This window comes from Bacillus sp. AF23 (assembly GCF_020861455.1).
Lineage (GTDB): Bacteria > Bacillota > Bacilli > Bacillales > Bacillaceae > Bacillus > Bacillus halotolerans.
Genome location: NZ_JAJHVY010000022.1, coordinates 1 through 107,104 on the forward strand (window position 1 = coordinate 1; position 107,104 = coordinate 107,104).

The window sequence follows — 107,104 nt, forward strand, 5'->3', positions numbered from 1 at the left end:
TGCCATGCCTCTTCAAAGGTCATCATGTCATACTGGTCTGCGGACACCTTCTTCGGTGTCTCGAATACATAGGCAAGCCCGGTAATCACACCAGATGGTGTTCCTGATTCATCATAAAGCGTGATATCAACCTTGTTTTGCCCCGCAGGCTGTAAGCTGACAAGTCCCCAAACCGGATGACCTGCCCCCGCTGGAATCTCCATTTCCTTTACACTGGACAACCTGGCCTGCGAAACGCCGTTTGAGGCGTCTTCATGAACGGCTTCAAGACAGGCCTCCAGCACTCCCGGGATCAATACTTCGGGTTCCTTATACGTTCCGCTGCCTTTATCCGGCTTTTTAAACTTGATCAGAAATTGATGTGCCTCAGGCGATCCGTTGCCTGTCCATACCTCTTCAATATGTCGGCTGGTTGTCCGGCGTTTATGATCGATATGAGGGAAACGGGCACGCAATTCCCGAAGGTCGGTCTTTGAAGCTGACGCTCCTTCGCGGAAACCTGCTTTTCCTTCACTGCTTACCTCTGCCTCTTCTTCCAATTCCCCCGTTTGTGAATAGATCTCCCATTCGATCTCGTCTTCTTCCCCTTGATAGAGGGCGATATTCACACTGGCATTTCCGTCTGGCATAATCGGCGTATGCCATTCGACGTCTTTGATCACGACTGAAGCACCGGCAGTATCCACGGACATTCCTGCCGCAACCCTGGCCATCTCAAGATGAGCTGACTCCGGCAGATAAACAGAGCTTTCATTTACGGAATAGAGGAAATCCTCTTTTCCAGTTAATGCAGAAGTGAAACGCTGCCTACTAAGATCAGATGTATTTTCATGAACCAGCGGGTGTATGTTACTTTGCTGCTGCTTCGATTCAATATCTTTGAAGTTTTCAATATGATTAGTCCCCTCTGCCAAAACTTTTACTGGAGGCATCCAGCAACTTTCTCTAGCAAAAGGATATGTAGGCAGACTTATTCTCCGACCTGCAGTATAAAAAACTTTTTCCCATTCAAAATCGTATCCTGCCACATAAAATTCCGCCAAATGAATGAGCTGTTTTTTATATTTTACTGTGTGACGATTTTTTATTTCTTTTATAGCTTCTGCCGCTTTTCTATTTTTTTTTGACAAGGAATTCCAATCTTCATTACCAAGCATATTCCTTCTGATACATTCATCTCTTTCTTGATTTTCCAGCACTGCTGCAAGCTTTTCTCGCAAATCTGTTACACCATCTGCGATGACAGCGATTCTCTTTTGAAAAAGCTCTCGTCCAAAAAGCAAAGTAGCACTTACATCCGCAATTTCAACCTGATCACTATTTTTTTCAAGCCAATTTTTCAAATCCATTACTTTTTGTTTTAAGGATTCGTCAGTTTTCGCTGATAAACCAAAAAAATAATGAGATTTTGAACGTTTTTTTGTCTTCTTGACCACTCGATGTTCTTCTAAAATTACATGGCCATTCGTTCCGCCAAATCCAAATGAACTCACTCCCGCTCTACGCGGAATAACCTCTTCTCCATCTTTTAAAGACTCCCACTCTTTCAATTGATCAACAATGGAAAAAGGACTATTATCAATGGAAATCTTCGGATTGATCTGATGATAACCCAAATTCCCTGGCAGCTTACCGTATTTCATTGCCATCAGCACTTTAATGACGCCTGCAATTCCAGCTGCAGATTCCAAATGTCCGATATTAGTCTTAACTGATCCTAAGCCGCATTGAGCTTTTGTCTTGTCCTTTTCTTTTAAAAGAACTTGAGAAGCTCTCATAAGCCCTTCAAATTCTATCGGGTCACCTTTTGGTGTTCCTGTTCCGTGCGCCTCGATATAATTAATGCTATCAAAAGAAACATTCGCTCTGTTTACAGCCTGAATGATGACATCCGCCTGAGCATCAGGATTCGGATACGTCAATGTGAATGTTTTCCCCCCATGATTGATGGCGGATCCCTTGATAATTCCATGGATCGGATCTCCGTCAGCAAGAGCTTTATGAAAGGGCTTTATTAAAACTATGCCCGCACCCTCACCACGTACATACCCATCTGCACCTTGGTCAAAAGCCTTACACGAACCCGAAGGAGATAACATCCCCATTTGGGAAAATGCAATTTGTCTAGAGGGTGAAAGTAATATGCTGACTCCTCCAGCTAAAGCCATCTCACAATCTCCGTTCATAATTGATTGACATGCTGTATGTAATGCAGTGATAGATCCAGAACATGCATTATCAATTTCAAGGCTTGGACCTTTTAAATTATAATAATAGGAAATACGATTAGGAATAATTGCCGAAGAAGTGCCCGTTGAATGATGCGGGACAATCCTTTCCTGACTTCTTTCAATTAGCTCTTTATAATCAAAATTAAATGCACCGAGGAAAACCCCGATTTTATCTCCTGATACATTAGATGGGCGGATTCCTGCATCTTCAAAACATGACCATGTGAGTTCTAGCATCATTCTTTGTTGAGGATCCATGGCATCTGCTTCTCTGTTAGATAGTCCAAAAAATCTCACATCGAAAGTATTAACATTGTCTATAAATCCTCCCCATTTACTTACACTATTACTTTTATACTCCCCTCCAATAGTTCGAAATTCTTTCCAACTCCATCTATCTTTCGGAATTTCTTTAATACTCAAACGTCCATTTTTAAGATTATCCCAGTACTCCTCATAATTCTCTGCTTCCGGAAAACGACATGCAATTCCTACAATAGCCATATCTGATGTCTTCGCGTTATAGCGGGTTGTGGTTGACAAATTCCTTTTGCCCTTTGACATGTCTTGGTTATTCATATATATCCCCCCATAAAAATAGTGGATGAACTTATAATTAAATTTAAATTAAAGTGTAAAACTTATACTAATCTTCAGAAAAAAAGAAATATATTAAGAGATGAATCAACAAAATAGAGTATCAGGGATTGTTAAATAAATAGTTGAGCAGTGTCAATTTGAAGGATTCAGACATACTAGTATATGAGAATAACATTCGGTCAAACGAAGTATTGGTATAGAGTATAACTTTTAACTGCATCAAAAAAGCTTTATTTACATCATAAATCCTTATAAAACCCTTTGGTGAAATGTGGTTTATACGGTATGAACTATTCCAAAAATAAAGTTCCTATTACTGACTTATATCCTGAATTTAACATTCATTCCAACAAGGACTACCAAAATAAAAATTCCTAAGCTTCTAATAATGCATATTGAAATATGTATAAAAAGCTCCCCTTCTCACAAACATGTAGGGATAATTTCCTGGTTATTATATCACTTATATCCATTAATGGCTATTTTTTCTCCGTAAAAAAAGCCCAAAAAAGTGAAAATGAACCAAACGATTTTCACCATGCTCTGGACTTAGTCGTATAGAATATAATAGAATCATCTGTCTGCATTTCACCTTCAAAACGAATTTTCTATTTAGATAGAATGATACGTTCCTTTGATAGAAAAAATGAAAACCCTCCAACTAATCCCCACATGAAGACTGTTATTATCAAATAAATGAATGTGAATTTCCAAGATGTGATATCTAGATAATTTGTGATCGACCCTAGAGGTACGCCCGCTAATAATATTAATGCGATTAGATAAGAAGGTGCGATTGACATTTCAGAAGAGTAGATCATAGACAACTGAATCGTTAGTACTGTCAATCCTAAAAATAATAAGGGGGTGATTAAAAAGATAGATAGCAGCAGTGATACCGAAATGCTCATTACATTATTTGCGACCAGCAAAACAACTAATGGCGATAGAATTGAAACAAGAAAATTCGGCAAAAAAACAGCAAAACTTTTGCCAATCCATATTTCAATCGGCTTCAGCTGAGTGGATAAAAGGGATGAGATGATTCCGTTTGCTTTTTCTTTAGTAAATGTACCGCTTGTAAAAAACGGTATGCTTATCACGAGTGGAATCAGTGCCAGCATAAAAAGGATATTGGAAATAATAGTACAAGAAATCGTTCCGCTAACATCTGAAGAAATTAGGGCTTGTTCAGGCAATAACCAATTAATGGAAACAACTGCTACTGCTGTAAGGACGAGGAACATAAGCAAAAGAATCTTATAAGATTTCCAACTGATATATTCATCATAGTCTCTCTTAAAAACCACTTGTATTCGATTAAATTTTATTTTTGACATGATAAAATAATTTTCTCCTTTCTAAATTTATAACGGAACATTATACATACAATAAAAAGAATTACTGCGAGACCGATATTCGAAATGAAAAATACAGAAGAATTTATGTCTAAAATATGACGTGCCAAAAGATTAATAACCAAACCTGCAAATACCGGTAAAAATATGGTCGCTATCACATTGCCAGCCTCAGTATTTCCAATAAGTCCGACAAAATGGATTAATAAGCTTAGACATAAATAGATAACCTGTACTGCAAAATATGTGCATAGAACAATCCAAACATTTGAAAACACAACAAAACTTGAGGATAAATAAATTGAACTAAAAATCAAAGTTAAAAATAATGGAATAATCGTTCCCAATAAAAACCCAGGCAAGAAAAGAGCAATACTTTTCGCAATCCAAATCTCCTTAATACTGGATATTGTAGCTAAAAGAGATTCTATATTTTTATTAACCTTTTCACGTGTTAAAGGAACTGAAAATAAAACACAATAATTAATCCCTGTTAAAACAATAGCGGCGCAATACCCAAGAATACCGATGTAATGGACAAGCGTATTTTCATCAATTCTGCCTGATGCAGGTTCAATGATGAGCTTAGCCCCAACTATACCAATAACAGCCGTACATATAAGTGCGATTCCTAGATAAACCATTATCAATGACTTAAATTGAAAGATACTCTTCAAACTGGCATTGATAATTGCCATTATTCTTCTCATTGGTTTACATCGCTCCTTACAATTTTGTTATACACATCTTCTAATGAAGCATCGTTTTTAGATACTCTCTCTACTTCAACTCCCTCTTTTGCAAGCATATTAATAATATCAGGAACTTTTATGTTTCCTGAAGGTGTAAAAATAAGATCTTTTTCATTTATTTTAGATAGTCCAAATTCCTTCATACTCTTAAGTTTGTTTTTTGTACGATCATCAATCAGGGTATTGGCATGCACGGTAATGATGTTCTTACCTACCTGTCTGCACAATTCATCCAAACGTCCATAAAGCTTAATTTCACCATTGTTAAGCAAAGCAACTCGGTTGCAAATTTTTTGCACTTCATCCATATTATGCGAACTCAACAAAACCGTCTTATTCTCTTTATGAACAAGATCAAGTAAAATTTGTCTAATATCCAATTGGGCAGAAGGGTCAATTCCGGATGTTGGCTCATCAAGAATAAGGACTTCCGGTTTATAAACAAGGGCTCTTGCCAAGGCAAGTCTTTGTCTCATTCCTTTTGAAAATGTTCCAACTTTATCTTGTGCCCTATTAGCCAGCCCCACCAAATCTAATACTTTTTTTATTTGCGTTTTATCTACAGGTTTTTCATATATTTTCAAGTAGTATCCTAAATTCGCTTCAGCTGTCATGTTATCGTATAATCCATCTCCGTCAATGACAAAGCCAACTTTTTTTCTTGATTCATCGTTAGAAACATCATATCCCATAATTGAAGCACTGCCCTCATCCGCTGCGTATAACCCGAGTAAAATTCTTATTGTTGTCGTTTTTCCTGCACCGTTTGGCCCAATGAAACCAAAAATATCTCCTTTTTCAACATTGAAGCTTATCCCTTTTAAAATTTCACGTCCTTGCAAGGACTTTTTTATGCTTTTAACTTCAATTGGTGAACTAATCATAATTTACCTCTTTTCTTTAAAAAATTATCCGGCTGACAAAATACAAAACCTTCCTGCTTTCATCCTTAAACGAAGAACTATGGAGTTAACGGATTAAACTGCCAGAATTTCAAAGGTTCAAAAATCCTGGCTTGTTTGCTCCGGTTAGTTAATTTTTTTACATACTAAGTCCATCAATCTATTTTTTGTATATAGACTCATAAATTTCTTTATTTAAAAGCTCAAGAATTCTTTCTTCTGATTGACTCTTATCAATAAATACATGGTCGCCTGCCATTGTATAAAGTGTAAATGAGTTTGTTGTAATATCGTCCCAAGCATTCATATCCTCAAATAAAACCCTTTGGTCATCAATTCCGTGGAAACCGACAATAGGGACGTTAAATTCCTCCAAATGATTATATTGGAATCTTTCAATAATTCGATACGCAGAAATGATCAATGGCAGTGTTAATTTTGTTCCTTCCAACATGCCGTCTGTAACCTCGTCTTCTACGCCCCAACCTAATAAAAAGGCTCTGCTTACCATGTCAATAGATGATGTTGCCTTTATTTCTTCAAAATCAGGAATATGATTGATACCTAGCAATTTTAATTCTTCAAGAATTTGCATAAGACTTGTATTCGGTAAAATGGGTGCAGTATACCCAGATACAAATAATTTCACATAATTTACACCAGGTGTCTTAGAAAGTTTGTTTCCCAGTCTGTATGCGAATAAAGATCCCCAGCTATGACCGAATGTCATACAAGGTATGTCATAAATAACATCTGAAAGCGCATCTATAAGGGTATCCATGAATTCATCGATATCCGTCGGAGTTTCTTCTTTCATTCTTTCAAAATCAAGTCCTGGGAGTTTAATTGGACAAACATCAACTTCAGGACCAAGCTTTTCTTTCCATTCCCTGTACATATCTGCACTTCCAAATCCATATGGAAAACAGAATAAACGAACTTTTGCCTCACTGTTTGGCTTATAATCATAGATCCATTTTTCTATACCTTCCTCAGCTTGAGGTCCTTTTATTTTACGCTGCTCGGCAAATGATTCTCCTCCAGGAAGAAATTTAGTCAGTTCTAAAGCCATCGATGTTATAGTTGTCGATTGAATTACTTCAACAAATGAAAACTCTGCTCCAAGAAGCTGTGAAAGCTTACCATGGAAACGTAATCCCATCATGGAGTCTAACCCGAAATTATCCAGCTGCTCATTAACATCTAATTCCTCAGGCTCCATTTCCACAATTGAAGCGAGGATACCGCGTACATATTCTATTAAAAGTTCAACCTTTTCCTTATGATCTGCCTTTGAGTATTTCACTAAGAAGTTTTTGTCTTCTTCATTTTGAGATGCAGAGGTTGATTCCAAAAGCTCCTTCATTGCTCCCAAGTATTCTTCATCGAATTCCTTCATAATGACATTATCAATCATAATAATGGTTTTACCATCTTCGCCAAGGATTTTTATATCTCCCTTGATTTGCATACTTTTGTCGTTATATTCTGAAATCCTAATTTGCGCAAACAGCTTTCCTTTGTAATTGATCGATTTGAAAATTGATTCTCCAAGATTTGAAATCATAAATTTTTTACTTTCTGACGAGATACTTGTTGGGATAAAATTGAATACTTGTGCACAACTGTCAATAACGCCCGGATGTAAATATAATGCATAGTCATCTCGGGAGTTGGTATTTTGTTTAATACTGATTAAAGCTTCCCCTTCTTTATACCATATCTCATCAACCCAGCGTACAGACGGTCCAAAATGGAATCCCCGTTCTTCCAGTAGCTTATAAAAGTCTTCTCCAGAATCATGCATGTCTGATACAGAAATAATAGATTCCACTGACAATGACTCATATGCTGCAAGAGAATTTTCTTTTAATGTCATATTTCCTTGAACATGAAGATTCCAGTTGATTTGCTCATGATTTTTACTGTAGAACTGGAACTTAATTATTCCATCATCATCTTCTAACACTAGTAAGATATCTTTCATCTCACCCTCAAATACCATAATCGGACTTATAAATTCCATTTTATTCAAACTGAATTTTACAATGCCATAAAGGTTTCCAATCGTATCTGCAAGCATTTCTAAATAGTAACCCACATGTACTACTCCCGAGTTATCAATAAGTTCCGGTAAATTCTTATAAGAGAGGGTATATTCATATTGCTTATGTCTGTAAGGTAGACTGATTTTCCTTCCTTTTAAAGCATTGCTCAATTTTAAATCTGTTTCTTTAAAGGAACCAGCATCTGGTTGAGTAATCCAATACTTTGTTTTGGCAAAAGGATAGTTTGGCAAAATAATCTTATAATAAGAATACCCTTCATAAAAGCTTTGCCAATTGATATTCGCTCCTAGACATATTAGTTTTGCCATTCCCTGCAGCATTTTATATAAGCTATTCTGGTCATCACTGATTAATGGAATATGTACCACATCATCCTTTTGGTACATTGTCGTTTTACTCTCTTTCAGACAACTAGAATCACCTATCTCCACAAAGTAACGATAGCCTTGCTGATAAAGAAACTCTAATGATTTCTCGTATTGCACCGGTGAAAATAATTCCTTTTTCCAGTAATCAGTAGTAAGTCTTTGAGAGTTACGAATGGTTTCTCCTGAACTTTCTGAAATATAACGACATTTAGGCTTGAAATAAACTTCATCCGCAATTGTATGACCATAATCATCTGCATAATTTTCGTAAAGTCCAGATGGCCAGTCAGACTCGTCCTCTTCAACTGTTTTAATTCCCTTACTTTGGAAATCTAAAACTACTCTATTAATATCCTCTGCCTGACCAGATAGCACAAATTCGTTTTTCGAATATATTGCAGAAATATGGACCTTGCCTATGAATCTATTTAATATCTCTTCTGCATTCTTTCTATCGGCAAAAATCCTGTAATGAGTTGCTCCGTTTACTTTACTAATAATATTCTGAGCCTCTACAAAGTGCTTTACTGCCGATTCAACACTCATAATTCCCGCCGTTATAGCAGCTATATAGTTGCCGGTTCTTTCACCAAAAGTGATTTCCGGTTTAACCCCTAATGATTCCATAAGCTTCATCGTGGCATACTGAACAGCAAAGAGATACATATATCTCTGTTTTTGTTTTGTAAACTTTTTATGCAGAAAGGCATCGATAAGCCCATTTCCATAATATGGTTCAAAGTGCTTCAAGCACTCATTAAACTCATGTTTGAATATCGGGAATAAATTGTAAATGTGAACTGAACTTTCTAGAGTTTTATTCGTATTGCCATTAAAAACAAAGGCAATTTTAGGTGGGAACTGCTCATTAATTCTTGCTGTATAAACATTATTATTCTTCAATACATTAAATGGCATTCGAAATGCCAATTTATTGCTATAAGTATCACTGTCGACATAAATGGTATTTCTCTTTTCAGCTTCATTTAGAACCTGTAAAAATCCTTCTCGGAAATCCTTAATGCTATTTCCTACAAATACAGCACGATGGATATAACTCGAACGACATGCATTTGTAACATAACAAACATCTTCAATATTTACTTCAGGGTGTTTCACAAAGTATTCGTCGTATCTAGAAATTAACTCAATTAATGCTCTTTCATCCTTAGCGCTTAAAAATAAAGTATAGGATTGAAAATTGTTTTTTGAAGAAAGTTCCCTTAATGGCGCTTCCGATAAAATCATATGTGCATTTGTTCCGCTAAATCCAAATGAGCTAATACCGGCTATTCTTTCTTTTTCTCCGGATACCTCCCATTTTATATGCTCACGAGGAAGCACTGCTGGAATTTTTTCAAGGTTAATTCTCGGATTAGGAATATCAGAGTTAACAACACGTGGTATCTCTTTATGGTGAAGACTAAGAACTACTTTGATCACACTGGCAATACCCGCTGCACTCTCAAGGTGCCCAATATTTCCTTTAACCGCTCCAATGACTAAGGGATTATCTCTTTGTTCTCCATTTTTATTCCCAAAAACCTCAGTAACTGCCCCAATTTCAATCGGATCACCTAATGGAGTCCCAGTGCCATGAGCCTCAAGATAACTAATCTGTTCAGGTTTTAAAGAGCATGCGTCTAATGCTGACTCTATAACCATCTTTTGTGCTTTCCCATTCGGAACTGTTAGACCACTACTGGATCCATCATTGTTTACTGCACCGCCGCGAATCACCGCATAGACGGTATCGCCATCCCTTTCTGCATCTGAAAGTCTCTTTAGCACTAGTACTCCACAACCTTCACCACGCCCGTATCCACTTCCATTAGCATCAAATGGCTTACATCTTCCATCTTTCGAAATCGCATCCATCATACATAAATTTGACATAACAATCGGTGAAAGCATTAAATTGACACCGCCAGATAATGCCATGTTACATTCTCCGCGCCGCAAGGATTCTACAGCCAAATGTGTGCTAACCAACGAAGAAGAACACGCAGTATCAATAGATAAAGACGGTCCATTCAGGCCAAAGACATAAGATATTCTTCCTGAGGCGATACTAGAAGTAGTACCAGTCCCAATATATTGATTTACTTTTGACTTATCCTGAGGAAGCATGGCATACTCACATGCTCCTGAAATCCCTATAAATACCCCTGTTTTACTTCCTCTAAGTTCAGTTGGATTTTGTCCTGCATTTTCTAATGACTCCCAACAAACCTCCAACAACTGACGATGCTGAGGATCCATTGAATTAGCTTCAGCCGAAGATATCTTAAAAAACTTCGCATCGAATTCAGACACATCTCTCTTTAAGAAACTTCCCTGCTTGACATACATTTGACCAATAGTCTCCGGTGATGGATCATAATGATCATCTGCACTCCATCTATCTTCAGGAATGTCGATAATTGTTTCATTCCCTGTCTTTAGTAATTCCCAGTATTCCTCAGGAGAGTTACATCCCCCTGGGAATCTACAAGCCATCCCAACGACCGCTACAGGCTCACTGCTCGATTTCTGTGCATCATCCAGTTGATTACGCAGTTTCTGAATAGTAAAAAGTGACTGTTTTAATAATTTACTATTTATCGCATCTGCCATAATTTAATTTCCTTCTTCCTTGAGTAACTCATTTTGGTTGGGGTAACCTGCAGCATATACGATAGGCGGTTGATTTTTTTTTGTTTGCACCATGTTCACTTCCCATGTATAGCCCTCTGCCTCAATCGAATGAACGATTTCTTCTAAATCCTTCTTTGTATAAATTCGCACAATTGATACAAAACCATCAAACATCATTACTAACGGAGCAATCGGAATCAGGTATGTAAAAATCAATCTTGCAAAAATAGTCTGAATGTCCCCTCTAATAACCTTAGCAAACTGAATCCAATAAAAAATTAAGAATAATGGAGATAATAGAATTAAAATAGGAAGTATAGTCCATGCAAACCCGGGAGGCATTAACATTGATTCTCCAACAACAATTCCCTGACGCTTCTCTGCAGCATTTTTGAAAATAGCCTTAGCATCAGAAGAATTCATATGATGGAATCCCCCGAATATAGTTCTCATCCCTTTTAAATCGGCAGGTACTTCTGCTGCATCAACTGATTCAGGTATATATACCAGTTTATTATTACAATCCTTTGTAATTCTCTCAATTGCTTCTTTATTTGGGAATTTATCTGTTAGGGTTAGTTTCACAGACTCATCTTCCTTTTGAAGGGTATCAATCATTCCTAGCCAAGGTCCGCCGCCGCCAGAGCATAGATCAACAATCTGATTTGTGTCTGACTTTTTCATTACCTTTTTTATCACCGGAATAATATCATCATAAGGTGATCCTTTTTTTAGCATAGAGTTAAGGACATCTGTAATAAGATCTCTTAAAAATTTAGGAAACCATTCAAAATCCATAAACTCAAATAATTGCAAACGTTTCATTTTGCATCCCCACTTTCCATCCTTTAATTTTTTCGAACAGCCCTCTCTTTGGGTTAGCCATTCAACTAACCTTTAACTTTCATGCCTTTTGAGTATAATAGATGTATTTATCCCACCAAATGCAAATGAGTTACTCATTGCAGTATGTATATTGGCCTGAGTCGATTGTTTTCCAGCAAACCGGAAACTTGAATCAATTGGACAATTAAGATTAAGATTTGGGTGAATAAATCCATTATTCAACTGTTGTATGCATGCAATAGCTTCGACAATACCCGCTGAAAAAAGGCAATGACCCGTCAAGCTCTTAGTGGAATTAATCCAAATTCGGTTTATCTCATCCTTAAAGATGGATTTAATTGCATTTAATTCGATTTCATCTCCTAAAGGCGTAGAAGTACCATGTGCATTAATGTAATCAATATCACCTAAAGTAATATCCCCATCCTTAAGTGCCTTTAACATAGCAGATGTCTCGCCTTCCACTCTTGCATCCGAAAGGCGGTTACCATCGAGGACGATTGAGCCGCCAATTATTTCAGCAAGAACTCTGACCTTTCTTCTCTTAGCGGATTCCATCGATTCAAGAATAAGGCTCCCGCTCCCCTGTCCAAGAATAAATCCCTCATGATCTTTATCAAAAGGGCGGCAGGCTGACTTGGGATCTTTTTTAAATCGAATTCCCCCCATTGCTCCCAGATTATAAAATCCCTGCAATTCAATTGGAGAAAAATCCGCCATTGGACTTGCTACTATACAAACATCCGCATAACCTGATTTAATCAGTCTGTATGCTTGAAGCAAGGCAGCATTTCCACTCGCAGAAGCTCCTCCTACTGTAAAACCCTCACCATGCACCCCAAATAGTTCACTCAAAGTTCCAACAAAATTGGTGTCGAAAAATTGCAATGCATAGCTTGGACTAAGATATTCTAATGAACTGCTATATCTTGATGCAGTCCTATAGTGAAGATTTTGAGAAAAATTACTTCCTGCTACCAATACTGACATTCGATCTGAAGTCGATACTCCACAGCTTAATCCAGCACTATAAAAAGCTTCCAGAGCCGAAGCAACAACAGTCTCCATTATTAGCGGCATTCGTCTCATAATAGATTTAACTCTACTGAGCAGTTCTACAGGATAAGATTTATCTAATAAGTACCTACTTAGCGAAAAATTTCTGACTTCAGCTCCAACATTTACCTTAAGGCCTTCAAGATTCATATTTTCCAGCTTACCAATTCCTGAAATACCCAATTTTAAAGCGCTGTTAAATTCTTCGCAATCATGACCTATTGAGCAGACAATCCCCTGACCCGTTACTGCTACTTTATGAGTATCCATTTACCACACTCCTAAAAAAAAACATAAGTATATCCGCCCTAATTATCTATCCATTCACTATGGTCTTCTTCAATCCTGCTGCTATAATTTGAATAATTTCATTAATATTTTTCGCTTCGCCAAATGCAACCATCGGGATAGAGACTTTAATAGACTCTAATGTACTCATAATGATCTCGGCTCGGTCAATCGAGTTAGCACCTAAGTCTCGTAGGCTATCCTCAATCGTAATCTTCACATTCTCGATTTCTGGAACAATTTCACAAATATTTTGTTTGAGAACCTCAAAAATTTCGTTATCAGTCATATTAACATTCGTTCCTTTCTATTTATTGTTCACTCCAACATCAATCATAATAATAGAGTAAGAGCATTTTTCATTTAAAAAAGAAAGACTTTACACAACAATATGATTCTTTAATATAAGATCAACACAAAAGCTAGTTATCACATTTACAGCCTTTTTTCCAGAAGGAATAAGGGAGAAGAAACTTAGGCTTTAATATTATAAGACTAAAATAGTGATTTACTCTAAAAAAGTAAAGCTCTAAAAATGACACTTATCCTCACACTAAACCTACCGTACTATTTTTATATGACTTTAACTTAGAAGATATAATTCCTATAACAGTGTTTTATCTCCTCCTACCACAATACTAATGGCTAAATTTTCTCAAACTTTCAACATTTAAGTTGATATTACTATAAATTCATTTTTTTCACAATAATTCCCTAACGACAAAAAACCCAGAGGAGACATTCATCTGGGGGTGAAACATTAATTTCGAATGACTTATTACATTAATAAATTAATCTAGAAGGACTAAAAACAAATATAAAGAGGATCAATTATACAATTTCTTAATATTTTCTTTAACTTCCGGCTGGTGAAATGTTAAATCGTGCATTGCCACTTCTTGTTTAATGATCTCAGGAATCTTTTTACGATGTTCTGCAACAAGATGATCCTTTAATGTAACCAATGATATTCTTGGTTTTTCAGCTATTATTTCTGCGAGTTCTAAAGCACGCTTTATCACTTCTTTCCTTGGATATACTTCAAAAGGCGCACCTCTTTTTTCTAATTCAGAACCACGAAAAGTACGAGCACTCATCAAAAAATCTTCCGCCAAAGTTAGCCCTAATTTTATAGGAAAAATATAAGTTGAGCCAAAACCTGGGGTAAAACCATACTTCATAAAGTTAGCTGTATATACACTTTCTCTTGATAAAATAATAAAATCAGCAAACATTCCAAAAGCCAGACCGCCCCCAATCGCATGTCCCTGCATAGCCGCAATCACCGGAATTCTGCAATCCAGCGAAAGACTATATATATTCTTATCTCCAGGTGATTCGTCAAAATTGGCCTTGCCTTCCTGAATCGCTATTAGGTCTTCCTTCGTTCCGCCTGATGCAAAGTAATTGTCATAGCCAGTAATAATCACTACTTTAAAATGTGGGTTTTCTTCTATTGTTTTAAAAGCCTCTTCAAGCCCAAGCACTAACTCCCTTGTAAACGTGTTTTTATTTACTCTGTCTTGCATCTTTACTAGTGCAACACCTGGCCTTATCTCTATTAATTCAACTGTCAAATTACCCATTGTTCACCCCTCCCATGGAAATATCCCCTCTTCCACAAAAAGACGGATTCTCTCCAAGTTATGGTCATCAGAAAAAATTGTACGGTTTGTTTCAACAGCTTGATCCTTACTCTTCATGACAAAATCATTTAATTCCATCATATAGTTCTTATATTGCTCAATTCCGGACTTTGGCAGTTTTATAACACGAGCAAGCTGTCGTTTTAAAAGGCTGTCACTATTTTTGTGATATTCGTCTACCATTCCCCAGTCATGTGCCACTTTTACATTCACCGGCTTTGTCATAAGCGTCAGATAATGTGCTTTCTGATAGCCTATTTTACGAATTAAAAAAGGCAAAACCATTGCTGGGAAAAGCCCAAACAGTAACTCCGATAAACTAAAAACCGCAGTATCGTCGGCGATTACAATATCACTGGCAGCAACAAATCCTATTCCGCCAGCATTTACAGCTCCGCGCACATGTGATATTGAGATAAATGGTCCGCTCGCCATTTTGAACCACAAATCATAAAGCAAATCAGGGCGGGTTGCTATTTGTTTCTCATTATTACAGTTAAATTCAAATTCATTAAAATCCGCACCAAAGCAAAACGCTTCGGGCGACCCTTCGAAAATAACAACACTGCTTCTCTTCTCACATAAGATAATGGCTCTATGACATTCTTCAATCAGCAAATTATTAATGGCGTTCTTTGCATTAGGGCGATTAAACTTTATATAACAAACAGGACCTTCAAATCTAACCTTAATTGTTTTCCACTCCATCACTTGCACCTACTTGCATTTTATCATTCTAACAAATCACGTTTAGCCTAAAGTGAAGATGATATATACTTTCAACGATTAACCGATTCAACCCTTCATTGATTTTTATATAGGGGTAAACTTACTCTGATATCCAGTGATTCGCTTTCTACGATCGCCTCTGTACTTCCGCACATTTGTTCTGCAAGAAGTTTTACAATCGCCAGACCTAATCCAGTCGATTTATTTCTCGCCCTATCACCTGTATAGAAACGATCGAAAAGCTGCTCTTCATCAATCTTATAAGCATCCTTAATCGGATTTTTAAAAGATATCATAACTCTATCCTTCAATAATAGTAACCTAACCTCAATATCTCCTTCTGAGTGCTGAATACAATTCCGAATAAGATTTTGAATGATTCTCTTAACCATTTTCTTATCTGCCAGAACAAATATGGGTGAGGTTTCTTTAAATTGAACAGCCAAATTATTTTCTTCTAGTATTGGTATAAATGCTACAAGAGATTCGGCCACAAGATTGTTAAGATTTGTTCTTTCAAGATCGATCTCTGGTTCCGAATTAGTAAGATAGGTATATTCAAAGAAATACTGAATTAAGTTTTCCAATTCATCTGTATGCTTTACAGCAATTTCAAGTTTTTTCTGCTGTTCATATGATAATTCTCCATTTTTGACTAGTTGTTGGTATCCTTTTATTGCAGTTAGAGGTGTCCGTAAATCATGCGAGATATTAACAATTAATTCTCTAAACTTTCTATCCTCACGAATACTCTTAAGGCGGAGACTCTCCTCCGCCTTAAGGTATCTATTAATATTAACTGTTAGTTTATTCAGATCCTTATTAATCAGTTCCACACTAACAGGCTGACGAGTGTGTTCAGTCAAACGTTTTTCAAGCTGGTAATTGATGTTGCGAAGTTGCAGCTGTATTAAAACAATATAAAGTACTAATAAAATAATTAATATCGTCAGAATAGCAACTACAATCTCCACTTTTTAACCAACCTTCCAATTATTTAACTTCTGATTTTCTAAAAATTCCATTCGTAATACTTAGAAACCACACACAAAACAGCAAACTGACACCTATAGCTTTCAAAATCACATCTGTACCTGCATCCATTGTCAAGACTGAACTGCCTATTGAAAAAGGTGTATAGGATAAAATATTATTCACTACGTCAGATTTACTTCCTAAACCTCCAAGTATTTGTAAGACTAATATTGCTCCAAACCCGATAAAGATAACTAATGAAGACTTTCTGAATAAAAAGGATAGGAGCACACATACAGTCATTTCTGATGCATAGGCAAGTAACATAACAATCATGATAACAAGCATTTTTCCAAAAACCAAGGGAGTTAAATCCAAGCCATTTTCGTTTGCTAAAATACTAAGGAAAACTGATGCAGCAAATGGATGAGCGAACTCGGCCCCAGTAGCAAATGCGATCAATGTCACAACCGCATATGGCACAAGCATTAACATTACTAGTAAATAGTATACGATTGCTTTACTTATGATCACGACTATCCGGCTGATTCCACATGAAGAAATGGCATCATGTATTGTTTTATTATCAAAATCACCGCATATATAGACCCCTGCTAAAAATGGTCCGACAATTGCTACCATCATGATATCCGTCAGTCCAGAAAGCGGTCCGCTTAATTCCTGATCAATTTTTCCTTGTGCAACTAAATATGACACTAAAGCTACTACAGTAGCAGCGATCCACATAATTAAAAATAATATTTTGATCGCTTTTGATTTTCTTAATTTATATAAATCAGATTGAATGAGATTCATCATTCTTCTTCACCCCCAATAACAGAAATAAAGTAGTTTTCCAATGTATCTCCTTCTATGGAAAAATTCGTGGTCAAAATTCCATGATTGAAAAGAGCTTGCGCCACTTTTTTCTTTTCATCAACATGATCATATAGTTTTATCGTCTTATTAGGTAAGACTTTAAAATTTGTTGTATTAAATTCTGTTTCTAATATACTCAACAGTTTTTCAGGTTCTTCACATTCTATGAGTATATGTTTCCTGCATCGATTCTCTAATTGATCAAGAGTTAAGGTCTGTTTTATCTTTCCGTCATGAATAATTATATAATCCGTTGCCACCTGAAATAACTCAGGAAGATTATGACTCGATATAAGGATAGTTATGTGTCTCTCTTCACATAACTTTATCAGTAAGTTTCTCACCTCTTTGACTCCGAGCGGATCAAGTCCATTAATGGGTTCATCGAGAATTAACAATTCAGGATTGTTGATAAGTGAAATGGCTATACCCAATCTCTGTTTCATTCCAAGGGAAAAGTCTTTAACCTTTTTTTTCCCTGTATCACTAAGTCCAACTAATTGTAAAAGTTCATCCTCTATTTCCGTATTTGGAATCCCTCTCATAGTCCGATGTGCTTTCATATTTTCCTTAGCAGTCATATTCATAATAAGACTGGGAGATTCTATCATAGAACCGATTCTTTTACGTTCAGCTTGGATGGCTTTCGCACTTTTTTTTCCGAAAAGTTCCATACTTCCTGATGTAGGGTAACTAAGCCCTGCTATGACCCTCATTAATGTACTTTTTCCGGCTCCATTACGTCCAATTAACCCATATATTTTTCCAGGTTCCAAAGTAATTGATACATTATCTAATGCATTAAAGCTGTTATATGTCCTTGTTAATTCATTTGTTTTTAAAATGAATTCTGTCATGTCAATCACCTTTCCTTTCTTTACATAAGAATAATATCCAAAGGTTAAGAAAAGGTTAAGAAATGTAAAATAAGTGGTAAGCAAAATATCATTTTAACTTACACCTTGTGCAATCGATACCCCAACCCCCAAACTGTTTCCACATAATCTGCGTGTGGATTGGAGGTTTTTAACTTATTACGCAAATTACTCATATGCGTTTTTACTGCATTATCATCTCCAAGGTATTCTTCTTCCCATATCGATTCATAAATGTTGATCTTTGAAAACACTTTTCCAGGATTCTGCATTAGTAATTCCATGATGCCATACTCCTTCGCTGTAAGGTCCAATTCCTTTCCGCTTAATATAACGCGTTTTTTACTAACATCTAATTCCATATCCTTATACTTTAAAACTTTATTCTTTATATTTTCGTTATGAGAACGGCGTAAGTTTGTCGTTACACGTGCCGCGACTTCTCCCAAATCAAAGGGCTTCGTAATATAATCATCAGCACCTAATTTCAATAAATTAATTTTGGTTTCAACCATATTTTTTGAAGAAATAATAATGACTGGAACATCGGAAATTTTTCGGATTTCTTTTAGAATCCCATCTCCGCTTTTGTAAGGAAGCATTATATCCAACAAGATTAAATCATACTCTCCTTCTTTTGCTTCCTGCATGCCTTCTGCTCCATCAAAAATTGAATTCACCCAGAATCCATCATTTTCTAAAGACTCCGCTAACATCAAATTTATGTCTTTATTATCTTCAATAATAAGTATTTTGTTCAATCGTTCTTCACCCCTGTGAGTCATTCTGTCTTCACTCTTCTAATCCCACTTGTTCCTAATTTAGGCCCTGTCCTCTCAAGAATATTATTTAAGAATTCTTTTAGTAACCATTCAATCTTATTAAAATATGTTCTTTTATTAATATAATTCTTTGTTCTTCCTTATTTAATAAAGTTTTTGTCTGAGTCAGTTGTAAACAATATTAACATAAGGAGACATTTTTTTATTTTATAATACTGGATAATGTTTACTTAGAACAACATTTTTCAATTCAATTCTTAAGGACTTATTCGCATAACAATTCCTTAACGGTCAATAAACTTTATTTCACTTTAATTTTTAATAAGATAGTTAATTCTATAACAAATTAATTCAAATCAACTTTATATTTTTACAGAGATCTTCTGTGTATCATAAGTGGGAAAACAACCAAAAGAAGGGAATTTAAAGCAGAAGATTTCATACCATGAAGTCATAATTTCAAAAGAAATTTTTAGTACGGCACAATCCATCATGTAAAGACATAAAAATATTAACAACGCCAAAGAAACACATTTTCACGAATATCTATTATGGAAATATTTCATCTTTAATATGGCAACTGTTCGAGAAATGAATTTATACAAGTAAATGGAGGACTTAAAACGTTTTTTAACTCTTAACTTTTTGTGTACACTAATGAACAAACCTTTTGTAAAAAACAGAAATACGTGATGTGAACTCTAAAATTGTCTTTTCGATAACAATTTGACAACAGGATCAGGGATTGTCTAAATAAGATGACTCAGATTTTAATTCATGTAAAAGTCGTGATTAAGCAAATTAATATATGAAATACTCAAAGAAATGCTGGCCTCAGAAAGTCCCTGTGAAATTTTTACTCATTAGTTGAAAAGATCATACTGTAATTTACACATAAATACAGTTCATTAATCTATTGCTGACACATAAAAGGCAGCCACCCCAAAGGGTTAGCTGCCTTCTTTAAGTTCCAGCACAGCCACACACTCCACATGATTCGTATGCGGAAACATATCCACAGGCTGCACTTCGCGCGTCGCATACCCGCCATCCTCAAGCACCCGCAAATCTCTCGCCAGCGTGCCAGGATTACAGGACACATACACCACCCGCTTCGGTTTCATCTCCACAATCGTCCGCAGGAGGGCTTCGTCGCAGCCTTTTCTTGGCGGGTCGACGACTAGTGTATCGGCCGTGATGCCTTCTTCATACCACTTTGGAATCACGGTTTCCGCTTCACCGACCGCAAACTCTGCGTTTGTGATGCCGTTTAATTCAGCGTTTCGTTTAGCATCCTCAATCGCTTCCGGCACAATCTCTACACCGTACACTTTTTTCGCCTGCTTTGCTAAAAACAATGAAATCGTGCCGATGCCACAATAGGCGTCAATCACTGTTTCTTCGCCTTTCAGCTCAGCATACTCTAGCGCTTTGTCGTATAGCACTTTTGTCTGCTCCGGGTTGACCTGATAGAACGATCTGGCGGAGATAGCAAATTTGACGTCTCCGATGAGGTCGTAGATGTATTCTTCGCCCCAGATGACGTTTGTTTCGTTTCCGAAGATCACGTTTGTTTTGTTTGGGTTGATGTTTTGCACGATGGATTTGACGTGCGGGAACGCTGCTGTGATGTCTTCGATGATCTTCGCTTTGTGCGGGAAGTCATTTGTTTTTGTGATGAAGACAATCATCATTTCACCCGTCACGACGCCGTATCTGACCATGATGTGGCGGAGCCAGCCTTTGTGGCGTTCTTCGTTGTAGGCTTTGACACCGTAGTTTGCGCAAATGTCTTTGACGGCTTGAACGGCTTCGTCGTTTTTGGATTGCTGGATCAGGCAGGCGCTCATGTCGATGATGTCATGGCTTCTTTGCTGATAGAATCCGGCGACGAGTCCGCCTTCCCGTTCTCCTACCGGCACCTGTGCCTTGTTTCTGTAGTTCCATGGGTCTTCCATGCCGAGTGTCGGGTGCACGGTGACATTGGATAGGTCCAGCTTACCGATCCGTTCTAAGACATCTTTGACTTGTTTTTGTTTAAACAAGAGCTGGCCTTCGTAGGTCATGTGCTGAAGCTGGCAGCCGCCGCATTGCTTGTAAATCGGACATGGAGCGTTGGTCCTGTGCGGGCTTTCTTCCTTCAGTTCGATCAGGCGGCCGAAGGCAAAGCCTTTTTTGACGCGTGTGACTTTGATTTGGGCTTTTTCTTCCGGCAGAGCGTTCGGCACGAAGATCGGGAAGCCCTGCACCTTTGCGACGCCCGCTCCTTCGTGCGTCAAATCCTCAAATGTCACGTCGTAGTATTCGTTTTTTTCTACTGGGGGTTTCATTTTCATGTATGTTCACCTCTTGTTTTAAGCGAAAGAAAAACTTGGCCTATTAAAGCCAAGTTTTTAGTCATCCAGCTGTTCCGCTTTCTCCTTCGGCATGACGACGTGAATGTGGCGATACAGATTCACGAATTCGCCCGGCAGCATGCCGCCGTACTCGCCGTCCAGGTTCAGCTGCATCTTTTCTGATACATTGACTTTCACGCGGTTCGCTTTTGTATAAATAATGTGCTGATCGTTGATGTGTTCGCCGCGGAGCGCCATCGATGCGACTCTGATAAATTCAGCAAGGTTTGCTTTCTTTAATATCATCAAATCAAACATGCCGTCATTCAGGCTGGAATCCGGCGCGAGTTTTTCGAACCCGCCGACGGAATTTGTCAGCGTGACCAAAAACAGCATGATTTCACCTTGAAACAGCTTGCCGTCATATTCAATCTCGACTTCAGTCGGACGAAGTGAAGGCAGCATTTCCATACCCTTTAAATAATAAGCAAGCTGGCCGAGCATCGTTTTGAGTTTGCTTGGGACGTCGTACGTCAGCTCCGTCAGGCGGCCTCCGCCGGCGATATTGATAAAATACTGGCCGTTGACCTGTCCGATGTCAATCGGGCGGGCAACACCGTTAATGACCGTATCTGCCGCTTTTAAAATATCCTCTCGCGGAATGCCGAGCGCTCTGGCGAAGTCGTTCGTTGTGCCGACTGGAATCACACCGAGTGTCGGACGATTATCTAGTGGAGCAAGCCCGTTGACGACCTCGTTGATCGTTCCGTCTCCGCCTGCCGCAATGATCAGGTCAAACTCACGCAATGCCGCTTCCTTGGCAGCGTGCGTTGCGTCTCCCGCACATGTTGTGGCATGGGTGGAGGTTTCATAGCCGGCTTGTTCAAATTTTTGCAGGACCTGGGCAAGATGCTTTTTAAAGACCTCCCGTCCCGAAGTCGGATTGTATATTATGCGTGCACGTTTCATTATCTCATCATCCTACTTAAGAGTATCCGATCCATTTTTACACTAACAACCTTTAATTATACTATGAGTTAAAAAAATCGCAACAAAATGTACATAATCTTACAGAAGGAAACACAGAAAAGCCCCAGCATAGCTGAGGCTTTTTGTTTTTTTACTCTTCTTCCGTTCCCGGTTTTTTCTTGCGGAACTTGGCCAATACTTCGTATACGATTGGCACGATCAAGAGCGTCAGAAGCGTCGAACTGATTAAACCGCCGATAACCGTTACGCCGAGTCCTTTTGAAATGACCTGGCTTCCGCCTTCGAAGCCGAGAGCTAATGGAATCAAGGCGCCGATTGTCGCGATGGCTGTCATCAGGATCGGACGGAGTCGTGTGGAGCCGGCTTCTAAGAGCGCTTCTCTCGTAGACAGTCCTTCCGCTTCCTTATGAATCACGCGGTCAATTAAGACAATAGCGTTTGTAACAACGATACCGATCAGCATCAGCATACCGATCATCGCGTTCAGACTGATTGTCTCACCTGATACGTAAAGTCCGACCAGGGCACCGATGATTGTAAACGGCAGTGAGAACAGAATCGCAAATGGCGCTAATGCTCCGCCGAATGTAATCACAAGCACAAGGTAGACGATCGCAATCGCTGCAAGCATCGCTAATCCAAGCTTCGTAAAGGAATCCGCGATATCTGCGGATACACCGCCTGTATCGATTGTTACGTTGTCAGGCATGTCAAGCTTATCAATTTTCTTCTGTACATCAACTGATACAGCTGTCACGTTATCTGATGCAACCTCACCAGTGACATCAGCATACACTTTTCCATCACGTTTAGACACCGTATCAGATGTTGTGCCTTCTTTTACTTTTGCCACATCACCAATTTTGACTTCTTTGCCAGTTGCTGATGTGATCTTTTTGTTCTCTAAATCTTTGACACTTTTATACTCGTCTTTTTCGGTTTTAATGTTCACATCAAGCTCTTTGCCGTCTTTTTTCACGGTTGTGAGCGGGTCCTGTGCTGTCTCTGACATTAAGGCCTTAGAAATTTGAGAAGCTGTTAAACCGAGTTTGCTCAGCTTTTCTTGGTCAGCGACAAATGTATACTCATCATATGTGCTGGAAAGGCCTGAGTTTACGTTCTTCAGATCCTTTTCATCCTTCATGACCTTCTCAATGTCTTTGACAGTGTCTTTAATGTCATTTTCTGAATCGCCATACACATAGTATGTCAATTCATTGTTATTGCCTGAAGAGCTGAAGTCCTGTGACTTCCATTCTCCGCGGTCAGATTGCTTTTGGATTTCCTTCAGCACGTTGTCTTTTTCTTTATCAAAATCCGGCGTGTCGCTGTCATATTTGATGTAGAACAATGCGCCGTTTGAATCGCCTCCGGCAAGCGGGCTGCCAGAGCCTAATGAATACTGAACCGTATCGACATGCTTGCGGTCAAGCAGGATTTTTTCTGCTTTTTCAGCTTCATCTTCCGCTTCTTTTTTCGTTTCACCCGGTTCAGGGCTGTATGTGATCTGCATCGTTTTTTCTTCTGCTGACGGAAGGTAGCTGGCACCAATTAACGGTACGAGGAACAAGCTTCCAAGCAGCATCAAAACGGCGATGATAGACGTGATCCACTTGTGGCTCAGCGCCCAGTTCAGAACTTTTTTATAGAAGCCTGCCAGTCTGCTAGGTTTATGTTCTTTCGCTTTGATCGGCGCTCCCGTTAATGATTTTTTGAACAGGCTGTGCGCGAGCATTGGCACGAGCGTGATCGAAATCAACAGGGATGCGGCAAGCGCAAATACAATCGTTAAGGCGAAAGGAATAAACAATTCACCAATTTGTCCGCCTACCAATGCGAGCGGCAGGAATACCGCGATTGTCACGATAGTGGATGACATAATCGGTTTAAACATTTCCTTCGTTGCTTCACGGACCAAGGCTTTTCCGCGCAGCGGCTCATCTTTCAGTCTCATGCGGCGGTAAATGTTTTCGATAACAACGATGGAGTCATCGACAACCCGTCCGATGGCAACGGTCATCGCACCGAGCGTCATGATATTTAATGTAATATCAAGCTGCTGCAGCACAAGCAGTGCGATCAGCAATGATAACGGAATGGAAACGATCGAAATTAATGTTGATTTAATATCTCTTAAGAATAAGAGAATAATCACAATCGCAAAGATAGCGCCGAAAATGGCTTTGCTTAACATCGTGTCAACTGATTCTGTAATTGGTTCTGCCATGTCAAGGGTTGCGCTGTATTCGAAGCCTTTATGGTCTTCTTTGTATTGCTTCAGCTCATCTTTGACACTGTCGGCAACCTCTACCGTGTTGGCATCGTTTGCTTTGATGATGTTGATGCCGATGCTGTCTTTTCCATTTGTGCGGGAAATTGATTCAGCCTTTTTGACATCTTTAATCGTTGCAATGTCAGATAGCTTGACCGTCGGCACGTCTGTGCTAACACTTTGCTGTGCCTGTGCTGCCGCCTGCGCGCTTTGAGTCGCTTGTGCGCTTTGTGCTGCTGCGGCGCTGCTGCCTGCACTAGAAGCAGATGCCGTCGGAATTCTCATATTCTTCAAATCTTTAATAGTTTCAATATCGCCGCTGACGACGACTGATTTCTCTTCTTTGCCGAATGTGTACAATCCAAGCGGTGTTGTCACATCTGAACCTTGAATCACTTGTTTGACTGTATCTTCATCAAGGTTGTATTCCTTCAATTTGTCTTCTTTGAAAGAGAATTCAACCTCTTCAACCTGCTGGCCTGATACTTGGACAGAAGCTACTCCTTCTGTTCCTTCAAGCTTCGGTACGAGGCTATCTTCCACTTTTTTCGTCAGCTCTTGAAGATTATCTTTATCGCTGGATACGCTGAGCGTCAGAATCGGGAAGGAATTCATGCTGTAGCGGGAAATTTCAGGATCTTTCGCGTCATCAGGCAGGCTGACGTTTTCTAATGCTTCAGCCGCTTCTGTTTTCGCTTTGTCCATATCTTTCTCATAATCATATTCAATCATGACCGACGATGCGTTTTCATAGGACGTGGACGTAACTACGCTCACGCCGTCCAAGTTCTGCACCGCTTGTTCAACCGGTTTCGTTACTTCATCAGCGACTTGGCTAGGCGTCGCTCCCGGATATGTCGTGCTGATTGTCAGGTAAGGCATGTTTACATCAGGAATGGATTCTTGCTTCATATTCATACCCGCGTACAAGCCGGCTGCCGTTACAATAATCGTCATCAGCCATACGGCGAATTTGTTTTTCAGAACGAAATTAATAACGTGATTCATCATATCCTCCATTGTGTTTTTATTGACTGACTGGTCATTCTATATAATACTAAACGGTATAACGCAACATCGTCAACTCATATACCAGAAAATTTTTCTAAATTTTTCAAGGATTAAGGGGAAGCACGTCATGAATGAGAAAAAAGAGAGAATCATAAAAACAAGCATTCGTTTATTTGCGAAAAAAGGATACGCTTCGACGACCATCCAGGAAATCGCCAGTGAATGCGGCATCTCAAAAGGCGCTTTTTATCTGCATTTCAAATCAAAAGAAGCGCTGCTATTGTCTGCCTGTGAATATTACATCGGCATGTCTATGAAAAAAATGAAACAAATAGAAGAGGATCTCGCCGGACAGCCGCCTAAAGATGTGCTGAAAAAACAAATCAGCGCCCAGTTTGAGGATTTTCGCGATCATAAGGATTTTATTGTTCTGTTGCTTACTGAAAATATCATTCCGGAAAACCAAGAAGTAAAGCAATACTTTTACAAAGTCACAGCCGAGACAGATAAACTGTATCGGAACGCTTTGCTTGCGACTTATGGCAAGGAAACTGAGAACTACCTCTCAGACCTCTCCATCATGGCAAGAGGCATTGTGCACTCCTATATGAATGTGATGGTATTTAATGAAGAAATCAAAATTGATGCAGACAACATATCTGAATTTATCATGGAGAGACTGGATGATCTTGTACAGGGGCTAAGCCGTTCCAGCCTGAATCCACTCATGCCAAAAGACATTTACAGCCTGGTGCCGGCGGATAAAGGCCAGATCCTTCAAGACATTCAAAAAGTGAAAGAAAACAGCGCATTGCCTGAGGACATCATCGTTTCGCTCGATGTGATCGAGGAAGAGCTGTCACAGGAAAAGCCGCGCAAGCCGATTATTAAAGGCCTGCTGTCAAATTTGACCGGAAGTGATTTCGAAGAAGTTGAAAAGCTTCGCGCTTTGATCTCTATCTTTATTACTATTTGATCATAAAAAAGCAGCTCCCTCTGCAATGAGGAGAGCTGCTTTTTCATTAGCGTTTTTTGATTTCTTCAAGCAGGATTTTGTTAACCATCGGCGGGTTGGCTTGTCCTTTGGACGCTTTCATAATTTGTCCGACAAGGAAGCCGATCGCGCGGTCTTTCCCGTTTTTAAAGTCTTCAATTGACTGAGGATTGTTGTCAAGCGCCTCTGTGACAAGCTTCAGAAGCACGCCTTCATCAGAAATCTGCACAAGGCCTTTTTCTTTCACAATCTTCTCAGCGTCGCCGCCTTTTTCAATTAATTCCTTGAACACTTTCTTCGCGATTTTAGAAGAAATTGTTCCTTTTTCAATCAATTGAATCATGCCGGCAAGGCCTTCCGGTGTCAGCGCAACATCAGAAAGCTCTTTTTGCTCAGCGTTCAGATAAGCTGACACTTCACCCATGAGCCAGTTTGATGCTTGTTTTGCTTCAGCGCCTTTTTGAACTGTTTCTTCGAAGAAGTCTGCCATTTCTTTTGTCAGGGTCAGAACCATCGCATCATATGCAGGCAAGCCAAGCTCATCGATATAACGCTTGCGGCGTTCATCCGGAAGCTCAGGAATGCTTGCTTTTACGCGCTGCTTCCATTCATCGTCAATGTAAAGCTCGACAAGGTCAGGCTCAGGGAAATAACGATAATCGTCAGAACCCTCTTTGACACGCATAAGAATGGTTTTCTTCGTTGCTTCATCGTAACGGCGAGTTTCCTGCTGGATCACACCGCCGGACAGAAGAACCTGCTCCTGGCGTTTTTCTTCATGCTCAAGGCCTTTTTGAACAAACGCAAAGGAGTTCAAGTTTTTCAATTCCGTTTTTGTGCCGAATTCCTCTTGGCCGATCGGACGAAGAGAGATATTGGCGTCACAGCGAAGTGAACCTTCTTCCATTTTACAGTCAGACACGCCTGTATATTGGATGATGGACTTCAGCTTTTCAAGATACGCATATGCTTCTTCCGGCGTGCGGATATCCGGCTCAGATACGATCTCGACAAGCGGCGTTCCCTGGCGGTTGAAGTCAACAAGAGAATAGCCGTCGCCTGTATGCGTCAGTTTTCCGGCATCTTCTTCAAGGTGAAGACGTGTGATGCCGATACGTTTCGTTTTTCCGCCGACTTCAATCTCGATCCAGCCGTTTTCGCCGATCGGCTTATCAAATTGAGAAATCTGATACGCTTTCGGGTTGTCCGGATAGAAATAGTTTTTGCGGTCAAACTTTGTATCCGTTGCGATTTCACAGTTCAGCGCCATTGCCGCTTTCATTGCGAATTCCACGGCTTCTTTGTTTAGTACAGGCAGGACACCCGGATACCCGAGGTCGATGACGCTTGTCTGTGTATTCGCCTCCGCGCCGAATGGCGTCGGAGAGCTTGAGAAAATTTTTGAATTTGTTTTTAATTCAACGTGGACTTCAAGTCCTATTACCGTTTCAAAGTTCAATTCATTTCACCCCTTACAGTTCAGGTTTTGCTTTATGATGGTCTGTCGCTTGTTCGAATGCATGAGCGACGCGGTATACAGTGCTCTCGTCAAAGTGTTTTCCGATGATTTGCAGGCCGAGCGGAAGTCCGTCAGCAAATCCGCATGGCACGCTGATTCCCGGAACGCCGGCAAGGTTGACCGGAATCGTTAAGATATCGTTTGCGTACATTGTGAGCGGGTCTTTCGTGTTTTCACCGATTTTAAACGCAGGTGTAGGTGTAGTTGGTCCAACAATGACATCATATTTCTCAAATACGTCTTCGAAGTCTTTCTTAATCAACGTACGCACTTTTTGCGCCTTTTTGTAGTACGCATCATAGTAACCTGAGCTTAAAGCGAATGTCCCAAGCATGATACGGCGTTTCACTTCATTTCCGAAGCCTTCAGCACGCGTTTGCTTGTAAAGGTCGATCAGGTTTTCCGCATTGTCCGTGCGGTATCCGTAGCGGATGCCGTCAAAACGTGCAAGGTTGGCAGACGCTTCAGAAGAAGACAGCAGGTAATACGTCGCAAGCGCGTATTTACTGTGCGGAAGAGATACTTCTTCCCATGTAGCGCCAAGGCCTTCTAGAACTTTGAGCGCTGCAAGAACAGATTCTCTCGCTTCTTTGCCGACGCCTTCGCCAAGATATTCTTTCGGAACCGCGATTTTCAATCCTTTGATATCGCCAGTTAATGAAGAAAGAAAATCCGGAACGTCTACATTTGCGCTTGTAGAGTCCATTTTATCAACGCCTGAAATGGCTTGCAGCAAGAATGCGTTGTCCTCAACCGTACGTGTAATCGGCCCGATTTGGTCTAATGAAGACGCAAATGCGACCAATCCATAACGGGACACGCGTCCGTAAGTGGGCTTTAATCCGACAACGCCGCAGAAAGAGGCAGGCTGGCGGATGGAGCCGCCTGTATCAGAGCCAAGAGAAAACGGAACTTCTCCCGCGGCAACTGCAGCCGCAGATCCGCCGCTTGAACCGCCGGGAACCGTATCTAAGTTCCAAGGGTTTTTCGTCAGCTTGTAAGCTGAGTTTTCTGTTGATGACCCCATGGCGAATTCGTCCATGTTCAGTTTTCCGATTGTGACCGCTTCAGCATCTTGAAGGCGCTGAACGACAGTTGCGTCGTAGATCGGGTCAAAGTTTTCGAGAATTTTGCTGGAGCAAGTCGTGCGCAGCCCTTTTGTTACGATATTATCTTTTACGCCGATCGGCATACCAAAGAGAAGACCATGCTCAGAACGGCTGTCAACCGCCTCATCGAGCTCCTTCGCATACGCGCGCGCTTTTTCTTCATCTAATGCCAAAAAGGCTTGTACCTTATCATCTACCGCTTGAATGCGTTTATAAGATTCATCGACCAGCTCAGAAATCTTAATCTCTTTTTTATGTATGAGCTGTTTTAATTCTGTGATTTTGTGATCAAATAATGACATTCTTGTGTCCCTCCTTTAGTCCAGAATTGATGGCACACGAATATAGCCGTCTTTGTGGTCAGGCGCATTTTTCATGACATCCTCAACCGGAAGACCTTTACCCGCTTCATCTTCTCTCATGACATTTTTCATTTTCAGCACGTGAGTTGTAGGCTCAACATGGTCTGTGTTGACTTCATTCAGCTCCTCGGCAAATGAAATGATGCTGTCAAGCTGTTCAGTGAACATTTTTGCTTCTTCTTCAGTAATCGCAAGTCTCGCAAGATGCGCAACGTGCTTTACTTCTTCTATTGAAATTCGTGACATATGATCCACCTCCACATATTTCTCCGTTAAGTCATATAATACTGATCATATCAAAAACAAGCCCTCTAAAGCAACAAAACGCCTTGGGGCGGGCCTGTGTTTTCGAGACAATACCCTATATATTTTATACTAAAAAGAGGCGAAGGAGAAACGAAATATTTTTCTGAAAATTTTTACTTTAATTATTTTTGAAAGCGCTTTAATCTTTATTCCCTTCTAGGTTTGCCCCGGTATTTCCCGCTGACCGTCTATGTTTCATCGCTTGAATGGGTGGGAATACTTTGTTAGGTTAAGTTACCAAGTGCACCTGCAAAAGAATGTCTTTTGTGTCGCACTTGCGCCAGACTGCTTAACTGGCACCATCAATTTGAGAGGTGATGCAAAATTATTAGAATTGAAGAGAGGGTAAAGCGTGAGTATTGAAATTATTATTTCTTTAGGAATTTACTTTATTGCCATGCTGTTAATCGGCTGGTATGCATTTAAGAAAACAACTGATATCAACGATTACATGCTTGGGGGAAGAGGGCTCGGGCCGTTTGTTACTGCTTTGTCTGCCGGAGCGGCGGATATGAGCGGATGGATGCTGATGGGTGTTCCCGGGGCGATGTTCGCAACAGGGCTGTCAACCTTATGGCTTGCTTTAGGTCTTACAATCGGGGCGTACTCTAACTACTTGCTGCTGGCTCCAAGGCTGCGTGCTTATACGGAAGCGGCGGATGACGCGATTACGATTCCTGATTTCTTTGATAAACGATTCCAGCATTCTTCATCACTGCTGAAAATCGTATCTGCTTTGGTTATCATGATCTTTTTCACATTGTATACCTCTTCCGGTATGGTATCTGGCGGACGGCTGTTTGAATCTGCTTTTGGCGCGGATTACAAACTGGGCTTGTTTCTGACTACCGCGGTTGTCGTATTGTACACACTGTTTGGCGGTTTCCTTGCTGTCAGTCTGACTGACTTTGTACAGGGTGCGATCATGTTTGCAGCACTAGTGCTTGTGCCGATCGTTGCTTTTACCCATGTGGGCGGCGTTGCTCCTGCTTTCCATGAAATCAGCGCTGTTAACCCAAATCTATTGGATATCTTTAAAGGCGCGAGCGTCATTAGCATTATTTCCTATTTAGCCTGGGGCTTGGGCTACTACGGCCAGCCTCATATTATCGTCCGATTTATGGCCATTAAAAACATTAAAGATTTAAAGCCCGCACGCCGAATCGGCATGAGCTGGATGGTTATTTCAGTTTTCGGTTCTGTGCTGACCGGTTTAATCGGTGTTGCTTATGCCCATAAATTCGGAGTTGCTGTAAAGGATCCGGAGATGATATTCATTATCTTCTCTAAAATCTTGTTCCACCCTTTAATCACTGGCTTCTTATTGTCAGCTATTTTGGCTGCCATCATGAGTTCCATCTCATCACAGCTCTTGGTAACAGCAAGTGCTGTAACAGAGGATTTATACCGGACGTTTTTCAGACGAAAAGCTTCCGATAAAGAACTAGTAATGGTCGGGCGTCTGTCCGTCTTAGTGATTGCCGTTATTGCGGTTCTCTTATCCTTGAACCCGAGCAGCACCATTCTTGATTTGGTCGGATACGCGTGGGCCGGCTTCGGTTCAGCTTTCGGGCCTGCGATTCTGCTCAGCCTGTATTGGAAGCGGATGAACGAATGGGGCGCGCTTGCTGCGATGATTGTCGGGGCTGCGACCGTGTTGATCTGGATTACAACCGGCCTGGCAAAATCCACCGGCGTGTACGAAATCATCCCTGGGTTTATCCTCAGTATGATTGCCGGCATTATCGTCAGCATGATCACAAAGCGGCCTGCAAAAGCCTCTTACCGATTATTCGGTGTCATGGAAAAACTGTTAAAACGCAAAAAATAATCAAAAAGCCATCAAGCGCTGCTTGGTGGCTTTTGTGCCCTTGTTTTGCGATAAATACTGTGAGAAAATCATATTTATTTAAAAACACCATAGATAAGGGGGAAGTTGCTGTTGAGCTGGTATATTGATCCTGACATTTTATTAAAATTAGGCATTGCCACTTTGATTGGCATGGTCATCGGGCTGGAGCGCGAGCTGAAGAATAAGCCGCTCGGGTTAAAAACCTGTATCGTTATCGCCGTCAGCTCATGCATGCTGACGATCGTCAGTATTAACGCGGCATATCATTTCCCTAAATACTACCGCATCATGATGGACCCGCTGCGTCTGCCTGCGCAAATCATCTCCGGCGTCGGGTTTATCGGCGCAGGTGTCATTTTGCGGAAAAGCAACGACGTCATTTCCGGCTTAACCACATCGGCTATGATTTGGGGTGCGGCAGGGCTCGGGCTTGCTACCGGAGCGGGATTTTATAAAGAAGCCTTTGCCAGCCTTCTGTTCATCCTGATCAGCGTTGAATTTCTGCCGTGGGCGGTCAGAAAAATCGGTCCAGACCGTCTGCAGGAAAAAGACATCCGCATCAGAATGTCACTTTCTGATAAAGACAAAATGACAGAGATCTTAAAAGAAATGAAAAGAAGAAACATTAAGACACACTCCGTCCGAATCGATGACCTTCACGAAAAAGAATTTCCGATCATGGAAGTCAAAGTCCGTGTCCATAAAAACAGATACACGACCGATGTCTACTATGATATAAAAGACATTGAAGGTGTCGTCGGCGTAAAGTGCGATACATTATAAAAGCCAATGGGGCATTATATCCCATTGGCTTTTTTCGTTCTAGACGAGCTTAGAAAAATCAAATTCTGTGATCGGCGTGCGGTTTTCTATATCCCTTCTGAAACCGGCCAGCATTTCTTTTTCTTCTGCGCCTATTGAGTTAAGATCAAACATTTGATGCAGCAGCCCGTATATCAGCATGTGACGCAGGCGGAGAAAATCAGGTATTCTTTTCAGCCACGAAGCATCAAGATCATTTTCTTCTCTGTATCCGTTCATAAAGTGCGTCATAAATTCCTCTGTAAACGCGGCTTTATTTTCATATGGAACGACCGGGTACCACAGCACATTATAGAGGAGAATGCTGATATCATTGACAAACCAATTGTAGCCGATGTCATCAAAATCAAATGTTGTGATTTTCCCTTGGTCCCAGTTAAAATTGCCATGGTGGAGGTCTGCATGAACCAAGCCGTAGCTGTCCCTGCTTTTTGGTAATTGACGCAGTTCATTCATTAGCTCATCCGCTTGCTGAAACACCTGAGTCTGGTCTTCCGGCACGTATTTTCTAAGCATCAGCTGCTCTTCTTCATCCCACTCCTGTCTTTTAAAAGCAGGATTGTTGAGCTTGTAGCTTTTTGTCAAGCTGTGCATTTTCCCTGTGTATCTGCCAAGCTCAAAAAATAGGGTTTCATTCCAGTCGGATTCGTCCACTTTGCGCCCCGGCGCTTTTTCATATACTCTGAGTAAAAACGCTCCGCCATTTCCATCTGGCACTTCCTCAACATCTTTTCCATTTAGCGACGGGATCGGTTTGGCTACTGAAAGTCCTCCTTCAGCAAGGTGATGGAGCCACTCCATTTCCCCCATAATGTAATTAGGCGACCTGCGAATCGTGTGTGTAATCTTTAAAATATAAGATTCGTTGTCTTGGGCAAACTCATACACATAGTTTTCCGCATCTGCTAAGAATTGCGCCTGCTCTCTTGTAAATCCATATATAACGGCAGCTGCTGCCAGAACTTTTTCTTCATCGAATATTGCTTTAATATCTTTATGCATGCTGATTCTCCCTCTTCATATATTTAGATAATTCTCTTATCGTGTGTTTTTTCGCAAGATTCAAATCATCAACATACCAGCCTTTCTTTTCCATCTCTACTTCCATTTTGACAGCGAGCAGCGAATTTCCTCCTCAATCAAAGAAATCGCTGTCAATTCCTACATGATCCAAGTGGAGAAATACCCGCAAGTATTTTTTGCTGCGGCCCGCTTTCTTCTGCTTCGGCTCCTACATGTTCCTTCACTAATAAAGCTCGAAATGCTCCGGCCGGTTTGTATCTAAGGTCACTAAATATGGAGAATGCAGGGATTGCTTAGTATGCATCACTTCCCAATGAGCATTTGTGTTTTCAATGAAAGCTTGCGGCAATACATCACTTGCAGCCGTTTTTTCCGTTACATCCGGCGCAGGCTGCCGAGAAGATGCCCATTCGATATTACCGCTTCGATCCTCTACATCATCACAGAGATGTGATAAACCCGATCCACTTCTTCTTCAAAACGATGCGCAGCCAAAAATTCAGAAAAGGCCCGATTTCTGCCTGAATCCTTAAACTCCAAGGATAGCGTCGCAAGCAGCTTTTCCCGTGCATATGAAGCCGGCCCTGACAGTACTTTATGTTCAATGCCTTTGCCTAATGCGCCGCAGCTGAGCAAAAATGTATCGATCTTTAATAAGTCTTCCATATTAAAGCTTCTTTCTTGTGGAACAAAGAGGAAACAAATAGAAGTGACCGTCCAAAATTTCAAGAGTATTTGATTAAAAACCATTTAAACACACAAAATATTTATGTGAATATTTATAATATATTGTCTATATTTGTTCATTTTTTAGTTTTAATGATAGAAGAGCTGAAACAGTAAAAATGATAAAATTCAAGAAAAAGACATATTGCACACCAAGCCAATCAGTTAGACTGCTCATAATCAAGATTGAAGCACCGTATACAAATGTGCTGATTGTATGCTGAGCAGACAGGATTTTCGGCAGCAGTATTTCGTTTATGTTCTCCTGCACATAAGTTCTGATCGCAATCCCCCTGAGCTGAAATGAGGGTCCCAGAATAAAGACAAGAAGCAGGGATGCCAGCGCATACTTGTTTAGCGCAAGACATAATGTAGAAGCGCCGATAGCAAGTGATGTCCATAAAATCATTGAGAACAGCTTTCCGTTGATGCTTTTCGAAAATTTCCATACGATTAAACCGCCTGTAATGGTACCCGCGAAATAGCTGGCATTAATAAATCCCCACCATGTTTCGTTTTTATGAAGCACTTCATCGACATATACAAGAATGATAGCCCCCGTCCAAATGCTTCTGCCGAACATGGATAAAAGCTCAAGAACAGTCAGCATTCTGATAACAGGCATTTGATAAATCGCTTTCCAGCCAGCTGAAATTTTATCAATAAAAGATTCGTTTTCTTCCTGTTCGTCATCTCCTTTACCCGCATCCTTGACAAAAAATAAAGACACTGTTGAAGTGCCATAAAGCACAAAAGTCAGCATTAATAGCAATTGGGGCCCGAGCCATTTGATCAAAATACCGCCGAGCAGCCAACCGAGCAAGAGCACGATCTGATCAGAGGTCAGCACAAGACTGTTTGCTTTCAATAGCATGGGTTTTGGAACAAAACGGGGAATCATAGAATTTCTGACCGGGATGGTTCCTCCATCTAACAGCGACATGAAAAATACGATCAAGAAAAAGATTACAATAGATTTAAAATCTATAATAAATATGAGGAGCAGCAAAGATAAAAGTATGGTTTGCGTCAGCTGTAAAAAGATCAAAATCTGCTTGAGCCTGTATTTATTGATAAAAACAGGTATAAATACTGCGCTTAATGATTGGCCGACAAATTGCATCATGGCCACAAGCGATGCCAAAAAAGCCGAATCTGTGACTTGATAGGTAAACAGGGTCAGCACCAGCACATATAGAGAATCTCCTAAATTGGCAATCGACTGCCCCGCCCATATGAAATAAAAGGATTTATTTTTCATATTTTCAATCCTTTTCTATTTTTAGAACATCATAACATAAACGCGCACTCTATCCAACGATCCCCACATTCAATATAAACGCAAATAACCCCAGCGCCGCTGCGGCGCAAGGGGTTAACTTATTTTAGTCATAAATATGAACAGTCGGCTCTTTATCGCCAGCATCGCGGAGAATGACCGCTTCCTGTCCGTCTGAGGATGTAATATCCACTTCGAGATCTAGTGAACTCTTTGAGTAGTAGTCCATGACTTCACCCGTTAAGAACTGGGTAAACGCGACAACTTCACTCTTTCCGTAGAATTGCATCGGAATTTCAATTTTCATTTTCTTCATTTCATCGTTTTCATACAGGGCCGTTCCGACAACACCTGTGTAGTTCGGGAAGTAGTTGTCAATTGAGTTTTTGAACCGTTTAAAAACTTCAGTATCATCAGGATATTTCTCTGCAGTGCTCGTATCGGCCGGATAAAAGACGTATTTTTCATTTACATCGTCCCAGTTTGAAATATCAGAGGAGCCTGCTTTGACTTCTGTTTTGGCGATAAAATTGCCGGGAACGATTGATGTTTTGGACGCCTGTTTGTAAAGCGCAATCGTAATCGGCACATTTTTCAGGTTGTCTTTTTTGCGAAGGCGGTTAATGACCTCCTGCGCGATTTTTTCTCCCTGTTTACGGAGTGTGCTGTTGTCAATCTCCACTTCTTTTTGAGGGTCGCCTGTTTTTTCACGGTAGTAATACACTGAATTTAACGCCAAGCCGATCATAACGCCGCCAAGCTGGATGGAATTCTTGTCTTTTCTGACTAAGTAATCATGTTCCAGCATCGAAGCTAAATAAACCGGACTGCTTTCGTTTTTCTCTTCAGTTGAACCGGAGCTAGGGAGTGCTGGGTTCAGACCCTCGTTTTTAAAGTTTTTATCTTCTTTTTGGGCTTTTTTCAGATCAGAGCCTGTTTTTTTCCGAGCCAGCCAGCTTAATACTGTATCTTCATCTAAGTATTGTCCTTCTTGGAACAGATAATCGTCTGTCGAGAAAGAGTCCTGGGCAAGGCGCATCAGCCCCGTTTCAAACTCATCAATATCAAGTCTTGTATTCAGCTGTTCCGTTGTCAGGCCGCGTGCTTTCCCCGCCTTAAACGGAAGCACCATTTTGTAATAGGAGTCAGAGATATTGTATTTCGGGATAATCGCTTTTTCTGACGATTTCGCCGTTTTTTGCGTAATCTCTTCCTCCTTCTTCCCCCCAAAACCTGACGAACAGGCAGACAGCATTAACACTGCCGCCGTTGCCGCCATTACCAACGTCTTTTTCAATAGAAAACACTCCTCTTATTTCTTTAGCTCTCCCATTAACTGTTCTTCATTCCACACTTCAATATTCAGCTCTTGCGCTTTTGTCAGCTTGCTTCCCGCCGCTTCTCCGGCGATGACCAAGTCTGTGTTTTTGCTGACGCTTCCAGTCATCTTTCCGCCGAGCGCTTCAATTTGCGCTTTCGCTTCGTTTCTTGACAGCTCTTCCAGCTTTCCTGTCAGAACGATGGTTTTGCCTGCAAAATAGGAATCGCTGTCCTCTGCTTTTACTTTTTTCGGACCTTTATAAAGTGTGTTTACGCCCAGCTCCTCAAGCTCTGCCAAAAGCTCGAGCATTTCTTCTTTATGGAAATAGGTGATGACTGCGTCAGCCATTTTTTCACCGATTTCATCTATTGCGAGAAGTTCCTCTATGGTGGCTTTTTTCAGATTATCCAGGCTTTCAAAGTGCATGGCGAGCGTCTTTGCAGCCTTCGAGCCGATAAAGCGGATGCCGAGGCCGAATAACAGGCGTTCTAATGAATTTTCCTTCGATTTCTGTATAGAGCTGATCAGGTTTTCAGTTGATTTTTCGCCCATGCGTTCGAGCTGAATCACCTGTTCCTTCGTCAGCTTATACAGATCTGCCACATTTCGGACGAGATTCTCCTGAAACAGCTGTGTGATGACTCGTTCGCCAAGCCCGTCAATGTTCATGGCATTGCGGGAGACAAAATGAATCAGCCCTTCTCTGATTTGTGCAGGGCATTCAGGATTGATGCAGCGAAGCGCCACTTCTCCTTCAATGCGGACGAGTTCACTGCCGCATTCAGGGCATTCTGTCGGCATGCTGAATTCCTTTTCTTCCCCTGTCCGCTGTTCAACGAGAACGTTCACGACTTCAGGAATGATATCGCCGGCTTTTTTGATGACTACCTTATCCAAAATCCGGATATCCTTCTCTCTAATTAAATCTTCGTTATGAAGGGATGCTCTTGAGACCGTTGTACCGGCTACTTTTACAGGCTCAAGAATCGCGGTCGGGGTAATCACACCCGTTCTTCCGACATTTAATTCGATATCGAGAAGCTTTGTCACGACTTCTTCTGCTGGAAACTTGTACGCGATGGCCCAGCGCGGGCTTTTCGCCGTAAAACCAAGCTCCTCCTGCTGATCAAGGGAATCCACTTTGATGACGATACCGTCAATTTCATACGGGAGATCGGCGCGTTTCGCCTGAAGCTCATCGATCAGCGCAATGACTTCTTCTATGCTGCCGCATTTTTTCCGTTCCTGGTTCGTTTTAAAGCCGATGTCGTCGAGAAAATCAAGTCCTTGGCTTTGTGTCTCCACACCCATTTCGTCAAGCTCCGCTATACTGTAGACGAAGATATCGAGATTTCGTTTCGCCGCAATTTTAGGGTCGAGCTGTCTGAGTGATCCCGCAGCGGCATTGCGCGGATTTGCGAACGGTTCTTCCCCGTTTTTGATCCGTTCTTCATTGAGCGCTTCAAACGAACGCTTCGGCATATACGCCTCGCCGCGCACTTCAATCGAAAGGCTGCGTTTCATTTTGAGCGGAATAGTGCGGATCGTCTTCAGATTTTCCGTAATATCCTCTCCCGTTGTCCCGTCGCCTCTTGTCGCGCCTCTGACAAAATAGCCGTCTTCATAACGGAGAGAAACAGCAAGACCGTCTATCTTCAGCTCCACATTATACGCCACATCATCACCCACGGCCTGGCGCACACGGCGGTCAAAGTCGCGGAGATCGTCAGCATTAAACGCGTTGCCCAGACTGAGCATCGGCGTGCCGTGAGTGACTTTTTGAAACGCTTCAAGCACAGCACCGCCGACACGCTGCGTAGGAGAATCAGGCGTTCTGAGGTCTGGATGCTCCTCCTCAATCGCAATCAGCTCCTGCATCAATCTGTCGTATTCGGCATCCGGGACGCTCGGTTCATCTAGGGTGTAATATTCATAGCTATACTTGTTGATGGTGCGGCGCAGTTCTTCTGCCCGCTGCTTCGCTGTTTCTTTGTCCATCTGCTTCTTCCTTTCCTCTTCAATTACTGCTTTTCAATTGGCGCGAATGCCGCTAATAAGCGTTTCACACCGATCGGGCTCGGGAAGGCAATATCGAGTTCGGTCCCTTCTCCTTCGCCTTTCACGCTGACAACGGTTCCTGTGCCCCATTTTTTATGCCCGGCTTTATCTCCGACAGCCCAGTTTAGGGTATCGCCGCCTGTTTTGCTTGCGTAGGACACCGGACGGGAAACAGGGCCGCGTCTCGGCTGCATTTTTCTCGCAGACGGCGGTCTCGTTTCTTTTTTCTCATTTAGGTTTTCCAATAAATCATCAGGAATTTCACCGATAAAGCGTGATTCCGGGTTCATATTTGTTCTGCCAAACAACGTGCGCATTTTTGCGTTGGTCAGATAAAGCTCCTGCTCCGCTCTTGTAATGCCCACGTAAGCGAGACGGCGTTCTTCTTCCATCTCTGCTTCTTCCATCAGTGAACGGCTGTGCGGGAAGACGCCTTCCTCAAGTCCCATAAGGAAAACAACCGGGAATTCCAGTCCTTTTGCGGCGTGCAGCGTCATCAGCGTGATCGCATCCGTGCCGCCGGATTCTTCCTCTTTCTGGTCGAGCTGGTCGATATCAGCGATCAGTGCCAAATCTGTCAGGAACGCAACGAGTGTTTTGTCTTCGCTTTTCTGTTCAAAGTTTTTCGTTACAGACAGGAACTCGTCGATGTTTTCTAAACGGCTTTGGGCTTCAATTGATTTTTCAGCCTTCAGCATTTCTCTGTATTCAGTTTTATCGAGAATTTCTTCGGTCAGCTCGGTAATTGATAAATAGTCCTGCATGTTTGTCAGGTTCTCAATCATCTGTCTGAAGCTGTCGAGCGCGTTTGCTGCCTTGGCGCTGACGCCAATGAAATCAACCTGCTGAATCGCTTGGAATAGTGACAAGCCGTTCATCGCTGCATATGAAGCGATTTTTTCAAGCGATGTGGCGCCGACTCCGCGCTTCGGCACATTGACAATACGCGTGAAGCTGATGTCATCATCCGGATTGGATACGAGCCGCAGGTACGCGAGGATGTCTTTGATTTCTTTTCTGTCATAGAACTTTGTGCCGCCGACAATGTTATAGTTCAGGCCCGCTTTGAGAAGCGTTTCCTCAATCACACGGGACTGGGCGTTTGTCCGGTACAAGATGGCGATATCCGACAGCTTCCGTTTGCCGGAGTGATGAAGCTCATAAATTTTCCCGGCAACAAATTGTCCTTCACCGAATTCATTGTCTCCGCGGTAATAGGAAATTTTAATGCCTTCATCGTTTTCCGTCCATAGATTTTTCGGCTTTCGGTTTGTGTTGTTTTGGATCACTTCGTTGGCCGCGCGCAAAATCCGTTTTGTTGAACGGTAGTTTTGTTCAAGCAAAATGACGCTGGCATTCGGATAATCCTTTTCAAAGGAAAGGATGTTGGCAATGTCCGCCCCGCGCCATCTGTAGATGGACTGGTCGGAGTCACCGACAACGCAAAGGTTCTGGAAGCGCTCCGCCAGCTGCTTCACGAGCATGTATTGCGCTCTGTTCGTATCCTGATACTCATCGACGTGGATGTATTGAAATTTGCGCTGATAAAACTCAAGCACTTCCGGAATACGGTCAAATAGTTTAATGGTCGTCATAATTAAGTCGTCGAAATCAAGCGACTGGTTTTTCAGCAGTTTTTTCTGATAATCAGTGTATACATCGCTAACGACCTGATCATAGTAACCGCCGGCAACCTTAGAAAATTCCTCAGGTTCGGTTAATTCATTTTTCGCACTGCTGATCGTGCCGAGGATGCTCCTCGGATCAAATTTTTTCGGATCGAGGTTGCGTTCCTTCAAAATTCCCTTGATGACTGAAAGCTGGTCAGCCGTATCAAGGATTGAGAAATTGCGGTTGATCCCGATGCGGTCGATATCTCGGCGCAAAATCCGCACACACATGCTGTGGAACGTGGAAATCCAGATATCATCCGCTCCGGGCCCGAGAATGCTCTCCACACGTTCTTTCATTTCTCTGGCCGCTTTATTTGTAAATGTGATCGCCAGAATGTTCCACGGCGCCACATGCTTTTCCGCCATTAAGTAAGCGATTCTGTGCGTCAGGACACGCGTCTTTCCGCTTCCCGCTCCCGCCATCAGCAGCAAAGGCCCGTCCGTTGTTTTGACAGCTTCCTGCTGAACGGGGTTTAATCCGCTTAATAATTGATTGCTAATGTAATTCAAAATTCGTCACCCGCCTATACAAACATATGTTCTATCATAAACCAAATCCGTACATTTCGCTACTCGCCTTTGACAGCTGCTACTGTCTTCAGCGCTTCATCAAAATTCTCATACACAGCGTTGCCCACCACAATGACATCCGCGTGCTCGGCATACTGTAATGCCGTCTCCGCGTCTTTGATGCCGCCTCCGTAAAACAGGGTGGACGTTTCCAATACAGCCTTCGTTTTCTTCACGGCTTCTATGTCCCCAAGAGCGCCGCTGTATTCCAGATAAAAAACCGGAAGCCGCAGCAGCTCAGACACGCGCGCATAGGCGATGATATCGTCATGATTCAGATTGGTGTCCGCCTCCGTTAAAGCCGCGGCTTTGCAATCAGGATTTACGATACAGTAGCCTTCCGCCACGATTTCTTCCATCGACATCAGTTCTCCATATTCCTTCATGGCTTTCTGATGCATGCCGACTATCCAATCCGGATTTTTGCTGTTTAATACACTCGGAATAAAATATAAGTCAAAGCCAGGGACAATCGCTTCAATCGCTGACACCTCAAGGACACACGGCACCAAAAACCGTCTCACCTGAGACAGCATCCGCAGGACATTATCCTCCGTCACACCGTCGCTTCCCCCGATAATGACCGCATCAGTCCCTGACTCACAAAGAATCTCCAGCTGTTCATCAGGCAAATCTTTATTTGGATCGAGTTTAAAGACATGCTTCCACTCCGTTACATCGTACACGTCATCCGTTCCTCCATTCGTTTCTTACCATTTAAACATTATAACAAATTCACATAGCGCGGAAAAACGGAAAAAACCGTCATTCTCGTTATTCACTGAAAAAGGTGTTTTGATTCTATTTCCCCTCTCTTTTTATAGAAACAGACAGTAATATTTTCTATTGTTTGGAAACGCTCCAACAGTGGAAATGGTTACATAAAAAGGGAGGCTGACAGATGGAATACATCATTATTGCACTTATTGCATTTATCATCGGGATCATCGTTATCCCCATCGCATTGTTTGTCTGGATTTACATAAAGGACGAAAAACAGAAGGAGCATTCAATCCTCCGCAATTATCCTGTCATCGGAAGGTTTCGCTATATTTTTGAAAAAATCGGACCGGAGCTGCGGCAGTATTTATTCAGCAATGACAATGAGGAACAGCCTTTTTCACGAAAAGAATTTGAGCAAACAGTCATATCAGGAAAATACAAAAGCAGAATGATGGGATTCGGATCGGTAAGAGATTTTGATCAACCGGGCTATTATATCCGAAACGCCCTTTTCCCAAAGCAAAAAGAAGAATTGCGTGTGGGCCAGTCTCCGAAAATCGAAACCCACATCTATAAAATCGATTCGGACAATCTGTTCAGACGCAGCGAACATGCCGAACGTACCAAGGCTGATCCGTATTTTCTCCATCCGGATGATGTTCAAGTCATCGGCGGGAGTACATGCGAAAAGCCTTTTTATGTGAAGGGATTAGTCGGTCAATCCGCCATGAGCTACGGTTCACTTGGAGAGCGCGCCATTACGGCGCTGTCAAAAGGGCTGCACCAGGCGGGCGGCACTTGGATGAATACCGGTGAAGGCGGATTGTCTGAGTATCACTTAAAGGGAGGTGCTGATATCATCTGCCAAATCGGCCCCGGTCTATTTGGCGTTCGCAATAGAAAAGGGGAATTTTCGTGGGAGGAATTTAAAAAGAAAAGCCGGCTAGATCAAATTAAAGCGTTTGAGCTGAAGCTCGCACAAGGAGCCAAAACCCGCGGCGGACATGTGGATGGCGCTAAAGTATCAGAAGAGGTGGCAGACATCCGGAATGTCGAACCCGGAAAGTCAATCGACAGCCCAAACCGCTTTCATGAATTTTCAAGCGCGCCTGAAATGCTGGATTTTATTGAAAAGCTGCGAGACGTCGGTCAAAAGCCGGTCGGCATTAAAATTGTTGCAGGCCAGCCTGATGACTTGCATGAGCTTTTTTCTTATATGCAGAAAAGCGGAAAACATCCTGATTTTATTACGATAGACGGTAGTGAAGGCGGTACCGGCGCTTCCTTCTATGAGCTTGCCGACACAGTCGGCCTCCCGATTATGACGGCGCTCCCTATCGTTGATACGCTGCTCAGACAATACGGCTTGCGTGACCGTATGAAACTTTTTGCTTCCGGAAAGCTGCTGACCCCTGACAAAATCGCGGTCGCTTTAGCTCTGGGCGCTGATTTTGTCAACATTGCACGCGGCATGATGTTTTCAGTCGGATGCATCCGCGCCCTCGTATGCCACACCAACACATGCCCGGCAGGCGTTGCGACAACAGATCCAAAGCTGCAAAAAGCGCTGAGCGTTGAGGAAAAACAGCACCGCGTCTGCAACTACGTCATTTCGCTGCGTGAGGGGCTGTTTAATCTGGCCGCAGCAGCCGGGATCGATTCGCCGGTTCACTTTTCCAAGGAGCATGTTGTCTACCGAAAAGAGGATGGCAGCACAGTTGACATTGACAATCTGATTGAGAAAATTGTTTCATAAAAAAACCGCCCCTTGCCAGACGGCAGGGCGGTTTTTTATTTGGAAGAAGACTCTGTTTCATTCTCCTTCACACGGTCAAGCGCCATTTCATATGCGTCATTTCCATAATTTAAGCATCGTTTCACTCGGGAAATGGTCGCTGTAGAAGCGCCTGTTTCTGTTTCAATTTTATGATACGTGTTTCCTTCGCGAAGCATACGCGCCACTTCAAGGCGCTGAGCCAGCGATTGAATTTCGTTAATTGTGCAAAGATCATCGAAGAACCGATAACATTCCTCCAGGTCTTTCAGCGATAAGATCGAGTTAAATAACTGGTCCAGTTCTTTGCCGCGTAATTTATCGATTTGCATCGTTACACACCTTCTCCTTTACTAATGGAAGCCGCATCGAGATCAGGCACGATATTTATCCATGTCTTTCCTGGCACAAACGGCAGCCATTTGCCGTCTTTCACCGGCACAATTCTTCCGTTTACATTTTTCCAGTCTGCTTCAATGACGTTTCCGTGCTGAAACAGCAGACCTTTACCCCCTGATTCTATGTCGATGTCACGCCTTCCATCTTGGTCAATAATATGATGGCTGGCTTCAACAATGAAAATATTTTGCATTGCAACCGGCTTTCCGGTTTCCCGGTCTGTCGTCATGACACCATCAGAGCTTCTCGTATAAGCTTCAGTTTTTTTATCATAGTTGTATTCGACAAGATTTGTAACGTTTTTTGTTCCATAATCTACCCGAACATTATAAGATTCATTTACAGGTTTTGCATCTGATGTTTGAAACAGCATTGGATCTGTTTCCTGCTTCAGCTCATATCCCTTTTGTTCCGCCGCCTTTTTTATGTACTGATAAGACGTGAAAGAATTGTGGGGCGGTTCGCTGAAATCAGCTCTCCAAAATAAGCTTCCGTCAAAATCCAATCCGTTCATATAATCGGCAGCTCCGGATTCCAGCTGCTCCTTGGCGCCGGGACTCCAGCCGTGATGGACAAATATGCTGTCAAAACCGTTGCTGAGAGTGACGAAATATTCCCGCGCACTCCGCACAGGTCCGACAGTTTCAGGCATCTGGCTTTGAAAAATGGCCAGAAACCTTGTAATTTGGCCTTCGGCAAGCGCTTCTATGACAATGTCGGCTTTAGACAGTCCTGATTGCGGCCTCGCCTTCGGGTGATTGTTCACCACAACAGCAACAGGCCTGCGTTCAGTCACCTTCTGCTCAGTCTCCAGTCCCGTCAAAGGAGCTTTCAGCTTCTTTGTGTGATCAGGGACAGCGTCCTTCTGCTGGCAGGATACTAGCAGGAAAAACGCGAAACACAGCACGCAAACTGTCATCCATTTTTTCATATGTCGGCTCCCCGCTCTTTTATATTTTAACGCATTATCGATGGAAAGAGTACAGTTTTTTTCATCACGTCGAAGATTCCCCTTGGCGTAATGCGTATATACGGGAGGTGCGTGCTTTGCAAAAAGAGCAGCGTATAAACCGGATCACAATACTCATAGCCTCTTTCAGTCAAAAGATCTCTCAGCTTCTGTTCCTTTTCCAGCACGATGTCATACGATTCCGAAGAAGCGCATCCGCACAGTGAAAGAGGAATTTCGTGAAGGATTTTTCCGTTTTCCGCAAGCACAATTCCCCCGCCAATTTCTTTCATGCGGGAAAAAGCAAGCAGCATATCCGCTTTGTTTTTTCCAATCGCGACAATATCCCCCGTCGTCGTAAAGGAGCTCACAAACCCCTGCACACTTGACGCAAATCCTTTTATCATCGTATTAACGCGCCATTTCCCATGTCTGTCAAGCATCGTTAAATAACTTTCATCATGGTCAAATGAAAGCTGTTCGACCGAGTTGTCGATCTCAATCATATACGGCTCCATAATCACCGCATTCCGCATTTTTACGCCCATCGGCATGGAAAACTGCAAATCATCCATCGTCATATCATATGAAAGCTCAAGCGGGACAAGACCGCCTTTGTTCCAGTTCGTATGTGGAAACGCATTCATATCACGGCCGTCTTCACGCAGAATTTTGCCTTTTGACAGAACGGTTACCGGATTCGGCTGCAACGGGTCCTCAAGGATATTCAGTGATGCAAGTCTTCCCGGCCCGACAACGCCTAAATAATCATCCATTTGGTAATACTTTGCGATGTTAAAGGATGCCATATTGTACGCATCGATTGCCGGAACCCCTTCTTCCAGCGCAATCCGGATGAGCTCGTTTGTCATGCCGCCTTTATAGAAATTAGGCGTAGCGCCGTCTGTTGTGTAAAAAAAGTGGTCGTAGTAGCGGAAGCCCTTTTCATGAAGCTCCTTCAATATGTTTCTTAAATCAGGGCGAATGGACGAATTTCGAAGTGATACATAATAGCCCAGTTCCAGCCTTCTCATCACTTCATCACCTGTCATGGCTTCATGATCACAATCCGCTCCGAACAGCTTCATTTTTGTAAGCGTTTTATCTGAAGCGCCGGGAAAATGCCCTTCTATGCGTTTCCGCTGTTTTTTTGTGGCCTGCATGCAGTGAAGCATTAAATCATCGCCATCTACAAGACGCGGCCAGCCGGTCATTTCTCCGCCTTGAATGACATCCGGATGTTCAATCCACTGCTTTCTGACGTCAAATGGAAGAACGTGATCCTCGTTCAGCACCTCGGTCTGCAGGTCATACCGTGACCACCAAAAATACTGAACCGGAAGCTTTTTGAGCTCGTTCAAAATAGTAAGCGCTTTCTTTTTTCCGCTTTGCAAAAGCAAAAATAAGTTATCATTTACGAATGTCGTTGTACCGTACTGAGACACATATTCCGCCAGCGTTTGGGGATTATATATTTGAAAAGGATGTGCGTGCGGTTCAATATAGCCAGGCACAATGTATTTTCCTTCACAATCAATCGTATGAATTTCTTCGGTTCTATCCGGAAGTTCATGACCAACATAAACAATACGGTCCTGATAAATCCAAATGTTTTTTTTCAGCCATTGTTTTACATATGGATTTAAGACGAGAGCATTCCGTAAAAGGAGCGTTGGAAGCAGCTTAGAGTCTACAACATCAACCTGTGCCCTGATGTCTTTGTTTTTCCAGTTAAAGGTGCGTTCGGACATTCACATACTCTCCTTTACATGTATTAGACTCATGTTATCACATCCCTCTCCATCACGCACGATAAAAACGTTACAAATTTTTGAAGGTTCAATTAAAAAACTTTTTTAAGTAAAAGGAGCAGATTTCATGAAACCAAACATCAGTCTCATCAATGCCGTCTTCCGTATCGCCTGCGGACTGACAATTATGTCAGCCGCCAGCGCCAAGTATACGAAAAAACCTTGGTGCAGAATGCATCTGTTCTGCATTTTTATCGGCGCCATGAAGGCAGGTTCAGGCATACTGCGTTTCTGCCCTGTGACCTATATGTTTCAAAACAGTACTGGTGAAAACCATGGACAGGATCATCAAGAATCGTAAGCAAAAAAGCTTGATCATGAAACGTGATCAAGCTTTTTCTCAGTATATCTCTTTGTCTTCATATAGAAAAAACCAACAGCCGCAAACGCAGCCGGATACAAGAGAGCCCAGCCGCTAAATAAGTAGATCACTGTACAAAGAAGAAGCGCCCCCAAAGCCATCCACCAGCCTGAATCCTTCCAGTTCAGCAGCTTCAGCGCTGCCGCCATTGTGCATATGTAAGATGCGATGAATGCTGAGCTTGGTCCTTTAAGGAGCGTTGTCAGATCAATTTGAAATATGCCGTTTGCCATAAGAACGAAACCAAACACGAAAGCCAGCGCTGTTAATACACGGACAGGTGTATGTTTTGTATGACTGAGCTTCCCGAAATACCCAGGAATATGACCTTCTCTTGCCAACGCATAAACCATTCTTGAAAACCCTGCAATGTTGGCATGAATGGTGGCGAATGTAATAAAAAGAGCTAAACAAGTCGTTACATATACCCCAATATCCCCTGTACCTTTTGATATGAGCATCGTCAGAGATGCGATTTCTCCTTTTTCTCCGTATGCATGAGTGCCCACAGTGACAAACGACAGCATGATATAAAGCACCGCCACACAAGCAGCCGCTAAGAATAAACTGATTGGAACATCCTTTTCCGGATGTGTAAACTCTTCAGCTAATGGGGTAATCATTTCCCAGCCTACAAAAGAAAAAAAGATGATGACAGAAACAGAACCCGCGGCAAACCAGCCATGCGGCAGAAAAGGCTTAAATTCAGCTGCTTTAACGTGAGGCAGTGAAACAGCAACAGATATGACAAGCAGCAGCAGAATGACACAGATGACGAGTATGCTGATGTTTGCTGATAATTGAATGCCCCTGATATGAAGCCAAATGGAGATCGCCAGCATACTTGCTGCAATGAAAGCAATCTGCCAATCCGAAGCCTGTGTGACGTAGCTGACATAATGTGCGCCAGTCAAAGCGATCACTGGCACACCGATCGGAACCGATCCCAGCATGATCCAGCCCAACATGGCTCCGGCTTTTGGCCGAAAAGCAAGCTGAACATAAGCCGTAATCCCTCCTGCGCTTGGCGCCATTCTGACAAGGCGCGCCAGTGTGCCGACGAGCAGAAATGATAAGAAAGACATAAATCCCCAAACCAATACAGAAGCGGGGCCGGCAGCATCAGCCGTGACAGACGGAAGGATTAAGATCCCGCAGCCTAATACGGCCCCGATCGTTAATGCCGCTCCTTGAACCCAAGTAATCGAACGCTGTAATTCCGGCAAAATGATTGCCTCCTTTCATGTTAATGGCTTTATTATAGAAAAAAACAAACGGCACCCATATGCTACAATTAAGCTAAATCAACAACATTTCCTCATAATAAAAGGAATTCTCATCAATTCACTTAAACATATAAAGGAGCAATACCAATGGACGATACAGACCTTCAGATTCTTTCGCATTTGCAGCAAAATGCCAGATTAACGATGGTTGAATTAGGAAAGCTTGTCGGGCTCAGCTCTCCGAGTGCGGCGGAACGTGTCAGAAAGCTTGAGGACAAAGGGGTCATTACCGGGTACAGCGCTGATATCTGTTATGAAAAGCTAAACAAACATGTCACTGCTTTTATCCTGATGGAGCCGAAAAGCTGCAAGCACTACGCCGCCTTTGCCGCAGCTCACCCCGATGTGGCAGAGAACCACCGGATTACAGGTATGTACAGCTATGTGACAAAAGTGGTGACGGAATCTGTGCATAGTCTAGAAGATTTTATAGACGCTTCAATGGCCCACGGAAAACCGACCACGCTTGTTGTGCTTTCTTCTTCCGCTTTCCGGCATGCTTTTGCATAACAAAAAACCCGCAGCACAATCTGCGGGTTTTTCTTCACTTTATTTTTGGGCAGCCTTCAGAGCTCGTGCTCCGATATCTTTTCGGAAAAACAGGCCGGGTTTGATGATCTCATCAACGGCTTTGTACACTCTGTCTCGTGCCGCTTCAAACGTTTCATCAAAAGCGGTCACATTGGCGACACGGCCTCCGTTTGTGACGAACTCTTCACCTTCTGTTTTCGTTCCGGCATGGAAGACGACAACTTGATCAGCATTTGCTGTCAGGCTGCCAATCGGCGTGCCTTTTGCATAGCTTTCAGGATAGCCTTCTGAAGCAAGCACGACACTGACTGCCGCCGTATCCTTCCATCTCAAGTCAACTTCCTTATCATCTAAAAGATCTAGAAGCACTTGTACCAGATCAGAATCCATACGAGGCAGCACAACCTGCGTTTCCGGGTCGCCGAAGCGGGCATTAAATTCAATGACCTTCGATCCATTCGCAGTGAGCATCAGCCCCGCGTACAAAACGCCTGTGAAGGAACGCCCCTCTTGAACCATTGCTTTTGCGGCTGGCTTGACGATCGTTTCTACAGCATGACGCACGGTGTCTTCCGAAATTTGCGGAACAGGAGAGTAAGCGCCCATTCCTCCTGTATTCGGCCCTTTGTCTCCATCAAAAGCACGCTTATGATCCTGGGCAATGACCATCGGATATACCTTTTCTCCTTTGACAAATGCCATGAGGGAAAACTCTTCGCCGGAAAGAAATTCTTCGATCACGACAGATGCGCTCGCATCACCGAATTTTTCATCTTCAAGAAAGTCATGCAGACACGCGATGGCTTCTTCTTCCGTCATCGCAACGGTTACGCCTTTTCCAGCCGCCAGTCCGTCCGCTTTAATGACAATCGGAGCGCCTTTTTCCTGCACATAAGCCTTGGCTTTTTCAAAGGATGTAAACGTGTCGTATTCTGCGGTCGGAATGTCGTATATCTTCATTAAATCCTTTGCGAACTGCTTGCTTCCTTCGATGATCGCAGCGGCTTTTGACGGACCGAACACACGAAGACCGGCTTTTTCGAACTGGTCAACAAGGCCTTCAATTAAAGGAACCTCAGGCCCGACAATGGTCAGCCCGACCTGATTTTCTTTTGCAAATGAGACAAGCCCGGCGTGGTCGCTTTCCTCAATGTTTACAAGCTGTGCAGAAGATGCCATGCCGTCATTTCCCGGAGCGGCAAATACCGTATCAACAAGGCTGCTTTGCGCCACCTTCCATGCCAGCGTATGCTCTCTTCCGCCTTTACCGATAATTAATACATTCACGTCGTTTTCATCCCCTTAATGTTTGAAGTGTCTGATGCCGGTGAATACCATAGCAATGCCGTACTCGTCCGCTTTTTTAATGGAATCCCCGTCACGGATAGATCCGCCTGGCTGGATGATAGCTGTAACGCCCGCTTTTGCCGCTTCCTCGACTGTATCCGGCATTGGGAAATATGCATCTGATCCGAGTGCGCTGCCTTTCGCTTTTTCCCCTGCCTGCTCGATTGCGATTTTCGCTGATCCGACGCGGTTCATTTGTCCAGCTCCTACACCTACTGTCATGTTATCTTTTGCGAGAACGATCGCATTTGATTTCACATGCTTCACGACTTTCCAAGCAAGCTTCAAGTCTTCCCACTCTTGCTCGTTCGGCTCTCTTTTTGTCGGGATGCTGATCTCTGCATCATCAAAGCCGTGCATATCTAAATCTTGAATCAGCAGCCCGCCTTGAACGGATGTCAGTTGTTTTTCTTTTTGAACGGCAGCTGTCACATCAAGTGTCAGCAGACGGAGATTTTTCTTCGCTGTCAGGATATCAAGCGCTTCTTCGCTGAATGAAGGCGCAATGATGATTTCTAAGAAAATATGATGAAGTGCTTCGGCTGTTGCCTTGTCCACTTCACGGTTCAACGCGATAATGCCGCCGAAGATCGATGTTTTATCTGCTTCGAACGCTCTGTCAAACGCTTCTGCGATCGTTTCGCCAGTTCCCACCCCGCACGGATTCATATGCTTCACAGCAACCGCAGCAGGCTCAGTGAATTCACGAACAATTTGAACAGCTGCGTCCGCATCTTTAATGTTGTTGTAAGAAAGCTCTTTGCCGTGCAGCTGTTCTGCTTGCGCAATAGATCCTTTGACAGGAAGCGCGCTTTGGTAGAATGTTGCTTCTTGATGAGGATTTTCCCCATAGCGAAGCGATTGTTTTTTCTCAAACGTAACGGTGAATTGCTCTGGTTCTGTTTCACCGACAACATTTGTCAGATAGTCAGCGATCAGCGCATCATATGCCGCAGTGTGACGGAATACTTTTGCCGCCAGCTCGCGTTTTTTCTGAAGCGAAACATCGCCCTCTTCTTTGATTTGATTCAGAACAGGGCTGTAATCCGCTGGGTCAACGATAACCGTCACGTCCTGATGGTTTTTCGATGCCGCACGCAGCATGCCAGGTCCGCCGATATCAATGTTTTCAATAGCCTCTTCGTACGTCACATTCTCTTTAGAAATCGTTTCTTTAAATGGATAGAGGTTGACGACAACGAGGTCAATTGGCGCAATCCCGTGTTCATTGATCTGCGCCATATGCTCTTCGTTGCCGCGAACTGCAAGAAGACCGCCGTGAATATTCGGATGAAGCGTTTTTAAGCGCCCGTCCATAATTTCCGGAAAACCTGTCACTTCAGAAATTCCGATGACATCAACACCGTTTTCTTGAAGAAGCTTTTTTGTGCCGCCGGTTGAAATAACTTCAACGCCAAGCTCTGTCAGTTCTTTTACGAAAGGAACAAGATCTGTTTTATCTGAAACACTGATTAGTGCGCGTTTAATGGTCATGCCTTTTCACCTCTGTTATTTAATCCTAATAGCTCTTTAATCACACTCGGATACCATTTATGCTCAAGCTTGTGAATCCGCTGTTCGATTGTTTCCAATGTATCGTGTTCGTCAATTTCGATTGCCTTTTGAGCGATGATCGGCCCTGTATCCATTCCTTCATCGACATAATGAACCGTAATCCCGGCAACCTTCACACCCGCCCGGTATGCCTGTCCGACTGCGTCTATTCCAGGGAAAGCGGGAAGAAGGGAAGGATGGATGTTGATGATTTTTCCTCCGTATGCCTGAAGCAGCGTATCACCGATCAGTCTCATATAGCCGGCCAGAACGATCAATTCTGCTTCATGAAGATGAAGCTGTTCAATAATGGCCCGTTCAAATGCAGCCTTGTTTTCATAAGACTTCGGCTCAAATGCAAAGGATGGAATCTGGAATCTTTCCGCCCGCTCGATGACTTTCGCCTGCGGCTTATCGCAAACGAGGAGCGAAACGGCTGCATCCCAGTTCTCCTCTTTCAAACGCGTGACGATGGCTTCAAAGTTTGAGCCGTTTCCGGATGCAAATACCGCAAACTTTTTCATGAAAGCGCAGCACCGCCGAATGTAACGCCTTCACCATGTTTCACTCGCCCGATCAAATAGGCTTTTTCGCCTTGGCTTTCAAGCGTTCCGATGACTTCGGTAAGATGTTCTTCTTTTACTGCAAGAACAAATCCGATGCCCATATTAAAGACGTTAAACATGTCTTCTTCTTTCAGCTTGCCATGCTCCTGCAAGAAAGAGAAGATCGGCGGGATCGGCCAAGAGCCGTGATCGATTTCCGCACTTAAGCCTTCAGGAAGCATACGCGGAAGATTTTCGATAAATCCTCCGCCTGTTACGTGCGCCATACCATCAATGAGTCCGTTTTTCACAGCCGCAAGCACAGGCTTCACGTAAATTCTTGTCGGCTCAAGCAGTTCTTCGCCGAGCGGGCGTTCAAACGGCGCATACGTTTTGTCGAGATCAAGCTCTGCATCGTCAAGAAGCACCTTTCTCACAAGGGAAAACCCGTTGCTGTGAAGGCCGCTGGAGCTCAGGCCGATTAAAAGGTGACCTTCCTTAATGTTTTCGCCAGTCACGATTTCATCCTTTTCCGCCACACCAACTGAGAAACCTGCAATATCGTATTCATCAGCTGTATATAATCCAGGCATTTCAGCGGTTTCTCCGCCGACCAAGGCTGAACCTGATTGTTCACAGCCATCCGCAACGCCTTGTACGATCTGCTCGATTTTCACAGGGTCCGCTTTGCCGACCGCTAAATAGTCGAGAAAAAAGAGCGGCTCCGCACCTTGCGCAAGCACGTCATTGACACACATGGCAACAGCATCTACACCAATCGTGTCATGTTTATCCATGGAAAAAGCCAGCTTTAATTTTGTGCCGACACCGTCTGTTCCCGAAATTAAAACAGGTTTCTGATAAGAAAGCTCCGACAGATCAAACATGCCTCCAAAGCCGCCAAGGCTGCCCATAACGCCAAGCCTTTTCGTGCGCTCCACATGTTTTTTCATCCGTTTTACAGCTTCATATCCGGCTTCGATGTCAACTCCTGCGTTTTTATATGCTTCAGACATCCTATTCACTCCTTTAAGGCGCTTTTCAAAATATCTCTCCGAACAAGGGCAGAAAGAGAAAGGCAGCCGAACTGCGCTGCCTTTATGTCATTTTCAAGTTTTATTTGGTTAACACCGCTTCTTTTACATGAGGAAGCACAGTGTCCTGATAAATTTCAGTCGGATATTTCCCTGTAAAGCAAGCAAGACATTGCCCGCAATTCGAGTCTTCGTATTTTCTGCCGATTCCTTTCAGCAGCCCTTCGACACTCAAAAATGAGAGAGTGTCGGCTCCGATTTCCTGACGGATTTCTTCAACCGAGTGGGAGGACGCGATCAGCTCTTCATGTGTGGACGTATCAATGCCGTAAAAGCACGGATGAGCGATCGGCGGCGAACTGATTTTCACATGCACCTCTGTCGCACCCGCTTCTCTGAGCATTGTTACGATCCGGCGGCTTGTTGTTCCGCGCACGATGGAGTCATCCACCATAACGACGCGTTTCCCTTCTACAACACCGCGCACCGCAGAAAGCTTCATTCTGACGCCCTGCTCACGAAGAGCCTGAGACGGCTGAATAAACGTTCTGCCCACATAACGGTTTTTGATTAATCCAAGCTCGTACGGGATGCCTGTTGCTTCCGCGTAGCCGATAGCCGCGGAAATACTGGAATCCGGAACGCCTGTCACGACATCAGCTTCAACCGCTGATTCCTGAGCGAGCATTTTTCCAAGGCTTTTACGCGCACTGTGCACGTTAATGCCGTCAATATTGCTGTCAGGTCTTGAGAAATAAATGTACTCCATGCTGCAAATGGAACGGTTGATATTCATGGAGAAGCGCTCTGATTTCATGCCATCATCATTGATAATCAGCATTTCTCCCGGCTCCACCTCGCGAAGGTACGTCGCACCGACGACATCAAATGCGCATGTTTCTGAAGCGACGACATAAGCGTCTCCCATCATGCCGATTGACAGCGGTCTAAGCCCGTTCGGGTCAAGCGCTACGATCATTTCTGTTTCAGTCATGATCAGGAACGCATAGGCGCCTTTCAGCATAGAAAGCGAGTTTTTAATCTGATCCTTCAGCGTGAAGTGACCGCTTCTTTTGATCAGGTGAGCCAGAACCTCTGTATCCGAAGAGGTCTGGAATATGCTCCCTTGATTTTCAAGCTGCTGCTTCAGCTGAGTGGCATTCACCAAGTTTCCGTTATGGGCAAGCGCCAGGCTGCCGTTGTTTTGAGAGCGGAAGAGGAGCGGCTGAACATTTTCATATCCGCCGCCGCCAGCCGTTGCGTACCGAACGTGTCCGATTGCGCCTTTCCCCTTTACTTTGCTGAGCTCACCGTTTTGAAATACTTCAGTGATCAGTCCTTGGCCTTTATGCGCCGTCAGCTTTTCACCGTCAGTCGCCACAATGCCCGCGCCCTCCTGTCCTCTGTGCTGGAGGCTGTGAAGGCCGTAATACGTGATTTGCGGGGCTTCTTCATGCCCCCAAATCCCAAAAACGCCGCATTCTTCATTTAAGCCTTTGATTTCAGCAAGCATGGGATAGCTCCTTTCCACGCGCGTTCAAGCTCTTTTGTCTGCGCGTGAATCAATTGTTGTCCGTCTTGGTTTTGAATGCTCAGAAGTCCGTCAGCTGTTACCTCACCGATATGAACCGCATCTTGTACAGCTGCTTCAAACGCTGCTTGATGTTCTTTTTTCACAGAAACGACGAAGCGGGATTGAGATTCAGAGAATAATAACGCTGCTTCCCCTTCAACAATCACGTTAGCGCCAAGGTTTTCCGTCGTCATGACACTTTCAGCAATCGCTACGCCTAAGCCGCCTTCAGATACATCGTGCGCTGATTGAACAAAGCCTTGTTTGATCGCGTCAAGCAGTGCCTTTTGGCGTGCCTGTTCTACATCTAGATCGATTTGCGGCGCTTTGCCGTAAATGCGGCCTTCTGTCATTTTTTGCAGCTCGCTTCCGGCAAACTCAGGTTGTGTTTCGCCGATGACGTACACGAGGTCGCCCGCTTGTTTGAAATACTGCGTTGTGATGTGTGCTGTATCTTCAATTAAACCGACCATGCCGATCACAGGTGTCGGGTAGATCGCCGTTCCGTTTGATTCGTTGTAAAGCGATACGTTTCCGCCGATCACAGGTGTGCTGAGAACGTTGCACGCCTCACTGATGCCGTCAGCCGCTTTTTCAATCTGCCAGAAGATTTCTGGTTTTTCTGGGTTTCCAAAGTTCAGGTTATCTGTAACCGCAAGCGGTTCTGCACCTGAGCAAACGATGTTGCGCGCCGCTTCAGCGACAGCGATTTTTCCGCCGACCTCTGGATCAAGGTAGAGATAACGGGCGTTACAGTCAGTTGTCATCGCCAGCGCCTTTTTCGTTCCGCGGATTCTGAGAACACCCGCATCAGACCCAGGAGCGACAACTGTATTCGTCCGCACCATGTAGTCATACTGGTCGTAAACCCACTCTTTGCTTGCGATCGTCGGCTGCTGCAGGAGCGCCTTCAGTGTTTCATTCGCATCGTCAATTTGAGGAGCCGGGACATCCGTCTCTAAAAATTCGCGGTAGTAAGCAGGCTCTTGAGAAGGCTTGTGGTAAACCGGCGCTTCTTCTGCCAAGGCATCAACAGGGAGCTCGCATACAACCTCACCTTTATGTGTCAGGCGCAGCAGTTTATCATCTGTTACACGTCCGACAGAAACCGCTTCAAGATCATACTTGTCAAAAATATCGATGATTTCCTGCTCACGTCCGCGCTCGATAACAAGCAGCATCCGTTCCTGTGATTCAGAAAGCATCATTTCATAAGCAGTCATGCCTGTTTCACGCTGCGGAATCAAGTCAAGGTTCATTTCAATGCCTGAACCCGCTTTACTTGCCATTTCCGCGCTTGAGCTGGTCAGACCGGCAGCTCCCATATCCTGAATGCCGACTAACGCATCACATTGGATGACTTCCAGACACGCTTCAAGCAAAAGCTTCTCCATAAACGGATCGCCGACTTGGACAGCAGAACGCTTTTCTTCAGATGAGTCTGACATTTCTTCAGAAGCAAACGTAGCACCGTGGATTCCGTCACGCCCTGTTTTCGCTCCTACGTACATTACTGTGTTTCCGACACCCTTTGCCTGGCCTTTTTTGATGTCTTCATGATTGATTAATCCGACGCACATTGCGTTGACAAGCGGATTTCCTTCATAGCTGCTGTCAAATTGCACTTCGCCGCCGACTGTCGGGATTCCGATGCAGTTCCCGTATCCGGCGATACCTGCTACTACTTCTTCAAACAAGTACTTCACGCGCGGTGAAGTCAGTTCACCAAATCGAAGAGAGTTTAATACAGCGATAGGACGCGCCCCCATTGAAAAGACATCACGGATTATGCCGCCTACGCCAGTCGCAGCGCCTTGGTACGGTTCGATGGCTGATGGATGGTTATGCGATTCAATTTTGAATACAACCGCTTGGTTGTCACCGATATCAACGATTCCGGCACCTTCCCCCGGACCTTGCAGCACGCGTTCGCCGCTCGTCGGGAATTTACGCAAAATCGGCTTTGAGTTCTTGTAGCTGCAATGCTCTGACCACATGACTGAAAAAATTCCGATTTCTGTGTAGTTCGGCAATCTGCCAAGAATGGATTCAATCAATGCAAACTCATCATCACTGACACCCATTTGCTGATATAATCTCTCTTCTTTAATTTGTTCTTTACTTGGTTCAAGCAGTAGTGACATGAGTTTCCCTCCAATTTTTCACGATAGACTGAAACAATGTAAGACCGTCGGCGCTTCCAAGCAGTTCATCGACCGCGCGCTCAGGATGAGGCATCATGCCTAATACATTTCCTTTTTCATTAACAACACCGGCAATATCGCTGACACTTCCGTTAATATCGGAACCGTATGTGAAAGCAATTTGATTGTTTTCTTTTAATGAAGCAAGCGTTTCATCATCACAGTAGAAATTCCCTTCACCGTGGGCAACCGGAACCGTAATCGCTTGGCCCTTTTCATAGGAAGAGGTGAATAATGTTTCGTCGTTCTGCACGATTAATTCAACCGGACGGCAAATGAACTTCAAGTCTTTGTTGCGTCTCATTGCACCTGGCAGAAGGCCAAGCTCCTGTAAAATCTGAAATCCGTTGCAGACGCCGAGAACAGGTTTTCCTTCAGCCGCTGCCTGTTTTACAGCTGGCATAATATTCGCAAAACGGGCGATGGCGCCGCATCTCAAGTAATCTCCGTAAGAAAAACCTCCCGGAATTAACACCCCGTCAAAGCCGTCAAGGCTTGTTTCCTCGTGCCAGACGTATTCCACATCATGACCGAGTTCATCCTTTACGGCGTAAAACATATCGATATCACAGTTAGAGCCAGGTAACACAATCACCGCAAATTTCACTGTGCGACTACCTCCTCAACCTCGTATCTGTAATCTTCAATCACTGTATTCGCAAGAAGTTTTTCGCACATTTCTTTGACTAGCACGTCAAGATCACGGTCAGACTTTTCGATTGTTAGCTCCATGTATTTCCCGATGCGCACGTCGGCGACTTCCTTGTAAGACATACTGTGCAAGGCATGCTGGACAGCGCTCCCTTGTGGATCCAGTACACTTTCTTTTAAGCTGACATAAACTTTTACTTTATACATGATGAATGCCTCCCAGTCTTTTGAAAATCTCTTCGTATGCGTCGGTTAAGCTTCCCAGATTGCGTCTGAATAAATCTTTGTCCAGCTTTTCGTTCGTGTCTTTATCCCACAAGCGGCATGTGTCAGGTGAAATTTCATCCGCCAAAAGCACTTGCCCGTCTGCATCTAAACCGAATTCAAGCTTGAAATCTATTAATCTGACGTGACAATCGTCAAAAATGCTTTGAAGCTCTTCATTTACTGTTTTTGTAATGGACTTAATGGTTTCTACCTGTTCAGGAGTCGCCGCTTTCAGCAGCCAAATATGATCTTCTGTGATGAGCGGATCACCCAGCGCGTCATCCTTGTAGTAAAACTCGATAATCGGCTGTTCAAGCTTCGTGCCTTCTGGAATGCCGAGACGTTTGGACATGCTTCCTGCCACCACATTTCTGACAACGACTTCCAGCGGCACAATCGTTACCTTTTTAATGAGCTGCTCTGTTTCCGAAATGCGCTCGATAAAGTGGTTGTTAACCCCTTTTTCGTGAAGGTGTTTGAAAATCAGGCTTGAGATCTCATTGTTTAAGCGCCCTTTGCCGCTGATTTCCGCCTTTTTTTCTCCGTTAAAGGCAGTTGCAGAATCTTTATACACCACATACAGCGTGTTTTCGTCGTCGGTTTTGTAAATCTTTTTCGCTTTTCCTTCATATAAAAGTTCATTCTTCACAATATTCACGGAAGGCCTCCTAACCCGAATGTTGGGAATTTTCAAACTAAGGCAGCATAGAAGAAGCCGCCTAAAAGCTTCTTCTATGCTAAACCTAAACGTTCAAAGATCAGATCTACATTTTTCAGATGGTAATGATAATCAAAGCAGTCAGCAATTTTTTCCGGAGAAAGACGGGAAGTGATTTTCTCTTCCGCTTCCACAAGCTCACGGAACGGTACTTGCTTTTCCCATGCCTCCATTGCTTTCGGCTGCACTGTGTCATAAGCTTCTTCACGAGTCAGGCCTGTGTCAATCAATGCCAGCAGCACGCGCTGAGAGTAGATCAGCCCCAATGTGCGGTCCATGTTGCGCTTCATGTTTTCCGGGAAGACCGTTAAGTTCTTCACGATGTTGGAGAAGCGGTTCAGCATGTAATTCAGCCCAATTGTCGCATCCGGAAGAATAATCCGCTCCGCTGAAGAATGAGAAATATCGCGCTCATGCCATAATGGAACATTTTCGTAAGCTGTCATCATGTAGCCGCGAATGACACGCGCTATACCTGTCATGTTTTCAGAACCGATCGGATTCCGTTTATGCGGCATAGCTGATGAACCTTTTTGCCCTTTCGCAAAAAATTCCTCGACCTCGCGTGTTTCACTCTTTTGCAGTCCGCGGATTTCAACTGCGAATTTCTCAATGCTTGTCGCAATCAAAGCAAGTGTCGCCATATAATCAGCATGGCGGTCACGCTGAAGCGTTTGTGTTGAAATCGGTGCGGCTTTCAGGCCGAGTTTCTCACAAACATACTGCTCTACAAACGGATCAATGTTCGCGTATGTGCCGACAGCACCGGAAATCTTACCAACCTCGATGCCTTCCTTCGCTTGTTTAAAGCGTTCCAGATTGCGTTTCATTTCTTCGTGCCAAAGCGCCAGTTTTAAACCAAATGTTGTAGGCTCTGCGTGTACGCCGTGTGTACGGCCCATCATGACGGTGTATTTATGTTCTTTCGCTTTTTCTTTTATAATGTCAACAAATCTCTCAAGGTCCTTGAGCAGAATGTCATTTGCCTGTTTTAATAAGTAAGAAAGAGCGGTATCTACGACGTCAGTTGACGTTAAGCCGTAATGCACCCATTTTCTTTCTTCGCCCAATGATTCGGATACAGCGCGCGTAAAAGCAACTACGTCATGGCGCGTGTCCTGTTCGATTTCTAATATGCGGTTGATGTCAAATGACGCGTTTTCGCGCATCAGCTTTACGTCTTCTTTTGGAATAACGCCAAGCTCCGCCCACGCTTCACAGGCAAGAATTTCAACCTCTAACCATGCTTGAAATCTGTTTTCATCCGTCCAAATCGCGGACATTTCAGGTCTTGAATAACGTTCGATCATTCTGCTTGTCCTCCGTCTCTATTTCTCCATTTATTTGTGATCTCCTGAATCCATTCGTCTTCAGGCTGCTTCATAAAAGTAATATGCCCCATTTTGCGGCCTTTTTTGATTTCATGTTTTCCGTATACATAAAGCTTTGCTTCTTTTAAAAGCTCCGGCTCTTCCTCTGGGATCTTCACTTCATCGCCGAGAAGATTCACCATCATGCCAGGCTTCAGCAGCTCCGTTTTTCCAAGCGGAAGGCCGCAGACCGCTCTGATATGCTGTTCAAACTGGCTTGTTTCGCAAAGATCCAGCGTGTAATGTCCTGAATTGTGCGGTCTTGGCGCCAGTTCATTAACCAAAAGCTCATCGCCCTCTGTCAGGAACATTTCAACAGCAAGCGGTCCGACAAGGTTCAGCTCATCTGCGAGCTTAACGGCCAGCTCATCAGCCTTTTCCTGAATCCTTTCTTCAACCCGTGCAGGCACGATGCTTTGGAACAGAATATTATTGTGGTGAATGTTTTCTGCGGCCGGGAACGTCGAAATCTCTCCGTTTACCGATCTGACAACAATCACGGACAGTTCCATTTTAAAAGAAACCCAGCTTTCGAGAATGCAGGTTCCGTGCTCTAAAAGAGCTGAAGCCTCTTCTATTTGTGACGTTTCCTTGATGACAAATTGGCCTTTGCCGTCATATCCGCCGCGGCATGTTTTCAGCACTGCGGGAAGCCCCAGCGACTGAACCGCCTCTTTCAGCTCATCCATTGTTTTGACGATGCGGTAAGGTGCAACTTCACAGCCCGCGGATTGAATCGCTTTTTTCTCTGCTTCACGGTTTTGGGTAATGAGCAGCAGCTCACTTCCTTGCGGGAGATACGCATGACCTTTCAGCCAATGCAGCGCATCATAATCAATGTTTTCAAACTCATACGTGATAATATCACTGATCTCAGCCAATTTCCGAATCGCTTCGCGGTCGTTGTATGAAGCGGTGATTTCAATATCCGCCACCTGCCCGCACGGCGAGTCTTTTACCGGATCGACGACCGCGACTTTATACCCCATTTGTTTTGCGGAGACAGCCATCATTTTTCCAAGCTGTCCGCCGCCGATAATGCCGATGACGGCTCCCGGATAGATGATTTGATTAGACAAGCTGATCACTGCTTTCTAACACTGTTTGTTTTGTATTTTCTCTTCTTTCATCTAACTTTCTGGCCAGATCCTCGTCAAAAGCTGACAAAATTTGCGCCGCTAACAGACCTGCGTTCACAGCGCCCGCTTTTCCGATGGCTGTTGTGGCAACCGGCACGCCTCCAGGCATTTGCACGATGGAAAGAAGTGAATCGAGTCCGTTCAGCGCCTTGGATTGAACCGGAACACCGATGACCGGCAGCGTCGTTTTAGCAGCTGTCATCCCCGGCAGGTGCGCCGCTCCTCCAGCACCGGCGATAATGACCTTGATGCCTCTTTCTCTGGCTGTTTCAGCGTACTCAAACATGAAATCAGGCGTCCGGTGAGCGGAAACCACCTTCTTTTCGTACGGCACTTCAAGTTCTTCAAGTATGTCGCATGCGTTTTTCATTGTCTCCCAATCGGAAGTGCTTCCCATGATGATTCCTACTAGCGGCTGCATTCTGTTCCCACCTTCTAATGCTTTAGTTTTCAGAAAATAAAAAATACCCGGCTTTGTATTGTCTTATGAGGAAGCAATACAAACCGGGCATGGTGCATGTATCGGCAGTCGTTCGCTTCTGCGATATATCCATGTCAGTTTTATCGATCACTTTCCTGCATAGTCCGGCAATTTACGGTTGCCGGGTAGAAACTTATGGGCCATATTCCCAAGATTATATGAGGTCGTGTTTTGATTTCATGTTTATCTTAACAACGGACTTGGATAATGTCAACGATATTATCGAACGATACAAAAATTCATTCTTCTAATGTTCGTGTTTTAGATCAATTTCCCTTCAAATACGATTTTTTTTCCGCACGGAACGATCTGAATTGACCCATTTTCCATCTTTTCCTTGAAAATCGGCTCTTCCATTCGACGTACAGGCATATATCCTTCTTCTTTCATTTGCTGAAGCACTGCTTCTATCGTTTGCTGTTCTGTCACTTCAAACTTTTTCTTCTTCGGCTTTGCCATTATTCTTTAATTCTCCTCTTCTTCACCGCTTTGACCCAGAAGCCGCCGTGGATCGTTTTTGGTTCATACGCAATAATAAAAGCTTTCGAATCAAGCGTTTTAATCGTATCATACAGCTGCAGCTCATATCTTCTCGGCGTCAAAATCTGCAGGGCCGTGCGGTCGCCTTCAAGCCCGCCGGCCACCCAATTCGTTACGCCGTAGCCTTTTTCACGAAGCTGCCTTGGAAGATCGAGGTCAAGCTCTTTTGTAATCACATTGACCATAATATAGCCAAGCGCCAGTTTTTCTTCGATTTTCATGCCGACAATAACGCCCAAACCATAGCCGAGTGCGTACGCAATCACGTTTTGAATCTGGTCTAAGTTATCAAGCACAAGGCTCAGCCCTGTCACATAAACCAGAATTTCAATGGTGCTGATTCCGGCCGCTAAATACCGCTGGCCTTTCAGTGTTAAAATCATTCTTATTGTAAAAAATGATACATAAACAACATTGATAATCAGAATAATGAGAACCATTGCTAATCCGTTTGATAATAAGGTTTGCATCATTTTATAAAACCTCCTTACTCATTCAACTTACGTAAAGCATTCATATTCTACTAGAGAATTGAACCCTTTACAATCAGCTATGGCCGTCATCGCAGGCAAAATTTTTCGACACACTCTCTTCATCACTCAGCAATAGTTTACCCTCTTTCTGTCCTTTTCAAAATCCAAACAAAAAAGCCCGCTTTTCAGCAGACTCATTTTTCTTTATCTATTGTCACATCTCTTTTTTCATTTTCCGAAGGGACTCATATTCTTTCTCAAGTTCACTCAGCGTATAATCAGCGAGCTGTTCCCCTCTTCCGCGATAAAATTCTGAGAGCATTAATTTGGTTTTTAAAAATTCCTTCTTTTGATAAATCGCCTGACGAAGTAAATGGGCCATGTCCATCATCCTCCACCGCATTTTCCTCATCATACACGGATTAATCCTACAATTCAACTATGTTTTTTAGATATATTTGTAAAAACTGTGACATCAAAAAAACCGGCGTTTTCAGCCGGTTTTTTTACATTAAAGCGGGATAAGCGATGCCGTAAAATATTCAGAAATAAACGGCCAAGTCACTGCCACAAACAGCAGCGCAACTGCTAAAACAGCAAACACACAATAGATATAGTCAATCGGTGCCTCGCTTGCCGCCTGATACAGACGCTGTACATATAACGCCATCATAAAGAAGATCGAAAACAGCATTAACACTGTAAAAAGGACAGTCAGCATCGGTACATTCACGATCGCAAATATCATCCAAATGATTGAAACGGCGATCACCGGAACAAGCAATGAGCCAAAACCAGCCGCAGCTTCCTTGAATGATACCTTTTGCTTCATCATATACCGAGACACGGCCCATATGGAGAAGACCATAACAGCAAAAAAGACGAGCATATACACAAGAACAACAAAAAATCCGTCATAAAACGCGTGATGGCGCTCTCCAAAACCAAGCGGCCTGTTCCAGCTCGCCTTTAACTGAAACCAGTTTCCGATTGAAAAAACGATACTAAATATGAGCATTGAAATAAGTCCATATTTATAATGAGAGAAACCATCTGCCACAACAGTTTTCGCCGGGGACTTTAATATTGAAAAAGCAAAGCCGCAATATCTGTTAATGGCTGCGCAAACAGAGGATAGCTTTTCTTTCACAGACGATTCTACGCGTTCCTTATGTTGTTTCTGCTTTTGTTTCTGCTTTTGCTTGCTTTGGCGGCTGGCTTTTCTGGACATCCGCGAAAGCGGCTCTTCATCTATTCCTTCATTCTGGTTAACTTCTTCTTCAAACGTTTCTTTTCTTTCTTCCGTCATGTTAGCAACTCCTATCAAAAATATACGGCGGAATACCATTCAGTAAGAAAATAAAACACTTATATAAGGTACCGAAGCCTTCCTGAACAGTCAAGTCATTTCCATTTAAGTAAACAATGGCGGCACATCTACATGACGGTATATGATATGAAATGGTTTTGCCTTTCGCAACAAAATAAAAAACCAGCCGCAACATCGCAGCTGGTTTTCATTCATTATTTCAAGAAAATAAAGTAAAGAATAAATACAACAAACAGTCCGTACATGATCGGATGAACCTCTTTGGCTTTACCTTTGCACACCATTGTAATCGGGTAGAAAATAAATCCGATCGCAATCCCAGTCGCAATGCTGTACGTTAGCGGCATCATGATCATTGTAAGGAAAGCGGGAACCGCCACTTCAAACTTATCCCAAGCGATTTTGCCAAGCGGCGCTACCATTAGTGCACCGACAATGATCAGTGCCGGAGCTGTTACATTTGACGTAACGACTGATAGAAGCGGCGAGAAAAACATAGCGAGTAAAAAGAGAAACCCTGTTACAATTGCCGCAAATCCGGAACGAGCGCCCGCAGCAACACCCGAGCTTGATTCCACATAAGACGTTGTCGTAGACGTCCCAAGCACGGAGCCGATAACGATGGAAGTTGAGTCAGCTAAAAGCGCACGGCCCGCACGCGGCAATTTGTTTTCCTTCATTAAACCAGCCTGTGTTGCCACAGCAACCAGTGTACCAGCCGTATCAAAAAATCCGACAAACAAGAATGTTAAAATGACGATCAGCATTTGCACAGAGAAAATATCCGGCAAGTGAATCCAAGCTTGTCCAAAGGTCGATTCAAGGCTCGGCACACTTCCGACGATTTGAGACGGAACCGGAACTAAACCGAAAATCATCCCGGCAATCGCCGTTAACAGCATCCCGATAAACACGCCAGCGTTCACGCGAAGCACCATCAAAATAACCGTTACGATGACACCGAAAATCGTTAACAGCACAGGACCGCTGTGAATGTTTCCGATTGTGACAAGGGTTGAAGGATTCGATGCAATAATTCCTGAGCCCTGCAAGCCGACAAATGTAATAAATAGGCCAATCCCCGCTCCGACTGCCAATTTCAGTTCAGGCGGAATGGCGTTAATGATTTTTTCACGAAATCCTGTTAAAGAAAGAGCAACAAAGATAAGTCCTGAAATGAAAACACCAGACAAAGCGGCCTGCCAGGAAATCCCCATACCGAGAACAACAGAAAACGCAAAAAACGCGTTCAGCCCCATACCGGGCGCAATGGCAATCGGATATCTCGCTATCAATCCCATTAAGATACAGCCTGCTGCAGACGCCAAAGCTGTCGCCGTAAAGACCGCGCCTTGATCTATTCTCAATGCTTCCGGAAAATCTTTCACACTTTCCAAAGCAAGCGTAATCGGATTGACGAACAGGATATACGCCATGGATAAAAAGCTCGTTAATCCGCCGATGATCTCGTTGCGATAGCTGGTGCCCAGCTCATCAAACTGAAAAAACTTTTTCAAGCTATATGACTCCCTTCATTCTTTGCTATTTATCCTGCCCTGAAATCGCCAAATAAAAAACGCCCCAATACATTTTGGGACGCTTGACTACAGACGGATTTCAGTTTGAATAAATAAACGTGTTTTATTTATATCAAACGAAAGAAATGTTTACGTAGTCAAGCCATTTACGGTAGCTTGGTAGAAACTTGCGAGCCATATCCCCGCGATTATACGAATTCATCTTATTTGATTTCTGAGTCTATTGTACCAAGTTCGATTTGAAATGACAATATAAATAACGAACATTAGTCAATTAAAAATCGATTTTGTTCGTAATAAACAAAAAAACCATCTTCTCGGCATAATTGCCAAAGAAAATGGTTTTCTCTATTTTTACTTATTCCCACTCAATCGTCGCAGGCGGCTTACTTGTAATATCGTACACCACGCGGTTAATGTGCTTCACTTCGTTTACAATACGTGTAGAAATGACTTCAAGCACATCCCATGGGATACGCGCCCAGTCAGATGTCATGCCGTCGATTGATGTAACGGCGCGGATTCCGATTGTGTAATCATATGTTCTTGCGTCACCCATAACACCAACGCTGCGGATGTCAGGAAGAACAGTGAAGTATTGCCAGATATCACGCTCTAAACCATGATTAGCAACTTCTTCACGGAGAATCGCATCTGATTCACGAACGATTTCCAGTTTTTCTTCTGTTACTTCGCCAAGAACGCGGATGCCGAGTCCCGGTCCTGGGAAAGGCTGGCGCCATACGATATCATCAGGAATGCCGAGCTCTGTGCCAAGCGCGCGCACTTCATCTTTGAAAAGCGTGTTTAACGGTTCGATCAGTTCAAACTGCATGTCTTCAGGAAGCCCGCCGACATTATGGTGAGATTTGATCGTTTGCGCCGTTGCTGTACCGCTCTCGATGATATCCGTGTAAAGCGTTCCTTGTGCAAGATAGTCGATGCCTTTAAGCTTGTCCGCTTCATCGTCGAACACATAAATGAATTCATTACCGATGATTTTACGTTTTTGCTCAGGATCAGAAACGCCTTTTAGTTTATTTAAGAATCTATCTTGCGCGTCTACTTTAATGACGTTCATGTTAAAGCCTTCGCTGAATGTTTTCATAACGCCTTCAGCCTCGCCTTTACGGAGCAGGCCATGGTCTACAAAGATACAAGTCAGCTGGTCGCCGATCGCTTTATGAATCAAAACAGCAACAACAGAGGAATCAACGCCGCCGCTAAGCGCGCAAAGAACCTGCTTGTCTCCGACCGTTTCACGGATTTTTTGCATTTCGATATCGATAAAGTTCTCCATTGACCATTTGCCTTCGCATTCGCAAACGCCGAATACAAAGTTTTTCAGAAGGTCATTGCCGTATTCAGAATGGCGCACTTCCGGGTGAAACTGAACGCCGTACCATTTTTTATCCGCTTTGCTCATTGCTGAGTTCGGGCAGTGATGGCTTGTCGCATCAACAGTGAAACCTTCAGGCACTTCTACAACCAAGTCACCGTGGCTCATCCAAACCACTTGTTCATTCGGAAGATCTTTGAACAAATCAGGTGTTCCTTCGATGTGGATGTTCGCTTTACCGTATTCACGCTGGCTGGCAGCTTCTACTTTTCCTCCAAGGTAATGAGTCATCAGCTGCATGCCGTAGCAAATTCCCAATACAGGAACATCTAATTCGAAGATTTTCTCGTCACAGCGGAAAGAGCCTTCATCATATACACTGTTCGGACCGCCGGATAAAATAATTCCTTTTGGATTCATTTCTTTAATTTCTTCAGCCGTCAATGTATGCGGATGCAGCTCACTGTATACACCAAATTCACGGATGCGGCGTGTAATCAGCTGATTGTACTGACTGCCGAAATCAAGGACAAGAATCATTTCATTCACTAACTTTGTCATGGTTGTCACCTAATCTCCTCTAAGTTTTTTGACACAGAAAAAAACGAGGACAGATATGAAACACGCTCCGCCCTCTTTGGCAAGGCCGTTTGCCGGAGTCAGGCAACTCGCTCCCAGACTCCGATAATATTCACTAATTCTAACAACACGTCGATAAGCGGTCAAGACCATCTTCTTTTAATTAAATTTTCCCATAACTCTCTGGAATCATTCCAAAGCTTTGCCGAATCGTCATTTCTGTACAGCGCCCGTTCATAGTTCGCTGTCAGCTTTAACATGTCTTCAGAATGATATGTTTCGTCGATTCGTTTTGCATACTCCCGCAGCGTTTCGCTGTCACGTTTAGGCAGGCCTCTTCTTTTCATCTGTTTCAGGAGCGCGCCGTATGCCTCAAAAAACACATGCTGATCACTGCGGTGCTTCAATTTTCTCACTGTGAAAACAGGAAGCCATAACGAACGGAAAACATAAAGCAAAACCGCTGTCAAAAGAACCGCAGCCATGGCGGCATACCAGCCTGCGCCAACGCTTGCATGCGCAGACGTTGTTTTTTTGGAAACGGCAGGCTCACGTTTATCCTTTTGTTTTTGCTCCTTCTCCGGCTGTGTTCTCTTTTCTTTCTGTTCCTCTTTTGCTTTCTCAGGCGAGCTGCTGCTTTCGCTGCCGGAATCCTTTGTATCGGAGGAAGCAAACTCAGCCGGATTTGTGAACCCTTTTGTCGGCTCAAAAGTGACCCATCCCTGCTCTGGAAAATACACCTCTACCCAGGAATGGGCGTTGTTATTTGTCACTTCATAGATGCTGCCGTTTTTGTTCCCCGCTTCTTTATATTCACCAGACGTATAACCTTTTACCCAGCGTGCCGGAATACCGGCCGAACGCAGGAGCACCACCATCGAGGACGAAAAGTTATCACAATAGCCCATCTTTGTTTCAAACAGAAATTGATCCACATAATCTTCATCATCTTTAGGGATGGTGACGTTTTCTGTTTCATAAGTGAACTCGTTTGATCCTAAATAGTCCTCAACAGCTTTGACCTTATCAAACATATTATCGTGATCCTGAGTCAGCTTGATCGCTAGCGTTCTCACCCGCTCAGGCAGAGTATCCGGCAGCTGCATATAGCGGTCGCTGAAGGTGTACTCCTCACTGTTTTGTCTCACTTTCACCTTTTTCAGCTCATCCTGTTTATAGACCGGGGAGTTGTACGTCACTGTATAACTGCCCATGTTCCGAATATCACCGGTCTGCTCACTGATCGGAGAAATTTGTTCAGTGTTCCCGTTCATTTCAAGCGAGACAGCCTGCTTTGGCTTAATATTTTGCGCACCAATCGGATACATTACATGGTTATATCCGTAACGCTCATCGACCTTCACGCGTACAGTGTTCCGCTCTGTGGAAACCTTATGATCAAACCACAGATTTTCAACGTTGCCTCCGCTAAGCTGATACGACATGCCCGTGTCTGTTTCAATCCAGCCTTTTCCCGTATACGTATCCTTTGTTTCCACGCGGAAATATGTGCGCTCTTTTCCCTGCCACGTGAAAACAGGGCTAGCGTCCTGCTGAAACGGACCGCCAAGCGATTCATCATGATTCCCGTATCCGATTTTGCTTTCTCCTGCCGGCACACGATCATGATTGGTGACTTTTTTGAGAAAAGGAACGGGATCCGGCCAATTCGGATCTGATTTCGGCGCGGCAAGCCCAAATCCCACCGCGGCCAAAATCAGCACGGACAGGGGGAGAAACCATTTCAGAACAGCCGCTTTCGGTAACGTTATTCGTTCCATCAGCTTAATGCGTTCCAAATACAGAAGGCCCAGCATAAAGAAGCCAATCAGCACGATACGGATAACAGCGTAAGCGGCGTCATAAGGCGTAAATGTATCAAGAATCGTAATATACGCCACTGTCATCATAAAGAAAAATAAGATCCTCCTCTGGTAAATCACCCAGTAATGAAGGAGATAGACCAGCAGCCACAGCAGCACAAAAAACAGCAGGGTCCGAAAAGAAGGAATCATATTATTCCATTGTCCTGTCTGAATAAATGTGATATTCAAATAGACATCCTGTAAAAAAGAGCTGACCCAGCTTAAGTCAAAAATAGACCCTTCGTAAAACAGAATGTGTATCGAAATGAATGTAAATAAGACACAAAAAGGAACGGTGACAAACCACCTCATCCTGAAGAAAGTCAGCAGAAACGTCAAGCCGATAAAAACAATAAAAAAGCCTGTATGCTTCGTGTCTGTAAAATGGTCCAGCGGCCTGAGCCACTCCCACAGCAATAAAAAAGCCAGAAAATAAAATAACAGCAAGCTCAGACGGCTTCCCTTCTGGTCATCAAGCGGCATGTACACTGTCACCTCTCTTTCTAAACAACACGCGAAGCTCGGCCGCCTCTCATGATTTGAACCCTGATTTGGTGTTTCAGCATGCGTTCGATCATCATATGCTCACCTTGGGAAAGATCGGCGTCTTTCTCTTTTGCCAGTATAATGGTAACCGGACCGATCCCTGCTTCTGACGTCTTCACCAAATCCTCCGTAATCTGTCCCGTGACAATCACTTTATCAGCCTGGCCAACAGACGGCTTCCCAAGCTCCTCACCCGCAAAACGGCTTACGCGGTCAGCAGCATCACAATCACAAACGGCTAAGTGATGGAGCATGTGTTTAAAATGCCGCTCTCCCTCCTGAATCGGAAAAATGGACCTTTCCTTTCCTACTGAAGCCAGACCTGCTCCTGCGCCATTTTTCAAAACAGAATGAAGAATCGAAGCTGTCACGGAAACGACCTCTTCGAATGCGTCAGAGCTAAAACGGTCCATCAGAAGAAACAGGTTTTTGTTTCTCGACGGTTCAAATTCCTTCGTCATCAGCTGGCTCCGTCTCGCCGAAGTCTTCCAGTCTAACGCCGCAAAACGGTCTCCCGGCTGATAGTTCCTTACACTCGCTGCGACAGAAGAGTGGTGCTGATGAACAGGTGATGCCCCGCTTACGCCATCTTCCTGATATCGCTCATTCAGCTGATACTGAAGAGGCTGAAAGAAAGGATAAACAAACACCGAATCGTCTGCCCCATAAAACGACGTTTTTCCAATCAGTCCGAGGACATCCCCGGTCCGCACCCTGATGGCATGAAAATGATGCTCTCCACGCGGTACCGGCGTTATTTGATATGACATCGTGATGCTCCGTTTGAACCATGGGAACACCAGCTGTTTGGCCAAAGCTTCATCTCCGTTTAATGGCTCTAACCCTGACGGCAGACAATCTTCAATCACCATATACATCAGGGGAAACGGCAGTTTTCTTTTAAGCGTAACCGAAGCTTCCAGCCTATCTCCCGCATGCAATTGCGTTTTGACGATATGCCGCGACACCTGAAAGGAGCGGAGCGGGTACATCGCCAGCAGACCGGCGTATACAACAAAAGGGAGAAATGAATAAAACAAAAACCAGCTGACAAAGCCGCCCTGAAACATTGCATAAGAGAAAACAGCACCCGTCAATAACGTTAATACGAGCAGTTTCCACCCGTACATCAACCATTGAAATTTCTTTTTCATCAGCGGACCGACGACCTTTGAACCGGAACTTTCACGCCAGACATGATCTCCCGTATGATTGTTTCTGCCTGGATCCCTTCAAATTTTGCTTCAGGCTGCAGGAGCATCCGGTGCGGCAGCGTATAAGGGGCAAGATATTGAATATCATCCGGAATGACATAATCGCGGTCATGAAGCAGCGCAAATGCCTGGGCCGCTTTCATGAGAGCGATGGATCCGCGCGGACTGACGCCTAAGTGAACAGAGGCATGCTGTCTCGTCTTTTGCACGATTTCGACAATATATTCCTTCATGCTGTCATCAGCACGGACATCCTGCACTTCTCTCTGCAGGCGGATGAAATCTTCTCTTGAAATTACAGGCTCAAGTGTCTCAATCGGATGGCTTTTTTCCTGAAGAGATAAGACATCCAATTCCTCTTCAAAGGACGGATAGCCCATGCGAAGTTTAAATAAAAAACGGTCAAGCTGGGCTTCCGGCAAAGGATATGTCCCTTCATATTCCACAGGGTTTTGCGTTGCCATAACAAAAAATGGAGCGGCAAGCGGCATTGTGTTGCCGTCTACCGTGACGCTTCCCTCTTCCATCGCTTCAAGCAAGGCAGACTGTGTCTTAGGGGATGTTCGGTTGATTTCGTCAGCCAGCACGATATTCCCCATAATCGGGCCCGGCCGGTATTCGAACTCCATTGTTTTCGCATTATAAATAGAAACACCCGTTACATCGGAGGGCAGCAAATCCGGCGTGAATTGAATTCGTTTAAAATCAGCGCCGATCGATTTCGCCAGAGCGCGAACCATCATCGTTTTCCCTACGCCCGGCACATCCTCAAGCAGCACATGTCCTTTGGCAAGAATAGCTACTAAGCTGAGTTTTGCGATGTCCCGTTTTCCAACCATTACTTTATCGATATGTTCAACTGCTTTTCCCAGCAAAGGATGCAGGTCTTCTTGGTATGACATTCTCTTCCTCCTAGTCATCTACAAAAATCATCATATAGTAACCTAACTTTACCACAAAAAACGACCTGTATAAAAAAACGATTCTAGCAAATTACTGCCAATACATACAGGGCAATCAAACAAAAAAAGCCTCCCATGACAGGAAGCTCTCATTACCCAGTTATTTGTTTTGCAAAGGCTCCATATGAACATGCGAATAATCAATTGCATGCTCCTCCTTCATTCTCCGCTCAATTTCATTCGCAATATCATGGCTTTCTGTAATATTTAATTCTGATGACACTTCAACCACTACATCTACGTGCACAGAGCTGCCCAAATATCTCGCCTTGATGTCTTTTAACCGGCTGACACCGGAGATTTTTTCGATCGTCTGTTTATAATCGGACATGTCCTTTACGTCAAAGCCATCAGTCAATGAATGCGATGATTCCTTAAAAATATCCCATGCCGTTTTGCAAATGAGAAGGCCGATGACAAACGCAGTCACCGTGTCAATCCATGCAAGATGGAATTGCGCGGCCAAAATACCGATAAACGTGCCGACACTGACGAATGCGTCCGATTTATTATCAGCCGCTGCCGCAAGCAGCGCTTGGCTGTTCACCTTTTTGGCAAGCCTTTTGTTGTACTGATAGACAATCAGCATCATGACTGCCCCGCCTGCAGCCGTCCAAGCCGCAATCATATCCGGTGTTTCTTCTTTCACAGAAAAAATAGATTCACCGGCGCTGAAAAGCACTTGCAGGCCGACAACCATCATAATAAACGATGCGATAAGTGATGCAATTGTTTCCGCCCGAAAGTGTCCGTATGGATGATCTTCGTCAGGAGGCTTTTGAGAGATGCGGAGACCGATCAGCACAGCAACAGAAGCAATAATGTCTGTTGTGTTATTTAGCCCGTCTGCCGTAAGAGCTTCCGAGTGAAATACATAACCGATGATCAGCTTAATCGCGGACAGCACAAGATACGCGGCAATACTGACCAGCGCCCCGGATTCTCCCTTTTTCAGTTCATCATATCTCTCCATAAAAAACCTCCTCTCCGCTCATGTTTTCTATCATTATGATACAAAGCTGAACCGCAGTGGGTCTATAGAAACATGATTCACTCACCACAGAAAAATAGTGACGATAGAACATTTTTTACTCAAGGCAACTTAGTTTCATTTGTAAAAAGTGTTTCAAATCCAATGATACCAATACTTCTAGCCATCCAACACTTTTTCAAACATATAACAAATCAAAAAAACGGGTAATTGACGGAAAATTTTTTCTTTTATTTCGAACATATTCACTCCAAAAACAGCAAACAAAACCCTACAAATTTGAAATAAACTGTTATATTTTCTGACATAAATTTTCGACAAAATGTATATTTATGTTACAGTTTCAATTATCATAATATTCAGTAACAACTTTAATTTTCAAGGAGGTAACATATGAACCAGTCTCACTCAGGATTAAAAAAAGAATTAAAGACCCGACATATGACGATGATTTCTATCGCCGGCGTCATCGGAGCCGGATTATTTGTTGGCAGCGGTTCAGTGATTCACTCGACCGGGCCCGGTGCCATTGTCTCTTATGCATTAGCCGGATTATTGGTCATCTTTATCATGCGGATGCTTGGTGAAATGTCGGCTGTAAATCCGACAAGCGGATCATTCTCCCAATACGCTCATGACGCTATCGGACCGTGGGCAGGATTTGCAATCGGCTGGCTCTACTGGTTTTTCTGGGTTATTGTTATCGCTATTGAAGCAATCGCGGGAGCAGGCATTATCCAATACTGGTTCCACGATATTCCGCTTTGGATGACGAGCTTAATTTTGACGATTTTACTCACACTGACAAACATCTACTCTGTTAAATCATTTGGTGAGTTTGAATATTGGTTCTCCCTCATTAAAGTTGTTACAATCATCGCATTCTTAATCGTTGGTTTTGCATTTATTTTTGGCTTCGCCCCAGGCAGTGATCCAGTCGGTTTCGCAAATATCACGGGCCAAGGCGGATTTTTCCCGGAAGGCATAGGCTCTGTATTACTCGGAATTGTTGTCGTGATCTTCTCCTTTATGGGAACGGAAATTGTTGCGATTGCTGCCGGTGAAACATCAAATCCGGTCCAATCCGTAACCAAAGCGACCCGATCCGTTGTATGGCGCATCATTGTCTTTTACGTTGGTTCAATCGCCGTTGTCGTTGCGCTTCTGCCTTGGAACTCAGCGAATATTTTAGAAAGCCCTTTCGTCGCTGTTCTTGAACATATTGGAGTGCCGGCAGCCGCGCAAATTATGAACTTTATCGTCCTCACAGCTGTACTTTCTTGCCTGAATTCAGGTTTGTACACCACATCCAGAATGCTGTATTCACTTGCAGAAAGAAACGAAGCGCCGCGCCGCTTTATGAAACTGAGCAAAAAAGGAGTTCCCGTACAAGCAATTGTGGCCGGAACATTTTTCTCTTATATCGCGGTCGTAATGAATTACTTTTCACCTGACACCGTCTTTTTATTTTTAGTCAACTCATCAGGCGCAATCGCCCTGCTCGTTTATCTTGTTATCGCTGTTTCCCAGCTGAGAATGCGAAAAAGCCTCGAAAAAACAAACCCGGAAGCATTGAAAATCAAGATGTGGTTCTTCCCGTTCTTAACCTACCTGACCATTATTGCCATCTGCGGTATTTTAGTATCCATGGCATTTATTGAATCTATGAGAGATGAACTGCTGCTGACAGGCTTTATCACAGGCATTGTATTGCTTTCTTATCTTGTGTTCAGAAAACGCAAGGTGACTGAAAAAGCATCAGCCAAACCGGTCACTCAGCAGCAGCCCGATATCCTGCCTTAGCGGCAGGATTTTTTTTGTCACCTTCACGTCCTTAATGTCATTAACTATAGTACCAATTAGGGAATATTTAGATAAGGACAGATGAAAATGACACTTGAAAAATTTGCGGATGCTCTCCCAATCCCAGATACACTAAAGCCGGTACAGCAGTCAAAAGAAAGCACATACTACGAAGTAACCATGGAGGAATGCTATCATCAGCTTCACCGCGATCTCCCTCCAACCCGTCTGTGGGGCTATAACGGTTTATTCCCCGGTCCCACCATTAAGGCCAAAAGAAATGAAAACGTTTATGTGAAGTGGATGAATAACCTACCTTCAGAGCACTTTCTCCCGATTGATCACACCATTCATCACAGTGACAGCCAGCATGACGAGCCCGAGGTGAAAACCGTCGTTCATTTACACGGCGGCGTCACTCCAGATGACAGCGACGGTTATCCTGAGGCCTGGTTTTCTAAAGACTTTGAACAAACAGGCCCTTATTTTAAACGAGAGGTTTACCATTATCCGAATCAGCAGCGCGGAGCTATTTTATGGTATCACGATCATGCCATGGCGCTCACGAGGCTGAATGTGTATGCCGGGCTCATCGGTGCTTATATCATCCATGAACCAAAGGAAAAACGCCTGAAGCTCCCATCAGGTGAATACGATGTGCCGCTTTTGATCACAGACCGTACGATTAATGCTGATGGCTCTTTATTTTATCCGAGCGGACCGGAAAACCCTTCACCGTCACTGCCTAATCCGTCAATCGTTCCAGCCTTTTGCGGAGATACAATTCTCGTCAACGGGAAGGCATGGCCATACATGGAGGTCGAACCGAGAAAATACCGCTTCCGCGTCATCAATGCCTCTAATACGAGAACATATAACCTGTCACTTGATAATGGCGGAGAATTTATCCAGATCGGTTCTGATGGCGGACTTTTGCCGCGCTCCGTCAAGCTAAACTCCTTCAGCATTGCGCCGGCTGAACGCTTTGATATTCTCATTGACTTCGCCGCGTTTGAAGGACAATCGATCATTTTAGCAAACAGCGAGGGCTGCGGCGGTGACGTTAATCCAGAAACAGACGCAAACATCATGCAATTCAGAGTCACAAAACCGTTAGCCCAAAAAGACGAGAGCAGAAAACCAAAATACCTGGCATCTTACCCTTCGGTACAGCACGAAAGAATACAAAACCTCCGAACATTGAAGCTGGCTGGCACACAAGACCAATACGGCAGACCCGTCCTTCTTCTTAACAACAAACGCTGGCACGATCCTGTCACTGAAGCACCGAAAGCCGGTTCTACCGAAATATGGTCGATCATCAATCCGACTCGCGGAACACATCCGATCCATCTTCATTTGGTCTCCTTCCGTGTATTGGACCGGCGCCCATTTGATACAGCCCGTTTTGCAGAGCGCGGAGAACTGGCCTACACCGGACCCGCCGTTCCGCCGCCACCAAGTGAAAAAGGCTGGAAAGACACGGTTCAGTCCCACGCCGGTGAAGTCCTGAGAATCGCCGTAACATTCGGGCCATACACTGGGCGGTACGTTTGGCATTGCCACATTCTTGAGCATGAAGACTATGACATGATGAGACCGATGGATATAATTGACCCTCATAAATAAGTCCCATAAAACTTGCCTGCTGCAGGCAGGTTTTTTTATCTATGAAACTTTTTTCTTCCATAAATCGTATAACTTAGAAACAGCGAAGAAAGGAGCGGCTTTTTATGCTGACAAACGATCTCAAAGATAAAACAAATCAATACATTTCAATTTATGACGAATTAAAATCAAAATTAAGGTGGAAAGTTGCTCATAATCAGATATTAATGCTCATCTCCTCTGCATATATTGTGAATAAAAGAGATTTTGATTTTCAGCGCTTTTATGATTTAAGCAGCTATATAAAATCAAACATCGGCAGCTTCTCAACACTCAATTCTCACCACCGCTTTACTGTCGCTTCAATTCTGGATATTCATTTTCAGCATGAGGCGAAGCAAGCGTTTCTTCCTTTCATCGATGTATACAGCCAAATGGTGAAGCTTGGATATAAACGGGATATTTTCACGTACCTTTCCGCTCTGATTATGCTCACCGGCAAGACCGAAACGATAAACCAAAGAGAACAGATGAACATGGGGCTCTCTGTTTATCAGCAGATGAAGAAAAATCACTATTTCCTCACTTCAACTCAAAATGTTCCGCTTGCCGTATTGCTTGCCCAAAACGGAAATGGTTTGCGGGCGTTGAACAAGGCAGAAACATGCTATCAGATGCTGTCCGCTAACGGCTTTAAAAAAGGCCAATACTTACAACACGTCAGCCATATTCTTGCCCTGCAAAGTGAAAAAGACCCTGAAACCCTTGTTTCCCAATGCAAACTGATCTTTCAATCCATTACTGAATCTCATAAAAAGCCAAAAGATTTTCATTATCCCGATCTCGCCCTTCTCACATTCTTGGAAGAGCCGGACATCAAAACCGTTTTAGGCATCACTCATGAGCTGAACCAAGAAAAAGCATTTAAATGGGAAAAGGATATGAACTTCAAAATTGCTGTCAGCTTATATCTCAGCGAGTATATGGAGAAAAATCTGCTGATGGAATCAGGTCTTTACACAGCAATTGAAACGGCCATCCAAGCACAGCAGGCAGCCGCGACAGCTGTGATCATCAGTTCATCAGCCATTCATTCACATGACGGAAACTAAAGGAGGAGAAAACATGCCATATATCACATTAGAAGATCAGACCCGCCTATACTACGAAACTCACGGGAGCGGGACACCGATCCTATTTATACACGGCGTGCTTATGAGCGGACAATTTTTCCACAAACAACTTTCAGCGCTATCTGCCAATTATCAATGTATTCGTCTTGATCTTAGAGGGCACGGCGAATCCGACAAAGTTCTTCATGGACACACCATTTCCCAATACGCCCGTGATATCAAGGAATTTATGTGTGCGATGGAGCTTGATCCTGCCGTCCTTGTTGGCTGGTCAATGGGCGCTTTCGTGGTATGGGATTATATCAATCAATTTGGGAATGATAACATAAGAGCCGCTGTTATCGTCGATCAATCGGCTTCCGACTACCAATGGGACGGCTGGGGACATGGCCCGTTTGACTTTGACGGCTTGAAAACAGCGATGCACGCTATTCAAACTGAGCCGCTTCCATTCTACAAAAGCTTCATCAATAATATGTTCGCAGAGCCGCCAGCATCAACAGAAACAGAATGGATGCTTGCTGAAATTCTGAAACAGCCGGCAGCCATTTCAAGCACAATTTTATTTAATCAAACGGCAGCTGATTATCGCGAGACCATGCAAAACGTTCATGTGCCGACATTGTTATGCTTCGGAGAAGACCGCAAATTTTTCTCAATAGAAGCCGGAGAACACCTGCGTGAACATATTCCAAACGCAAAGCTCGTTACATTTTCTAAGAGCAGCCATTGTCCGTTTTTAGAAGAACCGGATGCTTTTAACAGCACGCTTCTGTCCTTTTTAGATGAGCAGATTGGAAAGTCATAAAGAAAAAGGAATTAGGAGATTAGGGCAAAGTATGAGACAATAAGAAATGTGCAGTAAAATACATGAGGGAAGAAGTGACTTTATGTCTTACTATAACAAACGAAATCAAGAACCGCTGCCAAAGGAAGATGTGAGTACTTGGGAATGCACAAAAGAAGACTGCAACGGCTGGACCAGAAAAAACTTCGCCAGCAGTGACACGCCATTGTGCCCTTTGTGCGGAAGTAAAATGGTCGACGGCACCCGTTCATTAGTGAATCTCCAAAACAACAGCCAAACGAAAACAAGTTAGCTCTTCCCTTTTTTAAAAGCAGTCTCTATCAGCAAACAATCCTCGATCAGAGATACAAATTTTATATCCAATAGCACGGCCTCTCGATTTGACGAGAGGCCGAGATAATGAAGCCCAAAACTGTAAACGTTTCGGGCTTTTTCACTTTTCGTTATGGTATAATATGGATTTGAGGGGTGATGTTGTGATCAAAAACCAACAGCAGGCTGACCTGAAGAAACGGACTTCAGTCAAAAAGTTGAACTTGGCTATAAACTCATGTGCGGAACTTATGAATTGGTCCATACCGATCATTCGTTTCTTTAAATGGCTCGGATCATTTGCCCTGCACCTCGTCCATTAAAAAAATCACTCAGCATTTGCTGAGTGATTTTTTCAGTTAATGACAGAAAAGCTGTTGATGATGCCATTTGGATTTTCCCATACTTTTTTGAACGTCTTCGTATCAAGGTCATAAGAATAAATTGTCCGAACCTTGGCTTCACGCCCAGTTTCGTCCTTCAGCTTTTTAGCCCCTTTGGCTTCGGCAAGGAAATAAATCTTCTTTCCGTCCTTGGAGAACTGCGGCTGCGCGTCAATTAACAGCTTAAATGTTTTCTGATTTGAAATGATTTTTTTATAGGTTTTCGTGTCTGCATTCAGCATTTGAATAGTAGCCGTTTGCTCCGTGCCTTTTTGTGTATATGACGTAAACAGAATACGTTTATCGTCATCAGAAACAGCAATATCACTGATAAACTGCTCCAGGCTCTTAAGCTCATGAAGGCCGCTTTCATGACCGGCCGAAAAGTGAATCTTTGTCGGCTCAGGATCAATTCCCTTCTCATTGGCTTCATCCGTTTTTTTGTAATCTTCTTCTACAGAATAATGAAGCAATGCAAATGAATCTGTTTTTTGGTTATAGAAGAAGCTGCTGACGCTGTCATCCTGGTCATTAGCGGCAGGATACAGGTTTTTGTACTTCTTCGTTTTCAAATCAAAGGATGCGATACGAAAATTGCTTTCGTCCGCTTTCCCTAAACGAAAATAGATTTTTGAGCGATCCTTTGATAAAAACAAGCTGTCCGCGCTTTCCGGACCTTTATAAAGCATAGTTTTCTTATCAGACTTAAGATCAAGCTTAAAAAGCCTCATCTCATTTTGATCGTTATTGCTTGTATAATAGAGCGCCTGCTGCTCTTGGTCCAAGGCAAATGCCGGATAGCTGGTCAGCTTCGCCTCGTGGATCACCTTTTCATTTTCATAATACTTCGTCAGAAGATCGGTATCGGTAATCGATACCAGAAGTTTCTCACTGTTCTCCGTGTTCACGGAAACATCGGCGGCACTCTCACTGCCTTTATCTTTAAAAGAATAAAACATAAAACCCCCAGCTGCCGCCAAAACAACGACGATTGCCAATAAAACGATTCCTTTTTTCATCTCTTATCTCCACCAATAGAAAAAGCAAGAATGCGACTTCTTGCTTTACAGATTTAAACTATGTATTAATAGCTGTAATGTCCCGCTACTTTTCCTTTGCTTAATGGATATCCCAGCGCTTTAAACGCTTTAGGGCTTACATCCAGCACTGCATGAGGCATTCTGCCAACATCATTTTTATAAACCGTAATCACCTTTTTAGGCTTCGCTTTAGCATAAGCTCTGATTTTTGTCCCATTTCTAGGTACGTCAAATCCGATCTTTGTCGCACAGTCCCAATGTCCAAGTTTTTTACCTGAAGAGCCTTTTTTCCCAACTCCGTTATACCAAGTAATATTTCCGTTCACATGTTTTGCACTGGCATCTGCCGAAAAACTGAAAGCTCCCAAAGTACTTCCTACTAAGATAAAAGCGGCTAAAATGACTTTCTTCAACATTTCGTCCCCCTGTTTGTTAACATCTAGGAAAAATTATACACGATCAACCAGGGATTTTTTATTTCAATATCCTTACAGTAATGTTACAAAGTCGAAAAAATCCCCTCTGCTAAAATAAACCATGGAAGATTATCCTATTATAATTACAGCATTAGCGTTATAATTGTTGATAGAGTAGTTGTCGCATTCAATATGAACGAACCATTACCGTATTGTTCAAGCCAAATTCATAGCTATGTAAACCAATCATACTCTCTCATTATAAAGAAAAAAGAGTGTGCGAGACTCTTTTTTCTTCAAAGTTTCTTATTTCAAAAAACGTAGATTATATTATATATAAGTTTTATCTTTTTTTGGTTTTAAAAAATGGCGATTTTGTGAACAGTTCATATTGATCGGTGCGGAATTACTCATATCAAAAGATATAGGAGTGGTAATCCATGAAGGCAGCTAGATGGCATAACCAAAAGGATATCCGTATTGAAAATATTGAAGAGCCAAAAGCGGAACCGGGAAAAGTCAAAATCAAAGTCAAATGGTGCGGCATCTGCGGCAGTGATTTACACGAGTATTTAGGAGGCCCGATCTTTATCCCGGTGGACAAACCCCATCCTTTAACAAAAGAAACAGCACCTGTCACAATGGGGCATGAATTCTCCGGTGAAGTTGTTGAAGTCGGGGAAGGCGTTGAAAACTATAAAGTCGGAGACCGAGTCGTTGTGGAACCGATTTTTGCAACACACGGACATCAGGGTGCGTACAACCTTGATGAACAAATGGGATTCCTCGGCTTAGCCGGAGGCGGCGGCGGATTCTCTGAATACGTTTCTGTAGATGAAGAGCTGTTATTCAAACTTCCTGAGGAATTATCATATGAACAAGGCGCACTCGTTGAACCTTCTGCGGTCGCTTTATACGCTGTCCGCTCAAGCAAAATCAAAGCCGGTGACAAAGCGGCTGTATTCGGCTGCGGCCCAATCGGACTTCTTGTTATTGAAGCGCTGAAAGCTGCGGGTGCTACTGAAATTTATGCTGTTGAGCTCTCACCTGAGCGCCAGCAAAAAGCTGAGGAGCTCGGCGCCATTATTGTGGATCCGTCCAAAACAGACGATGTAGTGGCACATATCACAGACCTTACAGGAGGCGGCGTTGACGTAGCCTTTGAAGTAACCGGAGTTCCAGTCGTTTTACGCCAAGCGATCCAATCCACAACAATCGCCGGTGAGACAGTGATCGTCAGCATCTGGGAAAAAGGCGCTGAAATTCATCCGAACGATATCGTAATCAAAGAGCGTACAGTGAAAGGAATCATCGGGTACCGTGACATATTCCCAGCTGTATTGTCATTAATGAAAGAAGGTTATTTCTCAGCCGATAAACTCGTTACGAAAAAGATCGTCTTAGACGATTTAATCGAAGAAGGCTTCGGAGCTCTGATCAAAGAGAAAAACCAAGTGAAAATCCTTGTCAGACCAAACTAAACATACCAAAAAAGAATCCGCATTCAAGTGCGGATTCTTTTTATTCCACTTAGCCAATCACTTCAGCGCCAGCCTCTTCTTTCGCCTCACTGCGATCATGAGCACGGAAGCTTTCCTCAAGCTGCTCAAGCGAAAGACCTTTTGTTTCCGGTAAAAACTTGTTCACAAACAGAATCGAGCAAATTCCCAGCGCAACGAAGATAAAGAACGTTGTTGATAACCCAATGCCTGCCATCAAAATAGGGAAAGTCAGGCTGACTGCGAAATTGACCATCCACAAGCAGAATACCGTAACACCCATTCCCAGACCGCGAAGGCGCAGCGGGAAAATTTCTGAAAGCATCAGCCATGTCACTGGTGAAATCGCACCCTGCTGAAACGCCAGGAACGAAACCGTTAATGACAGAACCACATATGGAAGCGCAGGCGATCCTTCCATCACAAGTGAAAATATCCCGATCAGCAGCAATGCCGTTGTCGTTCCGATCAGCCCTGTAATCAGCATCGGCCGGCGACCGACTTTACCGAGCAGCCAAATTCCGACGAACGTGGCCAGGACGGAGATCACACCATTGGCAATATTCCCGATCAGCGCTGCTTCCGTTTGGAATCCGGAATCTCTTAAAATTTCAGTGCCGTAATACATGATGGAGTTTACACCCGTAATTTGCTGTACAATCGCAATTCCGATTCCTATAAATACAATCCGGCGCACCCATGGCACTGCAAGATCTTTAAACGTAGCTTTCTCAAGTTTATCCTCTCTTTTGAAAGCGGATTTAATTTCAGACAGCTCAGAAGCAGCGCGTTTTTCGTCCCTGATTTTCTTCAAAACCCCTAAAGCATCTTCATTCCTTCCTTTTGAAACAAGCCAGCGAGGACTCTCAGGCATTCTGATCATTCCAAAGAACAGGAATACGGCCGGAAGAGACGCTATCACGAGCATAAATCTCCATACATTGGAGCTGTCTCCCATTGTCGTCCCGAGGATGGCATTAAAAACAAAGGCCAATAGCTGTCCGGATACAATCATTAATTCATTCTGGGTCACCATCCGTCCTCTGCTTTCCACAGGTGACATTTCCGCTAAATAAGCAGGCACCGTCACGGATGCGCCCCCGACGGCAATTCCAAGCACAAAACGGGAGATGATCATGATTGTTACGTTTGGAGCCAGTGTACACCCAATCGTTGAGATAAAAAATATAATGGCGAGGAAAAGAATATTTTTACGGCGTCCGTTAAAATCAGACATTCTTCCGCCAAGCATAGCTCCAAGTGCAGCTCCAAAAAGAAGAGAACTGGTGACGAGCCCCTCTGTGAAAGCATTGAGATTAAGCTGATCAGGCTCACCCATATATGGTAAAGCTCCATTTAATACCCCGGTATCATAACCGAAGAGAAGCCCGCCGAAAGTCGAAACTAAAATAATTGTGCGTAAAAATGACATTTGACTGCCTTTTGTATCCATACCGTTTCCCCCAGTCTTTTTCAAAATCGATCACTGCGTATTTCAAAAACGTATTCTAGGGCTGCCGCCTTCCTCAAATGCCGTGAGCAGACCGCAGAAAAAAGTTCAAAATGTCTTTTTTCACTGGCTTCATAACCTTCCCTTCTTTTCAGCATGTGTTGAAGACAATTAACTTGGAAGCGATTTCATTTTTTCACCAAACAACAATGGGTATATTTTTGATGTCTGACTTGATGAATTGTCATCTTATAATCACTTTGTAGTGTTGTTATAGTAATATCATAGTGATATATTTGTCACTTCTGATATTATCATAATTTCAAAAACGCTTTCAGTCAATATAAATTTCTGAAAATTCCTTATCTTTATGCCAGTAAAATGACCATTTCAAGGGGAAATTGAACTTTTTTCATGCCGGAAATGTTGAATCAGTATGTATTATCTGTGAATTTCTGTTTCATTTCTGTCTTCATCAAAATGAGTAAGTGTTGGGTAACTTCCCCTATACATTTCTTCTCTGCATGATTCGCTTCTCAAACATTCAAATGATTGTTTCAGATTCAAGACAAAAGGAAATAGAAGAGGAAAATAAAGATGGCTAAATGGCTGGCTCTAATTGAATAAGAGGAGGCAATAAAATTGAATGAGATTTATATCATTGCAGGAATTTTATTGTTGGCAGCGGGGATGATTGATTTTATATGGACAACATTATGGCTTGAGAGCGGAGCCGGTCCGATCACAAGATGTTTATCTGCATGGCTGTGGAAAGGCTTCCGTAAGATCAGCGGAGATCACGCAAAGGTTCTCAGTACGGCAGGGCCGCTGCTGTTATGCATGACATTATTGGTGTGGATCGGTTTATTTTGGAGCGGTTGGACGTTTATCTTCTCAAGTGATCCTCATTCTCTTGTAGTTACTCAGAGTAAAGAACCAGCCTCCTGGTCAGATCGAGCTTATTTTTCTGGATATGTGATGTTTACATTAGGAAATGGCGACCTTACACCGAACGGAGCCCTTTGGAAGCTTGTGACAGTCGGTGCTACAGCTGAAGGTCTGCTTACAATTACTTTTTCTGTCACGTATTTAATTTCTGTCTTGAGCGCAGTTAATCAAAAGCGCTCATTCGCCCAGAGTGTACTGAGTCTTGGGCATAACGGAACAGAGATTGTCCAAACTGCGTGGAACGGGAGACATTTTCACGACATGGATCTGCTTCTCGCTACATTTTCTTCAGAGCTGGGAAAGCTGACCGCTCAGCATAACGCCTTCCCCATTCTTCATTTTTACCATAGCACACAGCGCGAGGAATCTTCCGTCATTGCAGTCACTGTATTGGATGAAGCGTTAACCATTTTGACATATGGCATTCCAGAGCAGTACCTTCCGAATCAGCTGCACATAAAAGAAGCGCGCTCAAGTGTCAAAAACTACTTAGACACCGTTCATACAGCATATATCCATCCGGCTGAACAAGAACCGCCGGAGCCCAGCCTCTTGAAGCTAAGGGATTGCGGCATCCCAACCCTATCGGAGCAAACATTTCGAACAGCGGTCACATCTTTAAAAGAACGGCGGCAATTGCTTTTGGGCATTGTTCAAGCGGGTGCGCGTAAGTGGCCTGCACAAGAGTAAGGGGTAAAAAAGAGGATGCCTCCCAAAAGTCCAAAAGACTTTTAAGAAACATCCTCTATTTTTATTACAAAGATAAAGAAGCTTCAATCTCTTCCATACGCGGCAGCGCATCAATCGCTCCAATTTTGGTGCAGACAAGAGCGCCCACCTTATTGGCAAAAGACACGATATCACGCAGCTGCTCAAAATCAGTTTCTACCGATTGAATCTTATCTGTATCTGCTAACTTGAACAAAGCCGCTCCGACAAAAGCGTCTCCCGCTCCTGTAGAATCAATCGAAGTGACAGGAATACTCGGAATGATTTCATGTTCCTTGCCATTAGACAGCAATGTTCCGTTTTTCCCAAGGGTCACGGCAATCATCTTGGCTCCGATACCATGGAGGATATTGACGCCCTCTTCATGATCCTTCGCACCAGTGATGATCTCCAGCTCCTCGTCACTCACCTTAACAAAATCACTTAAAGCAATGGCTCTTTTTGCAGCACTAACAAACTCAGAGACTCTTCCCTTCCATAAATCCCCACGATAGTTAGGATCAAATGAAAGAAATTGCCCTTTATCCTTCGCAATGGACATAAGCCGTAAATAGGCTGTACAAAATGGATCAGATAACAATGCCGTCGCTGATCCAAAATGAAGGATTTTCGCTTGATTCAGTTTATCCTGATCGACATCTTCGATCGTAAACAGAGCATCCGCGCCTCTATTGAAAACAAAATCGCGCTCTCCATTATTCTTTAATGAAACAAAAGCAAGCGTTGTAGGTGCTTTCTCATCCATCACCAGCATAGAGGTATCAACATGAACAGCATCTAACGTTTGCTTCAGAAAATACCCAAAGGGATCTTTCCCTACTTTTCCTGCGAAAGCAGCGTCCCCTCCCAGCTTGGCAATCGCCGCTGACACATTTGCCGGGGCGCCGCCGGCACTTTTTAAAAATTGACGCCCTTTCTTTAAATCAACGTCCACATCGGTACAAAAGAAATCGATCAATAACTCCCCAATACAAACAACAGACTGACTTCGCATGTTATCACACTCTTTTTACATATTCTAGATTACAGTCTCAGTATATTACTTTCAGTCATAAATACAACCTTTTACATCGAATATTAGAAATATTAAATATATTCACTTATCTGGATTTCTTCTCAAGCTCGGTGATGATCTGTTTATATCTATTTTCAGTTAAAGGATAAAAGGCTATGATGATGATAGAGAGTAAAATAAATAGTCCCGGAATTAAGGCATTCATATGTTTAATCGCATTCAGTGACGTCACGGTTTGATCAGTATTCGCCACATATCCTGCGATTCCTAAATAGATGGCAGAAAACGAACCGGCCAGTGCAACACCTAACTTATTGATAAAACTCATGCTGGAAATCACCACTCCGTCGGCACGAACCCCTGTCTTCCATTCCGCATAATCAACACAATCGGCAACCATTCCCCAAGCAAGCGTATTTAAAGGGGTTGTAAAGAACCCTGAAGCAAATAGCCAGATGAAAATGAGCGTCACCGAAGAATACGCCGTAAAATGCAGACCTGCATACGAGATCAGTGACAAAGCAGCCGATATGATCATCACATTTTTCCTGCCCCATTTCTCAGAAAAGTATGGAATAAACAAGTTACTGATGAGGGCTGCGCCAAAAAATAAAACGGTTCCAAAGAACACCAATTCCTTTTGATTCACGTTATACGTAAAGTAGTACACCATTGTACTGATTTTAATATTAAACCCGATTGCAAATGCTAAAAATGATGACGTTAGAATCAGTAAAGGTTTGTTTTGAAACAAAACGGATAATGTCTTTTTCATTCCCTGTTTCTTTGTTTTCTTAGGCGCAATCCGCTCACGCACAGTAAAGAAACTAAAGAGATTCAAAGCGATGCTTATAATGGCATAGACGAAAGCCGTCATCTGAAACCCAAATGCCTGGTTCTCTCCTCCCAAAGCTGCTGCAAGCGGTGTTGCACAGGAGATGGATAGAAGGATTCCGACATAAACCAAGATCATACGAGTCGTTGTTAATACCGTTCTTTCTTTTACAGAATTCGTAATCCGGCCCGTTAAGCTGTTCACCGGAATTGTTTGCATACTAAAGGACATGCCGAGCAGGATATAGGTAATATACGCATATATGATGTTTCCCGTTGCTCCAAAGTGAGGAGTGGTGAAACACAGGACAGTAAATAATGCGAAAGGAAATGCAACCCACAGCAGATAAGGCCTTGCCTTTCCCCACCTTGTGTTCGTTTTATCTAAAATAACCCCCATAATCGGGTCAAAAATAGCATCCAGCACCCGCACAACAAGAAATAATGTAGCGATGACCGCAGGCTGTATGCCGCCGATGTCCGTATAATAAAACAGCAGGTATGCGTTTACAAATTGAAACACAATATTATACGACATATCACCGAAGCCGTACCCAATTCGTTCAAGCCAGGACAGACCGGCACTGGATTTTGTTTGATGTTTCGCCTTCATTACTGTTGCTTTTTCTGTTTCAATCATCTTTTCCACCCCAAGAATCCGTTTTCAATATTGAGTACAAATCCAGTAAATAAGAGGGAGAATACGAGATTCTCCCTGTTCACTCAGCTATTCGGATACACCATCACTTTTAAACATTCATTCTTAAATTGAAGCGCCCGCTCCATCGCCTCTTGCGTATGCTCCAGCGCATATTGATCCGTCACAAGGTGTTTCGTGTCCACAATGCCGGAAGCAAGGAATTCAATTCCTTTTGGATACGTATTGGCATAACGGAAGATGCCGTATATATCAATCTCATTGTCCGCGATAAATGGCACGTTTAACGGAATTTCATTCTGAGAAGGCAAACCGACAATCGCAAGCTTTCCGCCGCGTCGTACAGAAGCCAGTGCGGATTGCAGTGCCGCAGGATTCCCCGCTGTTTCCCAAGCAACGTCAACGCCTCTATCATTCGTGATCGTTTTAATTTCTTCAAGCGCGTCCTGTTCACGAATATTGATGGCATGAGTAGCTCCCATTTTTTTCGCGGCATTTAACCGTAGCGGCTCTAAGTCGGTCACAATGATTGTACTTGCTCCAAATGCTTTAGCGGCTGCAACAGCCATTAATCCAACAGGGCCCATTCCCATGATCGCAATCGTTGATCCAGGCTGAAGCTTCGTTCTCATCGCTGCATGGATACCGACAGAAAACGGTTCAATCAAGGCAGCATCCTCATAAGAAAGTGAATCTGGAATGGAGAAAACAAAGTCCTGTCTGATTTTGATATATTGTACAAACGCGCCGTCTACTGGCGGCGTGGCCAAAAACTGTACATCCGGACAAAGGTTATAACGCCCTTCTTTGCACGCTTCACAGCGCCCGCACGTAACACCAGGTTCAACAGCGACGCGGTCACCGACTTTGAATTGATCAACAGACGAGCCGACAGCCGCGATTTCTCCCGCGCACTCATGTCCGAGGATAAATGGCTTCTCCACTACATAGTTGCCTATTCGGCCATTTGTATAGTAATGCAGATCTGATCCGCAAATACCGACAGCCATCACCTTAATCAATACTTCATCATGGCTGATGTCAGGTACAGGCAATGTTTCTATTCTGATTTCTCTTGTGTTATGCATAATAGCAGCCTTCATGGTTTTAGGTACTGTGTGAGTCATTTGGCAAATTCCTTTCTTTATGAATACTTCTAACGGCATGTGGCCGCTTCATCAAGAAATGTAAGTGCATACATTTTTGTTTTCTCTGTTACTGCCCTCATTTTATCTGCTTTTCAGAATGTTCAACAGCTTTTCATGCTGTATAAAAGGACAGCCGCACTGTACTTTTTGATTTTTCATATACAAAACAAGCAGGATTGATAAAATAGTACTAATAGGAGGTGCAGGTTTTATGGCTGAACTTGAAGATCGAAAACAATTTGCGGAATTGCTGGCACCTGGCGTAAAGTCATTAAAACTTCATCCAGATTATAAAGTTAGAAGGAATAAGAACGAAAAAACAGGACAGTCTTATTTAGACAACATTTCACACCAGCTGGGAGTTTCCCCAAACACGATTAAAAGCTGGATCGGACAGATGGGTGCGAACTATGTTCCCGGAAGAATCGAAGACGGAAAACTGTTCGGAATGATCTGGATCATTCTTGAAAAAACCGATATGAATATACAGTGGTTTACTGACCTGCTTGAGACCACCACTATACCAGTAATCAAACCTGCACTGCCTGTATGGGCGGCCTCATGTCTTAAAAAAGCGAAAATAGTACGGCAGGACAACTCATTCGGAGCACCGCTTGATCAAGATATTGAAAAAACAGTCAAGCGTTTATTTCCCGATATTCTCGACCATAAAACGAATGCGCTTACAGAACAGATGCCTTTGACACACAACTTACCGTCACGCTGGTCGGGTCACTTTATAGGACGAAGATTTGACATCGAGGCGATACGGCAATGGATGCTTTCCCCATCACCCGTCTGTTTAATTACCGGATGGGCAGGCATGGGAAAAACGACAACTGCTCTAGAAGCAGCCTATTCCTGTATCGGCGATTCCTCAGATTGGCCGGCATTCAACAGCATCATCTGGCTCAGTGCTGATTGGAAAGGATTGAGCTTTAGCGATTTTTTAAATACGATTGCATACCAGCTCGGCCGAACGGAACAAATCGATAAATCCATAAACGAAAAACGATTTGTCGTCCGCAATGCTTTGGCCAATTACACCAGAGAAAAACCGGTACTGCTGATCGTGGACAGCATAGACACTGCCGAAAGAGACATTCACGAATTTATCACCAGCCTGCCCCAAGGTGTGAAAATTCTCCTCACAGCACGTGAAAACTTGAAGCAAACCTATCGGGAAGGCTTCGGAGAAATGGTAACCATCCAGCTGAGCGGACTTGAACAAACAGATGCCCTGGAATATTTTCATCAAGAAGTGAACCGCTGCCTGCAAATGTGCAACGACCCAACTAAACAAGCAAAGCTGGCGCAGCTGCTGGAACTGTCTCCAGAACTGAAGAGCGAGTTCATTTCAGCGACAGCCGGAAACCCGAAAGCCATGGCACTCAGCATCGCCTATATGTCAGACGATGACATGCCCGCTCGGCAGCTGATTCATGAGCTCGGAAAAGCAGGCTATTCACTATTAGATCTGTTTGATTTTCTATTTGGGCGCACATGGCACAGATGCAATGAAGACACCCGGAAGCTATGGCAGGCGCTATGCTTTTTCAGCAAGCCGCCAGACGAAAAAAGCCTGGCGGCAGCAGCCGGATTAGACGCTCGCCGTTTCCATTACGCAGTTGAACAAATGCGGTCTTTTGCTCTGATTCAGCCCGAACGAAGCAAAGGAAGGACACAGTACTTCGCCCATCAAACCGTTGTCGCATACGGAGAACAGCACTTATCCGAAAATCAGCAATATGAAAAAGAAGCCTGCAGCCGCTGGGCGCACTATTATATTCATTATGCGGAAACCCATTTAAAGCGGGAACAGCCAAACTCTGTCTATTGGAGCTATCTCCTGGGACGTGATTTAGACCCAATCAAAAAAGAATGGCCAAACATCCTAAAGGTCACCAAATGGGCAAGCGAAACCGGACAAAATGAAATCTTAATTGAACTCATCACCCGCATCAGCCATTTTCTAAGCAGAATCAACCTGCCCCTGCGTATCGAATACGGCCGTAAAGCCGCCGACGCCGCCCATCAATTAGGCAAACACACACGAGAAGCCTTCTTCCGAATCGACACAGCAGGCTGGGCACTGATGGAAGTCAACGATTTAGACGAGGCACTTCAACAAATTGAAGCCGGCCTGAAAACGCTGGAACAATCAGACACTGAAGAGCAAGACGTTCACGATCTAAAGGTATGGGGACTCGCACTGCAATCGAGGCTGCTTTTAAAAGCTGGAAGTCATGAAAAAGCGGAAGCGATTTTAACCGAAATCAAAGATATACCGATCTCCCCTGCGATTCAACACAGAGTTTTACTAGTTCGCGGAGATCTAAACTTTTCGAGAGGTCATGATGAAGAAGCCATTCAATTATACGAAGCGGCAAATCAAATCAGCTCCACGTACGGCGGCGAAAAAACGATAGAAGCTTATTTCAATTTAGGTGTGGCTTACGTGAAATGTGATCAGTTTGAGAAAGCGGAAGAAGCTTTTGACCAGATGCTTTATGACAAACATAACGCGAATCAGGTTGAGCTGATTTATTATTATTATGGGATGGCGCAGCTGTTGCATCGTAAAGGAGAGAAAACGAAAGCGATGGAAGCTAATCAGAAAGCGATTCGTTTGATTGATTCTTGGGAGCCTGCGATTGGGATTCGGGGTGAGGTGGAACGATTGGATATTGTCATTTAAAAGACAACTACAATTGTAGCTAGAGGTATAGCTTTGAAAAATACCCATGTCCTTGTTGTTATTAAAGATAAAAAAGGTATCTTATCAGTACAGTAAACTGATTAAGCTACCTTTTTTGAATAAATAAATATTTCACAGAAGACAAAAAGTTAAACTTTTTAACAACAAAAGGTTAATACTTATTACATCCGCATTAATGCTGTACTGTAATATAATGTTTTAGTTCACCTGACCAATATCTTCCTCCCCAATCCTGTGCAACATGCACATCATACTTTCCTGCAGGGAGATTTCTCGTTGAAAAACTCACACGAAAATTGCGTGAACCAATACTATGCCAAAAATCCTTTCTGGTTATTACTTTTCCTTTATTATTTGATAAAATTACTGCAAAACCATTATCTAAATCCCTAGCCAAAGTACCAGTAACCACAATTGAAGTAGCTCTTTTCGTATATGTATTAGCATCTGTTTTAAATTTGATTGTACCTTTCGAATCCATAGCTAATGCTTCTGACCCGCCTGCGAAAATGACAACTCCCAAAAGAGCTACTGTAAACAGTGTCATTACTAACTTTTTCATCTTTAGAATTCCTCTTTTCTTTTTACTATTTTAAATCCACAATTATAATAACATATTCTCCTAAAAAAACGAATATTTTTCCATACATTTCTTCTAAGAGGTGAATAAGTTTGATAGAAATATATTAATATTATGTAAATTTAAGATTCTTTTGAAAAAAAATCTGCTTTTAATCTAGTTGATATGAAGCTTAAAATTTGATGTATCATCTATAAAACCTTTACCAAAGTGTCCAATACCATATACACAAATAAAAGATTACAAAGTGCTAGACAAATACACTTTTATAAATCCCGAATTTATCCATTACTTCCCATACTCTCTATTGAAAAAATTAAAATTTAAAAGTTTCTTATATTTCATGAACCTTAATATAGAGTGATTTCTGAAAGGTAAGTGAAGTCAGTGAATGAGACACGTCCGCCTAATATACTATGATTGATGGCCTGAAGCACAATTTCATCAAAAATATCTTGGAAGTTGGTTGTATTATTATAAAGCTAACGCATCTGTTCCAGTTTATAGTGAGTGTGCAGAATATTATATCGTTGATATTTGATCCAAGAAACCATCTATTACGCCCTATCATAATAAATTTATCTTTCGAGCTGTCTATCTAAACCGGATACCATGAAGTTATCCCGTTAACTTCATTTGAATGTAATCAGCGGAGTCCTTTATTTCACCATAGTAGGGTTTAACTTATTAATGATGAAAAAGAGCTTTGTACGATTTGCTCAAGCAAATCAAATTCAGCTTCTGCCGGGAAGGATTTCTTGTGTGTAATATTAAAAAAGACACCGGCAATGGAATACCCATTTTGTAAAATAGTAGCCTTCAAAGCTGTCGAGTTTTTGAGAGCCTAGTCTTACTTTTAGTAAACTTTTATAGCTTTGGAATACTTCTTAAATTTTAGTTTTGACCAAATGTAGTATGGTTATACATAAAGGTTACTTCCCCACTAAACCCGCCATCAAAAGGCCTGCTACAATCAATAACAAGAGTAAAAGAATACAAAGTGCCAGAATAAAAATAGAAAGATACTTAGCCATCCCTTTAGGTGCTTTAATAGTTAGAATACTCCCCAAAACAATTCCTAGAATTCCAAGTGCCCAATGGGTGCGGGGCAAATAATACAATGTTATTATAAGGATGATAAGCGACACTATCCCCAAATACTTCGTCATTTCTCCAATTTCCATTTCCTTCCATTAAATAAATAGGAAATTTTCAATTTATAAATTTTATTTTTTTAAAACCTTTAAACATAGAGTACCATAATTTTTTAAAATGTATGGTACTCTACTCTAAATTTTCTATTCACTTGCTACAAGGTCTAGTATTTTATCAGCAAAAGCATTTGCAATAATTTCTCCCTCTTCTTCCGTATAATAAGGGACTTCCATTTGCATTGAACCCCTTAAGGCTACCCTTGCCGCTGTAATATCAGGATGATCTCCAATCATGATATTACTTGCATTCAGTCTCAAATTATTTTCATTACTATTAAATTTATTTTTATAAAATAGTTTATATCTTGAGAAAACAAGACTATTATAATACTCTTGAACTGCATTTAAAATTGGCTTAGTGTTATTATTTAATAAGATCTGTGCGATGTTAATAGCATCGATATCTCCAAGGAAATCCGAATTATCAAAGTTACCAGCCGATGCATTTGTACCGATCAAGTCGTAAGCAGCTTTATATGTTCTTGTTCCATTGTCGCCACTATACTTATCTCTATCTTTATATACATCTGCAGCAACAGTAAGTAAATAAATCACCACCCCACCCTGCTAAATCTTGCTGTGTAGTTCCAACTAACGGAAGATTTGCATACAATAGGGCAGATAATGTAGCCATAAGATGAGGAAAATCAATTACTTCAGATTTTGAAACGGGATCAGTTGCTTAGACAAAACTATTTTCTCCTACAGCATTAATAACATACTCCTCAAAGTCTTTATCAAATTGTCCAGAAGTTAATGTCCATATTAGTGATTCATATCTTTTGCGACGATAATAGTTGGTTGTAAGCTTATTCGCTTGATTAATATCATTGTTTGTATAATGAAGTCCTAAAAGTTGAATTTCATATAATTGCTTGTATAGCTCTTGATTGAGATCAGTTGAGAAATCAAGACTTGAAGCTCCATTATCAAGTCCGGACTTAATATTATTGTCTATTTCAATTTTACTGTCTCCTGAACCAACACTAATAGTTGAAATTTGATCGAATGCCCAATTTTTTGGCAATGGGTAGCCTAAATTTGCACTAAATCCCGTGGACATATCACTTACAAAACTGGTTGTTGCCCAACCCTTCTCCGATACTTGATTGCAAACATTCCGGGCTCCATATATTCCAACTTTGTAACGGTTCCCCAGATATTTCATTTGTTCATTAATACCCTTAAAGTGTGGAAGAACTTTGTTAGTTATATCATCTCCTAAAGCGTCAAAATCCACGGCAAAATATATTGTTGTTCCATTTTTAAAACCATAATTTTTAGCAGCCGTAAAAGCATCTTGAGCATCTCTTTTCCCTTGAGCTTCACTGAAATGTCTTGAATTATTCCCATAAGTTTGATATATCGGAAAAACAGTTAAACCAGCATTAAAAATAGTTTTTAATTCACCAGGTTTTATTTTTTTCTCCAATCCCCCTGGAATGTCTACAAGATAACGACCAATAGTTTCATAGCCTGCATTTTTTAAAGCTTTAGCTCTAGCAGACGTAACTTCTGTTATACAATCACAAGCTGTTCCTTTACGATTAGGATCTCCTTTACTCTGCAACAAAGAAAGCCAAGTTTGTTTTCCTGTAACTCCATCAGCTGGTAACTTAACAAATTGTTGAAATTCACTTACTACATTTTTTAATAGTGTACTGTACTGGCCATTGAAATCTCCTGGATTAAAATTATATACATATAATGCATATTGAAGAAGCTTAACAAAGTTTGCATTAGTATTCCCTATGCTCAGAGTTGGTAAAAGGTTGGTCGTAGAAGGCCCAATTGATCCCGTTTGTAGAGAGGAAGCCATTCCCTCTTCTGTTTGAATACCGTATATTAAAGCTTTATTAGTCCCTCTTTGGTAGTAACCATCACATGGTTGGACTCCAGATGTTTTGTAATATCATAAATAAAAAAGGATGCTTCCTCTAAAGTCCAGTAGACTTTTGGAAGCATCCTCAATGAATATTATCTTTTTGTTATTCTTTCAGCTAATCGGGTAATGAAAAACGGTAAAACCCCTAATATATCAAGGGTTTTCGCCGTTTAATTACATCATTCCACCCATACCGCCCATGCCGCCCATGTCAGGCATTCCTGCGCCGCCGGCATTTTCTTCCGGTTTGTCAGCGACAACAGCTTCAGTTGTTAAGAGCATTGCTGCTACAGAAGCTGCGTTTTGCAGTGCAGAGCGTGTTACTTTCGTTGGGTCAACGATACCTTTTTCGATCATATTTACCCATTCGCCAGTTGCAGCGTTGAAGCCTACACCGATTTCTTCGTTTTTCAGGCGCTCAACGATGACAGATCCTTCAAGACCAGCGTTGTGCGCGATTTGACGGATTGGCTCTTCAAGCGCGCGAAGCACGATGTTGATACCTGTTTGCGCATCACCTTCAGCTTCAACTGCAGCGACTTTGTTATATACGTTGACAAGCGCTGTACCACCGCCGGATACGATGCCTTCTTCAACAGCTGCGCGAGTTGAGTTCAGGGCGTCTTCGATGCGAAGTTTACGCTCTTTCAGCTCAGTTTCAGTTGCAGCGCCGACTTTGATGACAGCTACACCGCCAGCAAGTTTAGCAAGACGCTCTTGTAATTTTTCTCTGTCGAACTCAGAAGTTGTTTCTTCCACTTGAGCGCGGATTTGAGTGACGCGTGCAGAAATTTTATCTGTTTCGCCAGCGCCTTCAACGATTGTTGTGTTTTCTTTTGTAACCACAACTTTAGAAGCGCGTCCCAATTGTCCGATTTCAGTAGATTTCAGGTCAAGGCCAAGATCTTCTGTGATGACTTCTCCGCCAGTAAGGACAGCGATGTCTTCAAGCATTGCTTTACGGCGGTCACCGAAGCCAGGAGCTTTAACAGCCACTGCGTTGAATGTGCCGCGAAGTTTATTCACAACAAGTGTTGCGAGAGCTTCACCTTCAACATCCTCAGCGATCAGAAGCAATGGTTTGCCTTGCTGAACAACCTGCTCAAGCACAGGAAGAATTTCTTGAATGTTTGTGATTTTTTTGTCTGTGATTAAGATGTAAGGATTGTCAAGAACCGCTTCCATCTTATCAGAATCAGTTACCATGTAAGGAGACGCATATCCGCGGTCGAATTGCATACCTTCAACAACTTCAAGCTCAGTTGTGAAGCCTTTAGACTCTTCGATTGTGATAACGCCGTCGTTGCCTACGCGCTCCATTGCTTCAGCGATAAGGCTTCCGACTTCCTCATCAGCAGCAGAGATCGCAGCAACCTGAGCGATAGATTCTTTGCCTTCGATTGGCTTAGAAATTTCTTTCAGGTTCTCGATCGCAACGTTTACAGCTTGTTCCATACCTTTACGCACGCCTACAGGGTTAGCGCCTGCTGTTACGTTTTTAAGGCCTTCACGGATCATTGCTTGCGCAAGAACTGTCGCAGTTGTTGTACCGTCACCGGCAACGTCATTTGTTTTGCTGGCTACTTCAGCTACAAGCTTAGCACCCATGTTTTCAAACGCGTCTTCAAGTTCGATTTCTTTAGCGATTGTTACACCGTCATTAGTGATTAACGGAGAACCGAATTTTTTCTCTAGAACCACGTTGCGTCCTTTTGGTCCTAAAGTTACTTTTACAGCATCAGCAAGTGCATCAACACCGCGAAGCATTGCGCGGCGAGCTTCTTCACTAAACTTAATATCTTTTGCCATGTGTACGAAACCTCCTCGAATTTTTAAGTATTTGTTTATTTAAGAATTAGCCGATAACAGCTAAAATGTCGCTTTCACGTAAGATTAAGTATTCAGTACCTTCGTATTTCACTTCAGTACCTGCGTATTTTGAGAAGATAATGCGGTCGCCCTCTTTTACTTCTAAAGCAACGCGCTCTCCGCTTTCTAACACGCGACCTGAACCAGCTGCCACGATTTTGCCTTCTTGCGGCTTTTCTTTTGCAGAATCCGGTAACACAATTCCGCTGGCAGTTTTTTCTTCAGATTCTACGAGTTCAATGACAACGCGATCACCTAATGGCTTTAACAATGTAATAACCTCCTCAATAGTATGAATATGTAATTTTAGCACTCAGCACTAAAGAGTGCTAACACAATTCTTATAATAAAGAATCTCACTTCCAATTTCAAGTGATAAGATAAAAAATTTTTCACGCTTACATCATTCTTTTCAGCTCAGATATCCCTTGGCTTTTTCACCCTCGATTCAATTATGTTACAATAGCTGTAGACAAAAGAAACCCATTTAACAAAGGAGTACATACCATTTGAGAAAACAGTATTGGTTTATTATTTTGACATATATCATCATGCAGTTTTCAGCAGTAATTGCGATTCCCTTGTTATTTAAATTCGGTTATGCGGGAGGACAGCCCACAAAAGAAAATCTGCTGTACGCGCAGGGATTATGGTCCGTCATCAGTTTTATTGCCTGTCTGATTGTTGTATTGCTCATTCTCAGAACCGCGCCTAAAACTGCGCTGCGAAACGAAAAGAAAGACTCGGTCGGACTTTCGATCCTTTGGGCGATAGCCGGGTTTTTCATCGCCCTTTTCTCTCAAGGATTAGCCGGTTCTATTGAATATTATGTATTTGGCATCGGAAGAGAATCAGAAAATACAAAAGCCATCCTGGATGTGATTCAGGCAGTTCCGCTCATGATTATCGTTTCTTCTATCATCGGGCCTATATTAGAAGAAATCATCTTCAGAAAAATCATTTTCGGCGCGCTGTACGAAAAAACGAATTTCTTTATTGCCGGACTGATCAGCTCCATTATTTTCGGAATTGTTCACGCGGATTTAACGCACCTTCTGCTGTATACGGCAATGGGCTTTACCTTTGCATTTCTATATGCGAGAACCAAACGGATTTGGGTGCCGATTTTCGCCCATGTAATGATGAATACATTCGTCGTCATTATGCAGCTTGAGCCTGTTCAGAAATACCTTGAACAGCAAAGCACACAAATGCAATTGATTATTGGAGGATTATTTTCATGAGAAACCCGATAGTGTGGGGAATGATCTACTTTGCCGTAGGGTGCATCTTTACTTATCTCGCCGCAAGCTCGCCAGGCAGCATGTGGTCATTTTACTCCATCCTGCTGATGGTGTTCGCTGCATACAACATCAGCATTTCTTTTAAGATGTTCGCCTTTTCATTTAAAATAAAGAAGAACCAGAAATAAAGAAAATCCATTTCTCTTCTATGAGAAATGGATTTTTTATGTTGGCTAAGAAGAAACGTCCTGATCGGCAGCACTGCTTTTCTGCGCTTTCCGATAGGCAGCCTTCGATATTAAAATACTGATTTCATACAAAATCAAGAGCGGAACAGTCACCATCATATGAGACAAAAGCTCAGGTGGTGTAATCAGAGCAGCAATCACAAGCAGCGTAAAGTACGCATACTTTCTGATTTTCGCTAAGAACATCGGTGTCACAATTCCAAGCCTTGTCAAAAACATAAGGATGACCGGCATTTGAAACAACAGTCCAAACGGAATCGTCAGCTGCAGAAGAAAATGAAAATATTCATTAATTCCAATCACCTGAGTGACATTCAAATCCTGAGAGATCCGTTTCATAAAATCGACAACAAAAGGAAATAAAATATAATAGGAAAAAGATAAACCCGCTAAAAACAGCAAAATAGAGATCGGAATGTAGCTGAGCGTTACTTTGCGCTCCTTTTCATAGAGGCCCGGGCTCACAAAAGCCCAAAGCTGGTAAAGAATAACCGGCGAAGTCAGGACAATCCCGATGATAAACGCAAACTGCATAAACACATAAAGCGGGTCTGTCAGATTAAACGCATTGAGCGTGAGCTCCTTCGCTTCATCGGTTTCTTGCAGATACACTATAATCGGCTTCGCTAAAAAAAACCCCGCGATAAAAAAAACGACAAACGCCAGCGCCACAACCAGCAATCGTTTTCGAAGCTCCGCAATATGCTCCAGCAGCGACATTTGATTCACTTTCATTTGTGTCATCCTAACTTACTGATTCTCTTTCTTTTTTTCCTCATCATCACTCGCTAATCCTTTAGTAGCGTTTTTGAATTCACGAAGTGTGTCTCCAGCGGCTTTTCCCAACTCAGGCAGCTTTTTGGGACCAAAGATAATCAGAGCAACGATTGCGATAACAGCAAGGCTTCCAGGACCGATCGGCATATTTGGGCTCCTCCTTTCCGGTTACTCGATTTCCTCTAAAACAGAATAATGCTTCAAGAAATAAACCAGTGACTGAAGCTCTACAGCTAAATCTATATGATGAATTCGAATGTGTTCCGGCACATTCAAACGGGCCGGCGTAAAATTAAGAATACCCTTGATCCCTAACGCAACCAATCTGTCAGTAATCGATTGGGCCGCTACTGCGGGCACTGTCAGAATGGCAACTGATTCGCCTTTTACATGTTGTTCAAGATCATCGAGGTTAAAGACGGGCACACCGCCTACCTCAGTTCCTATTTTACTCTCATTTATATCAAAAGCCATAGAAATTTTTGTGTTATTATTTTTTGTGAAATTATAGTGAAGAAACGCTGTTCCTAAGTTTCCGACACCAATCAGGATAACGTCTGTCATTTCATCCTGATCAAGCGTTTTTCGGAAAAATGACAGCAAATAATCGACATTATATCCGTATCCTTTTTTGCCAAGAGCTCCAAAATAGGAAAAATCCCTGCGAATCGTGGCAGAATCAACCTTTACGGCATCGCTGAGTTCAGCAGATGATACACGCTGTTTTCCTGACGCATGCAGATTCTTTAAAAAGCGATAATAAAGCGGCAGCCGTTTTGCCGTCGCCTGCGGAATTTTTGATTGATCCTTATTCATTTTTGGTCCTCCAAATTATACTCGGATAGTTCTCTTTTAAAGTCACCGTTTTTCCCGCCTGTCTTTTCCAGCAAGCAGGTAGGGCCGATGACCATCCCCTTATCAAGCGCCTTGCACATATCGTAAACAGTAAGGGCACACACCGATGCAGAAGTTAGCGCTTCCATTTCCACACCTGTACTCCCTTTCGTTTTGACCTGTGCTTTTATATGAAGTATAACTTCTGTTTCTTTTATTTTCCAGTCAAACGAAATATCGACCCCGCTCAAGGATAGCGGATGGCACATCGGAATGATATTTGATGTTTGTTTCGCAGCCATAATGCCCGCAACCTGAGCGACAGCAAGTACATCTCCTTTGCCGATATCATGGCTTTTTATTTTCTCGTACACTTCACTCTTCATGTGTACGCTTGATACAGCCGCCGCAGTACGGACAGTCGAAGATTTTTCGCTGATATCCACCATCTGGGCTCTGCCCTGTTCATTAAAATGAGAAAATCCATTCATAGTAAAAACTCTCCTTAAACAGATCATACACTATTTTCTTCTCTATGTCTTATTTGGCCAATGTATTGTTTGCTGAGTTCTGGTTCATAAGCTACACTTAACTTATTATAGCAGAGGTGAAATAATATGATGATCTTACAAATTAATCAGCTTTCCAAATCATTTGGTGCTGATACTATTTTAAACAATATAAAGCTGGAAGTCAGAAACCGTGATCGCGTCGCAATTGTAGGAAGAAACGGCGCTGGGAAATCTACACTCCTTAAAATTATCGCAGGTCACCTTTCATATGAAAAGGGTGAAATGATCAAGCCGAAAGATATCACAATGGGCTATTTGGCCCAGCATACCGGCTTGGATTCTAAGCTTACCATAAAAGAAGAGCTGCTGACTGTTTTTGATCACTTAAAAGCGATGGAAAAAGAAATGCGAAACATAGAAGAAAAAATGGCGGCAGCTGACCCAAGTGAACTGGAAAGCATCATGAAAACCTACGACCGCCTTCAGCAGGAATTTAAAGATAAAGGCGGCTATCAATATGAAGCAGATGTCAGATCTGTGCTGCACGGTCTCGGCTTCAGCCATTTTGACGATTCAACACAGGTGCAAAGCCTAAGCGGTGGTCAGAAAACAAGACTGGCCTTGGGTAAGCTTCTGTTAACACAGCCTGACCTTCTCATTCTAGATGAGCCGACCAACCATCTGGACATTGATACGCTGACATGGCTTGAACATTATTTGCAAGGCTATTCAGGCGCCATTCTGATTGTTTCTCACGACCGCTACTTTTTGGATAAAGTGGTGAATCAGGTATACGAGGTATCAAGATCAGAAAGCAAAAAGTATCACGGCAACTACAGCGCTTATCTAGACCAAAAAGCTGCCCAATATGAAAAGGATCTTAAGCTGTATGAAAAACAGCAAGATGAAATCGCCAAGCTTCAGGACTTCGTAGATCGAAATCTGGCGAGAGCCTCAACGACAAAAAGAGCACAAAGCCGGCGGAAACAGCTTGAACGGATGGACGTCATGTCAAAACCGCTCGGCGACGAAAAATCAGCAAATTTTCATTTCGACATTACAAAACAGAGCGGGAACGAGGTCCTGCGGGTTCAGGATCTGGCCATCAGCTATGAAAACCAGCCGCCGCTTCTGACAGATGTGTCGTTTAGACTTACAAGAGGAGAAAGCGCCGCTCTTGTAGGTCCCAACGGAATCGGAAAATCAACCCTGCTGAAAACATTAATAAACACACTGAAGCCAGATCAAGGATCAATAGCGTACGGCTCAAATGTCAGTGTCGGTTACTATGACCAGGAACAGGCTGAGCTGACCTCCTCTAAACGCGTCATTGATGAGCTGTGGGACGAGTATCCGGAGCTTCAAGAGAAAGAAATCAGAACGTGCCTCGGAAATTTCTTATTCTCCGGGGATGATGTGCTTAAACCCGTCTATTCCCTAAGCGGGGGCGAAAAAGCAAGAGTGGCCCTGGCCAAGCTGATGCTGCAAAAAGCTAACTTTCTCATTCTTGATGAGCCGACGAACCATCTTGACTTAGACAGCAAAGAAGTTCTCGAGAACGCCTTGATCGATTATCCGGGCACATTGTTATTTGTCTCACATGACAGATATTTTATTAACAGAATCGCAACAAGGGTATATGAGCTTTCTCCAAACCATATTGAAGAATATCTCGGAGATTACGATTATTATACAGAGAAAAAAACACAGCAGCTGGAATTAGAGAAAATGAAACAGCAAGAGGAAACTGAAAAAGCCACGGCTGCAATGAAATCCGACTCTAAACGTTCTTATGAGGAAGAAAAAGAATGGAAAAAGAAAGAACGCCAACGACTCAGACGCATAGAAGAAATTGAAACGACAGTTCAAACCATAGAAGAAAAAATCAGTCACAATGATGAATTACTTTGTGATCCGGAAGTATATCAGGACCACGAAAAGGTACAAGCCATCCACGCTGACAACGAGAAACTCAATCAAGAATTGGAAAACCTACTATCAGAATGGGAAGAACTATCCACAGAAGAAGATTAAAAAAGTCAAGCACCTCTTTTTTAGAGGTGCTTTTTATCCACAGAAAATAGCCTTATAAGCAAACGAAGAAAGCGGTTTATACACAATATCCACAAAATTTTCTGAATTTATCCACTTTATTAACAGCCTCTCAACCCCTTTATCCATCTATATCTCTATAATTACTCACAGATATGTGGATAAATTGAGAATTATCTGTTAATAACAATAAAAAAGCCTCACGCCATTATGTCGTGAGACCTTGGTAAGAAGTCAGTTCAAGACCAGGCTGGCCATTCATATCATATGATCCGCGAATCCCTTTTTCAAAAGCAATTGTACCGGCCGCAGCAATCATTGCAGCATTATCTGTACATAAGGATAGCGGAGGAATGATGAGCGCTGTCCCCTCATGATGGGAAAATTCCTTCTGTAACGCCGCTCTGAGTCCTCTGTTTGCAGCTACTCCTCCGGCCAAAAGAACCTGTTTGACACCATATTCTTTTGCAGCGCGTGCCGTTTTGGTCACTAAGACATCAATGACGCTATTCTGAAAACTGGCAGAAAGATCTTCCGGCGCAATTTCCTGTCCTTTTTGAGCCGCGTTATGAAGCGTATTGATCACAGCTGATTTCAGCCCGCTGAAGCTGAAATTATAAGAACCTTCTTCAAGCCATGCGCGAGGCAGAGGAATAGTGTCATTCCCTGATTCCGCAAGCTTGTCAATCTGCGGTCCGCCTGGATACGGGAGCCCCATCGTTCTTGCCACTTTGTCATAAGCTTCCCCTGCTGCGTCATCGAGTGTTTCCCCGATCACTTCAAATGAACCGTGCTCTTTCATATAAACCAATTCCGTATGGCCGCCGGAAACGACCAATGCAAGCGCTGGAAAAACGATCTCTTCTACCAGACGGTTTGCGTAGATATGGCCCGCTATATGATGGACTCCAACTAACGGAATATGATGCGCAAAGCTCAATGCTTTAGCGGCGTTTACTCCGATTAGCAGTGCTCCCACCAATCCCGGGCCTTCTGTAACTGCAATCGCATCTATATCACGATATGTCATGTCTGCTTTACGGAAAGCCTCTTCGATCACTAAAGTGATTTGCTCCACATGATGTCTTGATGCAATTTCCGGCACAACCCCTCCGAATCGTTTATGGCTTTCAATTTGAGAGGCCACAACGTTCGAGACGATTTCTGTTCCGTTTTTGACAATAGCTGCTGCCGTTTCATCGCAGCTCGTTTCGATTCCTAATATATAAAGATCTTTTTGCTCATTCATTTATCGTCACCCACATAATTAACGCATCTTCCCCGTTATCAGTATAATAGTTCTTTCTTATTCCGCCGGGCTGCATCCCGAACTTTTTATATAAACTTTGAGCAGGGTGATTGGAAACCCTCACTTCAAGCGAAAGCCGCCTCGCCTCTTTTTCTTTACAAAGTTCGAGAGCTGAACGAAAAAGTGCTTCTCCTAAAGACTGGCCCCTATACTCTGGTTTAATCGCGATATTTGTGATTTGGGCGTCGTCCATCACAATCCAAATCCCGCAATAACCCGCGATACAATCGTCCTTTTGAATCACGAGATAGTGGGCATACGGATTTTCAAGCAATTCATGATAAAACGAATCCTTCGTCCAGGGAGACGTAAAGGAGGATGTTTCAATTTCGTATACGTGATCAACATCATCAAGCTGCATTTTTCTGACTGCTGCTTTTGTTTTCATCCTATCACCCTACTTTTGACTTTCAATCCATTTCGCTTCAGCTTCTGCAAGCCGTAAATAATCCGGCACAAGCCCGTGAATATCAGCAGCTTCGCTATCCGCACCCAAGTAAGCCAATTCGGAAGGGCGGGGATTATGCTGAGCCGCAGACCCTATGATTCCTTTTGTCCCTAATACATCCAGTATCGTCTCCGCGTGTATGGATGTATCATGACCTAAAAACAAAACAGGGCGATCCTTCTCTTTTAGCATCTCCAGCCACTCTGTCAGCATCACATTTTGATCCGGCAAAGCCTGTTCTAAAAGACCGTTTTTATATTCATAAAGACCTGTATACACCTGTCCGCGTCTCGCATCAAATATAGGGCTGATCAGACCGTCAAAGTGACGTCCATTTGCCGCCAGCGCTTCAAGACTTGAAACAGCAGAAATCGGAATGTTTAAAGACCAGGCAAGTGTTTTGGCTATGGTTACACCGATTCTCACCCCTGTGTACGAGCCTGGACCTTTTGCGACAACAATTTTAGAAAGATCCTGCGGGGTTATATCACAATCATTCAGCAAAGAATGAACAGCAGGCATCGCCCTCACAGAGTGATTCTTTTTTAAATATGTCATGTATTCTGCTATGACAGTGTTGTCCCGAAGCAGCGCTATGCCTAAAGTATAATTCGATGTATCAATTGCTAATATTGTCATGTCTACTTATCTCCTCACAAAGCATTTCATACCGATTCCCCACAGCTGTAAAGATGATCTCTCTTTCATCGTCACCAACTCTTTTAATGGCAATTTGCAGTCGCTCCTGCGGAAGCTGCTCTTCAATTAAATGTGCCCATTCCACTAAGCAGACACCTTGTCCATGAAAATATTCATCCAGTCCTAAGTCTTCACTCTCGTCTTCCATTCTGTATACATCCATATGATAAAGAGGAAGTGAACCATCGTTATATTCTTTTATGATCGTAAACGTCGGACTGTTTACAACACGTGTAATTCCGAGTCCTTCAGCAAAACCTTTTGTAAAGGTTGTTTTCCCAGCTCCTAAATCGCCTTCTAATGTCAGGACGTCCCCAGGCTTTGAAAACGATGCAGTCAGCTTAGCAATCGCTTTTGTTTCTTCAGGATTTACAGTTCTCCATTTTAATTGCTTCACACGAGTCACCCGTCTTATTTAAAATGATTATATCCTTTTTTCTCTAAAGTCATTGTTTCTTCATCTGTCTTTAATACGACATTGGATTCTGTCTTTTCACGGACACATCCAATCATTTTAATTGGCAGTTGAAGTCTGCTGCACTCCTGCTGTAACAGTTCCCAGTCTTCCTTTGAGATCGTCCCAGTCAGCTCAAAATCCTCTCCGCCAAACAAAGCCCATTCCTTCCATTTGGAATTTAACTTAGGCAAGTCCGGATGAACTGGAAGAAGGTTCTCGTCAATTTCTATTGAAACAGAGCTGGATTCAGCAATTTCATGCAATTCACTTGCCAATCCGTCACTAATATCATTAAGAGCCGCACGCTGAGCGTTCGAGCATAGTCTGCCAACACTCACTCTTGGGTGAGGGCGTTTATGCCTATTGATAAAGTAATCTGTTTCAAATGATGTTTCCGGATGAGAGGATTCTTTTAGCAGCAATGAAAGTCCAGCAGCAGAAGAACCGATTTCACCAGTGACAAAGACTATATCATTCGGCTTTGCCAAACTGCGCAAACAGGCACGTCCCTTTTCAACTTCCCCAATCACAGTCACTGTGACGACTAGTTTATCAGAAGTAGAAACTGTATCACCGCCAATCAGGTCCATACAGTATAGTTTCGCCAGCTCATTCATTCCTTCATACATTGCCTTGATTTCTGATTCCGTCCATTTTGAAGGCACCGCAAGAGACACTAAATAAAACTTAGGAATACCTCCCATTGCGGCAATATCACTTATATTTATAGCCAACGCCTTATATCCAATGTCCTCCGGCGAAGAATAGCTCAATTTAAAATGTACGTCCTCTACCATTGTATCGACACATACAATTTCCTGCACACCGTTTTTCGCTGTGTAAAGAGCCGCATCGTCTCCAATTCCTACATCAACGGAAGAATGGTGAATGGTCCGCGGAGTAATACGATTAATTAAATCAAACTCATCCATTAACCAAACCTCCTTTTGGTCTGATTATGTTTTATATGTACTGTATCTAGTGTATCGGATTATGGTGAAATATCCAAGATATTGCCGATATAAAGAAAGCTTGGCTATCATACCAAGCAAAAGATGTAATAAAAGAAAACACAAAAAAAACGAAAACATGATCGTTTCGTTTACAATAAATGGCGGTCCGGACGGGACTCGAACCCGCGACCTCCTGCGTGACAGGCAGGC

91 protein-coding genes, 1 pseudogene and 2 riboswitches are annotated in these 107,104 nt (G+C 43.0%); of the genes and pseudogenes, 18 read left to right on the plus strand and 74 right to left on the minus strand.

The window, feature by feature from the left end; genetic code table 11:
- From LNN34_RS12815 to srfP, 17 genes are all read right to left on the minus strand, one after another.
- The coding region (locus tag LNN34_RS12815; RefSeq protein ID WP_229043577.1) for a type I polyketide synthase at nt 1-2,810 on the minus strand (2,810 nt) is incomplete at its 3' end.
- Between the two features lie 629 nt (nt 2,811-3,439).
- A complete protein-coding gene (locus LNN34_RS12820; protein ID WP_229043578.1) occupies nt 3,440-4,171 on the minus strand; it encodes a hypothetical protein in 732 nt (243 codons plus the stop codon).
- Nucleotides 4,159-4,899 (minus strand): hypothetical protein, encoded by a 741-nt coding sequence (locus LNN34_RS12825; protein ID WP_229043579.1) that lies wholly within the window; start codon nt 4,897-4,899, stop codon nt 4,159-4,161. The genes LNN34_RS12820 and LNN34_RS12825 overlap by 13 nt, the downstream gene beginning before the upstream one ends.
- A complete protein-coding gene (locus tag LNN34_RS12830; protein ID WP_059293353.1) occupies nt 4,896-5,825 on the minus strand; it encodes an ABC transporter ATP-binding protein in 930 nt (309 codons plus the stop codon). The genes LNN34_RS12825 and LNN34_RS12830 overlap by 4 nt, the downstream gene beginning before the upstream one ends.
- A 178-nt stretch (nt 5,826-6,003) precedes the next feature.
- Nucleotides 6,004-10,896 carry a type I polyketide synthase gene (locus LNN34_RS12835; protein ID WP_202664032.1) on the minus strand — a complete coding sequence of 1,631 codons (4,893 nt, stop codon included), beginning with the start codon at nt 10,894-10,896 and terminating at the stop codon, nt 6,004-6,006.
- A gap of 3 nt (nt 10,897-10,899) precedes the next feature.
- Nucleotides 10,900-11,742 (minus strand): hypothetical protein, encoded by an 843-nt coding sequence (locus tag LNN34_RS12840; RefSeq protein ID WP_044152732.1) that lies wholly within the window; start codon nt 11,740-11,742, stop codon nt 10,900-10,902.
- A gap of 72 nt (nt 11,743-11,814) precedes the next feature.
- Nucleotides 11,815-13,089: a beta-ketoacyl synthase N-terminal-like domain-containing protein gene (locus LNN34_RS12845; protein ID WP_044152734.1), complete on the minus strand. Its 1,275-nt coding sequence runs from the start codon at nt 13,087-13,089 to the stop codon at nt 11,815-11,817.
- Nucleotides 13,090-13,135: 46 nt separating this feature from the next.
- Nucleotides 13,136-13,396, minus strand: a complete 261-nt coding sequence (locus LNN34_RS12850) for an acyl carrier protein (RefSeq protein WP_059293355.1) — start codon at nt 13,394-13,396, stop codon at nt 13,136-13,138.
- A gap of 538 nt (nt 13,397-13,934) precedes the next feature.
- A complete protein-coding gene (locus tag LNN34_RS12855) occupies nt 13,935-14,693 on the minus strand; it encodes a polyketide synthase (protein WP_059293356.1) in 759 nt (252 codons plus the stop codon).
- A 3-nt stretch (nt 14,694-14,696) separates the two neighbouring features.
- Entirely contained in the window at nt 14,697-15,461 is a 765-nt protein-coding gene (locus LNN34_RS12860; protein WP_044152741.1) for an enoyl-CoA hydratase/isomerase, read from the minus strand.
- Between the two features lie 95 nt (nt 15,462-15,556).
- Nucleotides 15,557-16,456, minus strand: a complete 900-nt coding sequence (locus LNN34_RS12865) for a sensor histidine kinase (RefSeq protein ID WP_044152743.1) — start codon at nt 16,454-16,456, stop codon at nt 15,557-15,559.
- A gap of 19 nt (nt 16,457-16,475) precedes the next feature.
- The gene (locus LNN34_RS12870) at nt 16,476-17,276 is read right to left on the minus strand and encodes an ABC transporter permease (protein ID WP_044152745.1); all 801 of its coding nucleotides are present in this window, start codon (nt 17,274-17,276) and stop codon (nt 16,476-16,478) included.
- On the minus strand, nt 17,273-18,193 hold the full coding sequence (locus LNN34_RS12875) for an ABC transporter ATP-binding protein (protein WP_044152747.1): 921 nt from the start codon (nt 18,191-18,193) through the stop codon (nt 17,273-17,275). Before LNN34_RS12875 ends, LNN34_RS12870 begins: the two co-directional genes overlap by 4 nt.
- Before the next feature lie 98 nt (nt 18,194-18,291).
- Nucleotides 18,292-18,972 carry a response regulator transcription factor gene (locus LNN34_RS12880; RefSeq protein ID WP_229043580.1) on the minus strand — a complete coding sequence of 227 codons (681 nt, stop codon included), beginning with the start codon at nt 18,970-18,972 and terminating at the stop codon, nt 18,292-18,294.
- Nucleotides 18,973-19,943: 971 nt separating this feature from the next.
- A complete protein-coding gene (gene rlmD / locus LNN34_RS12885; protein WP_229043581.1) occupies nt 19,944-21,329 on the minus strand; it encodes a 23S rRNA (uracil(1939)-C(5))-methyltransferase RlmD in 1,386 nt (461 codons plus the stop codon).
- 57 nt (nt 21,330-21,386) lie between these two features.
- Nucleotides 21,387-22,298: a diacylglycerol kinase gene (locus tag LNN34_RS12890; RefSeq protein ID WP_010333270.1), complete on the minus strand. Its 912-nt coding sequence runs from the start codon at nt 22,296-22,298 to the stop codon at nt 21,387-21,389.
- A 151-nt stretch (nt 22,299-22,449) separates the two neighbouring features.
- Entirely contained in the window at nt 22,450-25,599 is a 3,150-nt protein-coding gene (gene srfP / locus LNN34_RS12895) for a surfactin resistance protein SrfP (protein ID WP_229043607.1), read from the minus strand.
- A gap of 130 nt (nt 25,600-25,729) precedes the next feature.
- On the opposite strand from srfP, the pseudogene LNN34_RS12900 reads away from it, so the two are divergent.
- Nucleotides 25,730-26,594: pseudogene (locus tag LNN34_RS12900) on the plus strand (TetR/AcrR family transcriptional regulator); the annotation flags it as partial.
- Nucleotides 26,595-26,624: 30 nt separating this feature from the next.
- Here the strand turns inward: LNN34_RS12900 and gatB are convergent.
- Genes gatB through gatC form a run of 3 tightly spaced genes read right to left on the minus strand, consistent with a single transcriptional unit; the run spans nt 26,625 to nt 29,832 of the window.
- Nucleotides 26,625-28,055 carry an Asp-tRNA(Asn)/Glu-tRNA(Gln) amidotransferase subunit GatB gene (gene gatB / locus LNN34_RS12905; protein ID WP_010333268.1) on the minus strand — a complete coding sequence of 477 codons (1,431 nt, stop codon included), beginning with the start codon at nt 28,053-28,055 and terminating at the stop codon, nt 26,625-26,627.
- 13 nt (nt 28,056-28,068) lie between these two features.
- The gene (gene gatA / locus LNN34_RS12910; protein ID WP_229043582.1) at nt 28,069-29,526 is read right to left on the minus strand and encodes an Asp-tRNA(Asn)/Glu-tRNA(Gln) amidotransferase subunit GatA; all 1,458 of its coding nucleotides are present in this window, start codon (nt 29,524-29,526) and stop codon (nt 28,069-28,071) included.
- A gap of 15 nt (nt 29,527-29,541) precedes the next feature.
- Entirely contained in the window at nt 29,542-29,832 is a 291-nt protein-coding gene (gene gatC, locus LNN34_RS12915) for an Asp-tRNA(Asn)/Glu-tRNA(Gln) amidotransferase subunit GatC (protein ID WP_024120463.1), read from the minus strand.
- A 412-nt stretch (nt 29,833-30,244) separates the two neighbouring features.
- Between gatC and opuE the strand changes: the two genes are divergently transcribed.
- Complete coding sequence (gene opuE / locus LNN34_RS12920) at nt 30,245-31,723, plus strand: proline transporter OpuE (protein WP_229043583.1); 1,479 nt, start codon at nt 30,245-30,247, stop codon at nt 31,721-31,723.
- 105 nt (nt 31,724-31,828) lie between these two features.
- Nucleotides 31,829-32,527 (plus strand): MgtC/SapB family protein, encoded by a 699-nt coding sequence (locus tag LNN34_RS12925; RefSeq protein WP_081638247.1) that lies wholly within the window; start codon nt 31,829-31,831, stop codon nt 32,525-32,527.
- A 39-nt stretch (nt 32,528-32,566) separates the two neighbouring features.
- On the opposite strand, the gene LNN34_RS12930 is transcribed toward LNN34_RS12925, so the two are convergent.
- The 7 genes from LNN34_RS12930 to LNN34_RS12960 all read right to left on the minus strand — a co-directional run bounded on the left by LNN34_RS12930 (nt 32,567) and on the right by LNN34_RS12960 (nt 41,902).
- On the minus strand, nt 32,567-33,568 hold the full coding sequence (locus LNN34_RS12930; protein ID WP_099043928.1) for a phosphotransferase enzyme family protein: 1,002 nt from the start codon (nt 33,566-33,568) through the stop codon (nt 32,567-32,569).
- A gap of 453 nt (nt 33,569-34,021) precedes the next feature.
- A complete protein-coding gene (locus LNN34_RS12935) occupies nt 34,022-34,255 on the minus strand; it encodes a hypothetical protein (RefSeq protein ID WP_059293362.1) in 234 nt (77 codons plus the stop codon).
- A gap of 127 nt (nt 34,256-34,382) precedes the next feature.
- Nucleotides 34,383-35,576 (minus strand): MFS transporter, encoded by a 1,194-nt coding sequence (locus LNN34_RS12940; RefSeq protein WP_229043584.1) that lies wholly within the window; start codon nt 35,574-35,576, stop codon nt 34,383-34,385.
- A 124-nt stretch (nt 35,577-35,700) separates the two neighbouring features.
- Nucleotides 35,701-36,891 carry a CamS family sex pheromone protein gene (locus LNN34_RS12945; RefSeq protein WP_024120459.1) on the minus strand — a complete coding sequence of 397 codons (1,191 nt, stop codon included), beginning with the start codon at nt 36,889-36,891 and terminating at the stop codon, nt 35,701-35,703.
- A gap of 15 nt (nt 36,892-36,906) precedes the next feature.
- Entirely contained in the window at nt 36,907-38,913 is a 2,007-nt protein-coding gene (ligA, locus tag LNN34_RS12950; RefSeq protein WP_059352570.1) for an NAD-dependent DNA ligase LigA, read from the minus strand.
- Nucleotides 38,914-38,936: 23 nt separating this feature from the next.
- Complete coding sequence (gene pcrA / locus LNN34_RS12955) at nt 38,937-41,156, minus strand: DNA helicase PcrA (protein ID WP_229043585.1); 2,220 nt, start codon at nt 41,154-41,156, stop codon at nt 38,937-38,939.
- A gap of 59 nt (nt 41,157-41,215) precedes the next feature.
- Nucleotides 41,216-41,902 (minus strand): heptaprenylglyceryl phosphate synthase, encoded by a 687-nt coding sequence (locus LNN34_RS12960; protein WP_059352569.1) that lies wholly within the window; start codon nt 41,900-41,902, stop codon nt 41,216-41,218.
- Nucleotides 41,903-42,117: 215 nt separating this feature from the next.
- On the opposite strand from LNN34_RS12960, the gene LNN34_RS12965 reads away from it, so the two are divergent.
- Nucleotides 42,118-43,695 carry an FMN-binding glutamate synthase family protein gene (locus tag LNN34_RS12965; RefSeq protein WP_106295761.1) on the plus strand — a complete coding sequence of 526 codons (1,578 nt, stop codon included), beginning with the start codon at nt 42,118-42,120 and terminating at the stop codon, nt 43,693-43,695.
- A gap of 35 nt (nt 43,696-43,730) precedes the next feature.
- Here the strand turns inward: LNN34_RS12965 and LNN34_RS12970 are convergent, their stop codons facing one another.
- The 3 genes from LNN34_RS12970 to LNN34_RS12980 are packed head-to-tail and all read right to left on the minus strand — an operon-like array spanning nt 43,731 to nt 46,812.
- Nucleotides 43,731-44,045, minus strand: coding sequence for a YerC/YecD family TrpR-related protein (locus tag LNN34_RS12970; protein WP_014479070.1), 315 nt, complete (start codon nt 44,043-44,045; stop codon nt 43,731-43,733).
- 2 nt (nt 44,046-44,047) lie between these two features.
- Nucleotides 44,048-45,043: a DUF3048 domain-containing protein gene (locus LNN34_RS12975; RefSeq protein ID WP_059352567.1), complete on the minus strand. Its 996-nt coding sequence runs from the start codon at nt 45,041-45,043 to the stop codon at nt 44,048-44,050.
- Nucleotides 45,044-45,069: 26 nt separating this feature from the next.
- Nucleotides 45,070-46,812 (minus strand): adenine deaminase, encoded by a 1,743-nt coding sequence (locus tag LNN34_RS12980; protein ID WP_229043586.1) that lies wholly within the window; start codon nt 46,810-46,812, stop codon nt 45,070-45,072.
- Between the two features lie 127 nt (nt 46,813-46,939).
- Here LNN34_RS12980 and LNN34_RS12985 point away from each other — a divergent pair, with 127 nt between their 5' ends.
- On the plus strand, nt 46,940-47,173 hold the full coding sequence (locus LNN34_RS12985; RefSeq protein WP_024120452.1) for a DUF2892 domain-containing protein: 234 nt from the start codon (nt 46,940-46,942) through the stop codon (nt 47,171-47,173).
- A 14-nt stretch (nt 47,174-47,187) separates the two neighbouring features.
- Here the strand turns inward: LNN34_RS12985 and LNN34_RS12990 are convergent, their stop codons facing one another.
- Complete coding sequence (locus tag LNN34_RS12990; RefSeq protein ID WP_105954742.1) at nt 47,188-48,462, minus strand: APC family permease; 1,275 nt, start codon at nt 48,460-48,462, stop codon at nt 47,188-47,190.
- Between the two features lie 144 nt (nt 48,463-48,606).
- Here LNN34_RS12990 and LNN34_RS12995 point away from each other — a divergent pair, with 144 nt between their 5' ends.
- The gene (locus tag LNN34_RS12995; RefSeq protein ID WP_044152772.1) at nt 48,607-49,029 is read left to right on the plus strand and encodes an Lrp/AsnC family transcriptional regulator; all 423 of its coding nucleotides are present in this window, start codon (nt 48,607-48,609) and stop codon (nt 49,027-49,029) included.
- A 39-nt stretch (nt 49,030-49,068) separates the two neighbouring features.
- Here LNN34_RS12995 and purD read toward each other — a convergent pair whose 3' ends face one another.
- The 22 genes from purD to mneS all read right to left on the minus strand — a co-directional run bounded on the left by purD (nt 49,069) and on the right by mneS (nt 73,292).
- Complete coding sequence (purD, locus tag LNN34_RS13000; RefSeq protein ID WP_229043587.1) at nt 49,069-50,337, minus strand: phosphoribosylamine--glycine ligase; 1,269 nt, start codon at nt 50,335-50,337, stop codon at nt 49,069-49,071.
- Between the two features lie 15 nt (nt 50,338-50,352).
- Nucleotides 50,353-51,891 carry a bifunctional phosphoribosylaminoimidazolecarboxamide formyltransferase/IMP cyclohydrolase gene (purH, locus tag LNN34_RS13005; RefSeq protein ID WP_229043588.1) on the minus strand — a complete coding sequence of 513 codons (1,539 nt, stop codon included), beginning with the start codon at nt 51,889-51,891 and terminating at the stop codon, nt 50,353-50,355.
- Complete coding sequence (gene purN, locus LNN34_RS13010) at nt 51,888-52,475, minus strand: phosphoribosylglycinamide formyltransferase (RefSeq protein ID WP_059335945.1); 588 nt, start codon at nt 52,473-52,475, stop codon at nt 51,888-51,890. Before purN ends, purH begins: the two co-directional genes overlap by 4 nt.
- A complete protein-coding gene (purM, locus tag LNN34_RS13015; protein WP_229043589.1) occupies nt 52,472-53,512 on the minus strand; it encodes a phosphoribosylformylglycinamidine cyclo-ligase in 1,041 nt (346 codons plus the stop codon). Before purM ends, purN begins: the two co-directional genes overlap by 4 nt.
- A 100-nt stretch (nt 53,513-53,612) precedes the next feature.
- Nucleotides 53,613-55,043: an amidophosphoribosyltransferase gene (gene purF, locus LNN34_RS13020; RefSeq protein WP_024120445.1), complete on the minus strand. Its 1,431-nt coding sequence runs from the start codon at nt 55,041-55,043 to the stop codon at nt 53,613-53,615.
- Complete coding sequence (gene purL / locus LNN34_RS13025; protein WP_229043590.1) at nt 55,019-57,247, minus strand: phosphoribosylformylglycinamidine synthase subunit PurL; 2,229 nt, start codon at nt 57,245-57,247, stop codon at nt 55,019-55,021. Before purL ends, purF begins: the two co-directional genes overlap by 25 nt.
- Nucleotides 57,231-57,914: a phosphoribosylformylglycinamidine synthase subunit PurQ gene (purQ, locus tag LNN34_RS13030; protein ID WP_229043591.1), complete on the minus strand. Its 684-nt coding sequence runs from the start codon at nt 57,912-57,914 to the stop codon at nt 57,231-57,233. Before purQ ends, purL begins: the two co-directional genes overlap by 17 nt.
- On the minus strand, nt 57,911-58,165 hold the full coding sequence (gene purS / locus LNN34_RS13035) for a phosphoribosylformylglycinamidine synthase subunit PurS (protein WP_010333246.1): 255 nt from the start codon (nt 58,163-58,165) through the stop codon (nt 57,911-57,913). Before purS ends, purQ begins: the two co-directional genes overlap by 4 nt.
- The gene (gene purC / locus LNN34_RS13040) at nt 58,158-58,883 is read right to left on the minus strand and encodes a phosphoribosylaminoimidazolesuccinocarboxamide synthase (protein ID WP_229043592.1); all 726 of its coding nucleotides are present in this window, start codon (nt 58,881-58,883) and stop codon (nt 58,158-58,160) included. Before purC ends, purS begins: the two co-directional genes overlap by 8 nt.
- Nucleotides 58,884-58,957: 74 nt before the next feature.
- Nucleotides 58,958-60,253: an adenylosuccinate lyase gene (gene purB / locus LNN34_RS13045; RefSeq protein ID WP_101861356.1), complete on the minus strand. Its 1,296-nt coding sequence runs from the start codon at nt 60,251-60,253 to the stop codon at nt 58,958-58,960.
- Complete coding sequence (gene purK / locus LNN34_RS13050) at nt 60,250-61,392, minus strand: 5-(carboxyamino)imidazole ribonucleotide synthase (RefSeq protein ID WP_106021509.1); 1,143 nt, start codon at nt 61,390-61,392, stop codon at nt 60,250-60,252. The genes purB and purK overlap by 4 nt, the downstream gene beginning before the upstream one ends.
- Nucleotides 61,385-61,873 (minus strand): 5-(carboxyamino)imidazole ribonucleotide mutase, encoded by a 489-nt coding sequence (purE, locus tag LNN34_RS13055; RefSeq protein WP_024120439.1) that lies wholly within the window; start codon nt 61,871-61,873, stop codon nt 61,385-61,387. The genes purK and purE overlap by 8 nt, the downstream gene beginning before the upstream one ends.
- A 140-nt stretch (nt 61,874-62,013) precedes the next feature.
- Nucleotides 62,014-62,115, minus strand: a riboswitch (purine riboswitch).
- Nucleotides 62,116-62,194: 79 nt separating this feature from the next.
- Complete coding sequence (locus tag LNN34_RS13060) at nt 62,195-62,392, minus strand: NETI motif-containing protein (RefSeq protein ID WP_044152785.1); 198 nt, start codon at nt 62,390-62,392, stop codon at nt 62,195-62,197.
- Nucleotides 62,392-62,946, minus strand: coding sequence for a DUF2179 domain-containing protein (locus LNN34_RS13065; RefSeq protein WP_024120437.1), 555 nt, complete (start codon nt 62,944-62,946; stop codon nt 62,392-62,394). The genes LNN34_RS13060 and LNN34_RS13065 overlap by 1 nt, the downstream gene beginning before the upstream one ends.
- Before the next feature lie 214 nt (nt 62,947-63,160).
- On the minus strand, nt 63,161-63,328 hold the full coding sequence (locus LNN34_RS13070) for a Fur-regulated basic protein FbpA (RefSeq protein ID WP_010333239.1): 168 nt from the start codon (nt 63,326-63,328) through the stop codon (nt 63,161-63,163).
- 129 nt (nt 63,329-63,457) lie between these two features.
- Entirely contained in the window at nt 63,458-64,255 is a 798-nt protein-coding gene (locus LNN34_RS13075; RefSeq protein WP_229043593.1) for a hypothetical protein, read from the minus strand.
- A 215-nt stretch (nt 64,256-64,470) separates the two neighbouring features.
- A complete protein-coding gene (pbuG, locus tag LNN34_RS13080; protein WP_229043594.1) occupies nt 64,471-65,793 on the minus strand; it encodes an NCS2 family permease in 1,323 nt (440 codons plus the stop codon).
- Nucleotides 65,794-65,928: 135 nt separating this feature from the next.
- A riboswitch (purine riboswitch) is annotated at nt 65,929-66,030 on the minus strand.
- Nucleotides 66,031-66,172: 142 nt separating this feature from the next.
- Nucleotides 66,173-67,714 (minus strand): glutamine-hydrolyzing GMP synthase, encoded by a 1,542-nt coding sequence (gene guaA / locus LNN34_RS13085; protein ID WP_044152794.1) that lies wholly within the window; start codon nt 67,712-67,714, stop codon nt 66,173-66,175.
- 161 nt (nt 67,715-67,875) lie between these two features.
- Entirely contained in the window at nt 67,876-70,080 is a 2,205-nt protein-coding gene (locus tag LNN34_RS13090) for a DUF4129 domain-containing transglutaminase family protein (protein ID WP_215510785.1), read from the minus strand.
- A gap of 20 nt (nt 70,081-70,100) precedes the next feature.
- Complete coding sequence (locus tag LNN34_RS13095) at nt 70,101-71,297, minus strand: DUF58 domain-containing protein (RefSeq protein ID WP_229043595.1); 1,197 nt, start codon at nt 71,295-71,297, stop codon at nt 70,101-70,103.
- A complete protein-coding gene (locus LNN34_RS13100) occupies nt 71,297-72,259 on the minus strand; it encodes an AAA family ATPase (RefSeq protein WP_229043596.1) in 963 nt (320 codons plus the stop codon). Before LNN34_RS13100 ends, LNN34_RS13095 begins: the two co-directional genes overlap by 1 nt.
- A 160-nt stretch (nt 72,260-72,419) precedes the next feature.
- On the minus strand, nt 72,420-73,292 hold the full coding sequence (gene mneS / locus LNN34_RS13105; RefSeq protein WP_024120430.1) for a manganese transporter MneS: 873 nt from the start codon (nt 73,290-73,292) through the stop codon (nt 72,420-72,422).
- 411 nt (nt 73,293-73,703) lie between these two features.
- Between mneS and gabP the strand changes: the two genes are divergently transcribed.
- The 6 genes from gabP to LNN34_RS13135 all read left to right on the plus strand — a co-directional run bounded on the left by gabP (nt 73,704) and on the right by LNN34_RS13135 (nt 79,297).
- Nucleotides 73,704-75,113, plus strand: coding sequence for a GABA permease (gene gabP / locus LNN34_RS13110; RefSeq protein ID WP_217828313.1), 1,410 nt, complete (start codon nt 73,704-73,706; stop codon nt 75,111-75,113).
- A gap of 87 nt (nt 75,114-75,200) precedes the next feature.
- On the plus strand, nt 75,201-76,742 hold the full coding sequence (cotA, locus tag LNN34_RS13115; RefSeq protein WP_229043597.1) for an outer spore coat copper-dependent laccase CotA: 1,542 nt from the start codon (nt 75,201-75,203) through the stop codon (nt 76,740-76,742).
- Between the two features lie 104 nt (nt 76,743-76,846).
- Nucleotides 76,847-77,833 (plus strand): DUF4003 family protein, encoded by a 987-nt coding sequence (locus LNN34_RS13120; protein ID WP_101863707.1) that lies wholly within the window; start codon nt 76,847-76,849, stop codon nt 77,831-77,833.
- Nucleotides 77,834-77,846: 13 nt separating this feature from the next.
- Nucleotides 77,847-78,662, plus strand: a complete 816-nt coding sequence (locus LNN34_RS13125) for an alpha/beta fold hydrolase (RefSeq protein WP_059293382.1) — start codon at nt 77,847-77,849, stop codon at nt 78,660-78,662.
- Nucleotides 78,663-78,744: 82 nt separating this feature from the next.
- A complete protein-coding gene (locus tag LNN34_RS13130) occupies nt 78,745-78,954 on the plus strand; it encodes a cold-shock protein (protein ID WP_044152810.1) in 210 nt (69 codons plus the stop codon).
- Between the two features lie 184 nt (nt 78,955-79,138).
- Nucleotides 79,139-79,297 (plus strand): hypothetical protein, encoded by a 159-nt coding sequence (locus tag LNN34_RS13135; RefSeq protein WP_063623072.1) that lies wholly within the window; start codon nt 79,139-79,141, stop codon nt 79,295-79,297.
- Between the two features lie 32 nt (nt 79,298-79,329).
- On the opposite strand, the gene LNN34_RS13140 is transcribed toward LNN34_RS13135, so the two are convergent.
- Together LNN34_RS13140 and walM are read right to left on the minus strand one after the other, a co-directional pair.
- Nucleotides 79,330-80,376: a PD40 domain-containing protein gene (locus tag LNN34_RS13140; protein WP_101863708.1), complete on the minus strand. Its 1,047-nt coding sequence runs from the start codon at nt 80,374-80,376 to the stop codon at nt 79,330-79,332.
- A gap of 65 nt (nt 80,377-80,441) precedes the next feature.
- Nucleotides 80,442-80,813 (minus strand): cell wall metabolism protein WalM, encoded by a 372-nt coding sequence (gene walM, locus LNN34_RS13145; protein ID WP_081638245.1) that lies wholly within the window; start codon nt 80,811-80,813, stop codon nt 80,442-80,444.
- 440 nt (nt 80,814-81,253) lie between these two features.
- Between walM and bdhA the strand changes: the two genes are divergently transcribed.
- Nucleotides 81,254-82,294 carry a (R,R)-butanediol dehydrogenase gene (bdhA, locus tag LNN34_RS13150; protein ID WP_101863709.1) on the plus strand — a complete coding sequence of 347 codons (1,041 nt, stop codon included), beginning with the start codon at nt 81,254-81,256 and terminating at the stop codon, nt 82,292-82,294.
- Between the two features lie 49 nt (nt 82,295-82,343).
- Here the strand turns inward: bdhA and LNN34_RS13155 are convergent, their stop codons facing one another.
- Nucleotides 82,344-83,765: a sugar porter family MFS transporter gene (locus tag LNN34_RS13155; protein ID WP_229043598.1), complete on the minus strand. Its 1,422-nt coding sequence runs from the start codon at nt 83,763-83,765 to the stop codon at nt 82,344-82,346.
- Between the two features lie 639 nt (nt 83,766-84,404).
- Here LNN34_RS13155 and LNN34_RS13160 point away from each other — a divergent pair.
- Nucleotides 84,405-85,400: a potassium channel family protein gene (locus LNN34_RS13160; protein WP_202656740.1), complete on the plus strand. Its 996-nt coding sequence runs from the start codon at nt 84,405-84,407 to the stop codon at nt 85,398-85,400.
- A gap of 64 nt (nt 85,401-85,464) precedes the next feature.
- Here the strand turns inward: LNN34_RS13160 and LNN34_RS13165 are convergent, their stop codons facing one another.
- From LNN34_RS13165 to gutB, 3 genes are all read right to left on the minus strand, one after another.
- Nucleotides 85,465-86,433, minus strand: a complete 969-nt coding sequence (locus LNN34_RS13165; RefSeq protein ID WP_229043599.1) for a carbohydrate kinase family protein — start codon at nt 86,431-86,433, stop codon at nt 85,465-85,467.
- A 106-nt stretch (nt 86,434-86,539) separates the two neighbouring features.
- The gene (locus tag LNN34_RS13170) at nt 86,540-87,928 is read right to left on the minus strand and encodes a glycoside-pentoside-hexuronide (GPH):cation symporter (RefSeq protein ID WP_202656738.1); all 1,389 of its coding nucleotides are present in this window, start codon (nt 87,926-87,928) and stop codon (nt 86,540-86,542) included.
- 83 nt (nt 87,929-88,011) lie between these two features.
- Entirely contained in the window at nt 88,012-89,073 is a 1,062-nt protein-coding gene (gene gutB / locus LNN34_RS13175; RefSeq protein ID WP_229043600.1) for a sorbitol dehydrogenase, read from the minus strand.
- A gap of 232 nt (nt 89,074-89,305) precedes the next feature.
- On the opposite strand from gutB, the gene LNN34_RS13180 reads away from it, so the two are divergent.
- Entirely contained in the window at nt 89,306-91,792 is a 2,487-nt protein-coding gene (locus LNN34_RS13180; protein WP_229043601.1) for a tetratricopeptide repeat protein, read from the plus strand.
- A gap of 193 nt (nt 91,793-91,985) precedes the next feature.
- Here LNN34_RS13180 and LNN34_RS13185 read toward each other — a convergent pair whose 3' ends face one another.
- The 6 genes from LNN34_RS13185 to groES form a co-directional block, all read right to left on the minus strand.
- Entirely contained in the window at nt 91,986-92,375 is a 390-nt protein-coding gene (locus LNN34_RS13185) for a hypothetical protein (RefSeq protein ID WP_199398522.1), read from the minus strand.
- 950 nt (nt 92,376-93,325) lie between these two features.
- Nucleotides 93,326-93,577: a hypothetical protein gene (locus tag LNN34_RS13190; RefSeq protein ID WP_229043602.1), complete on the minus strand. Its 252-nt coding sequence runs from the start codon at nt 93,575-93,577 to the stop codon at nt 93,326-93,328.
- Nucleotides 93,578-93,691: 114 nt separating this feature from the next.
- A complete protein-coding gene (locus LNN34_RS13195; RefSeq protein WP_229043603.1) occupies nt 93,692-94,162 on the minus strand; it encodes a hypothetical protein in 471 nt (156 codons plus the stop codon).
- A gap of 127 nt (nt 94,163-94,289) precedes the next feature.
- Entirely contained in the window at nt 94,290-95,426 is a 1,137-nt protein-coding gene (locus tag LNN34_RS13200) for a glycoside hydrolase domain-containing protein (protein WP_229043604.1), read from the minus strand.
- Between the two features lie 240 nt (nt 95,427-95,666).
- On the minus strand, nt 95,667-97,301 hold the full coding sequence (gene groL, locus LNN34_RS13205) for a chaperonin GroEL (protein WP_010333214.1): 1,635 nt from the start codon (nt 97,299-97,301) through the stop codon (nt 95,667-95,669).
- Nucleotides 97,302-97,347: 46 nt separating this feature from the next.
- On the minus strand, nt 97,348-97,632 hold the full coding sequence (gene groES / locus LNN34_RS13210) for a co-chaperone GroES (protein WP_003155970.1): 285 nt from the start codon (nt 97,630-97,632) through the stop codon (nt 97,348-97,350).
- Between the two features lie 238 nt (nt 97,633-97,870).
- Here groES and LNN34_RS13215 point away from each other — a divergent pair, with 238 nt between their 5' ends.
- Together LNN34_RS13215 and LNN34_RS13220 are read left to right on the plus strand one after the other, a co-directional pair.
- Nucleotides 97,871-98,605, plus strand: coding sequence for a CPBP family intramembrane glutamic endopeptidase (locus LNN34_RS13215; RefSeq protein WP_044152836.1), 735 nt, complete (start codon nt 97,871-97,873; stop codon nt 98,603-98,605).
- On the plus strand, nt 98,602-98,793 hold the full coding sequence (locus LNN34_RS13220; RefSeq protein WP_024120410.1) for a DUF4305 domain-containing protein: 192 nt from the start codon (nt 98,602-98,604) through the stop codon (nt 98,791-98,793). Before LNN34_RS13215 ends, LNN34_RS13220 begins: the two co-directional genes overlap by 4 nt.
- A 45-nt stretch (nt 98,794-98,838) precedes the next feature.
- On the opposite strand, the gene tatC is transcribed toward LNN34_RS13220, so the two are convergent.
- Genes tatC through moaC form a run of 4 tightly spaced genes read right to left on the minus strand, consistent with a single transcriptional unit; the run spans nt 98,839 to nt 100,955 of the window.
- Entirely contained in the window at nt 98,839-99,597 is a 759-nt protein-coding gene (gene tatC, locus LNN34_RS13225) for a twin-arginine translocase subunit TatC (protein ID WP_082687911.1), read from the minus strand.
- Between the two features lie 6 nt (nt 99,598-99,603).
- Nucleotides 99,604-99,777: a sec-independent protein translocase protein TatAY gene (gene tatAY, locus LNN34_RS13230; RefSeq protein WP_010333210.1), complete on the minus strand. Its 174-nt coding sequence runs from the start codon at nt 99,775-99,777 to the stop codon at nt 99,604-99,606.
- Between the two features lie 21 nt (nt 99,778-99,798).
- Nucleotides 99,799-100,446, minus strand: coding sequence for a redox-sensing transcriptional repressor Rex (locus tag LNN34_RS13235; protein WP_044152840.1), 648 nt, complete (start codon nt 100,444-100,446; stop codon nt 99,799-99,801).
- Complete coding sequence (gene moaC, locus LNN34_RS13240; RefSeq protein ID WP_010333208.1) at nt 100,443-100,955, minus strand: cyclic pyranopterin monophosphate synthase MoaC; 513 nt, start codon at nt 100,953-100,955, stop codon at nt 100,443-100,445. The genes LNN34_RS13235 and moaC overlap by 4 nt, the downstream gene beginning before the upstream one ends.
- A gap of 126 nt (nt 100,956-101,081) precedes the next feature.
- Here moaC and LNN34_RS13245 point away from each other — a divergent pair, with 126 nt between their 5' ends.
- Complete coding sequence (locus tag LNN34_RS13245; protein ID WP_229043605.1) at nt 101,082-103,010, plus strand: ABC-F family ATP-binding cassette domain-containing protein; 1,929 nt, start codon at nt 101,082-101,084, stop codon at nt 103,008-103,010.
- A 226-nt stretch (nt 103,011-103,236) separates the two neighbouring features.
- Here LNN34_RS13245 and tsaD read toward each other — a convergent pair whose 3' ends face one another.
- Genes tsaD through thiL form a run of 5 tightly spaced genes read right to left on the minus strand, consistent with a single transcriptional unit; the run spans nt 103,237 to nt 106,873 of the window.
- Nucleotides 103,237-104,277 carry a tRNA (adenosine(37)-N6)-threonylcarbamoyltransferase complex transferase subunit TsaD gene (tsaD, locus tag LNN34_RS13250; RefSeq protein WP_099043955.1) on the minus strand — a complete coding sequence of 347 codons (1,041 nt, stop codon included), beginning with the start codon at nt 104,275-104,277 and terminating at the stop codon, nt 103,237-103,239.
- Entirely contained in the window at nt 104,270-104,725 is a 456-nt protein-coding gene (gene rimI, locus LNN34_RS13255; protein ID WP_099043956.1) for a ribosomal protein S18-alanine N-acetyltransferase, read from the minus strand. Before rimI ends, tsaD begins: the two co-directional genes overlap by 8 nt.
- 9 nt (nt 104,726-104,734) lie before the next feature.
- Entirely contained in the window at nt 104,735-105,424 is a 690-nt protein-coding gene (gene tsaB / locus LNN34_RS13260; RefSeq protein ID WP_217828327.1) for a tRNA (adenosine(37)-N6)-threonylcarbamoyltransferase complex dimerization subunit type 1 TsaB, read from the minus strand.
- Entirely contained in the window at nt 105,405-105,881 is a 477-nt protein-coding gene (gene tsaE, locus LNN34_RS13265; RefSeq protein ID WP_059293404.1) for a tRNA (adenosine(37)-N6)-threonylcarbamoyltransferase complex ATPase subunit type 1 TsaE, read from the minus strand. The genes tsaB and tsaE overlap by 20 nt, the downstream gene beginning before the upstream one ends.
- Before the next feature lie 14 nt (nt 105,882-105,895).
- On the minus strand, nt 105,896-106,873 hold the full coding sequence (gene thiL, locus LNN34_RS13270; protein WP_229043606.1) for a thiamine-phosphate kinase: 978 nt from the start codon (nt 106,871-106,873) through the stop codon (nt 105,896-105,898).
- Nucleotides 106,874-107,104 lie beyond the last annotated feature (231 nt).

Coding starts and splice junctions, on each gene's coding strand:
- LNN34_RS12820 (WP_229043578.1), bottom strand. CDS start 4,171: ATGTCAAAAATAAAATTTAATCGAATACAAGTGGTTTTTAAGAGAGAC.
- LNN34_RS12825 (WP_229043579.1), bottom strand. CDS start 4,899: ATGAGAAGAATAATGGCAATTATCAATGCCAGTTTGAAGAGTATCTTT.
- LNN34_RS12830 (WP_059293353.1), bottom strand. CDS start 5,825: ATGATTAGTTCACCAATTGAAGTTAAAAGCATAAAAAAGTCCTTGCAA.
- LNN34_RS12835 (WP_202664032.1), bottom strand. CDS start 10,896: ATGGCAGATGCGATAAATAGTAAATTATTAAAACAGTCACTTTTTACT.
- LNN34_RS12840 (WP_044152732.1), bottom strand. CDS start 11,742: ATGAAACGTTTGCAATTATTTGAGTTTATGGATTTTGAATGGTTTCCT.
- LNN34_RS12845 (WP_044152734.1), bottom strand. CDS start 13,089: ATGGATACTCATAAAGTAGCAGTAACGGGTCAGGGGATTGTCTGCTCA.
- LNN34_RS12850 (WP_059293355.1), bottom strand. CDS start 13,396: ATGACTGATAACGAAATTTTTGAGGTTCTCAAACAAAATATTTGTGAA.
- LNN34_RS12855 (WP_059293356.1), bottom strand. CDS start 14,693: ATGGGTAATTTGACAGTTGAATTAATAGAGATAAGGCCAGGTGTTGCA.
- LNN34_RS12860 (WP_044152741.1), bottom strand. CDS start 15,461: ATGGAGTGGAAAACAATTAAGGTTAGATTTGAAGGTCCTGTTTGTTAT.
- LNN34_RS12870 (WP_044152745.1), bottom strand. CDS start 17,276: ATGATGAATCTCATTCAATCTGATTTATATAAATTAAGAAAATCAAAA.
- LNN34_RS12875 (WP_044152747.1), bottom strand. CDS start 18,193: ATGACAGAATTCATTTTAAAAACAAATGAATTAACAAGGACATATAAC.
- rlmD (WP_229043581.1), bottom strand. CDS start 21,329: ATGAAAATGAAACCCCCAGTAGAAAAAAACGAATACTACGACGTGACA.
- LNN34_RS12890 (WP_010333270.1), bottom strand. CDS start 22,298: ATGAAACGTGCACGCATAATATACAATCCGACTTCGGGACGGGAGGTC.
- srfP (WP_229043607.1), bottom strand. CDS start 25,599: ATGAATCACGTTATTAATTTCGTTCTGAAAAACAAATTCGCCGTATGG.
- gatA (WP_229043582.1), bottom strand. CDS start 29,526: ATGTCATTATTTGATCACAAAATCACAGAATTAAAACAGCTCATACAT.
- gatC (WP_024120463.1), bottom strand. CDS start 29,832: ATGTCACGAATTTCAATAGAAGAAGTAAAGCACGTTGCGCATCTTGCG.
- LNN34_RS12930 (WP_099043928.1), bottom strand. CDS start 33,568: ATGCATAAAGATATTAAAGCAATATTCGATGAAGAAAAAGTTCTGGCA.
- LNN34_RS12935 (WP_059293362.1), bottom strand. CDS start 34,255: ATGGAAGACTTATTAAAGATCGATACATTTTTGCTCAGCTGCGGCGCA.
- LNN34_RS12940 (WP_229043584.1), bottom strand. CDS start 35,576: ATGAAAAATAAATCCTTTTATTTCATATGGGCGGGGCAGTCGATTGCC.
- ligA (WP_059352570.1), bottom strand. CDS start 38,913: ATGGACAAAGAAACAGCGAAGCAGCGGGCAGAAGAACTGCGCCGCACC.
- LNN34_RS12965 (WP_106295761.1), top strand. CDS start 42,118: ATGGAATACATCATTATTGCACTTATTGCATTTATCATCGGGATCATC.
- LNN34_RS12970 (WP_014479070.1), bottom strand. CDS start 44,045: ATGCAAATCGATAAATTACGCGGCAAAGAACTGGACCAGTTATTTAAC.
- LNN34_RS12975 (WP_059352567.1), bottom strand. CDS start 45,043: ATGAAAAAATGGATGACAGTTTGCGTGCTGTGTTTCGCGTTTTTCCTG.
- LNN34_RS12980 (WP_229043586.1), bottom strand. CDS start 46,812: ATGTCCGAACGCACCTTTAACTGGAAAAACAAAGACATCAGGGCACAG.
- LNN34_RS12985 (WP_024120452.1), top strand. CDS start 46,940: ATGAAACCAAACATCAGTCTCATCAATGCCGTCTTCCGTATCGCCTGC.
- LNN34_RS12995 (WP_044152772.1), top strand. CDS start 48,607: ATGGACGATACAGACCTTCAGATTCTTTCGCATTTGCAGCAAAATGCC.
- purH (WP_229043588.1), bottom strand. CDS start 51,891: ATGACCATTAAACGCGCACTAATCAGTGTTTCAGATAAAACAGATCTT.
- purN (WP_059335945.1), bottom strand. CDS start 52,475: ATGAAAAAGTTTGCGGTATTTGCATCCGGAAACGGCTCAAACTTTGAA.
- purM (WP_229043589.1), bottom strand. CDS start 53,512: ATGTCTGAAGCATATAAAAACGCAGGAGTTGACATCGAAGCCGGATAT.
- purF (WP_024120445.1), bottom strand. CDS start 55,043: ATGCTTGCTGAAATCAAAGGCTTAAATGAAGAATGCGGCGTTTTTGGG.
- purL (WP_229043590.1), bottom strand. CDS start 57,247: ATGTCACTACTGCTTGAACCAAGTAAAGAACAAATTAAAGAAGAGAGA.
- purS (WP_010333246.1), bottom strand. CDS start 58,165: ATGTATAAAGTAAAAGTTTATGTCAGCTTAAAAGAAAGTGTACTGGAT.
- purB (WP_101861356.1), bottom strand. CDS start 60,253: ATGATCGAACGTTATTCAAGACCTGAAATGTCCGCGATTTGGACGGAT.
- purE (WP_024120439.1), bottom strand. CDS start 61,873: ATGCAGCCGCTAGTAGGAATCATCATGGGAAGCACTTCCGATTGGGAG.
- LNN34_RS13060 (WP_044152785.1), bottom strand. CDS start 62,392: ATGGCAAAGCCGAAGAAGAAAAAGTTTGAAGTGACAGAACAGCAAACG.
- LNN34_RS13065 (WP_024120437.1), bottom strand. CDS start 62,946: ATGATGCAAACCTTATTATCAAACGGATTAGCAATGGTTCTCATTATT.
- LNN34_RS13070 (WP_010333239.1), bottom strand. CDS start 63,328: ATGGCCCATTTACTTCGTCAGGCGATTTATCAAAAGAAGGAATTTTTA.
- LNN34_RS13075 (WP_229043593.1), bottom strand. CDS start 64,255: ATGACGGAAGAAAGAAAAGAAACGTTTGAAGAAGAAGTTAACCAGAAT.
- guaA (WP_044152794.1), bottom strand. CDS start 67,714: ATGACAAAGTTAGTGAATGAAATGATTCTTGTCCTTGATTTCGGCAGT.
- LNN34_RS13090 (WP_215510785.1), bottom strand. CDS start 70,080: ATGCCGCTTGATGACCAGAAGGGAAGCCGTCTGAGCTTGCTGTTATTT.
- LNN34_RS13095 (WP_229043595.1), bottom strand. CDS start 71,297: ATGAAAAAGAAATTTCAATGGTTGATGTACGGGTGGAAACTGCTCGTA.
- LNN34_RS13100 (WP_229043596.1), bottom strand. CDS start 72,259: ATGTCATACCAAGAAGACCTGCATCCTTTGCTGGGAAAAGCAGTTGAA.
- mneS (WP_024120430.1), bottom strand. CDS start 73,292: ATGGAGAGATATGATGAACTGAAAAAGGGAGAATCCGGGGCGCTGGTC.
- gabP (WP_217828313.1), top strand. CDS start 73,704: ATGAACCAGTCTCACTCAGGATTAAAAAAAGAATTAAAGACCCGACAT.
- cotA (WP_229043597.1), top strand. CDS start 75,201: ATGACACTTGAAAAATTTGCGGATGCTCTCCCAATCCCAGATACACTA.
- LNN34_RS13120 (WP_101863707.1), top strand. CDS start 76,847: ATGCTGACAAACGATCTCAAAGATAAAACAAATCAATACATTTCAATT.
- LNN34_RS13125 (WP_059293382.1), top strand. CDS start 77,847: ATGCCATATATCACATTAGAAGATCAGACCCGCCTATACTACGAAACT.
- LNN34_RS13130 (WP_044152810.1), top strand. CDS start 78,745: ATGTCTTACTATAACAAACGAAATCAAGAACCGCTGCCAAAGGAAGAT.
- LNN34_RS13140 (WP_101863708.1), bottom strand. CDS start 80,376: ATGAAAAAAGGAATCGTTTTATTGGCAATCGTCGTTGTTTTGGCGGCA.
- walM (WP_081638245.1), bottom strand. CDS start 80,813: ATGTTGAAGAAAGTCATTTTAGCCGCTTTTATCTTAGTAGGAAGTACT.
- bdhA (WP_101863709.1), top strand. CDS start 81,254: ATGAAGGCAGCTAGATGGCATAACCAAAAGGATATCCGTATTGAAAAT.
- LNN34_RS13155 (WP_229043598.1), bottom strand. CDS start 83,765: ATGGATACAAAAGGCAGTCAAATGTCATTTTTACGCACAATTATTTTA.
- LNN34_RS13165 (WP_229043599.1), bottom strand. CDS start 86,433: ATGCGAAGTCAGTCTGTTGTTTGTATTGGGGAGTTATTGATCGATTTC.
- LNN34_RS13170 (WP_202656738.1), bottom strand. CDS start 87,928: ATGATTGAAACAGAAAAAGCAACAGTAATGAAGGCGAAACATCAAACA.
- gutB (WP_229043600.1), bottom strand. CDS start 89,073: ATGACTCACACAGTACCTAAAACCATGAAGGCTGCTATTATGCATAAC.
- LNN34_RS13180 (WP_229043601.1), top strand. CDS start 89,306: ATGGCTGAACTTGAAGATCGAAAACAATTTGCGGAATTGCTGGCACCT.
- LNN34_RS13185 (WP_199398522.1), bottom strand. CDS start 92,375: ATGAAAAAGTTAGTAATGACACTGTTTACAGTAGCTCTTTTGGGAGTT.
- LNN34_RS13190 (WP_229043602.1), bottom strand. CDS start 93,577: ATGGAAATTGGAGAAATGACGAAGTATTTGGGGATAGTGTCGCTTATC.
- LNN34_RS13200 (WP_229043604.1), bottom strand. CDS start 95,426: ATGGCTTCCTCTCTACAAACGGGATCAATTGGGCCTTCTACGACCAAC.
- groL (WP_010333214.1), bottom strand. CDS start 97,301: ATGGCAAAAGATATTAAGTTTAGTGAAGAAGCTCGCCGCGCAATGCTT.
- LNN34_RS13220 (WP_024120410.1), top strand. CDS start 98,602: ATGAGAAACCCGATAGTGTGGGGAATGATCTACTTTGCCGTAGGGTGC.
- tatC (WP_082687911.1), bottom strand. CDS start 99,597: ATGACACAAATGAAAGTGAATCAAATGTCGCTGCTGGAGCATATTGCG.
- tatAY (WP_010333210.1), bottom strand. CDS start 99,777: ATGCCGATCGGTCCTGGAAGCCTTGCTGTTATCGCAATCGTTGCTCTG.
- LNN34_RS13235 (WP_044152840.1), bottom strand. CDS start 100,446: ATGAATAAGGATCAATCAAAAATTCCGCAGGCGACGGCAAAACGGCTG.
- moaC (WP_010333208.1), bottom strand. CDS start 100,955: ATGAATGGATTTTCTCATTTTAATGAACAGGGCAGAGCCCAGATGGTG.
- LNN34_RS13245 (WP_229043605.1), top strand. CDS start 101,082: ATGATGATCTTACAAATTAATCAGCTTTCCAAATCATTTGGTGCTGAT.
- tsaD (WP_099043955.1), bottom strand. CDS start 104,277: ATGAATGAGCAAAAAGATCTTTATATATTAGGAATCGAAACGAGCTGC.
- rimI (WP_099043956.1), bottom strand. CDS start 104,725: ATGAAAACAAAAGCAGCAGTCAGAAAAATGCAGCTTGATGATGTTGAT.
- tsaB (WP_217828327.1), bottom strand. CDS start 105,424: ATGACAATATTAGCAATTGATACATCGAATTATACTTTAGGCATAGCG.
- thiL (WP_229043606.1), bottom strand. CDS start 106,873: ATGGATGAGTTTGATTTAATTAATCGTATTACTCCGCGGACCATTCAC.